The organism is Planktotalea sp. (assembly GCF_965659345.1).
Taxonomy (GTDB): Bacteria; Pseudomonadota; Alphaproteobacteria; order Rhodobacterales; family Rhodobacteraceae; genus Planktotalea.
In genome coordinates this window covers 1-85,845 of sequence record NZ_CBFHVK010000015.1, presented here as the reverse complement: position 1 = coordinate 85,845, position 85,845 = coordinate 1, and the positions used below count along the sequence as shown (strand labels likewise).

The 85,845-nt window shown below is 52.5% G+C and carries 81 protein-coding genes and 2 tRNA genes; 36 read left to right on the top strand and 47 right to left on the bottom strand.

Annotated features, from left to right (window positions below; all coding sequences use genetic code 11):
* Nucleotides 1-1,734: MlaD family protein (locus ACTG3Z_RS13250; protein WP_439143537.1), on the top strand; the 1,734-nt coding region annotated here is incomplete at its 5' end.
* A 2-nt stretch (nucleotides 1,735-1,736) separates the two neighbouring features.
* The gene (locus ACTG3Z_RS13245; RefSeq protein ID WP_439143536.1) at nucleotides 1,737-2,300 is read left to right on the top strand and encodes a PqiC family protein; all 564 of its coding nucleotides are present in this window, start codon (nucleotides 1,737-1,739) and stop codon (nucleotides 2,298-2,300) included.
* A gap of 16 nt (nucleotides 2,301-2,316) precedes the next feature.
* On the opposite strand, the gene ACTG3Z_RS13240 is transcribed toward ACTG3Z_RS13245, so the two are convergent.
* Complete coding sequence (locus tag ACTG3Z_RS13240; protein ID WP_439143539.1) at nucleotides 2,317-3,165, bottom strand: DMT family transporter; 849 nt, start codon at nucleotides 3,163-3,165, stop codon at nucleotides 2,317-2,319.
* Between the two features lie 242 nt (nucleotides 3,166-3,407).
* Between ACTG3Z_RS13240 and ACTG3Z_RS13235 the strand changes: the two genes are divergently transcribed.
* Nucleotides 3,408-4,400 (top strand): aldo/keto reductase, encoded by a 993-nt coding sequence (locus tag ACTG3Z_RS13235; RefSeq protein WP_439143535.1) that lies wholly within the window; start codon nucleotides 3,408-3,410, stop codon nucleotides 4,398-4,400.
* A 3-nt stretch (nucleotides 4,401-4,403) separates the two neighbouring features.
* On the opposite strand, the gene ACTG3Z_RS13230 is transcribed toward ACTG3Z_RS13235, so the two are convergent.
* The 3 genes from ACTG3Z_RS13230 to ACTG3Z_RS13220 form a co-directional block, all read right to left on the bottom strand.
* Nucleotides 4,404-6,725: a TRAP transporter permease gene (locus ACTG3Z_RS13230; RefSeq protein ID WP_439143534.1), complete on the bottom strand. Its 2,322-nt coding sequence runs from the start codon at nucleotides 6,723-6,725 to the stop codon at nucleotides 4,404-4,406.
* Nucleotides 6,726-6,858: 133 nt separating this feature from the next.
* Complete coding sequence (locus ACTG3Z_RS13225) at nucleotides 6,859-7,854, bottom strand: TAXI family TRAP transporter solute-binding subunit (RefSeq protein WP_439143533.1); 996 nt, start codon at nucleotides 7,852-7,854, stop codon at nucleotides 6,859-6,861.
* Between the two features lie 169 nt (nucleotides 7,855-8,023).
* Nucleotides 8,024-8,938, bottom strand: a complete 915-nt coding sequence (locus ACTG3Z_RS13220) for a LysR family transcriptional regulator (protein WP_439143532.1) — start codon at nucleotides 8,936-8,938, stop codon at nucleotides 8,024-8,026.
* A gap of 132 nt (nucleotides 8,939-9,070) precedes the next feature.
* Between ACTG3Z_RS13220 and ACTG3Z_RS13215 the strand changes: the two genes are divergently transcribed.
* Both ACTG3Z_RS13215 and ACTG3Z_RS13210 read left to right on the top strand, forming a co-directional pair.
* Nucleotides 9,071-10,150: a tartrate dehydrogenase gene (locus ACTG3Z_RS13215; protein WP_439143531.1), complete on the top strand. Its 1,080-nt coding sequence runs from the start codon at nucleotides 9,071-9,073 to the stop codon at nucleotides 10,148-10,150.
* A 160-nt stretch (nucleotides 10,151-10,310) separates the two neighbouring features.
* Nucleotides 10,311-11,597, top strand: coding sequence for a flavin-dependent oxidoreductase (locus ACTG3Z_RS13210; protein WP_439143530.1), 1,287 nt, complete (start codon nucleotides 10,311-10,313; stop codon nucleotides 11,595-11,597).
* 124 nt (nucleotides 11,598-11,721) lie between these two features.
* Here ACTG3Z_RS13210 and pobA read toward each other — a convergent pair whose 3' ends face one another.
* Entirely contained in the window at nucleotides 11,722-12,906 is a 1,185-nt protein-coding gene (gene pobA, locus ACTG3Z_RS13205) for a 4-hydroxybenzoate 3-monooxygenase (protein ID WP_439143529.1), read from the bottom strand.
* Nucleotides 12,907-13,116: 210 nt separating this feature from the next.
* Between pobA and ACTG3Z_RS13200 the strand changes: the two genes are divergently transcribed.
* A complete protein-coding gene (locus ACTG3Z_RS13200) occupies nucleotides 13,117-14,046 on the top strand; it encodes a helix-turn-helix domain-containing protein (protein WP_439143528.1) in 930 nt (309 codons plus the stop codon).
* Between the two features lie 31 nt (nucleotides 14,047-14,077).
* On the opposite strand, the gene ACTG3Z_RS13195 is transcribed toward ACTG3Z_RS13200, so the two are convergent.
* The 5 genes from ACTG3Z_RS13195 to ACTG3Z_RS13175 form a co-directional block, all read right to left on the bottom strand.
* A complete protein-coding gene (locus tag ACTG3Z_RS13195; RefSeq protein ID WP_439143527.1) occupies nucleotides 14,078-14,716 on the bottom strand; it encodes a hypothetical protein in 639 nt (212 codons plus the stop codon).
* A 240-nt stretch (nucleotides 14,717-14,956) separates the two neighbouring features.
* A complete protein-coding gene (locus ACTG3Z_RS13190) occupies nucleotides 14,957-15,847 on the bottom strand; it encodes an amidohydrolase family protein (protein WP_439143526.1) in 891 nt (296 codons plus the stop codon).
* Nucleotides 15,848-15,957: 110 nt separating this feature from the next.
* Nucleotides 15,958-17,727, bottom strand: a complete 1,770-nt coding sequence (locus ACTG3Z_RS13185; protein ID WP_439143525.1) for a feruloyl-CoA synthase — start codon at nucleotides 17,725-17,727, stop codon at nucleotides 15,958-15,960.
* Between the two features lie 31 nt (nucleotides 17,728-17,758).
* Nucleotides 17,759-18,526 carry an SDR family NAD(P)-dependent oxidoreductase gene (locus ACTG3Z_RS13180; protein WP_439143524.1) on the bottom strand — a complete coding sequence of 256 codons (768 nt, stop codon included), beginning with the start codon at nucleotides 18,524-18,526 and terminating at the stop codon, nucleotides 17,759-17,761.
* A gap of 400 nt (nucleotides 18,527-18,926) precedes the next feature.
* The gene (locus ACTG3Z_RS13175; RefSeq protein ID WP_439143523.1) at nucleotides 18,927-19,391 is read right to left on the bottom strand and encodes a DUF3237 domain-containing protein; all 465 of its coding nucleotides are present in this window, start codon (nucleotides 19,389-19,391) and stop codon (nucleotides 18,927-18,929) included.
* Nucleotides 19,392-19,469: 78 nt separating this feature from the next.
* Between ACTG3Z_RS13175 and ACTG3Z_RS13170 the strand changes: the two genes are divergently transcribed.
* Entirely contained in the window at nucleotides 19,470-19,928 is a 459-nt protein-coding gene (locus ACTG3Z_RS13170; protein WP_375265663.1) for a MarR family winged helix-turn-helix transcriptional regulator, read from the top strand.
* A 104-nt stretch (nucleotides 19,929-20,032) separates the two neighbouring features.
* Here ACTG3Z_RS13170 and ACTG3Z_RS13165 read toward each other — a convergent pair whose 3' ends face one another.
* Together ACTG3Z_RS13165 and ACTG3Z_RS13160 are read right to left on the bottom strand one after the other, a co-directional pair.
* Nucleotides 20,033-20,818, bottom strand: coding sequence for a crotonase/enoyl-CoA hydratase family protein (locus tag ACTG3Z_RS13165; RefSeq protein WP_439143522.1), 786 nt, complete (start codon nucleotides 20,816-20,818; stop codon nucleotides 20,033-20,035).
* Nucleotides 20,819-21,056: 238 nt separating this feature from the next.
* The gene (locus ACTG3Z_RS13160; protein ID WP_439143521.1) at nucleotides 21,057-21,461 is read right to left on the bottom strand and encodes a MarR family winged helix-turn-helix transcriptional regulator; all 405 of its coding nucleotides are present in this window, start codon (nucleotides 21,459-21,461) and stop codon (nucleotides 21,057-21,059) included.
* Nucleotides 21,462-21,766: 305 nt separating this feature from the next.
* Here ACTG3Z_RS13160 and ACTG3Z_RS13155 point away from each other — a divergent pair, with 305 nt between their 5' ends.
* The 14 genes from ACTG3Z_RS13155 to ACTG3Z_RS13090 all read left to right on the top strand — a co-directional run bounded on the left by ACTG3Z_RS13155 (nucleotide 21,767) and on the right by ACTG3Z_RS13090 (nucleotide 38,554).
* Nucleotides 21,767-22,810, top strand: coding sequence for a TRAP transporter substrate-binding protein (locus ACTG3Z_RS13155; protein WP_439143520.1), 1,044 nt, complete (start codon nucleotides 21,767-21,769; stop codon nucleotides 22,808-22,810).
* 78 nt (nucleotides 22,811-22,888) lie between these two features.
* Complete coding sequence (locus ACTG3Z_RS13150) at nucleotides 22,889-23,473, top strand: TRAP transporter small permease (protein ID WP_439143519.1); 585 nt, start codon at nucleotides 22,889-22,891, stop codon at nucleotides 23,471-23,473.
* Nucleotides 23,470-24,966, top strand: a complete 1,497-nt coding sequence (locus ACTG3Z_RS13145) for a TRAP transporter large permease (protein ID WP_439143518.1) — start codon at nucleotides 23,470-23,472, stop codon at nucleotides 24,964-24,966. The genes ACTG3Z_RS13150 and ACTG3Z_RS13145 overlap by 4 nt, the downstream gene beginning before the upstream one ends.
* 30 nt (nucleotides 24,967-24,996) lie before the next feature.
* Complete coding sequence (locus ACTG3Z_RS13140) at nucleotides 24,997-25,761, top strand: SDR family NAD(P)-dependent oxidoreductase (RefSeq protein WP_439143517.1); 765 nt, start codon at nucleotides 24,997-24,999, stop codon at nucleotides 25,759-25,761.
* A 109-nt stretch (nucleotides 25,762-25,870) separates the two neighbouring features.
* Nucleotides 25,871-27,673 (top strand): AMP-binding protein, encoded by a 1,803-nt coding sequence (locus ACTG3Z_RS13135; protein ID WP_439143516.1) that lies wholly within the window; start codon nucleotides 25,871-25,873, stop codon nucleotides 27,671-27,673.
* Between the two features lie 92 nt (nucleotides 27,674-27,765).
* The gene (locus tag ACTG3Z_RS13130; RefSeq protein WP_439143515.1) at nucleotides 27,766-29,331 is read left to right on the top strand and encodes a benzoate-CoA ligase family protein; all 1,566 of its coding nucleotides are present in this window, start codon (nucleotides 27,766-27,768) and stop codon (nucleotides 29,329-29,331) included.
* Entirely contained in the window at nucleotides 29,328-30,143 is an 816-nt protein-coding gene (locus ACTG3Z_RS13125) for an alpha/beta fold hydrolase (RefSeq protein WP_439143514.1), read from the top strand. The genes ACTG3Z_RS13130 and ACTG3Z_RS13125 overlap by 4 nt, the downstream gene beginning before the upstream one ends.
* Nucleotides 30,140-30,574, top strand: coding sequence for a DUF309 domain-containing protein (locus ACTG3Z_RS13120; RefSeq protein WP_439143513.1), 435 nt, complete (start codon nucleotides 30,140-30,142; stop codon nucleotides 30,572-30,574). The genes ACTG3Z_RS13125 and ACTG3Z_RS13120 overlap by 4 nt, the downstream gene beginning before the upstream one ends.
* A 146-nt stretch (nucleotides 30,575-30,720) precedes the next feature.
* Entirely contained in the window at nucleotides 30,721-32,379 is a 1,659-nt protein-coding gene (boxC, locus tag ACTG3Z_RS13115; RefSeq protein ID WP_439143512.1) for a 2,3-epoxybenzoyl-CoA dihydrolase, read from the top strand.
* Between the two features lie 31 nt (nucleotides 32,380-32,410).
* A complete protein-coding gene (gene boxB, locus ACTG3Z_RS13110) occupies nucleotides 32,411-33,862 on the top strand; it encodes a benzoyl-CoA 2,3-epoxidase subunit BoxB (protein ID WP_439143511.1) in 1,452 nt (483 codons plus the stop codon).
* A gap of 60 nt (nucleotides 33,863-33,922) precedes the next feature.
* A complete protein-coding gene (boxA, locus tag ACTG3Z_RS13105) occupies nucleotides 33,923-35,119 on the top strand; it encodes a benzoyl-CoA 2,3-epoxidase subunit BoxA (RefSeq protein WP_439143510.1) in 1,197 nt (398 codons plus the stop codon).
* Nucleotides 35,119-35,562: an acyl-CoA thioesterase gene (locus ACTG3Z_RS13100; protein WP_439143509.1), complete on the top strand. Its 444-nt coding sequence runs from the start codon at nucleotides 35,119-35,121 to the stop codon at nucleotides 35,560-35,562. Before boxA ends, ACTG3Z_RS13100 begins: the two co-directional genes overlap by 1 nt.
* A complete protein-coding gene (locus ACTG3Z_RS13095; protein WP_439143508.1) occupies nucleotides 35,562-36,467 on the top strand; it encodes a helix-turn-helix transcriptional regulator in 906 nt (301 codons plus the stop codon). Before ACTG3Z_RS13100 ends, ACTG3Z_RS13095 begins: the two co-directional genes overlap by 1 nt.
* A 20-nt stretch (nucleotides 36,468-36,487) precedes the next feature.
* Entirely contained in the window at nucleotides 36,488-38,554 is a 2,067-nt protein-coding gene (locus ACTG3Z_RS13090; RefSeq protein WP_439143507.1) for a 3-hydroxyacyl-CoA dehydrogenase NAD-binding domain-containing protein, read from the top strand.
* 21 nt (nucleotides 38,555-38,575) lie between these two features.
* Here the strand turns inward: ACTG3Z_RS13090 and ACTG3Z_RS13085 are convergent, their stop codons facing one another.
* The 8 genes from ACTG3Z_RS13085 to ACTG3Z_RS13050 form a co-directional block, all read right to left on the bottom strand.
* Nucleotides 38,576-38,803, bottom strand: coding sequence for a DUF6455 family protein (locus tag ACTG3Z_RS13085; protein ID WP_439143506.1), 228 nt, complete (start codon nucleotides 38,801-38,803; stop codon nucleotides 38,576-38,578).
* A gap of 118 nt (nucleotides 38,804-38,921) precedes the next feature.
* On the bottom strand, nucleotides 38,922-40,958 hold the full coding sequence (gene paaZ / locus ACTG3Z_RS13080; RefSeq protein WP_439143505.1) for a phenylacetic acid degradation bifunctional protein PaaZ: 2,037 nt from the start codon (nucleotides 40,956-40,958) through the stop codon (nucleotides 38,922-38,924).
* Between the two features lie 118 nt (nucleotides 40,959-41,076).
* Nucleotides 41,077-41,586 (bottom strand): DUF3299 domain-containing protein, encoded by a 510-nt coding sequence (locus ACTG3Z_RS13075; protein ID WP_439143504.1) that lies wholly within the window; start codon nucleotides 41,584-41,586, stop codon nucleotides 41,077-41,079.
* Nucleotides 41,580-42,080: a DUF3299 domain-containing protein gene (locus ACTG3Z_RS13070; RefSeq protein ID WP_439143503.1), complete on the bottom strand. Its 501-nt coding sequence runs from the start codon at nucleotides 42,078-42,080 to the stop codon at nucleotides 41,580-41,582. Before ACTG3Z_RS13070 ends, ACTG3Z_RS13075 begins: the two co-directional genes overlap by 7 nt.
* Before the next feature lie 22 nt (nucleotides 42,081-42,102).
* Entirely contained in the window at nucleotides 42,103-43,353 is a 1,251-nt protein-coding gene (locus ACTG3Z_RS13065) for an ABC transporter permease (protein WP_439143502.1), read from the bottom strand.
* Nucleotides 43,350-44,045: an ABC transporter ATP-binding protein gene (locus tag ACTG3Z_RS13060; RefSeq protein ID WP_439143501.1), complete on the bottom strand. Its 696-nt coding sequence runs from the start codon at nucleotides 44,043-44,045 to the stop codon at nucleotides 43,350-43,352. The genes ACTG3Z_RS13065 and ACTG3Z_RS13060 overlap by 4 nt, the downstream gene beginning before the upstream one ends.
* A 6-nt stretch (nucleotides 44,046-44,051) precedes the next feature.
* Nucleotides 44,052-44,684, bottom strand: coding sequence for a zinc uptake protein ZrgA (gene zrgA, locus ACTG3Z_RS13055; protein WP_439143500.1), 633 nt, complete (start codon nucleotides 44,682-44,684; stop codon nucleotides 44,052-44,054).
* 163 nt (nucleotides 44,685-44,847) lie between these two features.
* Complete coding sequence (locus ACTG3Z_RS13050; RefSeq protein ID WP_439143499.1) at nucleotides 44,848-45,249, bottom strand: DUF1801 domain-containing protein; 402 nt, start codon at nucleotides 45,247-45,249, stop codon at nucleotides 44,848-44,850.
* 190 nt (nucleotides 45,250-45,439) lie between these two features.
* Between ACTG3Z_RS13050 and ACTG3Z_RS13045 the strand changes: the two genes are divergently transcribed.
* Nucleotides 45,440-46,429 (top strand): aldo/keto reductase, encoded by a 990-nt coding sequence (locus ACTG3Z_RS13045; RefSeq protein WP_439143498.1) that lies wholly within the window; start codon nucleotides 45,440-45,442, stop codon nucleotides 46,427-46,429.
* On the opposite strand, the gene ACTG3Z_RS13040 is transcribed toward ACTG3Z_RS13045, so the two are convergent.
* From ACTG3Z_RS13040 to ACTG3Z_RS13020, 5 genes are all read right to left on the bottom strand, one after another.
* Nucleotides 46,426-47,148, bottom strand: a complete 723-nt coding sequence (locus ACTG3Z_RS13040) for a sulfite exporter TauE/SafE family protein (protein WP_439143497.1) — start codon at nucleotides 47,146-47,148, stop codon at nucleotides 46,426-46,428. The two genes, ACTG3Z_RS13045 and ACTG3Z_RS13040, sit on opposite strands and share 4 nt — an antisense overlap.
* Before the next feature lie 27 nt (nucleotides 47,149-47,175).
* Complete coding sequence (locus tag ACTG3Z_RS13035; protein ID WP_439143496.1) at nucleotides 47,176-48,120, bottom strand: Gfo/Idh/MocA family oxidoreductase; 945 nt, start codon at nucleotides 48,118-48,120, stop codon at nucleotides 47,176-47,178.
* Nucleotides 48,117-48,986: a class III extradiol dioxygenase subunit beta gene (locus ACTG3Z_RS13030; protein ID WP_439143495.1), complete on the bottom strand. Its 870-nt coding sequence runs from the start codon at nucleotides 48,984-48,986 to the stop codon at nucleotides 48,117-48,119. Before ACTG3Z_RS13030 ends, ACTG3Z_RS13035 begins: the two co-directional genes overlap by 4 nt.
* Nucleotides 48,986-49,390: a protocatechuate 4,5-dioxygenase subunit alpha gene (gene ligA, locus ACTG3Z_RS13025; RefSeq protein WP_439143494.1), complete on the bottom strand. Its 405-nt coding sequence runs from the start codon at nucleotides 49,388-49,390 to the stop codon at nucleotides 48,986-48,988. The genes ACTG3Z_RS13030 and ligA overlap by 1 nt, the downstream gene beginning before the upstream one ends.
* Nucleotides 49,391-49,506: 116 nt before the next feature.
* Nucleotides 49,507-50,721: a LysR family transcriptional regulator gene (locus tag ACTG3Z_RS13020; protein WP_439143493.1), complete on the bottom strand. Its 1,215-nt coding sequence runs from the start codon at nucleotides 50,719-50,721 to the stop codon at nucleotides 49,507-49,509.
* Nucleotides 50,722-50,847: 126 nt separating this feature from the next.
* On the opposite strand from ACTG3Z_RS13020, the gene ACTG3Z_RS13015 reads away from it, so the two are divergent.
* The 8 genes from ACTG3Z_RS13015 to trpB all read left to right on the top strand — a co-directional run bounded on the left by ACTG3Z_RS13015 (nucleotide 50,848) and on the right by trpB (nucleotide 57,089).
* The gene (locus tag ACTG3Z_RS13015; RefSeq protein WP_439143492.1) at nucleotides 50,848-51,585 is read left to right on the top strand and encodes a PIG-L deacetylase family protein; all 738 of its coding nucleotides are present in this window, start codon (nucleotides 50,848-50,850) and stop codon (nucleotides 51,583-51,585) included.
* Nucleotides 51,582-52,274, top strand: a complete 693-nt coding sequence (gene ligK / locus ACTG3Z_RS13010; RefSeq protein ID WP_439143491.1) for a 4-carboxy-4-hydroxy-2-oxoadipate aldolase/oxaloacetate decarboxylase — start codon at nucleotides 51,582-51,584, stop codon at nucleotides 52,272-52,274. Before ACTG3Z_RS13015 ends, ligK begins: the two co-directional genes overlap by 4 nt.
* Nucleotides 52,267-53,322: a 4-oxalomesaconate tautomerase gene (locus tag ACTG3Z_RS13005; protein WP_439143490.1), complete on the top strand. Its 1,056-nt coding sequence runs from the start codon at nucleotides 52,267-52,269 to the stop codon at nucleotides 53,320-53,322. The genes ligK and ACTG3Z_RS13005 overlap by 8 nt, the downstream gene beginning before the upstream one ends.
* The gene (locus tag ACTG3Z_RS13000; protein ID WP_439143489.1) at nucleotides 53,319-54,206 is read left to right on the top strand and encodes an amidohydrolase family protein; all 888 of its coding nucleotides are present in this window, start codon (nucleotides 53,319-53,321) and stop codon (nucleotides 54,204-54,206) included. The genes ACTG3Z_RS13005 and ACTG3Z_RS13000 overlap by 4 nt, the downstream gene beginning before the upstream one ends.
* 235 nt (nucleotides 54,207-54,441) lie before the next feature.
* Complete coding sequence (ihfB, locus tag ACTG3Z_RS12995; RefSeq protein WP_293451532.1) at nucleotides 54,442-54,723, top strand: integration host factor subunit beta; 282 nt, start codon at nucleotides 54,442-54,444, stop codon at nucleotides 54,721-54,723.
* 3 nt (nucleotides 54,724-54,726) lie between these two features.
* The gene (locus ACTG3Z_RS12990; RefSeq protein ID WP_375266963.1) at nucleotides 54,727-55,077 is read left to right on the top strand and encodes a lipopolysaccharide assembly protein LapA domain-containing protein; all 351 of its coding nucleotides are present in this window, start codon (nucleotides 54,727-54,729) and stop codon (nucleotides 55,075-55,077) included.
* Nucleotides 55,078-55,083: 6 nt separating this feature from the next.
* Nucleotides 55,084-55,767, top strand: a complete 684-nt coding sequence (locus ACTG3Z_RS12985; RefSeq protein WP_439143488.1) for a phosphoribosylanthranilate isomerase — start codon at nucleotides 55,084-55,086, stop codon at nucleotides 55,765-55,767.
* Between the two features lie 74 nt (nucleotides 55,768-55,841).
* Nucleotides 55,842-57,089 (top strand): tryptophan synthase subunit beta, encoded by a 1,248-nt coding sequence (gene trpB, locus ACTG3Z_RS12980; RefSeq protein ID WP_439143487.1) that lies wholly within the window; start codon nucleotides 55,842-55,844, stop codon nucleotides 57,087-57,089.
* 74 nt (nucleotides 57,090-57,163) lie between these two features.
* Here the strand turns inward: trpB and ACTG3Z_RS12975 are convergent, their stop codons facing one another.
* The 7 genes from ACTG3Z_RS12975 to ACTG3Z_RS12945 form a co-directional block, all read right to left on the bottom strand.
* Nucleotides 57,164-57,946: a hypothetical protein gene (locus ACTG3Z_RS12975; RefSeq protein WP_439143486.1), complete on the bottom strand. Its 783-nt coding sequence runs from the start codon at nucleotides 57,944-57,946 to the stop codon at nucleotides 57,164-57,166.
* Nucleotides 57,943-58,443 carry an RNA polymerase sigma factor gene (locus tag ACTG3Z_RS12970; RefSeq protein ID WP_439143485.1) on the bottom strand — a complete coding sequence of 167 codons (501 nt, stop codon included), beginning with the start codon at nucleotides 58,441-58,443 and terminating at the stop codon, nucleotides 57,943-57,945. The genes ACTG3Z_RS12975 and ACTG3Z_RS12970 overlap by 4 nt, the downstream gene beginning before the upstream one ends.
* Nucleotides 58,444-58,509: 66 nt before the next feature.
* On the bottom strand, nucleotides 58,510-59,058 hold the full coding sequence (locus tag ACTG3Z_RS12965) for a tetratricopeptide repeat protein (RefSeq protein ID WP_439143484.1): 549 nt from the start codon (nucleotides 59,056-59,058) through the stop codon (nucleotides 58,510-58,512).
* Nucleotides 59,059-59,227: 169 nt separating this feature from the next.
* Nucleotides 59,228-59,608: a DUF2237 family protein gene (locus tag ACTG3Z_RS12960; protein ID WP_439143483.1), complete on the bottom strand. Its 381-nt coding sequence runs from the start codon at nucleotides 59,606-59,608 to the stop codon at nucleotides 59,228-59,230.
* Nucleotides 59,609-60,775 carry a serine hydrolase domain-containing protein gene (locus ACTG3Z_RS12955; protein WP_439143482.1) on the bottom strand — a complete coding sequence of 389 codons (1,167 nt, stop codon included), beginning with the start codon at nucleotides 60,773-60,775 and terminating at the stop codon, nucleotides 59,609-59,611.
* A 444-nt stretch (nucleotides 60,776-61,219) separates the two neighbouring features.
* Entirely contained in the window at nucleotides 61,220-61,903 is a 684-nt protein-coding gene (gene pth, locus ACTG3Z_RS12950; protein ID WP_439143481.1) for an aminoacyl-tRNA hydrolase, read from the bottom strand.
* 91 nt (nucleotides 61,904-61,994) lie between these two features.
* Nucleotides 61,995-62,645 carry a 50S ribosomal protein L25/general stress protein Ctc gene (locus ACTG3Z_RS12945; RefSeq protein ID WP_439143480.1) on the bottom strand — a complete coding sequence of 217 codons (651 nt, stop codon included), beginning with the start codon at nucleotides 62,643-62,645 and terminating at the stop codon, nucleotides 61,995-61,997.
* A gap of 137 nt (nucleotides 62,646-62,782) precedes the next feature.
* Here ACTG3Z_RS12945 and ACTG3Z_RS12940 point away from each other — a divergent pair, with 137 nt between their 5' ends.
* The 5 genes from ACTG3Z_RS12940 to ACTG3Z_RS12920 all read left to right on the top strand — a co-directional run bounded on the left by ACTG3Z_RS12940 (nucleotide 62,783) and on the right by ACTG3Z_RS12920 (nucleotide 69,633).
* Complete coding sequence (locus ACTG3Z_RS12940) at nucleotides 62,783-63,931, top strand: MFS transporter (RefSeq protein ID WP_439143479.1); 1,149 nt, start codon at nucleotides 62,783-62,785, stop codon at nucleotides 63,929-63,931.
* Between the two features lie 230 nt (nucleotides 63,932-64,161).
* The gene (locus ACTG3Z_RS12935; RefSeq protein WP_439143478.1) at nucleotides 64,162-66,570 is read left to right on the top strand and encodes an Ig-like domain-containing protein; all 2,409 of its coding nucleotides are present in this window, start codon (nucleotides 64,162-64,164) and stop codon (nucleotides 66,568-66,570) included.
* A 74-nt stretch (nucleotides 66,571-66,644) separates the two neighbouring features.
* On the top strand, nucleotides 66,645-67,568 hold the full coding sequence (locus ACTG3Z_RS12930) for a dihydrodipicolinate synthase family protein (RefSeq protein WP_439143477.1): 924 nt from the start codon (nucleotides 66,645-66,647) through the stop codon (nucleotides 67,566-67,568).
* Nucleotides 67,565-69,001 carry a dihydropyrimidinase gene (hydA, locus tag ACTG3Z_RS12925; RefSeq protein ID WP_439143476.1) on the top strand — a complete coding sequence of 479 codons (1,437 nt, stop codon included), beginning with the start codon at nucleotides 67,565-67,567 and terminating at the stop codon, nucleotides 68,999-69,001. Before ACTG3Z_RS12930 ends, hydA begins: the two co-directional genes overlap by 4 nt.
* Nucleotides 68,998-69,633, top strand: coding sequence for an aspartate/glutamate racemase family protein (locus ACTG3Z_RS12920; RefSeq protein ID WP_439143475.1), 636 nt, complete (start codon nucleotides 68,998-69,000; stop codon nucleotides 69,631-69,633). Before hydA ends, ACTG3Z_RS12920 begins: the two co-directional genes overlap by 4 nt.
* 30 nt (nucleotides 69,634-69,663) lie before the next feature.
* Here the strand turns inward: ACTG3Z_RS12920 and ACTG3Z_RS12915 are convergent, their stop codons facing one another.
* From ACTG3Z_RS12915 to ACTG3Z_RS12885, 7 genes are read right to left on the bottom strand one after another with little or no spacing between them, the layout of a single operon-like run.
* Nucleotides 69,664-70,599 (bottom strand): AEC family transporter, encoded by a 936-nt coding sequence (locus ACTG3Z_RS12915; RefSeq protein WP_439143474.1) that lies wholly within the window; start codon nucleotides 70,597-70,599, stop codon nucleotides 69,664-69,666.
* A 6-nt stretch (nucleotides 70,600-70,605) separates the two neighbouring features.
* Nucleotides 70,606-71,403 (bottom strand): MBL fold metallo-hydrolase, encoded by a 798-nt coding sequence (locus ACTG3Z_RS12910; RefSeq protein ID WP_439143538.1) that lies wholly within the window; start codon nucleotides 71,401-71,403, stop codon nucleotides 70,606-70,608.
* The gene (locus tag ACTG3Z_RS12905) at nucleotides 71,403-72,209 is read right to left on the bottom strand and encodes a TatD family hydrolase (protein ID WP_439143473.1); all 807 of its coding nucleotides are present in this window, start codon (nucleotides 72,207-72,209) and stop codon (nucleotides 71,403-71,405) included. The genes ACTG3Z_RS12910 and ACTG3Z_RS12905 overlap by 1 nt, the downstream gene beginning before the upstream one ends.
* 22 nt (nucleotides 72,210-72,231) lie before the next feature.
* Nucleotides 72,232-73,377 (bottom strand): DNA polymerase III subunit delta', encoded by a 1,146-nt coding sequence (locus ACTG3Z_RS12900; protein ID WP_439143472.1) that lies wholly within the window; start codon nucleotides 73,375-73,377, stop codon nucleotides 72,232-72,234.
* The gene (gene tmk, locus ACTG3Z_RS12895) at nucleotides 73,374-74,003 is read right to left on the bottom strand and encodes a dTMP kinase (protein WP_439143471.1); all 630 of its coding nucleotides are present in this window, start codon (nucleotides 74,001-74,003) and stop codon (nucleotides 73,374-73,376) included. The genes ACTG3Z_RS12900 and tmk overlap by 4 nt, the downstream gene beginning before the upstream one ends.
* Before the next feature lie 4 nt (nucleotides 74,004-74,007).
* Nucleotides 74,008-75,186, bottom strand: coding sequence for a D-alanyl-D-alanine carboxypeptidase family protein (locus tag ACTG3Z_RS12890; RefSeq protein WP_439143470.1), 1,179 nt, complete (start codon nucleotides 75,184-75,186; stop codon nucleotides 74,008-74,010).
* A gap of 26 nt (nucleotides 75,187-75,212) precedes the next feature.
* Nucleotides 75,213-76,064: an SPOR domain-containing protein gene (locus tag ACTG3Z_RS12885; protein ID WP_439143469.1), complete on the bottom strand. Its 852-nt coding sequence runs from the start codon at nucleotides 76,062-76,064 to the stop codon at nucleotides 75,213-75,215.
* A gap of 245 nt (nucleotides 76,065-76,309) precedes the next feature.
* Between ACTG3Z_RS12885 and ACTG3Z_RS12880 the strand changes: the two genes are divergently transcribed.
* Nucleotides 76,310-76,399 (top strand) — tRNA-Ser (locus ACTG3Z_RS12880).
* A gap of 608 nt (nucleotides 76,400-77,007) precedes the next feature.
* Here ACTG3Z_RS12880 and ACTG3Z_RS12875 read toward each other — a convergent pair.
* The 8 genes from ACTG3Z_RS12875 to ACTG3Z_RS12840 all read right to left on the bottom strand — a co-directional run bounded on the left by ACTG3Z_RS12875 (nucleotide 77,008) and on the right by ACTG3Z_RS12840 (nucleotide 85,842).
* A complete protein-coding gene (locus ACTG3Z_RS12875) occupies nucleotides 77,008-78,174 on the bottom strand; it encodes an ABC transporter substrate-binding protein (RefSeq protein ID WP_439143468.1) in 1,167 nt (388 codons plus the stop codon).
* A gap of 49 nt (nucleotides 78,175-78,223) precedes the next feature.
* Nucleotides 78,224-80,104, bottom strand: coding sequence for an AMP-dependent synthetase/ligase (locus ACTG3Z_RS12870; protein WP_439143467.1), 1,881 nt, complete (start codon nucleotides 80,102-80,104; stop codon nucleotides 78,224-78,226).
* A 9-nt stretch (nucleotides 80,105-80,113) separates the two neighbouring features.
* Entirely contained in the window at nucleotides 80,114-80,908 is a 795-nt protein-coding gene (locus ACTG3Z_RS12865) for an ABC transporter ATP-binding protein (protein ID WP_439143466.1), read from the bottom strand.
* The gene (locus ACTG3Z_RS12860) at nucleotides 80,905-81,696 is read right to left on the bottom strand and encodes an ABC transporter ATP-binding protein (RefSeq protein WP_439143465.1); all 792 of its coding nucleotides are present in this window, start codon (nucleotides 81,694-81,696) and stop codon (nucleotides 80,905-80,907) included. The genes ACTG3Z_RS12865 and ACTG3Z_RS12860 overlap by 4 nt, the downstream gene beginning before the upstream one ends.
* On the bottom strand, nucleotides 81,693-82,799 hold the full coding sequence (locus tag ACTG3Z_RS12855) for a branched-chain amino acid ABC transporter permease (RefSeq protein WP_439143464.1): 1,107 nt from the start codon (nucleotides 82,797-82,799) through the stop codon (nucleotides 81,693-81,695). Before ACTG3Z_RS12855 ends, ACTG3Z_RS12860 begins: the two co-directional genes overlap by 4 nt.
* Nucleotide 82,800: 1 nt before the next feature.
* Nucleotides 82,801-83,676, bottom strand: coding sequence for a branched-chain amino acid ABC transporter permease (locus ACTG3Z_RS12850; protein WP_439143463.1), 876 nt, complete (start codon nucleotides 83,674-83,676; stop codon nucleotides 82,801-82,803).
* Between the two features lie 649 nt (nucleotides 83,677-84,325).
* Nucleotides 84,326-85,576 carry a hypothetical protein gene (locus ACTG3Z_RS12845; RefSeq protein WP_439143462.1) on the bottom strand — a complete coding sequence of 417 codons (1,251 nt, stop codon included), beginning with the start codon at nucleotides 85,574-85,576 and terminating at the stop codon, nucleotides 84,326-84,328.
* Between the two features lie 197 nt (nucleotides 85,577-85,773).
* Nucleotides 85,774-85,842, bottom strand: a tRNA-Phe gene (locus ACTG3Z_RS12840).
* Nucleotides 85,843-85,845 lie beyond the last annotated feature (3 nt).

The following is an 85,845-nucleotide window of genomic DNA, read 5'->3' as shown; positions in this document are numbered from 1 at the left end:
AAGTACCGTGGCTGTAGGCTAAATCCGTCTGGGGTAAGGGGGAGATCGGCCTCAGACCGATTTGTGCAACAAAGCCCCGAACAGACCGAATTTGTCGCGCTGGATGAAACACCGATCTATCGTCATGGCCAAGAGGGTTTGAGGATTACGCTGCGCACCACACCTGGCGGTTCGCTGACGGATCACAGCCCAATTACCTTTCGTGGCATTGAAGTTGGCCGTACCGGCAAAGCCCGTATTTCACTGCAAGGCACCTTCGCGATTGCCGAAGCAATTATTTATGATCCCTACAGCCGCCTGATTTCACCGACGACACGGTTCTGGGACACCTCTGGCTTTACGTTTAAAGTGGGGGCAGGGGGCGCTGAAATTAACTTTTCGTCCATCGCCACGTTGCTTGGCGGTGGGCTTACCTTTGATACGTTTGTCACAGGCGATGACCCTGTGAGCGACGGCAGCGAATTTGACGTTTATGTGGATGAAAACACGGCGCGCAACAGCATTTTTGCTGCCTCGGAAGTTAAACCACTCGAGATGCGCGTTGTATTTGATGAGAACGTGTCCGGCCTCGCGGTGGACGCGCCTGTCGAGTTAAGTGGCTTGCGTATCGGCAAAGTACAAAGCCTGTCTGGCGTCGTTGAAACCGATGCGTTTGGAGAGCGACGGATAAAATTGAATGCGGTGCTTGCGATCCAACCCGCGCGTCTTGGTTTGCAAGACGATGTCACGGCCGAAGCGGCGCTCGAATTTCTTACGACACGGGTTAACGAAGGTCTGCGAGCGCGTTTGGCTTCGGCTGGTTTATTGGTCGGTGGGTTAAAAATAGAGCTGGTTCAAGATGACGATGCACCGAGTTACATCGTCCAAACCGGCGAAGGGATCATCCCGATCATTCCGTCAACGGAAAGCTTGATTTCAGATGCCTCTGCCACAGTCGAAGGCGTGATCGCGCGTGTGAATAACCTTCCCATCGAAGAGTTGATGGAAAGCGCGATACAGCTCTTTTACAGCGCAGAGGTTTTGATTTCAGACGAAGATTTGCGTGAGACACCGCAAGACATGCGTGCTTTGTTAGGCGACGTGCGCGGCATCGTGGCATCCAAAGATATGCAAGCAATCCCCAACTCGCTCAACAGCGCGATCACACGTTTCGAAGGGCTGTTACAACAGCTCGAAACTGATCAGCTTGTGACCAAATTAGGTGACGCGATAGATGCGGCGGCGCGGGCAGCACAGGGTGTAAACACGTCTGTTGAAGGCGTGCCGGATCTTTTGGCTGAGATCCAAGAACTGGCCATCAGAGCGCAGAGCCTGCCGCTTGAAAACCTTACTAAAGAATTGACCGCGTTGACGGCGTCGGCTGACAATATTTTAAGTACACCTGCCGCTCAGGAATTGCCTGCTGATCTTAGCGCTGCGTTGAATGAAATTAACGCAACACTGACCGAACTTCGCAATGGTGGGGCCGTTACCAACCTCAATGCAGCGCTTGGTTCAGCGCGCGATGCGGCCAATGCCGTCGCGACCTCAACTCAGGATTTGCCCGCATTGGTTGGGCGTGTCAGCGCAGTTTTGAGCCAAGCAAGCACGACGATTGCAGGCTACAACAAAGGCGATGTAATCAGCCGTGAGACCCAAGCGGCCTTACGCGACATTTCCAAAGCGGCTGCCGCGATTACATCGCTTGCCAGAATGCTTGAGCGTAATCCAAGCGCGCTTATTAGGGGACGTTAAAGATGACATTTTTCAAAGCAACACTGGCCTGCACTGCATTGGCGCTTGCGGCTTGCGGCAGCAACCCTGATCGCTACACTGTTGTCGCCCCTGAAATCACGCAAAAGCAACGCATCGCGTTTGCGTCAGTTGAAGTCAAAGATGTCTCGCTTCCGTCCTATGCCGCGGCTGACGAAATCGCCGTTCAAGACAGTGATGGAAAATTGATCACCAACAAAGACCAGCTTTGGGCGGATAATCCAGAGCGCGCCATTGCCTTGGAGCTAGCGCGCAATTTGGCGAAACTTTCGGGTGCCAAAGTTGCGTCGGAACCTTGGCCGTTTGAATCCTTCCCTGATGCCCGCCTTGAAGTGCGTTTTGAGAATTTGGTGGCTCAATCTGATGGAAAATTTCGTGCAACAGGGCAGTATTTCGTGGGCGCTGCAACGGATGGGCGCGAGCGTGCTGATACCTTCGACATCGTGTCCCCATATGACGTGGACGCGGGCCCCCAAGCGATCGCGCAGGTGCGCGGCACGATCATAGGCGATCTGGCAGTGCTCATCGCGCGCAGCGGACTTCGTTAAACTTAATTTTTCGTCGTCAAACCTGCTTCATATATCCCGACTGATCTCTTGCGATGTAGAGCCCAGCGATGATCAGCACAAAAGCAACCTTCATAGAGTTGGTGATAAGATCACCCAGAAGCAGCACGCCAAAAGCATTGGACAGCACGATGCCGAAATAGGCATTCGGTGCCAGAAAGACTGGCCCCTTGCGACGGATAAGATAGAAGCGGATACAAAAGGCGATTGCGGTCGATAGTATCGAGACCCCTAACAGACCAAGCCATGGGCGTAACGTCGGTAGATTCCCGTCAAACACTGATACAAATGGCCAGATCCCAAATATCGACGCAACCAAAGCACTGGCGCTGATCATTGAGATGGTATTTACCTTTGGCATAACGCGCATGAGAATGGCGGCTGTCGCAAGGCAGAAGACTGCGCCAATGGTTGCCAACATCGGGATAGCTGCGTTCGGTCCTGTTTCCCCGATCCATGACATTGGTTCAGTAATGATGAGCAGGCCCAACAAGCCAATCATCAAACCGATCAGTTTTTTGCGCGAAATCTGGACCTTTAAAAAGAGTGCGGAAAGCCCAATCGTGATCAAAGGGGTTAGCGTATACATGGAGCCGACCAAGTTAGATGGCAGGCTTTGCAAGCCATAAGTGGTTAACCCAATTGGCAAAACGAAACTGACCAGTCCCAAGTAGCCGGCCCATTTCCAAAACCAGAATTTGGCGATCAACCCATCACCAAAAATGTAGGCGACCGGTATCAAGAACGCAGCGCCTATCACCAAGCGCCCACCCGCGGCTTGTTCGAGCGTAAACCCTTCAAGTGAAAATTTGACGAACACGAAAGACATGCTCATGCAAACAGTCATGATGCCAAACGCGACCCATGCAGCGTAGTCAGGGCTCTGGTCTGATTGAGTTTTGCTGAAGTGGTTCAAAGCGTCTGCCTAAAATGGTTTAAACGTTCATAGCGGTTTGCCAAAAGATTGGTAGAGCTTTGAGAGGTGCATTTGATCTAGCGAAAAGAACTTCGAGACGGACAATAGACACGAAATGTGAGGGAACTATATCTGTGTGAAGACCAAGTTCGCAATGAGGATGATCCATCATCATGAAACGCCGCCAGCTTTTGAAATCACAAAAAACCGTCTCGGAAATTGGCTTGGGCTGCATGAGCTTTGCTGGATTTTACGGGCCCACGAGCGTCGAGGATGCCCATGAAACGCTTTCACGCGCCTGCGATCTTGGGATTGATTTTTTGGATACTGCGAATGTCTACGGTCTTGGCGCATCCGAAGAGATCATTGGAACCTTTTTAAAAGAGAACCCAACGAAATTTACGATAGCCAGCAAAGCGGGAATTTGGCGTGACAAGACCCATGGAAATCGTGGCTTCAACAACAAGCCAGAGTACTTGCGCGCTGAACTAGAAGGATCCTTGCAAAGGTTGGGCATTGATCATGTTGATCTATATTATGTGCATCGACGTGATCATGATCTTGAGATCGAAGAGGTGATGGAAACGATGCTGACTTTCAAGTCCGAGGGTAAGATTGGAGGCATCGGGTTTTCAGAAATTTCGCCGGCCTCGTTACGTCGAGCCAGTGATGTTGGTCCTGTTGATGCGGTGCAAAGCGAATACTCTTTGTGGACCCGACAGCCTGATCTTGGATTGCTCAATACCTGTGTAGAACTCGACGTTGCCTTAGTGCCTTATGCACCTTTGGGGCGGGGGATATTTGCGGATAAGCCGCTCGATCCAACCACCTTTGGTGATACTGATTTCAGAAAACGGAACCCGCGCTTTACTGGTGCAAATTTTGTGCACAACATGCAACGGGTTGAACGTTTCAAGTCGTTGGCCGCTGACATCGGCATATCATCCACGGCTCTAGCCCTTGCGTGGTGCCTTGCGCGCGCTGGCAGGATCATTCCAATCCCGGGGACCCGAACGGCTGAACATTTGGCTCAATGCGCCAGTGCGAGCGCTTTTACTATGACTGACGATATCATGTCAGAGCTTGAGCGTTTGCTGCCAGTAGGTTGGGCACATGGAGATCGGTATTCTCAGGCCCAGTGGAATGGGCCTGAGGGGTATTGCTAACCTTCAGTCGAGGCCTTTGACAGCGATCTGAGCGTCCGCTGGTGGCGCAAGGAACTTTTGCACGAAATACAGGCCTGCGAAAAGTGCGAGCCCGATCACGTCCGTGACCAACCCGCCGGAGATCATGAACAATGCGGCGAGCACGATGCCAAAGCGCATGAACCATGCGGCACGTGCCCCGAAGAACCAGCCTTGGACACCTGCGGACAACAAGAAGACGCCGAAGATGGCTGTTGCTGCCGCTTTCAGGACGATGAACCATTCCCCCTGCATCAGGATCGCTGAGCTGTAAAAGAACATGAATGGAACGATGAATGCCGCAATGCCGATCTTGAAGCTCGCCATCGATGTCTCCATCGGGTTGGAGCCAGAGATACCTGCGGCCGCATAACTTGCCAGTGCTACCGGCGGCGTAATGGCGGATAGCACCGCGAAGTAGAACACAAAGAAATGTGCCGTCAGTGTTGGAATGCCAAGTTGCACGAGGCCCGGCGCGACGACAGACGCCGCAACTGCATACGCGGCTGTTGTTGGCATGCCCATGCCTAGCAATATCGCGATACACATCGCAAAGAACAACGCCAGAAGTTGGCTTACACCCGCAAGGTCAAGCAGCAGTGACGAGAAGCGTGCGCCAACACCGGTCAAAGAAATGACACCGACGATGATACCTGCACAGGCGCAAACGGCGATGATCTGGATCGACATGACACCGGCAAGTTCAAACGCTTTGGCAATCGAACGCAGTCCCATAGGGCTTGCACCCAAAGGCGACCAGCCAAACAAGCGCGTGAAGATTGGGGGCAGCCATGACACAACAGCGGCTGCCATCGTGGCAAGTGTGCCCGCGCGAATAACGGAATACCCCATAAAGAGCGCAGCGATGAGAATGATGATCGGGATAAACAAATAGACTTGTTTGACCAGCTTATTGAACTTGGGCAATTCGTCTTCGCGCATTCCGCGCATGCCGAGTTTTGCCGCTTCAAAATCCACCATGAAGTAGATCGAAACGAAATAAAGAACCGCAGGAATGATCGCGGCGATTGCGATATCTTGATAAGGAATGCCCGTGACTTCAGCCATGATGAAGGCTCCGGCACCCATGATCGGCGGCATGATTTGTCCACCCGTGGAGGCTGCAGCCTCAATCGCGCCAGCGGTCTTTTTGTGATATCCAACCTTTTTCATCAAGGGGATCGTCAGGGATCCTGTCGCAACTACGTTGCCGGCTGACGTGCCGTTGATCATACCCATCAAGCCAGATGCAAAGATCGCCACCTTGGCGGGGCCGCCACGTGCGCGACCCGCTGCTGCGAAGGCAAAGTTCACGAAATAGTCGCCCACTTTGGACGCCTGCAGAAAGGCAGCAAATATGATGAACAAGATAATGTAAGTTGATGAAACGGCTGTCGTTGGCCCTAAAATGCCAGCATCTGAGTAAACGTGTCCAAAGAAGCGCTGCCAGCTATAGGCTTTGGTCACGGCCAGAATACCGGGCAACAAATGCGCGGTGAATGTATAAAGCAGGAAAACCCCTGTGATGATCACAAGGGCAAGGCCCGCAACGCGACGTGTCAGCTCCATGATCAAGGCTGCTCCGGCAGTCGCCGCGAAGGCAACACCAATGGGAACGAACGTTGTGCCGACAGAGTTGCGCGCAGCTGTTCCGTAGATCGAGACAAAATAGATCGCGACAACGATCGCGCAAAGCGCAAGGACGATATCACCAACCACGAAACTTGCGCGGCTGCTCCGTTCAAACCACCCCAATACAATTGCGCCAAAAGAGGCGATCAATAGGGGTGTCCCGAACCATGTAACCTCAGTCTGATAGATCTCTGTTCCAGGAAAAGCTGCCCAAGTGGTCAGCCCACCCATTTCTGGCAAAGTGCCTGAATTGATAAGGTTGAAAAAGCTGATGGCCGTTGCGCCCGCGATAAAGGTGGGAACCAACAATATCACACCGAGCAGTGAAAAAAGCTTCGATCGCGCGACTGCGTCATCAGAGCGCGAAAAACTGTGCGATGCAAACACGAGGAAACCAAGCGCGAGAGCACCTGCGATGTGAATGATGCGGAAATTCCAAGTCTCAAGCGGGAATTGCGGCAGAAAAGGCAAATCAATACCTGTCATGCCAGACAGGGAAACGCCGTTAAGTGCCAGCATATGGAAGGCCGCGTAAATCGTTGCGCAGCTTGCAATGATCAGACCGAACCGACCCTCAAACAGGCGGCGGTTGTGCTCTGCGGGTTCGTCGTCGACACCATCTGCGAGGACGATGTCATCTGTGACGCTAGCTTGAGTGCTGGATTGATCTGTCATTGGAGTCCCCGTCTGAGGCAGTAAGCGGCGTCGCAGTGGGTGACGTGGCACTTAGAAAAAGGGACCTGCGCCCCTTTGAAAGGGCGCAGGTTTTTGAGTGTTGAAAAGTCAGATTTGACTTTCCTCGCGACGTTTAGTTGCCGTGGATCATAGCGGCGTCGATGGACGCACCAGCGTTTTCTGTGAACCACTTAGCCGCACCGGGATGCCAGTTCATCACAGTGTTGCGATCCCAGAACTCTGGCAAAGACGAACGGCCTGCACGGTGTGCCGCAACCAGACGCTCGTTGTCGCCCATTACCGCATCAACAACACCGTACACGAAGCTCTCTGGCAAATCGCAGTTCGCGATTGCAAAGTTCCACATGGAGACCGAGCGTACAGGCTCAGTGATTGTTGTGTAGCTGTCAGCCGCAATATCAAAGTTTGCAACAGGGAAAGCCGCTGCAATTTGCGCTTGCTGCTCTTCTGTGAACTCGATGATGTTGATCTCTGTCTGGACTTCAAGCTGTGAAACCGCAGGAACAGGAACGCCCGCCGCGAACGCGATGACGTCCAACAAGCCGTCCTGAAGCTGGCTACCAAGATCAGACCAACCGCCGTTGCGACGATCAAACTCTACGCCAAGCTCTTCCATCATGCGTGGGAAGTACGTGTCAGATGTGGATCCAGCCGGACCAAATCCAATTGCTGCACCAGCAGGGATATCAGCAATAGATGTGATGCCAGAGGACGCCAATGTCGTGACAGAGAAAGGTGTCTGGTACATTGGGAACATCGCACAAGCGTTGGTCATTGGAAGACCTGGCGCGATTGGGTTGTTGCCGGCAATGGATTCAGCCGCTGGACCCATTGTTGTCATTCCAAACGCAAGGTCGCCAGTGTGCACAAGCGCCATGTTTTGCATTGGGCCGCCAGTTACTTCCGCGCCGCCATTTACGCCTAGCGCTGCGGACACGATACCTGCCCAGCCAGAGCCGTAACCAAAATATGTGCCGCCTTGTGAGCCGGTTCCAACTGTGAAGCTTTCTGGCCAGCCTGTTTTGTCAGCATGGCCATCTGCAATCGCAGCCGTGCCCGAAATCGCAACTGTCGCCGCAAGAGCGGTCATCTTTGTAAATAGTGTCATTGTGTTCAGTCCTCCCTGAAGTGTATCCGGTATTAGCGCATGATCATATCCTCTAACGCTCATCGCGCCAATGCGGAACTCTGAGGGTAGATGCAAAATGCTCTTACTCAAGGTTTGAGTCGCATTTTAGGATGTTATATGGATTATATAAATTTTTGATTTAATCACGTTAGGCTGTTTTCGAGAGTGTTTCGGAATGATCGTCCAACACCTCGAGGAACGCATCTCGCGCAGAATGGCGCGTATCGCGCAGCCAAACGGCGGCAAGTTTTAAGGCATTCTTGCACGGTGTGTCCGGCGCTGCGAGATCAACAAATGATACGCCGCCAATGCCCAGCCGCGACGCCCATTTTGGAACAATAGCCAGGCCGACGCCGGTACTGACTAGGCTGACGATGGTCTGTTTTTCGTCAGCGATTTGGGCAACGCGCGCGGTCAAGCCCGCCTCAATGAAGAGCTTGATGGTCAGATCATGGCTGTGGGGGCGGGATGCTCTGTCGGGAACAATAAGCGGCTCATCGATCATATCGTGAACCGAAACAACCTCATTGGATGCAAGGCGATGCGTGTCGGGGATCGCCACAACAATAGTTTCTGAGAACAAAGGGCGAAATTCCAAGCGCGGATCCCATACCTCAGGCGGGCGCACAATCGCGATGTCCAGCCGTCCTGTCAAAACACGGGGCAGCAGACGGATGGTTTTTTGTTCTAACATGTCCACGGCGATATCAGGGTGCTGTGCGGTCAAGTGCGGTAGCACCTGAGGCATTAAGCCCGCGGCGGCACTGTCAATGACACCCACGCGCAGGACTTCGCTTTGCAGTTTTTGCCGTGCGCGGAAAGTCGTCTCTAACTGATCAATACGGTCGATGATGTCCTTGGCGGCTACAACAAAGTCCTCACCCGCTTCGGTCAACGCGACACTGCGGGTCGTGCGCAACAAGAGCCGCACTCCAAGGCTTTCTTCCATTAATTTGATATGACGCCCCAAAGACGCCGGCAGCATATTCAGCCCTTGGGCTGCACGCCCAAAATGCAATGTATCCGCAACCGCAAGAAGGCATCTGATTTGCTGGATTTCCATTGACGCCCCATTGTTCAAATTTTCTATATAATAATAACCGGTTGTGATTGGGTGATCAAGTCGCAGATAAGCTAGGTTGCTTCACCGCATTTGCTTGCTCCTATGCGCGACTATAAACAACCGAGGGCCATTATGAAAACTTACAAAATCGCAGCCATTCCAGCAGACGGCATCGGCCCCGAAGTGATTGATGCAGGCACGCGTGTGCTAAGCGCGTTGGCGGATCATCTGGGTGGCATGTCGTTTGACGTGACGACATTCGACTGGGGATCTGACTACTATAAAACCCATGGTACAATGATGCCCGAAGACGGGCTTGAGCAGTTAAAGCCCTTTGACGCCATATACTTCGGGGCTGTGGGCGCGCCTGATGTGCCTGATCATATTACGCTTTGGGGCCTACGTTTGCCCATTTGCCAAGGCTTCGATCAATACGCCAATGTCCGTCCGACGCGCATAATGCCTGGCGTGAAAGCGCCCCTTCGCGACGTTGGGGTTGGTGATTTGGACTGGGTGATTGTACGTGAGAATTCCGAAGGCGAGTATTCGGGTAACGGCGGTCGCACGCACAAAGGTTTGCCCGAAGAAGTTGCGACGGAAGTGTCCATTTTTACACGCGTCGGTGTCACGCGCATAATGCGGTTTGCGTTCTCGCTTGCCCAATCCCGGCCACGCAAACTCTTAACTGTTGTGACAAAATCAAATGCGCAACGCTATGGCATGGTGATGTGGGACGAAATCGCCGCAGAAGTTGCTCTCGAATTTCCAGATGTGACATGGGACAAAATGCTAGTAGATGCGATGACCGTTCGCATGACCCTTAATCCGCAAAGTCTTGATACAATTGTCGCCACCAACCTTCATGCAGACATCTTGTCTGATCTTGCGGGTGCATTGGCAGGCAGCCTTGGCGTTGCGCCGACAGCGAATATTGACCCTGAGCGCCGTTTCCCGTCGATGTTCGAACCCATCCATGGGTCGGCCTTCGATATCACGGGCAAGGGTATCGCAAATCCAGTCGCAACATTTTGGACCGCTGCGCAGATGTTAGAACACATCGGAGAGCATGCAGCGGCAGAGCATCTTATGAACGCTGTGGACCGCGTTTGCGAAGCCGGTATCTTAACGCCAGATGTCGGAGGCACGGCCACGACCAAGGACGTGACCAATGCGGTTATTGAGGCAGTTAAAGGCCGCAATGCGCTGACGTAAGTATGTTCCGGCAACAAAAATTCGCCGTCTCTTCACGTTGATCCAGTTGGTAAGCATCGACACTCAAACTGCGTGATAGGGTGCGATGACCTGCTCAACAATCCGCTTGGCGATCCAGAAACGAGATGAGATAAGCAGCGCTAGGATAGAGGAAAAGCGCATGACAAAGACACCCAGAGTTTTGATTTCAGGCGGTGGCATCGGTGGGCTCGCGCTCGGTTTGACACTGCATCAAATCGGTGTGGACTGTGTGGTGTTTGAAAGCGTGCGTAACCTAAAGCCTTTGGGCGTTGGCATCAATTTGCAGCCCAATGCCGTGCGCGAACTTTTTGATCTTGGCTTTACAGAAAGCGATATGGACCAATTCGCGGTTTCTTCTCAAGAATTTGCGCTGGTCGGCCTGAAAGGCCAAGAGATTTATTCGGAACCTCGCGGTGTGTCCGCCGGCTATAAATGGCCCCAATATGCAGCGCACCGCGGTGAGTTTCACATGGCCCTGTACCGCAAATTCATTGAACTTGCGGGGCCTGATGCTGTTCGTACGGGCCACCGTGCGAAAAGCTATGAACACAACGCAGACGGCACTGTAACTCTGCACATGGATACCGAAGCCGGAGCGGTAAGCGAAACGGGCACTTTGTTAATTGGCGCGGACGGTATTCATTCGGCGATCCGTGCGCAGATGCATCCTGACCAGCCACCAATTCATTGGGGCGGTGCAGTGATGTGGCGCGGCACGACGCTGGCAAAACCTGTTCGCACAGGCTCGTCGTTCGTTGGCCTTGGGACGCACGAAAAACGTATGGTGGTTTATCCGATCAGCCCGATTGATCCGAAAACCGGCTTGGCTTTGGTCAATTGGATCGCCGAAGTGACTTATGAAGATGCGTCCGAGCACGCAAATGTCGGTTGGTTCAAGCAGGTGCCAATCGATGACTTTTTCCATCATTTCGAAGATTGGACCTACGACTGGCTTAATGTGCCCGAATTGATCCGTTCCTCTGACATGGCGTTTGAAAACCCGATGATTGATCGTGATCCTGTTGATACATGGCTCGATGGCCCTGTGGCGCTTATGGGGGACGCTGCGCATGCTATGTATCCGACTGGATCAAACGGAGCGAGCCAAGCCGTCATTGACGCACGTGTTCTGGGGGCAAAATTCTTGGAGCACGGGGTGAATGAAGCCGCCTTGCAGGCTTACAATGATCAGCTGTGTGGGCCGATTTCCGCATTGGTCTTGCGCAATCGCGGGGCAGGGCCATTTGGGTTACTTAATATGGTCAATGATCGCTGCGGGGGTGAGTTTGCTTCTATCGATGACGTCATTCCAGAAGCGGAACGCGTGGACTTTATGGCCAAATATCAATCTGCTGCGGGTTTCGCGCGGGATGAATTGAATGTGGCGGAGCCAACAATCGCGACGGGTCGCAAAATGGCGTCTTAGGCCAATATAAGTCGGTCCAACGCAGTAGAGCCAACGCTGTCTAAAGCGACAACGTCAGCTCGAAACCCCTCAAGCCGCGCGGCACGTGCTTGCTTGAGGGCCTATGCTTCGAGACTGTTGGGTATTATTCCAGCGGAAGGCCAACATAGTTTTCCGCAATCGCACGGGATGCAGTTTCAGAACTTTGAATGTCATCAAAACTTGCGCGCTGCATGCGCTTTTCAAAACCGGTGTTCTCGGGGAACTGGTGCATCATCGTTGAGAGCTGCCAAGAAAAGCGTTCAACCTTCCAGACCCGTTTCAAAACGGTTTCGGAATAGGTATCGATGTAGTGATCATTTGCGTCGCGGTAATGTGCAATCAAAGCACGCGAGAGCAAACGTACATCTGCTACCGCTAGGTTCAAACCTTTGGCACCTGTTGGCGGCACGATATGTGCTGCATCGCCAGCAAGGAACATGTTGCCATAGCGCATAGGTTCGGCAACGAACGAGCGCAGCGGTGCGATAGATTTCTCAAAAGACGCGCCAGTTTCCAGATTTGCAGCTGCGTCTGGACCAAGGCGGATTGCAAGTTCCTCCCAAAAGCGGTCATCTGACCAACTGGCCAGATCGTCATTTACATCGCATTGGACATAATAGCGGCTGCGTGTCTCTGAGCGCATGGAGGCAAGTGCGAAGCCGCGTTCGTGGTTGGCATAGATCAATTCGTGACTCACCGGCGGCTTGTCGACCATGATGCCGAGCCAGCCAAAAGGATAGACCCGTTCAAAGGTTTGCAGCACGTCCTTAGGGATCGCTTGGCGTGACGCACCGTGAAAGCCGTCGCAACCAGCGATGTAGTCGCACTCAATCACCTGTTGCTCGCCTTCGTGGGTGAAGTGCACACTGGGTGTTGCGGACTTCAAGTCGGTCGGTTTCACGTTGTCGACGTTGAAATAGAAAACCTGTCCAGCTGCTTCGCGTTTGTTGAAAAGGTCTTTGGTCACCTCAGTCTGGCCATAGACCATGACAGACTTGCCTGTCAGCGCCTTGATATCAATTCTGTGCCTGTCACCGTCAAAGGCCAACTCGAAGCCGTCATGTGGCAACCCTTCGCGGTGCAGTCGGTCGGCGGCACCTGCTTCTTCAAGGGCTGCGACTGTACCTTGCTCCAAGACGCCAGCACGAATGCGGCCTTCAATGTAGGAGCGGTCTTGGCGATCAAGAAGAACGCTGTCGATGCCAGCATTTGCTAGCATTTGCGACAATAACAAACCGCTTGGCCCAGAGCCAATAATGCAAACTTGTGTTTTTACAGTTCCGGCCATTGTGCGTCCCTTTTGTGTTGAGTGATCTGTTGTGAACCCATTGTGCGTCGCGTTGGATCATTGCACTATGTCGTAACTACAGGGGCGAAATAGCCCATTTTTATGGACAGATGAATCAAGTTTTAGTACTTTTCGATCAGCGCGGCGGTACGTAACACCAAACATGCGTGCATGATAGGTGCGCCTTAGGCCAAACTGGAGCATGGTTTCGTGACAGTGAAAAAAACGGTTTCAAAAGTCGGCGCGGTTCCGAGTTATGGCTTGTATGGTGAACTGCTGTCCGGTGACTATCGCGATCCCGTTCATCACGAGACAATCCGGGAACGAAGCAGCCGACATAACTGGACCATCCGCCTGCACCGGCATCGCGGACTTGCCCAGATATTTCTGCTGAGAGCAGGCAAAGTTTCGTATCGAATTGAAGATAGCACTTTTACCAACGATCAACCCTGTGTGTTATTCATCCCTCCCGGAATTGCTCATGGGTTCCGCTTTGACGAGAATGTCGAGGGTGATGTCCTGAGCCTGCGGGTGAATGATCTGTGGGCTGATGCCAAGACAGCGCTAGAGCAGGCTGAGTTTTCAACCGTTGCTTTGCTCGCTCAGGGCAGGTGTGAGAACCTTGAGTATATTGATGCTGCTTTCGCGCAGTTGGGCCCAATCTATCACGGCATGAAGCGCGAGCGCGACGCGATTCTTCAGGCGCTTGTGCGACTGATTTTGACGTACATCGCCGGGGACGTGGGGCGTACGCAATCAAACAGCATGGCCCACGTTTCAGAAAGCGTATCACGCCATGAAAAACAGGCTGAGGCATTTTGCACCCTTCTGGAATCAAGGTTCAGCAAAGATCTTTTGGTCAACGACTATGCGAAGGAAATTGGCGTGTCCGCACCCCATCTTACCCGCGTTTGCAAGCAGGTGCTTGGATCAGCACCAAACGCACTGATCCGACAGCGACGGATTCTGGAGGCAAGCCGATTGCTTGAATATACGCGTTTGCCTGTCTCCGAGGTATCGCACCGTTCAGGTTTCAAAGACCCGTCGTTTTTTACGCGCACGTTCCGAAGCGCTTATGGCATTCCGCCCAAGACGTATCGCGCAACAAAGGACGGTGAAGGCCTGTCGCGTTCACCTTGATCCTTTTTGTCGCTCTCAAGATCTTGAAGGTCTAAACGACGACGTTCACCACCGCTTGCTCACGCCCATCGATCAATTCAAAAGCCATCGAAACTGCATTTGCATCGCTTTCTGACAAGCGATTGAAGATGCGGTCGCGGCGGTTGGCAGAGTGGCCTGCAATATAGAATTGGCTTGTCAGCACTTCGCGATCGCTTTCGCTTGGTCCCTGAAAGACTTTCACATGGATATGCGGTGTACGGCCTGGGTAGGTTACAGGTTTGATAGTTCGGAATTCATAAGATCCGTCCGCATCCGTGATGTCATGGCCAAACCCTTGGAACGAAGGGTCAAATTCGATGGCCTGACGATCACCGCTGTGCAGGTATTTGCCGTTGAGATCACATTGCCAGATTTCAATCCGGTGCTCAGCCAAAGGCGTGCCATCAGTGTTGGTGATACGCCCTTTGAGCGTGACAACTTCGCCACCAGCCTCTTGCACAGAACCAATGATTTTCACCAGATCATTGTCAACATCGGCGCGACGCATGGCTGGGCTAGGATAGAAGGGCCCCTCCGTCGCAGGGGGTGTTAGCTCATTCGCCAAAGCCGGTTTTGCAAAGGCTGTCAAACCAAATGCACCAAGAGCGCGGGCGATAAAATTGCGACGAGAATGATCGGATGTTGGCACTTCAGAAATCTCCGTTTGTGTTTCTTTGAATGATACGGACGGAACGCGGTTTTCCGGCGCAAAAAAAATCAAATGTTCGTGGAGGTAGGTAAGAGTGTGATTTATCAAGTCAATTTGTAGCAATTTGGGTCGGCTGAGTTTGGCCTGTTTCATCGTCTAGCACGGCGGCATGATGCCGCCGCGAAGGTCACAAGTAAGTTGCTAAATCGGGAAGACTTCAGTTTAGCGCAAGCAAACTGATCAGCTTTCGGAAACACCCAGAAGACGCATCGCATTTTCTTTCAGGATCAGCGGTCGAACCTCATCTTTGAAAGGGGCTTCTGCGAAATCTGCAAGCCAGCGATCTGGCGTAATTGCAGGCCAATCAGATCCGAATAACATCTTTTTCTTAAGCATCGAATTTGCGTATTTTATAAAGATTTCTGGGAAGTATTTCGGCGACCAGCCGGACATGTCATAAAACACGTTCGGTTTGTGCAACGCGACTGACAACCCTTCTTCTGTCCATGGGAAAGACGGGTGGGCCATGACGATTTTCATATCTGGAAAGTCTACCGCAACATCATCAAGATGCATCGGGTTTGAGTATTTCAAACGCATGCCCATACCGCCACGCATGCCTGACCCAACACCAGTTTGCCCTGTGTGGAAAAGCGCGATGGCACCTTCTTCTGCGACGGCCTCAAGCAAGGTGTAACATGCGTCGCGGTCGTTCGGGAAAAAGCCCTGCATGGTCGGGTGGAACTTGAAGCCACGCACGCCAAAATCACGCACAAGGCGTTTAACTTCACGCGCTCCGGCTTTGCCTTTGTGAGGATCGATGGATGCGAAGGGGATCAGGATGTCGTCGTTTTCCGCACAGAGTTTTGCGACGTCTTCGTTGGAGTAGCGGTGAAAACCGGTTTCGCGTTCGGCATCAACAGGAAAGATCACAGCAGCGATATTGCGTTCGCGGTAATAGGCTGCGGTTTCGGGAACGGTTGGAAGCATCCCGTCGGCTCCGGCGGGATTGCGGAAATATTTTGCCATGCCTGCTTGGAACTCGTTGTAGCCGTCATCGCGACAGCTGTTGCACGGCTCTTCTGCGTGCGTATGAAAGTCGATTGCTTTGACTTTTGAAAAATCTACCAAGATCTTCACTCCGTTCCTAATTTGGGTGCCGATAGCTAAACAGCCTAGCGATATGCGTGCCGGCAATGATTGGGGTATTTCTTTGTTTTTGCAACGCCTACCTGACGCGCTCAGATCGCAATCGCGTCTGGATCCTCTGAATAAAGCTGTGCAATCAGGTCTTCGTTATTTGCGCGCATGGCCCGCTGGTTCAATGATCCCTTTTCGGTGACTTCGCCCAACTCAAAACTTGGGGCATTTGGCAGTATCATGACCCGCCTGACCTTGCTTGCTGATCCTGTTGCAGCTTTTGCGGCGGATGCCAGTGCTTTGGTTAACGCAGCCCGACGCTCCGCTTCTGGCATGGCTTGTGCTTTATCGGACAGCAGCAGAAGTGCGCCAAGTTGAGGTGCGTTTTCGCCCACAATTACAGCATCACGAACAAGTCCGCCCATCGCATCCACTAGCGCCCCACGAACCGCGCCCACGGCGACCCAAGTGCCTGTGTTGAGCTTAAAGTTCTCTGCGACGCGACCGTCAAAGAAGAAGCCCTTTGAGAAGTCATTTGCGTCTGCGGGGCGCAGCGCATCGCCCATTGCGTAAAAACCTTCCTCATCGAAAGCGTCGGCAGTTTTTTCAGGGTCACCATAATACCCGGGCGTAATGGATGGCCCTTTCAAGCGCAGCTCCATTTTACCGCCTGTCGGGACCAACTTCATAGTAAGCCCTTTAGAGGGCACTCCAATATTGCCAGCCTTGTCCTGAATGTCGGTGCAGGCCAGCGCGAAGGGCGCAGTTTCCGTCGCACCCAGCCCAGTTGCCAGCAGGGTCTCGCGACCGGTTGTTTGAACAGATAATTCACGCAAAGCATCCCAAGTGTGCTGCGCCATGCCAGCACCTGCATAAAACATCATGCCAAGTTTTTTGAAAAACGTCTCGGCCATGGCTTTGTCTGCTTTGAGCGCTTCCACCAACATGTCCCACCCCAAGGGGACGTTGAAATACCAAGTGCACGAAATTTCGCGCAAATTGCGTAGTGTTTCGTCAAAATTGCCAGGAACAGGGCGGCCATCGTCGATGTAGTAAGTCCCGCCATTCGTAAAGACGAGATAGGATACCTTGTTGCCTGCCGCGGTGTGGTTCCAAGGGGCCCAATTGACAACAACCGGCGGAGACTTTTCGAGAAAACGGTAGCAATCGCGGACCATCGCCTCCATCGCACAGATCATTGTGTTTGTGTTGATCACAGCTTTTGGCGCACCCGTGGAGCCGGACGTGAAAAGATATTTCACAACCGTTTCACCGGTTACCGTTGCGCGCGCAGCCTCTGCCAGAGCAGGATCACCTGACAACAAGCTTTCAAATGAAATGGCCCCGTCGCTTTGATTGTGTCGCGTGATGACTCCACGCCCCTCAGCTGCGATTGAGGCGAAGGCAGGCGCAAAAGCCACGCCGTCATCTGCATAAAGTGCACCCGGCTCAAGGGTCGCAGCAATGTCTTTCAATTTGCCATGGTCCTTTGAAACCAAAGAGTAGGCGGGGGACAAAGGTGCGTATGGAATGCCAGTGTAAAAACAAGCCGCGCCAAGCAATGCGTGCTCAAGGCTGTTTTCCGAAAGGATCACTAAAGGACGCTCTGGTCCTAGCCCCATAGCCAACAGCGCGCCGCCAATCGCTTTCGCTTTGATCAGGGCTTCGCCGTAGCTAATTTTGTCCCAACCGCCAGCACTATTGCGCCGCGCAATCCATGTCCGCTCAGGGGCTTCGTTCGCCCACTTGTCCAGATAGTCGGCTAGTGTTGGAAGGTATGCAGGCAATTCACCCTTTTGGCGCATCAGAATTGTGCCATCGTCACGGTGTTGCTCCATGAATTCAGGGCTCCAGAAGTCGGATGTGTTCATTGCGTCTCGCATGATTGGGAGTACTCCTGTTTCAGCGCGGTGCCATGCGGATAGCGCCGTCCAATCTGATCGTTTCGCCGTTCAGCATCTTGTTCTGTGTGATGTGAAATACCGTCTGCGCATATTCTTCAGGGTGTCCAAGGCGGGATGGAAATGGGACTTGCCGCCCAAGGGATTCCTGCACTTCGGGGGGCAGCTCATCAAGCAAGGGTGTCAGGAAAAGGCCCGGCGCGATCGTGTTCACGCGGATGCCCTTATCTGCAAGGTCGCGTGCCATTGGCAATGTCATCGCAACGATACCGCCCTTGGATGCGGAGTAAGCCACTTGTCCAACTTGCCCGTCAAAGGCCGCGACTGAAGCAGTGTTTATGATCACGCCGCGCGCGCCGTCCGCGTCTATTGGGTCGGCGGTGACCATGCGGGCGGCGATCTGACTGGCGCAATTGAATGTGCCCATCAAATTGACGCGCAAGGTGCGTTCAAACAATGCGGGATCATGTGCTGCACCACGGGACACGGTCTTTGCTGCGCCGCCAATTCCGGCACAATTTGCTAAGATGCGTGTCACGCCATTGGCTTTTTCAGCAGCGTCAACACCCTGTGCAACCGATTGAGGGTCAGAGACGTCCACGCGTAGAAATTTGGCCCCAATCTTAGAGGCCAAGGCCTCGCCAGCTTGCTCATTCAGATCGAACAGTGTGACGTCTATGCTGTTCTTTGCCAGCAAGCTTGCTGTAGCTGCTCCCAACCCAGATGCTCCGCCGGTTACGACTGCGCCGCTTCCTGTAAAATCTTGCATAAGCCGCTCCCCAAGTGGTTCCAATGAAAATCAGAAAGCACAGCCTGTGTCGCTGGGTTTCTGAAGAATCTCCCAAGCCATTGCGAAGGTTGTTGTGCCCTTGGTGTCTACAACGCGCCAACGTTGTTTCGCGTAGCGCCAGTATAGGTAGGGCCATAATTTTAGTCCGCTATGCTATACGATCTGGATACCTTACTTTGTTTAATCGGTAAACAGTTTTGTTAATTAGCGATCCTGATTGAACATTCGTTGAACGTGACTTTATGAGAGGAGCGGAAAATCGGGCGATGAAGATTGCAAGGTGTGCTTGGGAATAACGGTGTACGCCCTCTAGAGCGCTTCTAGCGATTTGGTCGCTCGCGGTTGGCCTCAATCTCGGTCGGATGCGCTGGGTTATGGATTAGCGAAGGGCGTAAAGTTCAACCTGAACGCTGCTTTCATTGCGCGCGCCAGTGCCAACGAAGAGCGTTTTGTTGACCCATTCATAGCGCGGATCGCCCGTTTCAAGACGCGCATGGGTGCGCATGTAATAGCTGTCGGGATCCACCTGTTCACCTCGCGCAATCGCCGCGATAGTTTCTGCGGGGCCGTGGCGATACCCGAAGTTTATGATTTCAATCGTAGCGCCATCATCGGTTTCAAATGCATAGCGCGTATCAAGTTCCGCCATACCATCGGCGAAAACGGTTTGCCAATCTGCACCAAGGTTCAAGATGCGCCCGGACAGTTCTGGGCCGCTCACCGTGCCGCCAATAATTGGGATGATCCGTCTTTCACCTGCGCGCCCCTTGCCCAGCGTTTTGATCGGTGCCAAGTCCACCATCAAAGTGCAGACATGATGAAGGGACGGAGTTGGAAGGTCCATTTGAGACGCCTTATTGTTTGTTTTCTTAGGAAACAATTTGACGTATGAACGGCACTGATACAAGCAAGGAACGCCAGAATGCCAAAGCCGAATACAGCTCTTCAGCGCGAAGATCATGGAACGCTCGAAGATCTTGTTGGGTACAATCTGAAGCGGGCCTATTTGATTGTGAGTGCGGATTTCCGTTTGGCGCTTGGCGAAGAAGGTCTTGCCCCTCGGGTTTTTTCAGCGCTGGCTTTGATCGTCCAATTTCCTTTGATCACGCAAAGTGATCTTGCAAGAAAGCTGGGCATCGAACGTTCTGGTCTGGTGGCGATCGTTGATGACTTGGAAGCGCGTGGCTATGTGGTTCGCCAGCCCGTGCCAAATGATCGTCGCGTCCAAGCTCTCGCGCCGACGCGAGAGGGCGAAGAGGCTCATCAGCAGGCCAATGAAGCCGTCATGGCTCATGAGGCGCAATTGCTCTGTGATCTAACGCCGCAAGAAACCGAAACCTTGGTCGGTTTGCTCAAGAAGATCCGTAATATCAAACGCTAACCTGCGTGTGTTTTGAAAACGGGGGCAATCAGAGCGCATCAATGATCCAGACAAGCCAAAGTGGTATCGTAGGAAGGCTTGCCAGCAATGTGACACCAATAGGCCTAGCGGAACTTTGGCTCTCGCTTTTCAAGAAATGCGCGCAGACCTTCTTTGGCCCCGTCGGAGGTTTGGCTCATTGCTGCCGCCAGACTTTCTGTGAAAAGACCATCCGAGCGCGACATGTCGTTGATCCGCGAGATCGTGTTGATCATCAAGTAGTTTGAAAACGGTGCATTGTCAGCGATCTGGCGGGCCAGTTTGTTTGCCAATGGTAGTGCTTCGCCTTCGGCTACAGAATAATGGGCAAGCCCAAGTCGCAGACCGTCTTCAGCGCCATAGTTGCGCCCTGTGAGCATCATTTCCCGCATCCGGTCCGCACCAATCAAACGGCCAACGCGCACGGTTGCACCGCCGCCTACAAAAATTCCGCGGCGCCCTTCGGGGAGTTGAAAGCGTACATTCGGTTCAGCGATGCGCACATGTGTCGACGCGGCGATTTCGAGCCCGCCGCCAATAACAGCACCCGTTAGAACAGATATGACGGGCAGCCCGCCAAATTCGATCAATTCAGAGACACGATGCCAGTTGCGGGAATGAAATACCCCTTCAACCGGTTCGCGATGCTCATGCTCAGCGAGGTCGAGGCCAGAGCAAAAGTGCCCACCTTCACCGCGCAAAATCACGGCTGCTACGCCCTCAGGCGGCTTGGTGAAAAACTGATCGAGCTCATCAACAAGCGCATCGTTCATGGCATTTCGCTTTTCAGGGCGATTGAAAACGATGGTTGCAATGTCACCTTCGATTTCGATCCGAGTCACGCTGCCTGGTTTTGAAGTATTATCGTTCATATGAATCGGTTCCCGTTGTGATTAGTTTGTTATACTGTTGAACAGTTTTTCTGCATAGCGAATTTTATTTTGAATGTTATTGCGGGCTTCGAAGCGTTCGCGCAACCGGACTTGTGAGCCGATTATTTGCGCGTCTTCCAATGATGTCGCCTGTATTTATCCGACCCAATCTTCCGTTGTATTTTTGGATACCGAAGTTCCATGCATGTCTTAGTGGGCAGGTCTATGCGATTGGCGATTATTGTTCTAAACCACCGTTTGATCGCACCTTCAAAAGCGGTGCGCGGGAATTCGCGTTTTCAGCTGCAGCTACTTTCGCGGCGAGACGTATAAACTCTTCTTGTTCTTTCGCGCTGAGGCTGGGCAGGATGCTGGACTGGCATTTTTGAACAACGGGTTTGAGTTGGGCAAGGGTCGTTTCGCCCGCTGCTGTCAATAAAAGCACGCGCGCACGGCGGTCTTTTGGATTTGTCGTACGCTCAACATATCCTTTGCTGACAAGGCGATCGACGACACCGCCAATCGTTGCGCGATCAAAGGCGATAGCACCTGCAAGCGTGGCCTGATCGATTCTGGGATTTTCCTTTATCAAGACCAAAGCCGCATACTGGGGAGAGGTCAGATCGCTTCCAATCGCCTTCATGTGCTGTGCAAATATCGAAGCAGAGATCTGCTGAAGGCGTCTAATTAGATGGCCTGGCATGGAGTAGACTTCCGACATGCGGTGATCATATGCATACTTATGACTTTGGCAAGGACCGTGACCGCTTTAGTTTGATTTTTGCCTGAGGCAAGGTTTCTTGAAAAAATAGATGACCGCATCAAAAAGCTGTGCCATACATTTTATTCTAAGTGTGCTTATTGTTAACGAGCACACGCAAATTGACTGTAAATAGCTTGACGCTACAGGGTGCAACGCCACTCAAAGAGTTCTAGGGAGGAACTTAAATGACATCGAAAATAATCAAAGGGATGCTGGGCAGTGCTGCTGCGCTCGCGATCACGGCATCTGGCGCATTTGCGCAAGAAGTGACGCTGAAGCTGCATCAATTCTTGCCAGCGCAAGCAAATGTTCCAAAGCTGGTTCTCGACGTTTGGGCCGACAAAGTCGAAGCGGACTCTGATGGGCGGATCAAAATCGATCGCTTCCCATCTATGCAGCTTGGTGGCTCTCCGCCCGAATTGCTTGATCAAGCGATTGACGGTGTTGCAGACATCACATGGACGGTTGTTGGATATACGCCAGGTCGTTTCCCATCCACCGAAGTCTTCGAGCTTCCTTTCATGGTTGAAGATGCACGCGCTGCGTCTTGTGCATATTGGACAATGTTTGAAGAGCACATGAAAGACACGGAATTTGCTGGCGTAAAGATCCTTGGCACTTGGGTGCATGGACCTGGCATGTTCCATACGGCTGATCCCGTTGAAACGCCATCTGACCTTGAGGGCATGAAAATTCGTGGCGGTTCGCGCTTGGTTAACCAGCTTTTGGAGCTCGCAGGGGCGACACCCGTGGGTATGCCAGTGCCAGCTGTTTCAGAGGCGCTCTCTAAAGGTGTGATCGATGGAACGACCATTCCTTGGGAAGTTACCGCATCTTTGAAGGTTCCAGAGCTTGTGGAAAACCACACAGAGTTTGAAGGCCCGGCGCTTTATAACCTGACATTTGTTATGGCGATGAATCAGGACGTCTTTGACGGTCTGCCAGCTGATTTGCAGGCTGTGATTGATAACAACTCTGGCATGGACTTCTCTGTCTTTGCTGGTGGTACTCAGTCCGACGTTGACGCGCCTGTACGTGCTGATGTTGTCGAAATGGGCAACAATATCATCACCATTACGGACACGTCAGAGTGGCAGGCACTTGTGAACCCACTTTATGACACATGGGTTGCAGACATGGAGGGCCGTGGCCTTGATGGTCAGGCGCTTATTGATCAGGCAAAAAGCTTGATGAGCGGTGAATGCGCTGGCGCAACTGGCTCGCTGTAAGTCACAGCTTAAAGTCAAAAAGACACCGCAGCTAAACAAGTGGCTGCGGTGTCGAAGTGCCTGCTTGGGAGGGCAGCAATGTATAAGTTCATGGACAGGTTGGCACGATTGTTCGCAATCCTTGGTGGGATCGTTTTGTCGATCTTGATCGTTCAGACTTGCCTCTCAATTATCGGGCGTTCAATCAGTACAATCCTGCATTCTGACCTTATCGAAACTACCTTCCCTACAGTTTCGCAAACTTTGCTCTCTACGGGGGTTGGCCCGATCAATGGGGCGTTTGAACTTGTCGAAGCGGGGATGGCTTTTGTTATCTTTGCCTTCTTGCCGTTGTGCCAGCTAGCCGGGGCGCATGCATCGGTGGATATTTTCACTTCCAAACTCCCGAACAAAGCCAACGCGATTTTACGCACTTTGATCGAAATTGTTTTCGCCTTCGTGATCGTTGTTATCGCTTGGGAGCTGTCGCAAGGTATGCTCAGCAAACAGCGCACAGGGCAGACCACATTTATTCTCGAATTTCCGGTTTGGTGGCCCTACGCACTAAGCCTTGTTGCGGCCGTGGCCTCGGCCACTGTTGCCGTCTATGTTGCAATGATGCGCGTGCTAGAGCTTGTCTCAGGCCGCCAGATCTTGCCCGCTGAACTGGAGGCAGAGCATTGAGCGATATTACCATAGGGCTGTTGTCCTTTCCGGCCCTTCTCGTTCTGATTTTCCTTCGCGTTCCGATTGGTCTGGCAATGTTCTTGGGTGGTTTGGTTGGGCTTTTCGTTCTGACCGGGGACTCAACACTCGCGTTTGCGCGTTTGAAGTCAGAGACGTTTACGACCTTTTCTAGCTATTCACTGTCGATCATTCCGATGTTTTTGCTGATGGGGCATTTTGCGACCCTTGGCGGCATGAGCCAAGCGCTTTTCAAAGCCGCAGAGAGCTTTTTGGGTCACCGAAAAGGTGGTGTTGCCATGGCTGCTGTGGGGGCGTGTGCGGGTTTTGGTGCGATTTGTGGATCGTCTTTGGCAACGGCCGCAACGATGAGCCGGGTGGCACTGCCAGAGCTGCGTAGATACGGTTACTCTGGCGGCTTTTCGACAGCAACGCTTGCTGCAGGCGGAACCCTTGGCATTCTCATCCCTCCGTCAATCGTGCTGGTGATCTACGCAATCCTGACAGAGCAAAATATCGCTAAACTCTTCCTCGCGGCGTTCATTCCCGGCATTCTTGCTGCGATTGGCTACATGATCACCATTTCAATCTATGTGCGCATCAACCCCGCGTCAGCTGGCACGCGCCCGCGCGTTCCATATTCCGAACGGATCAAAGCACTACTCGCGGTCTGGCCTGTATTGCTCGTCTTTGCGGCAGTTGTTGGCGGTATCTATCAAGGTTGGTTCACCCCAACCGAAGGAGCGGCTGTCGGTGCGTTTGGCACTGGTTTGATTGCGTTTCTTGGTGGTGGGCTTACGCGTGCGACGCTGTCTGAGAGCTTTTTTGTCACCGCGCGTTCAACTGCAATGATTTTCTTCATTGTACTCGGTGCTGCATTCTACAACGGCTTTCTTGCGCTTACACAACTCCCGCAAGAGGCAGCGGCGTGGGTCGGTGGCAGCGGACTAAGCCCATGGACCGTGCTGATCATCATTTTGGTGTTTTATCTGTTGCTTGGTTGTTTGATGGACAGCCTGTCGATGATCCTGCTCACGATACCGATTTTCTGGCCCATTGTCCAAGAGCTTGATTTCAACCTTGTAAGCATGGTCGATCTTCAGTCAGCGCGGCTTGCTGAAATGATTGAAGACGGCAAGGAAATTCCAGCGGCCTTACTCGCAGAAGCGCAGACAATTCTCGCCAATGGGCAAGAGCTTACCCGAGAAATGACGCGCGAAATGAAGTTGCGTGGCGTGACCGAAGGTGCGTTGAACCGCGTCAATATTGAACGGATTGCAATTTGGTTTGGCATTCTTGTTTTGATCGTCGTCGAAGTAGGTTTGATTACGCCGCCGGTGGGCATGAATCTCTTTGTGATCAACGCGATGGATCGAAAAACGCCGATGGTTGAGACTTATAAGGCCGTTTTATATTTCGTCGGGTCCGATCTGGTGCGTGTTGCGCTTCTTGTCGCCTTCCCGCTCATCACTCTGATTTTGTTGCCAATTTAAGATCAAGGCCTGAAAAGGAGCCGCTTGCAAATGGATATTGACGGACAGGTTGCTCTTGTCTCGGGCGGGGCGAGCGGACTTGGTGAAGCCACAGCGCGTCATCTTGCCGAACTTGGAGCAGACGTTGCAATTCTGGACCGTGACGGCGCGCGCGCAGCGAAGGTTGCCGCAGAAATTGGCGGGTATTCGCAACACTGTGACATCACAGAAGAAAATGCCGTTGCGGCTGGGGTCACGTCGGCAATGGCGCGGTTTGGGCAAGCACCGCGTATTGTCGTGAATTGTGCGGGCGTTGGCATTGCCGCACGCATCGTTGGACGAGAGGGGAAGGTGTCTACGCCGCTCTTTCGCCATGTGCTCGAAGTGAACCTTTTCGGGACGTACAACGTGATGACTTATGCGGCCCAAGCGATGATGGATTTGCCACCATTGGACACTGGCGAACGTGGGGTGATCATAAATACGGCCTCTGCAGCATATGAAGACGGGCAAGTTGGCCAAGCGGCTTACGCGGCGTCCAAAGGCGCAATTGCTTCTATGACCTTACCGGCTGCACGTGAATTCGCGAAACTGGGCGTGCGGGTCATGACGATAGCACCGGGATTATTCGAAACGCCGATGATGGAAGAATTGCCGAGCGAAACCGTGGCGGGAATTGTTGAAAACATCCCGTTTCCCCATCGTTTGGGGCAGCCGGAAGAATACGCCCATTTGGCTGCTGACATTGCGCGCAACGCTTATCTAAATGGGACAGTGATCCGCCTAGATGGTGCTGTTCGCCTGCCGCCAAGGTGACGAAATGGCATTGAAAACAAGAGACACAAACGCGAAGGCACCGCGACACGAACAACCGCTCAGATAATAGCGACGCGGTGCAGTTAAACTAGATTTGGAGGTGTAGTGTATGGACAGTAAATATCGCGCACATGATGTGACACGCACAGACCGCGCTGACGGGTCGATCCTTTTGCGCTCTAATGGGACGCTTGAGCCTGTTGCAAACAGAACAACTGACTGGCTGGAGCATTGGGCAGATGAAACGCCTGACGCCGTGTTCCTTGCGGAACGCTCTGGCAATGGATGGCGAGAACTGACTTTCGCAATGGCGCACGAACAAGCGCGTGCGCTCGCGGGTGGTTTGCTTGATTTAGGACTAGGGCCGCAGGCCGCAATCCTGATTGTGTCTGGCAATAGCGTGAATCACGGCCTTCTTTCGCTTGCTGCGCAATATATCGGCGCGCCCATCGTCCCGCTCGCGGAGCAATACGCGCTGATCCCACAAGCGCGCGTTCAGATTGATTTTGTCGCCGGTCTCGTTAAACCCGCCGCAGTTTTTGCGGATGACGGTGATGCTCTGGCAGAGGTGCTAAGCCGAGATGTGTTTCAGAACGTACATAAGCTTGTGGGTCATGGTGGCGGTTCCGGCGTGCATACTTTGGACGCGCTTTCAAAGGTCGCAGGCGACATCACTGATGCGCACGCACAGGTTGGCCCTGATACTATAGCAAAAATCTTGATGACCAGCGGATCCACCTCCTCTCCGAAAGGGGTGCCGACGACGCATAAGATGATGTGTGTAAATCAAGCCCAGATCGCATACGGTCTGCCTTTCTTGAAGACACGCCCGCCTGTGATTGTTGACTGGTTACCATGGAACCACGTGTTTGGCGGGTCGCATAACTTCAATATGATGCTTGCGAATGGTGGCGCACTTTATATCGACGGCGGGAAACCTGCGCCGCATTTGGTCGGAAAAACACTAGAGAACCTCAAGCTGAAAACGGGAACGATGGCGTTCAATGTACCACTTGGGTTTGCAATGGTCCGCGACGCATTGAAAGCGGACGCTGGTTTGCGACACAGCTTTTTCGCAGAGCTAGATATGTTATTTTACGCCGGTGCAAGCCTTGCTCAAGATGTCTGGAGCGATTTGGAAGACATGGCGCAAGAGGTGCGTGGAAACATCCCTCTCTTCACGTCGTCTTGGGGTCTTACTGAAACTGCCCCAGCGGCGTTGTTGCAACATCAGCCGACAGATCGCTCTGGCGTCGTTGGCGTGCCGCTGCCCGAAATTGATATCAAGCTGATCCCGGATGAAGATATGCGTTGCGAAGTGCGCATGAAGGGGCCAAGCGTGTTCACCGGCTATTTGAATGCACCAGAGCAAACCGCGGATGCATTTGACGAGGAAGGGTTCTATAAAACCGGCGATGCGATGGTGTTTGTCGATCCCTCAGACAGCAACTTGGGTTTGCGGTTTGATGGCCGCATCTCAGAGGAATTCAAGCTGGCGTCAGGAACTTGGGTGCGCGCTGCGAACTTGCGTCTCGACATTCTTTCCGAACTTGGGGCATCCGTTTCGGATGTCATTATCACGGGTGCGGACCGCGACGAGATCGGTCTCTTTATTATCCCGTCTGTTACAATGCGCGAAGCGAGCGATAGCGTTGATCATGACGGCGGTTTGCGCTGTGCGTCCCTTGAACGCGATGTATGTGAAAAGCTGCGCGCAATCGGTGGATCAAGTTCAACCCGCATTGCGCGTGCAATTTTTCTGACGGAACCGCTGTCCATCTCGGATGGTGAAATCACGGCCAAAGGCAGCATCAATTTCAAGAAGCTGCTGGTGCGCCGCGCAACTTTGTTGGAGCGGCTCTATGACGATGCTGATCCCGCAACCCTTGTTATCAAGGCCACTGCGTCATGAATGAGTGGTGCAATATTGTGCAGGGTTTTGAAGAATTTTGCGCGCTTGGCGTTTCCACGTAATATGCTCGAAGGAAGATAGAAAAAGACATCATGGATGCGCGGGGAGGCGCGGGTGCTATGAATGGGAATGCATCGGATTGGTTTGTGGAACGCCATGTGCGTGAGGGTCGTTCGGACAAGCCAGCGTTTGTGGAAGCTTGGCAGAACGGGCGCACACTGACCTATGGTGCGCTGTCTCAAGGCTCTGCGCGTTGTGCTTCAGCCCTTTTGCGTGCAGGTTTGCGTCGCGAAGAACGCGCTGCGATGTTCGTGCTGGATCAGATTGAGTTTCCGGAAATTTTCTGGGGTGCATTGAAAGCAGGTATTCAGCCGATTGCGTTGAATACGCTCCTGGTGAGTGATGTATACCAAACTATCTTAGAGGACAGTCGAGCAGGCATTGCCTTCATCTCGCATGAATTGCTCGAAGTTGTTTTGCCTGCCGCTTTGGCGTCTGAGCATCTGCGCCAGATTGTTGTCATTGGCGGTGACGCAGCCCCCGCGGGTACGATATCTTACGTTGATTTCATGACAGATGCAGAGCCCGCACCGACGGTGAATTGCGTTGGCGATGAGGTGGCTTTCTGGCTCTATTCTTCTGGTTCAACGGGTGCGCCCAAGGGCGTGCGTCACGTCCACAATGCATTGCGCGTGACCTGTGACACGTATGGTCTTCAGGTGTTGGGCATTAAAGAAAGTGATACGGTTTTTTCTGCCGCAAAACTCTTTTTCGCCTATGGAATGGGCAATGGTATGTCGTTTCCGATGTCGGTTGGGGCGACGGCGTATCTCTTTAATGGTCGCCCAACGCCCGACTCTGTGTCCGAAATATTGGCGACTTATAAGCCCACAATCTATTGCGGTGTCCCGACGCTATACGCTGCGATGATCCAGAAATGGGAGGTTGAAGGCGCTCACCCAGAGGCCCCCTTGCGTAGATGTATTTCAGCAGGTGAAGCACTCCCGGGAGAGATTGGGCGTAAATGGAAGGGTATTTGGGGTGTCGATATCATGGACGGTGTCGGCTCGACAGAGATGTTGCATATATTCCTGTCCAACAAACCGGGTGATGTTGCCTACGGCACCTCTGGCACAGCGGTGCCGGGGTACGATATGCGGCTGGTAGATGACGCTGGTGCGGATGTGCCTGCGGGCGGTATTGGAGAATTGCTGGTGCGGGGGCATTCCTCTGCTGCGGATTATTGGAACCAACGTGATAAATCACGTGCAACATTCGAAGGTGAATGGACGCGCACAGGGGACAAGTACGAGCTGACCGACAGTGGGCGTTACATCTACTGTGGACGCACTGATGATATGTTCAAAGTCTCGGGTATCTGGGTAAGCCCTTTTGAGGTCGAACAAGCTTTGGTTGAACATCCTGCCATTCTTGAAGCCGCTGTTATTTCACAACGTGACGCAGAGAACCTTGAAAAACCAAAGGCCTTTGTCGTTCTGAAAGATGGCAAGACCGAGCATGACCTCGGTGAAGTGAAAGAGTTCATCAAAGATAAAATCGGTAAGTGGAAATATCCGCGCTGGGTCGAAGTGATTGATGATCTGCCCAAAACTGCGACAGGCAAGATTCAACGCTTTAAGCTGCGTGAACCGGCATGAGCGCGACTTGGGTCGCATCAGGAACGCTCAACGCGGGCGGTAAATCGCTTGAGTATGCCTGCTTTGGCCATCCGCCCAGAGAGGCGGCGACCCTTGTTCTGTTGCATGAGGGCTTGGGATGCGTCGCGCTATGGCGCGATTTCCCGCAGGCCTTGGCACAAGCGACTGGGCTTGGTGTGTTCGTTTACTCGCGTGCGGGTTATGGGCAGTCTGATCCTGCTGAATTGCCCAGACCGCTCAACTATATGACCCTAGAAGCCACGGATGTCTTGGGCGCAGTCCTTGACAGCGTTGGCATTCAACAGGCTGTTCTTGTCGGGCATAGCGATGGCGCGACCATTTCGGCGATCTATGCAGGTTCAGTCCCTGATTATCGCGTGCGCGGGATCGTTCTGATGGCACCACATTTCTTCACGGAGGACATCGGTCTCGCTGAGATTGCAAAGGCGAAAATAGCTTATGAGCAAGGCGACTTGCGCGCTGGTTTGGCGAAATATCACAACGATCCTGATAATGCCTTTTACGGTTGGAATAATGCTTGGCTGTCTCCGGAGTTTAAGGAGTGGAACGTAGCCGATGTAATTGATCATCTGCGCATTCCAACGTTGGCGATACAAGGCAAAGACGATCAATACGGCACGCTCGCACAAATAGAAGAACTCGAAACGCGGGCCTATTCCCCCGTGGAAGCCGTAGTTTTGGACGCATGCCGCCATATACCTTTTCTGGATCAGCCAGAGGCCGTAGAAACAGCGGTAGCTGATTTTTGTACCCGCCTGTTTGCATTGGAAAACGCTGGGTCAGCGCCTTGAGCACAAACAATTGGCCGACACACGCCTATGTGCCGGGTAAGACCATGCGCCATCCAGAAGGGGCGTTTGATGGCGTTCGTGACACCGTCAAACCGGATCTAACAATTGAGCAGCTCGCAGAGTGCGAGGCATTTGTGAGTGGCTTAAACTACATTCAAAGCGGTTTCTTTTGGGAGGCACATGAGGTGCTAGAACCTGTTTGGATGATACTGCCGGACCCAAGTCGTGAGCGGGCGTTTGTGCAGGGTGTGATCCAGATTGCAAATGGGCTTTTGAAGCTCGAAATGGGTCGCCCCAAAGCCGCCGCACGTTTGCTTGTGATCTCGACAGATCTTCTGGCTCAAGCGGATCATCCACCGTCTTTTAGGAATCATACAGCCCAAGTGGTTCGCTTTTTGGAAGCGCTGCGTGCTCAAGTGGATATGCATTAAAATGCATTGTATTGAAATAATAGTGCACTTTTTGACTATTATTGCTGTTTACCAATAGCTTAACATAAGCTTTAATGTGCATCTATCAATTTACTTGAAGGCTAACTGCTTCTAAGCTGAGGCAACGCTACTTTAAGGACTGTCCTATGCCCAAGGTTATTGATTTCCAAACTGACCCTTCAAAATACCGTCACTGGAAGGTTCAGTATGAAGGGCCGGTCGCGAACCTGATCATGGACGTTGATGAGAATGGCGGCCTGTTCGAGGGTTACGAGCTAAAGCTAAACTCCTATGACCTTGGCGTTGATATCGAGTTAAGCGATATCGTGCAGCGCATGCGGTTTGAGCATCCCGAAGTCAAAGTTGTGGTGATGAAATCGGGGAAAGACAAAGTGTTCTGCGCAGGCGCGAACATTCGCATGCTTGGGGGCGCAGAACATTCGCACAAGGTAAATTTCTGTAAGTTCACAAATGAAACCCGCAATGCGTTTGAGGCAGCAGCAAAGGATTCTGGCCAGAATTATATCGCGGCAGTTCGCGGTGCATGTGCGGGCGGTGGATATGAGCTGGCGCTCGCGTGCAATCACATCATGCTTACCGATGACTCTACGTCTGCGGTGGGCTTGCCTGAAGTGCCGCTTCTGGCTGTTTTGCCGGGAACTGGTGGTCTGACGCGCGTGACAGACAAACGCAAAGTGCGTCGTGATCGCGCGGATATCTTTTGTTCCATCGAAGAAGGCATAAAAGGCAAGCGAGCCAAAGAGTGGCGTTTGGTGGATGAGGTTATAGCGAACTCTAAATTTGACGACGCAGTTGTGGAGCGCGCAAAGGAATTTGCGGCATCATCTGACAAAGCTGACGTGGAAAAGGGCATCACGCTTGGTCCATTAAACCGCATGATCGCTGAAAGCAGCGTTACTTACGATCTGATCGAGGTAGAGATGGATCGCAGCGCGCGTACCGCGATGATCACTTTGAGCGGCCCGAAAGAGGGTGCGCCAAGCGATATGGCAGCGTTCGAGGCGCAAGGCGATCAAGCTTATATGCTCAAACTTGTGCGGGAGCTGGAAGACGCTATCCTTCATTTGCGCACGAACGAGAACGAGCTGGGCCTTTGGGTGTTCAAAACTCAAGGTGATCCTGAGGCGTATGCAGCCCATGAAGCACTTTTGATGGGCAATTCTGATCATTGGCTTGCCAACGAAACGCTACAGTATTGGAAGCGCACGTTGAAGCGGGTGGATGTGACATCCCGCTCGCTTGCCGCATTTGTAGAACACGGGTCATGTTTTTCGGGCATCTTGGCGGAGCTTCTGTTTGCCGTTGACCGTACGTACATGATGGAAGACGAATTCGAAGGGGATAATCGCCCGATGGCGACGATAACCTTGAGCGATGCCAATTTTGGCCGCTTTCCGATGGGCAACGACATTTCGCGTTTGCAAACACGCTTTCTCGCGGAGCCAGAGCATGTTGAGAGCCTCAAGTCCTCTATTGGCGAAGCGGTTGAAGCGGAAGAAGCAGATGAGCTTGGCCTCGTTACGATGATCCTTGACGATATCGATTGGGAAGACGAAGTGCGCATCTTCATGGAAGAGCGCGCGAGCTTCTCACCCGATGCTATGACCGGCATGGAAGCGAACCTACGTTTCGCTGGGCCTGAAACGATGGAAACACGCATTTTTGGGCGTTTGACCGCTTGGCAAAACTGGATTTTTAACCGCTCCAATGCTGTCGGCGAAGAGGGCGCGCTACAACGCTACGGAACTGGTGTGCGTGGCAAATACAATATGGAACGCGTGTAAAGCGCCCCCTGATTTTTCTTAGGAGAACACAATGTCTGCACCCCTTGATGTAAGTTATGACACGAAGATCCCCAATAACGTGGGCCTGAGCAGTGACCGTAAGGTTCTGAAAGCGCTGGAGAAATGGCACCCAGGTTATATCGATTGGTGGAACAAGCTGATCCCGCAGAACTTTCAAGAGAGCATGGTGTATCTGCGCACAGCGGTCTCTGTCGATCCAAAAGGATGGGCGAAATTCGATTATGTGAAAATGCCTGACTATCGCTGGGGCGTTTTGCTTGCGCCACAGGTCGAAGACCGCGTGATCCCCATGGGCGAGCACAAAGGCGAACAAGCATGGCAGGAAGTGCCCGGCGAATATCGTAACATGCTCAAGCGCTTGATCGTTATTCAGGGTGACACAGAGCCGGGCTCGGTAGAGCAGCAGCGCTTTTTGGGCCTTACTGCACCGTCCCTTTATGACATGCGTAACCTTTTTCAGGTGAACGTGGAAGAGGGGCGCCACCTTTGGGCAATGGTCTATCTGCTTCAGAAGTATTTTGGCAAAGACGGTCGTGAGGAAGCGGATGATTTGCTGGTGCGCTCATCGGGTTCTGAAGAAGCGCCGCGTATGCTTGGTGCCTTCAATGAGGAAACGCCAGATTGGCTATCCTTCTTCATGTTCACATATTTCACGGACCGCGATGGCAAAATGCAGTTGGAAAGCTTGGCGCAATCTGGCTTTGACCCACTCAGCCGCACGTGCCGCTTCATGCTGACCGAAGAAGCGCACCACATGTTTGTGGGCGAAACCGGCGTGGGTCGCACGATCCAAGCAACGGTAGAGGCGATGAACAAGGCAGGGATCACGGATCCCTACGACATCGGTAAAATTCGTGACCTTGGTGTCATTGATTTGCCAACGATCCAGAAAAAACTGAACCTGCATTATTCCCTATCGCTTGATCTGTTCGGTCAAGAGGTGTCCACGAATGCTGCGAATGCTTTCAACCATGGCATCAAAGGACGTTACATGGAGATGCGCATCGACGATGACCACCAGTTGCAAAACGACACCTATGTCGTGCGTTCTGTGGTTGACGGCCAGATCGTTGCGCAAGAGGTGCCGGCGCTGACTGCGATTAATATGCGTCTGCGCGATGATTATATCCGCGATGCATCTGGTGGCATTGGCCGTTGGAACAAGCTCATTGCGAAGGCTGGCGTCGAGTTCTCGTTGGCTTTGCCTCACGAAGCGTTTCACCGTCAGATCGGTGTCTTCGCACCGATCCAAACAGACCCGGATGGCAACATCATTTCCAATGAAGAGTGGGAAAAGCGCTGTGTTGATTGGCTGCCAACGCAGGCAGACGGCGACTACATCACCTCGCTCATGGTACCTTGCTACGAGGCAGGCAAATACGCGTCGTGGATTGCGCCGCCCAAGGTTGGCATTGACAACAAGCCGGGCGACTTCGAGTACGTCAAACTACACATGGCCTGATGCCAGATGGAGACGCGGCCACAAGCTGCGTCTCCGTTTTAAAGTTGAGGAAATGCCCCTGTGAATGCCCCTTTCAAACAACATGTCATTGATCCTGAAATCTGCATTCGATGCTACACGTGCGAGATGACCTGTCCTGAACATGCGATTGAACACAACGACGACAATGTTGTGGTTGATGCGTCTAAGTGCAATTTTTGCATGGATTGCATCCCTGTGTGCCCGACAGGCTCGATCGACGAGTGGCGCGTTGTTGGCAGCAAAGATGAGGCCTACTCGCTTGAAGATCAGTACAGCTGGGAAGAACTGCCTGAGCAGGAAGAAATTTCTGCATCTGATGACGGCACCGAAACGGATGCGGACGATCCAATTGCAGCTCTTCTTGCTCAAGCGCACAAAGGGGCAGGGGGCAAAGTCAAAGCGCCCGCGAGTGCTGCAAAACCAACCATCAATCTATACAATCTCGGTCACCCCGTTGAAGCGGTCGTTCAAGGCAATTATCGTATCACAAGTGAAAGTTCCGACGCGGACACCCGCCACATTATTTTAGAATTCCAAGGCAAGCCGTTCCCAGTGCTCGAAGGTCAGTCCGTTGGCATCATCGCCCCTGGAACTGATGCGCAAGGCAAAGCCCATTTGCCGCGTCTCTATTCTGTCTCCAGCCCGCGCGATGGGGAGCGGGCAGGGTATCACAACGTCTCTCTCACAGTAAAACGAGAGGATGACGGCGTCTGTTCAAACTACATTTGTGACCTTGAAAAAGGTGACAAACTCAATGTCACTGGACCGTTCGGCTCAACATTCTTGCTGCCCTCCGATCCTGATGCGCGGCTTTTGATGATCTGCACGGGCACAGGCGCTGCCCCGATGCGCGCGTTTACAATGGCGCGCCAACGCGCGGTCGGTGCGAAGTCCGGTGGAATGGTCATGTTCTTTGGTGCGCGCACCCCTGACAGCCTTCCTTATTTCGGGCCGCTGAACAAAGTGCCAAGTGATCTTTTGCAAAAACATCTGGTGTATAGCCGCTTGCCAGATCAGCCCAAAGAATACGTGCAAGATCGTATGCAAGTAGAAGAGGATCTTGTCGCGGAAATGCTGCAAGATCCAAACACATATATCTACATTTGCGGGATGAAAGAGATGGAAGATGGCGTTGAACGCGCATTCACCAACATCGCTGAATCGATGGGACAACAATGGACGGCACTGCGCGATGTGATGCGTGAAGAAGGCCGCTTTCACGTGGAGACGTATTGATGGAACAGCGCCCCGCAGACACATTTGAGCATATGGTGCGGATTGGCTGGGGTGATTGTGATCCAGCAAAGATCGCATACACAGGGCGTCTGCCTTGGTTCGCTTTGGAAGCGATCAATGCATGGTGGGAAGACAAGCTTGGCGGCGATGGTTGGTTCCAGATGGAGCTGGATCGCAATGTGGGTACGCCCTTTGTGCGCCTGGAAATGGATTTTTCCTTTCCTGTCACGCCGCGCCATCGTTTGATCTGCCATGTGTGGCCTGTGAAGCTTGGGGAAACCTCGATCACATTCCGGGTTGATGGGCTTCAAGACGGTAAACTGTGCTTTTCTACTCGCACTGTCAGCGTCTTCATCGTTGCGGATCAGTTTATCAAACAATCGCCACCCGACGACATCCGTCACGCCGTTCAAGCGCATATTCCTGCGAGTGAAGCAGGCTAATGCTACAAGAAGCGCAAAAACCAACGGATCTCGCGCAGGAACGCGCGCTGAGTTTGATCCAATTGGTTGGCGCACAGGTGCGCGCTGCGCGGACAGGCGTTGGTTTTTCGCGCCGCGAATTGGCGGAACGTTCTGGTGTGTCCATGCGCTACCTTGCGCAACTTGAAGGTGGTGAGGGGAATATTTCCATCGGGTTGTTGCAGAACATTGCTACCGCGTTGGAAATACCCATAGAAGCGCTCATCACGGAAACGAATCCGCAAACGGCAGAACTGCGCCGCGTCACAACGCTTTATGAAAACGCAGATGTCACGACACGCGCGCGCGCGTTGCAAGTGCTTGATCCGACGCGGGAACGTAAATCCAAAGCAGAGCGCATCTGCCTGATCGGCTTGCGCGGCGCTGGTAAATCAACCCTTGGCGCGCTTTTGGCATCGGACTTAGGGGTGCCTTTTGTAGAGCTCAACACACAAATCGAAACGCATATTGGCGTGCCGATCAGAGAGATCATCGCGCTTTACGGCGAAGACGGATTTCGCCAGATCGAAGCAGAAGCGCTAGAAAAAATCGTGATGATGCATCAGCGCGTTGTGCTTGCAGTTGCGGGTGGCATCGTTTCATCACCGCAAGTATTCGACAGCGTATTGACGAATTTCCATACTGTCTGGATCAAAGCGCAGCCCGCAGAGCATATGGATAGGGTCCGCGCGCAGGGCGATTTGCGTCCCATGGCTGGTAATCCGCAAGCTATGGAACAGTTACGCCAAATCCTGAAAATGCGTGAGCAGCACTACGCTAAAGCGAGCTATCAACTCGATACCAGTGGTCAACTTATTCAAACATCACGCGCGGAATTGAACGCCTTGCTCAAGGCGCACAACATTTCAACGACACACAAAAATTAAGTCAGACAAGGAAACAGGCCATGAGCGTCACAAAACGCAACGAAGCCGACGTTGGTTATGTAGAAATTGACAACCCTCCGGTTAACGCGATTGGGCAATCGGTTCGTCAAGGTTTGCTTGAGGCAGTGCGCTGGGCCGAAGAACTGCATTTAACCCGCGTTATTCTGAGTGGAAAAGGGCGCGCATTTGCTGCTGGTGCCGACGCGCGCGAGTTTGATCAAGCACCCTTGGAACCGCATCTACCTGATGTTTTGAACGCGATAGATGAGAGTTTTGTGCCGTGGATCGCAGCGATTGACGGGGTTGCCCTTGGTGGCGGCGCTGAGGTTGCAATGGCATGCCGCATGCGCATCATGTCACCAGGGTCTCAAATCGGACTGCCTGAAGTGACGCTTGGTGTGATCCCCGGTGCAGGTGGTACGCAACGCTTGCCACGCTTGGTTGGTCTGGCAAAGGCGCTGGATATGATCAGTCTTGGCAAGCCGCTGACTGCCGCACAGGCCTTAGCCACTAAACTGACCCATACGGTAGAGGATCATCCGCTAGAAGAGGCCTATATGGTCAACACTGAAGAGCTGGGTTGTATCGTGCCCACATGGGAACTGCCCGCACCTGAGCATGACGCGAGTTTGATCACACAAGCGCGCGCGACCATCGCAAAAAAGAGCCCGCAGCAAATTGCGCCAGTGCAAGCGATTGATGTGATCGAGGCTGGCTTATCGATACCTTTCCACGAGGCGCTGCCTATAGAGCGGGCCGCATTTCTAGAGTTGAAAACAGGCGATCAAGCCCGTGCTTTGCGTCATATCTTTTTCGCGGAACGTGCTGCGAAAATGCCAGATAGCATAAAAGCTGAGACCGTCGAATTGGATCATATCGCTGTTGTTGGTGGCGGAACAATGGGTGCAGGGATTGCCTATGCGCTTTTGAACGCTGGACTGCGCGCGACGATCTTGGAGACCGATGCCGACGGTGTCGCACGTGCCAAAACGAATGTTGAAGCGCTGATTAGCGCGGGTCTTAAACGGGGCTTGATCACTGAAGAACGCGCGCAAGGCCACAGGGATCGGTTTGTTGCAAGCACAGATTATGCGCAGGCGGGTGACGCAATGCTTGCTATTGAAGCCGCGTTTGAAAGTATGGATGTGAAGAAAGACGTTTTTGCCAAACTGGTAGACGCCTTGCCAAAAGACGCGATCTTGGCGAGCAACACTTCCTATCTTGATATCAACGAACTTGCTGCGACCTTGTCTGATCCGTCTCGTGTGGTTGGCCTACATTTCTTTGCGCCGGCGCATATCATGAAGTTGCTTGAAATTGTGCGCGGCGCGCAAACCAGCGACACCGCCCTTGCCACTGGTTTCGCGCTTGGCAAAAAGCTGCGTAAAATTCCGGTGCTTGCTGGCGTGTGTGATGGCTTTATCGGCAACCGAATTCTAGCGCGATATCGCGAAGCTGCGGACACTGTTTTCATGGATGGCTCGACCCCTTGGGAGGTGGATGAGGCAATGGAAATGTTTGGCTATGCGATGGGCCCTTATGAGGCTCAGGACTTGTCTGGACTTGATATTGCGCACGCCAATCGACGTCGCCAAGATGCGACCCGTGACCCGAACCGCCGTTACATTCCTATCGCGGATCGCATGGTTGAGTTGGGCAAGCTTGGTCGTAAAACGGGCGCGGGTTGGTATCGTTATCCTGGAGGCAATGGTAAAGTCGATGATCCGATCGTCGCTGACCTTGCAATTGAGGAGTCTCATTTAGCAAAGCGCGACCGCACGGATTATAAAGCCGAAGAGATTAAAGAGCGTTTGCTCTTGGCGATGATCAACGAAGCGGCTGATATCCTTGATGAAGGTATTGCGCAAAACGCCCGTGACATCGATTTGGTAACGGTTTTCGGCTATGGATTCCCACGCTGGCGTGGCGGCTTGATGCACTACGCGGATACGCTTGGCGCTCAGGCCATGGTCACACGGCTACGCGAACTTAGCCAAGAGGATCCCGTCGCTTGGAAGGTGTCTCCCTTGCTGGAGAGGTGCGCGGACAGTGGAACCAAACTAGCTGACGCGCGTCCTCGTAGCTGAGCGTAAGATTTAACGTGTAATTTACCAGTTGCGGCAATAGTCCGGTGCTGCGTCCAGATGTGAATGCTTGGCCTGCAGTGACTTACACGCTTTTTGTTGCTTGCAAGCCGTGCATTTGAAAACAGCTGATCTAAGCGCTATGGCGTTCATTTCGGGGTCCGCTGAGACTGTACTGGTCACGTCAACGCCAAGGCGTTCAGCCATACCAAGTGTGAGACTAAAGCTTTCATCAACTTTCTTTAAGAACATCGCTTTCTTCCTTCTACCATGTTCTCCAAATGCTAAAGCACTCAAAAATCGCGACTTTGATACAAATCAAATAGTAGAAGAAATCTTAGGTGTCCTATTTTTAGCGGGTTTGAAAAAGCTAGGCCGTATAAGCGTTCATCGTTAAAAGCTCATATTCGGCGACTTTTTCATCCTCTTGATTGGTCAACGTCACATGCCAGCGCACTTCGCCATAGTCGTCGTTGCGCGGAGTTTTGTGCTTCACGCTGAGACGCACTTTGATGCTGTCCCCTGCTTCTACCGGTTTCATGAAACGCAGATTATCGAGCCCCGTGTTCGCAAGAACTGGTCCTTCATTTGGCTCCACGAATAATCCTGCGGCAAAGCTCAGTAGCAAATACCCATGTGCGACGCGCCCCGGAAAGAAGGGGTTCCGCTTGGCAGCTGCGTCATCCATATGGGCATAGAACGTATCACCCGTGAACTGCGCAAAATGTTCGATGTCTTGCAGAGTGACCTCGCGCGGAGCTGTGTGGATCGTTTCACCGATCGCCAGCTCATGAAAGGTGCGCGTAAACGGATGTGCAGGTGCGGGCGTTTCTTTGGCACCAGGCACCCATTTGCTGCCAATCGTCGATATAATGTCTGGGCTGCCTTGGATCGCGGTACGTTGCATGTAGTGCATTACACCGCGCACGCCCCCCATTTCTTCGCCTCCGCCAGCACGCCCTGGTCCGCCGTGCACCAAATGGGGCAAGGGGGAACCATGGCCAGTGGATTCTTTCATGCTGTCACGGTCGTTAAAGTAAAGCCGCCCGTGGAAAGCTGCCGCCCCCAGAACGGCCTCTCGTGCGACGATCGGGTCATGAGTGATGACGGACGCCACAAGCGAACCTTGGCCGCGATTAACCAATTTGAGAGCATGTTCCATGTCGCTGTAGCCCATGATCGTGGAAACAGGTCCAAAAGCTTCTGTATCGTGGATGCGCTCTGCCGTGTCGGGAGATGTGCAATGAAAGAGCATGGGTGGGAGGAACGCGCCTTTGCTTGCATCAGCATTGCTGATCACAAAATTTTCAGGGTCGCCGTACACACGTTCTGCTTCCGTGCCAATAATACTAGCTTTTTCTAAAACATCACGCTTTTGAGCGTTAGAAACGAGCGCCCCCATGCGTGTGTCTTGCGCTTGTGGATCGCCAATGACTGTCTTGGAAAGACGTGCGCTGAGCGCTTCAATGACTGCCTCTACCTGTGTGACAGGTGCAAAAATGCGACGCACAGCTGTACATTTCTGCCCGGCTTTTGCGGTCATTTCACGATGAACTTCTTTCACGAACAATTCGAATTCTGGCGTACCCGCCACCGCATCTGGCCCAAGAATAGATGCGTTTAAGCTGTCTTGTTCTGCCACGAAACGGATCGAGTTTCTCAAGATATGCGGAGCAGAGCGGAGTTTGAAAGCGGTCTCAGCTGATCCCGTGAAACTGACGACGTCTTGGCAATCCAAGTGATCTAACATGTCACCCAGACCACCAGATACAAGCTGTAGCGCGCCCTCGGGCAACAGGCCGCTGTCCAACATAATGCGCACAGCAAGCTCAGTGACGTAACACGTTGCTGTCGCAGGTTTCACAATGGCGGGAACCCCTGCAAGCAAGGTCGGTGCAAGCTTTTCCAACATACCCCAAACTGGGAAATTGAATGCGTTTATGTGAACTGCGACCCCTTGCAAAGACGTCGCAATGTGTTGGCCTAGGAACGTGCCGTTTTTGGAAAGTTGCTCAACCTCGCCATCAAGATAGACGTTCGAGTCTGGCATCTCGCGGCGTCCTTTAGACGCAAAAACAAACATCGTTCCGATACCGCCATCGATGTCGATCTGATGATCTGAGAGTGTACCGCCCGTGGCAAAGGAGAGGTCATAAAGCGCTTGTTTGTTTGAGTTTAGGTGCGTGGCGAGTGCTTTTATAAGCCGCGCACGGTCATGAAATGTCATCTTGCGCAGCGCAGGTCCGCCACGTGTGCGCGCGTGATCTAGCATTGCTTGTACATCAAGGTTACCGTTGCCTGCACGGCCCATAACATCGCCTGTTACAGCGTTCTCTATGGTCCGCGCAGATTGATCGGGGCTGATCCATTGGCCAGCTGCGTAGCTTTTGACATCGATGAGACCCATGGTGCTTATCCTCCCAGAAAGACTTGCTGCATTAACGAAGTAATGCGTTGAATGCGCAAGGTCTTTCGCGATTTATTCTTATGACGAGAGGGCTTTTTTAAGACCAGTCAGGAGTAGCTCAAAGACGGAACGGCTCGATCTTGTCAGCAGAAAGTGCATAGCCGATTTCGGCAAGATGGGTGCGCAAAGACGAGACACCAAACATGCCAACAACATTGACAGGTTCGAACAGGCCTTTGCTGTCAAATGGCGTTTCAGTCGTGACAAAAACCAGCTGATTTGCGGGTGGGGGTGGCACGTGAACGCAGGCCCCTGCGAAGGGAACAAGAATAAATGCCGTAACACCTGTGCCGCGTTGATCAATCGGAACGACGAAACCGGGCAAGCGCACGATCTGGCCATTCCATTCCGTGCGTACACCACTTGAGGCAGGTTGTTGATTGCTGACGGGCGCTTGGTCATGATCGATCAACCCGCGAAAAGCTTGTGGAATAACCGTTTCATTCTTAGGAAGCAGATCGCTCCACTCAAGATCGATAAACTCTTCAGCGCGCGCAAAGTCTGGCACCATTGCAGACGCTGCTAGTCCGGCAAGGACAGACCGACGCTGAAGCAAACGGCTTACCATTCATAGATTTCCATTTTTTCGGCCGTTATCGCATAGCCAGTTTGGCCAAGGTCAGTCGATTGCAACTGGGTCCTCATCTGGCCGATCACCCAAACTGGATCCCAAAGATCATCACTGGGCCATGGCGTCTTTGTATCAACCATCACAAGCTGATTGGCGGGTGGTGGGGGCGTATGAATGCACGCACCCGTATAGGGAACAAGCATGAACTCAGTCACCCCTTTGGCACTGACATCAAACGGAATAATGAACCCGGGCATTTTGATGAACGCGCCATCGAGCGCTTTGTTCAACTTCGTCGCGTTTTCGTCAAAGATGGGGTTCCAAGTGTCGTTAATCTCGTCGATTTCGCCCTGACCGATGATTTCTGAGTAGGGCACACCGGGGGGGATAAGATCATCCCAGGTGATTTCTCGCGGAGTGGCTGCAAGCGCCACCTGCGGCGCAGCAAGAGAGCCTGACAAAAGCATCAAAGTTGATCTACGGGAAATCATCGGCGTCACCTCGCATCATATGTCACGTTTTCACCATCATACCATCTGCGACTGACAGTCTGTAAGCCCTAAGTGCAGGCACCATGCTCACAATCGCGCCAGCAGCGATAACAGCCAAGATGACCCAGACTTCCCGCATGCTTGGCGGATCAATCGGTAGCCATAACCCAAATGCACTGTCCAGAATGGGTTGCGCGATCACAAGCCCCACATACAAAAGTGCCATTCCAAGCAAAGCACCCAGCGCTGCCATCAGCATCGCCTCCAGAATAAGCATACTTAGAATAGTCATGGGGCGTGCGCCCATTGCCCGAAAAATCGCCATTTCGCGTCGCCGCTCATTAAGGCTGGAAAAGATTGTCGCCATCATCCCAATCAGCGCCGTCACGACGACCATCGAAGACACCGCAAGCAACGCAGTTTCTGCGATCCCCACAATGCCCCACAACTCTTGCAAGGCGACGCCAGGTAGAACCGCGAGCAATGGCTCTTGCGAATATTCATTGATGGCCCGTTGCAATCTAAACGTCTGCAAGGGGCTTTTCACACCGACGAGCGCGGCTGTAATTGCGCTAGGTTGCAGGTCCATCTGACGGATTTCATCCATGGGCGTTGCTTGCCCTTGGACCTGCGCACCGCCTTGCCAATCTACATGGATCGCCTCAATCGCTTCCATGCTGACGATTACAGTACGATCAACAGGCGTGCCGGTTTTTTCTAAGATGCCAGAGATACGGAACGGCTGATCCTTGTGTTGTGAAAAGGATGCAAGCCCATGCGCCACAATGATTGGATCACCGACGCTATAATTCAAAGTCGCGGCAACATCCGCGCCAATGACGGTATCAAAGAGATCATCCATGATCAGGCCATCTGAGACCTCAAGCGATCTGCCTTGGCGATATTTGTAGTGATCGAAAAACGCTTTTGTCGTGCCCATGACCCTGAACTGACGATGGCTGTCCCCAAGGGAGATGGGCACGATCCAGTCAACTTCAGGCCTTGCGGCGATATCTTGATAGCTTTGCCAAGTTACATTGTTCGTCGCATTGCCAATGCGGAACACAGAATAGAGCAACAGTTGCACCGAGCCAGAGCGCGCGCCGACGATCAGGTCAGTGCCTGAAATCGTGTCAGCGAAACTGGCTTTTGCGCCTGTGCGGACTTTTTCAACACCCAAGAAAAGCGCGACAGACAAAGCAATCGCAAGGATCGTCATTCCGACAGTTAACGCCCTTGCAAAAAGCGACGCGATCGCGAGTCGGAAAATCATGTCGCGCCCGTTTGTATCTGCGCGACATCTTCCATATGGATGACGCGGTCAAAGCGTTCCCCAAGACGTGGATCATGGCTCACCATCAAAAGCGCTGTGTCATTTTCAGCGGTCTGTGCAAACAGTAGATCAAGGAACGCGGCTTGACTGTTGGCATCCAGTGCAGAAGTCGGTTCGTCGGCTACGATAATGGGTGGCTGGCCAATCAAGGCGCGTGCCACAGCCACACGTTGCTGCTGGCCAACGCTGAGCGCGGTGGCTTTTGCGGTGAGCACGCCATCCGGCAGGCCAAGTGCGGTGCACAGATGCGCTGCTTGCGCGGTTGGGTCCAGAGCGCGTTTGCGGCGCTCTGGCGCGAAGCGTAGAGGCAGCAAAATATTGTCGCCTACCGTACCGAACGGCAGCAGGTTAAATTGTTGAAAGATCACGCCAATTTGTTCGGCTCTGAATTTGTCACGCTGTCCAGCCGAGAGCGTGGTAATGTCTTGCCCTGCGATTTGTACAGTGCCGCTGTTGGGTAAAATGGTGCCACAGATTAATGACAAAAGTGTCGACTTACCAGAACCGCTTTCGCCAAGCAGCAAGACGGATTCTCCTTTGGCGACCGAAAGCTCCGGTACGCCCAAGGAAAACCCGGTGTTTCCCATCCAACGATAGGAAATGTCAGAAAGCTGAAGAACCTTGGCAGTCACGTTAGCTTATTGCGACAGGTTTAGAACAGGTGACGCGCGCGGTACTTCGAAGGCTTGCGCACCTGTGCTTGAAATGAGTTGCACTTCAACTTCTTTCGCATTTGTGAAGGTTTCGAAGTAGGCGAATGTGATTTCGTTCAAAGCATCTGGAGCATTGCAAGTTAGCGTATACTCTGCGTGGAACTCCGTGTGACCGACTTCATCTGCATGGCCGTCTTCATCATGCGCGTGGTCGTCTTTGTGATCATGCTCTTCGTCTTTATCGGCATCATGATCATGATCATGATCATGGTCGTGGCCAGCATGCTCTTCCTCGCCATGATCATCGTCACCCTCCAGCTCTGCTGTCGCGCTAGCAACCACACACTCTGCGCCAGGGGACAGAACAAACAGGTCCAGAGGCTTTTCAAGCATCGCGATTGCGCTTTCAATCGCCGCAAGATTACTGTCGCTGCTCGCCGCATATTCAAACCCGACTATGTCGGCACCGGGGGCGTGAAATTCCATCATTACGTCTGCGCCATCAATCGCGATATTGAGCGTACCAACGCCGTGTTCATGGGCATCCAACTGGCGTGTTTCTTCTGCAAATGCAGGCAAGGCAGTTAGTAATGCGATACAGGTAAGCGCGGGTTTCATAAAAGCTCCTAAGACGTTCTTTGAAAAATATCAGATGTTTCGGCGCTTGCACTTGAGCGCTCGAAAATAGGTAATTTCTTTGGTTGTGCTTTTCAAGGAATGCAGGCTGTATTGAGCCGATGTTCGCGCACTCTGAAAAAAGATTGGTGACTTGTTGGGCGGTCTAGTTTCGCAAATGATATGTCAAAGCAGCGCCAATGGCGAATTTCAACGCGCTTTTTATGGTATCATCCAGACTTGCCAGCAAAATGGCGCGGTTCTTTGAGTACGTCAGCTCTGTGCCAAAGCGCGAGCGCATGTCCCCGACCAAAGTCGTTTGGCAATTGAAAAAAATCGCGGGCTGGCCACTTTGCTTTTCGACGGCCAAACGAATGGTGCTTCCTGTCTTTTTCTTGCTTGTGATGTAGGCGGGTTCGCCCCAGCGCAGAACCTCTTCCAATTCGCCAATGTTTTTATCTTCGCGCGCGACTTCAAAAATCAGGGCGCGTGCTTTTAACAAGGTATCACGCTGAGCAGTTTCGAACCGCTCGTAGGCTGCACTTACGGGGCTGGGGATGGGTGGCATGTCGGTCATCATTTTGCCCGTTCGTTTATGGTTCTTTTAATCGAGACTGGCGCAAAGTCGCGTTTTTGGCAATCTTTGGTATTTTCTTGTTGTGCTGGAAAGCCATGCGATTACACCCGCGAACTGGTTGCCAAACCAGTCGCTCTCAAAATAATGTCCGGCAAAGTGAAACACTCCAGAAAGCAGGCATATGAAACAGCGCAAACTTGGACAAGATGGCCCGAATGTAAGTGCAGTCGGCTATGGTGCCATGTCGTTTACGGATTTCTATGGTCCAACGGTTGATGCGAATGCGCCCAAAGTTCTGGATGCCTGCCTTGAGATGGGCATCACGCATATCGATACATCCAATGCCTATGGGATGGGGCGATCTGAAACGGTGATCGGCGACTGGCTTCGCGCGCGCGGTGGTGCTTCACCCTTCACGATCGCAACAAAGGTCGGCATCACGCGTGACCCTGAGCATCGTTTCAACAATTCCCCAGAACATTTGACCGAGTCACTTGATGCGAGCCTTAAGCGACTAGGCGTTGAAGCGATTGATCTTTATTATGTGCACCGCCGCGACACCCGTCACGAAATCGAAGCAGTGACAGAAACCATGGCCGGTTTTGTGAAAGCCGGAAAGATCAAAGCCATTGGATATTCTGAGATAGCGCCGTCCTCTTTGCGTCGCGCACATGCGGTGCATCCCATCGCAGCCGTTCAGTCGGAGTATTCACTGTCCACCCGCGCGCCCGAAATGGGACTAAAGCAAACCTGCGCCGAAATTGGTGCGTCATTGGTTGCTTTTTCGCCAGTGGGCCGCGCATTGCTGACAGATCGTCCACATAACTTGGCGACAGCGCAAAGCTTGCCGTTCCTCGCGAACAACCCACGTTTTATGGAGCCTAACCTCAGCGCGAACCTTGCGTATAATGCCAAATTTCGCGCGCTTGCCGCAGATATGGGGGTACCGGCTGCGACGCTCGCGATTGCATGGGTTCTGCACCAAGGGGAAGAGGTGTGTGCCATCCCAGGAACACGTAATCTGATGCATTTGGAAGAAGTTGCAAAAGGCGGCGGGCTTGATCTGAGCGCAGAAGATATTGCGCGTGTCGAGGAAGTCTTGCCAATCGGTTGGGCGCATGGCGATCGGTATTCTGCCGCGCAATGGGTTGGGCCAGAACGTTATTGCTAAGTTGTTAAACCGCGATAGATCATTTGAAGCGCGACGAGGGTCACAAGTACCCTAAAAACCGTGCGAAAAAGCTCTTCAGACACGCGGTGAGAGGTGCGTTTGCCAAGCCAAGTGCCGGTGAATCCAGCCAAGGTCGCACCGACAATATGTGGGATGTAGTCGAAATAATTGAAACCGATGCTGCCATATCCAACGACTTTCATGACATCGAGCGCGAACATGCACGCTGCAAGCGTCCCGGTCAGCTGTAATTTGGTGAGTTTTGTGCGCAGCATCAGCGGTTGCAACACGCCTCCGACGCCAAAAACCGTTCCAATGTAACTGTGAAGAATGCCGATGAATACGAAAGGATGCTTCATTCGGTTGAGATCGGGCAGCTTGGGGAGCCAGATCAAAAGCAACATGAACAGACCCAAGAGCGTTAGAATGACCGCCTCAGGCAGCGCGACAAAAGTGCGTGCGCCTAGAGTAACGCCAAGAATGCCGCCAAGTGCGAACATGCGCATCAAGCGCCAGTCGATATGTGACCAGAAAAAGTAAATGCGCCCGATCAAAGAGGCGGCTGCAAAGGTCGATTGCAAGGCAATTGCGGCGGTCACAGGCAGGACGGCCATTGATGAAAAGAGTAAGATGTAAACGCCGCCCGTTGCAAAGGCGGCATTTACGAAAGCAGCGATGAAGCTACCAAGACTGACGAAAAGGACCGCGCTATCTATCAAGACAACGAAGACCTTGTCTGATCGCCCTTAACCGAAGGATTTTTCAATCCGATCCAAGGTGCGCATTGCGTCCAGTGTATCATGCACAGAGCCATTTGGTTCGCGACCCTCTTTGATTGCAGCAATAAACTCTCGGTCAATTAGCTCGATCCCGTTGCTCGAAACAGCGACATCGCTCAGATCGATCTGGTTTTCGCGCCCGTCATAAAGATCATCGTAGCGCGCCAGATATGTGCCGTTATCGCAAATGTAGCGGAAGAACGTGCCGAGCGGGCCGTCATTGTTAAACGACAAAGATAACGTACAGATCGCGCCTGACTCAGTTTTCATACCGATCGACATATCCATCGCAATACCAAGGTCTGGATGGTGCGGACCTTCAAGGCCGTAGACCTGAGTAGGGACTTCGCCCGTCTGGTATTGGAAAAGATCAACTGTATGGCACGCGTGATGCCAGAGCAAATGGTCTGTCCAGCTGCGTGCTTCGCCTTTGGCGTTCATGTTGGTGCGGCGGAAAAAGTAGGTCTGCACATCCATCTGTTGAACTTTCAACTCACCGGCGTCGATCTTGTTGCGGATCCATTGATGCGATGGGTTAAAGCGGCGCACTTGACCTGCCATGGCCAAAACGCCCGTCTCTTTTTGAACGTCACAAATGCGCTGACTGTCTTCAAGGCTGTCGGCCATCGGGATTTCGATAAGCACAGGCTTGCCCGCTTTCATGCACGCAATCGCTTGATCTGCGTGCATTTGCGTCGGTGTCGCGAGAATGATCGCGTCGACGTCATCGCGCGCGATACAGGCGTCCAAGGATGTAGAGGCGAATCCGATGCCACGACCCTTTGCGACGGCGTCGATTTTCGATTGGGTTGGTCCCATCACGGCGGTCACGCTGACATCATCGATGGCGTCTAATGCCTCAAGATGTTTGGTTCCGAAAGCGCCGTATGCACCTGCAACACAAAGTCTCATTTTGCTTTTCCCTGATCTTTGACGTTTTCTAGAATAATATGCCCAACGGCTGTGTTGGAGGCAGGTACATGATAATGACGGTGCACTTCTTCCACATCATCATCAAGCGCGCCGCGCATGACGTGCCACATGACCATTTCCACGCCCTCAGACCCTGCTTCGCGCAGATATTCCACGTGTGGAGTTTGTGACAAACCAACAGGATCAGACGTCAAACGATCCAAGAACTGAGTGTCCCATTCCTTGTTGATCAATCCGGCGCGTTTGTACTGCAACTGATGGCTCATACCGCCCGTGCCGAAGATAACCACGTTAAGGTCTTCATCAAAACTCTCGACAGCGCGGCGAATGGCTTTGCCCAAGTTGTAGCAACGATTGCCTGTGGGTGCCGGGTATTGCACCACATTCACGCAAAGCGGCACCACAAGGCAGGGCCATTCATCGTCAACGGTTTTATCGCCGAACATGACAGACATGGGAACTGTAAGGCCGTGGTCAACTTCCATCTCATTCATAATGGTAATGTCGAACTCGTCCAAGATCAGCGACTGCGCAATATGGCTTGCGAGCACTTGATGGTTTTTAACAACAGGCACAGGGCGTGGGCCCCATCCTTCATCGGCAGGCGCGAATTCTGGGGCACACCCAAGCGCAAAAGTTGGAATGCACGATGCATCAAAGACGGTGCAGTGGTCGTTATAGACCAGAAAAATCACATCTGCCTTTTGCTCTTTCATCCATTCACGGGACTTTTCGAACCCTTCAAAGACCGGCTCCCAATAGGGTTGCTCTGTGATCCCCTGATCCATCGCCACGCCAATCGCGGGCACGTGAGAACATCCCACTCCAGCAGTTATTCGAGCCATTATTCGTCTCCCTTTTCGTCCCATTCGCTTTGATAGCGATTGCCTTCTGGTGAACGCCCACCTGCCACCATCATGGCGCGGTACGCTTCGTTGCCCATACCTGTCATCAAGCCTGCGAGCTGCTGAAAGTTGATCCCGTCATTTGCGGCAAGCTTGCTTGTGTAATAGATGTTTCCACCCAGTTCGAGCAGACGGTTCCAATCGCGATCAAGGACCGCTTGGCGTTGCTCTGCGGTCATTTTGTAGTTGTCGAGATAGGCTTCTTCATTCTCGCCAAATGTGTCGCGGTTCTTTTGCAAACGTAGCGAGATGCAAAACTGGTTGAGCTGATAACCTTCGCGACCTTTGTCGGCGTCGAAAATAAACGTTCCGGGAATATCTTCGTAGTCCTTTTTAAGGGGCATGTGCTATTCCTCCTTGTTGGTTGTTTGTGCTCTGAAGTAGACCGCTTTTTAATCTTGCGCCAATTCGATTGGGCTTATCAATATTGAAAAAAGCTATAATGGGTCTTGCGCAAAACTTAGTTTTGCGTGCCAGTAGCGCTGAACTGGCGCAGATAATCAATGAACATGCTTTGCGTTTGCGTCGGTTTCCAGTCCTTGCGATATGTCAGACCAATGGCGCGCATGTCACCATGAAGGGGTACGTCAAGCGTGCGTATGACGCCAAGGTTCTCATCAACCTTGATTTGATGGCGCGACACAACGGATATGTAGGGGCCTTGCGCGAGAACGCCACGCAGTACTGCCATAGACGACGACACAACGCGTACAGGGGTGTTCGGGCGTTCCTCGATGCGCAGGGTCTCAAACAAATACTGGCCCGCGGGCGTATCTTTCGGGGGCGCGATCCAAGGGTAACTTAAGGTGTCTTCAATCTGCAAATTGCGTTTTTTTGCAAGCGGATGGTTGGGGTGCGCTACAATCGCGAGGGCATCATTGAACAGTGGTTCTTGCTCGATGTCATCTGCAGGTGCCGGATCACGCAAGGCACCGATGAGGCAATCTATATCGCCTTCGCGCAAAGACCTGATCAGCTGGGTGTATCGCCCCTCGAGGACGCGAATTTGAAACCCGTCAAAGCTGCTTACCATGGCGTGAATCGCCTGAGGAACAATCGTCGTGCGCGCAAGCGGTAAGCTCCCAAGAACAAAGGTGCCGCGTTCGCTCCCGAGTTCGCGACTGATTTCTTCAAAGCTTTGTTGAATTTCAGTTTGCGCAAGTTTTGCACCGCGCACGAACGCCTCGGCAGCGGGGGTTAATCGCACACCGGAGCTGCGCGCTATAAAGAATGGGGTTCCAGCAATCGCTTCAAGGCTGCGTGCTGTGCGGTGCACCGTAGGTTGAGACAGATCAAGTGCTTTGGCCGCGACAGTAAAACTACCTGCATTGGCGATTGCGATGAGATTTCGTAGCTGTGCTGCGGTGACTGACATTTCGAACGATGCGCTGGCTTTGAGACCAGTTTCACGCCGTGCGGCGCTCGCGCCTTCTTTGAGATGACGGATTGCGTTTGCGGCCCTCTGTTCAAAGAGCGCACCACATGTTGTCGGCACTGCCTGTTTGTGACTGCGCACCAACAAAGGTGTCCCAATTGTCGTTTCAAGCTGTTTGATAGCCTGCGTCGCCGCAGGTTGCGAAAGATGGCACCGCGCCGCCGCGAGTGAAACAGACCCGCTGCGCGCCGTTTCCAAGAAAACCCGCATATGCCGTATGTTTGGAAAGCCGCGCTGCATATCGCCTCTATAGATTTTTCTTATTCTATGATCTCAATTCGGAATAGGCAATTTGATTGGATATCTTTTAAGTTTGCGCCAACGGTCGAAGCGACCAATATCAAACACTCAAGAGGGGTCTTACATATGTCAGACAAGAAAACAGCGCTGGTCATCAGCGCCCATTCCGCGGACTTTGTTTGGCGCGCTGGTGGTGCCATCGCTCTGCACCAAGCCAAGGGTTACGAAGTAACTGTCGTGTGCCTGTCTTATGGTGAGCGCGGCGAAAGTGCGAAACTTTGGAAGCAAGAGGGCATGACCCTCGAAAAAGTAAAGACAGAGCGCCGCAAAGAGGCAGAAAACGCAGCGACAGCACTTGGTGTGAACGACATCCGTTTCTTTGATGTTGGGGATTATCCACTTGATCTGGGACGCCAAACTCAAGACCGCATGGTCGATGTTATTCGCGAAATTCAGCCAAAATTCATGATGTCTCACTCTAAGTGGGACCCGTATAATACGGACCATATGAACACGACCCAGTTCGCGCTTGAATGCCGGATGATTGCACAGGCCTGGGGTCATAACCCCGGTCAAAAGGTTCTTGGTGCACCGCAGCTCTACCTCTTTGAGCCGCATCAGACCGAGCAAATGGAATGGAAGCCAACCACGTTCCTCGACATCACTGAAGTCTGGGATAAAAAATGGGCTGCGATCCAATGTATGCAGGGTCAAGAGCACCTGTGGAACTTCTACAAGAACGTCGCTGAAAACCGCGCGAACCACTTCCGCCGCAACTCTGGCGGTATGGCAGGCGGACGCGTCGCAAAATATGCAGAAGGGTTCGAGACGATCTTCCCACGCACAGTGGATGAACTGGAATGAGCATTCAGGCAGGGACAACTGGCGTCGTCGTCCAGAACATTGAGCGCGCGGATCAAGCGATTATCGATGGTTTGGCGAAATGCGGTGTAGCGACTGTGCACGAAGCGCAAGGTCGCAAGGGTTTGTTGGCAGATTACATGCGCCCAATTTATTCTGGTGCTCGAATTGCAGGATCTGCGGTCACGATCCTCGCGCCGCCCTGTGATAATTGGATGATCCACGTGGCGATTGAACAGTTGAAAGAGGGGGACATCATGCTGTTGGGCACGACGACGCCGTCCAATGCAGGGTATTTCGGCGATCTTCTTGCGACCTCCGCGATGGCACGGGGCTGTCGTGGATTGATCATTGATGCAGGTGTGCGCGATATCGCAGATCTGACTGAAATGAATTTTCCAGTGTGGTCGAAAGCAGTGCATGCTCAAGGCACGATCAAAGAAACGCTTGGCTCGGTTAATGTGCCGGTGGTGTGTGCGGATGCACTTGTGAACCCGGGTGATATTATCGTCGCAGATGATGACGGTGTCTGCATAGTGCGCCGCGAAGAAGCGGCGGACGTACTTGAAAAATCCCTCGCACGTGAAGCAAATGAGGGCGAGAAGCGCGCGAAGTTTGAAGCGGGTGAGCTGGGTCTCGACATTTACAACATGCGCGGACGTTTGGCTGAAAAGGGCCTCAAATATGTCTGACGGCATTCGCTGTATGTGGCTGCGTGGGGGAACGTCCAAAGGCGGTTATTTCCTGAAGGACGATTTGCCCGATGACATTGAAGCGCGCGACGCAGTGTTGTTGCGCGCGATGGGTTCGCCCGATGTGCGTCAGATTGACGGAATGGGTGGAGCGGATCCGCTGACATCGAAAGTGGCCGTCGTGTCCAAGTCGGCGCGCGAAGGGATTGATGTGGATTATCTGTTCCTACAGGTCTTTGTGGATCAACCCATTGTGACTGATGCACAAAATTGCGGGAATATCCTTGCTGGTGTTGGCGCGTTTTCGATTGAGCGCGGCTTGGTTACGGCGAACAGAAAAGAAACGCCCGTCGCCATTTATATGGAAAACACGGGCCAGGCGGCAGTTGCACGGATCGCAACACCTAATGGGACAGTCTCGTACAAAGGCGACGCGCAGATTGATGGTGTTCCCGGTGGATCGGCTGCGGTTCCTTTGACGTTCAAAGACACGGCAGGTTCGTCTTGTGGGGCGCTTTTGCCGACTGGAAATGCAACGGACGTTATTGAGGGTGTTGAGCTTACGATGATCGACAACGGCATGCCCTGTGTGGTCATGCGTGCGGCGGATATGGGAATTAGTGGGGATGAAACTCCTGCAGATCTTGAAGCAAACACCCAATTGCGCGCAAAGCTTGAAGCGATCAGGCTAGCGTGTGGCCCACTCATGAACCTTGGTGATGTGAGCGAAAAGTCCGTGCCCAAAATGACGATGGTCAGTGCCCCGAAGGCGGGTGGGGCGATCAGCACACGCACGTTCATACCGCATCGGTGTCACAAAACGATCGGTGTGCTAGGTGCAGTTAGCGTTGCAACGGCTTGCTTGATCGAAGGTTCGCCAGCCCATGACTTGGCGCAGCGCGGAGAGGGGTTTGAGCGCACTTTGTCAGTAGAGCACCCGAGCGGTGAAATGACAGTCGTTGCCACGTTGGAACCAAATGGCGCTGTAAAAGACGCGGCAATCCTGCGCACGACGCGCAAACTGATGGATGGGGAGATATTCGTATGACTGAACAAAAGATGGATGCTGATTGGTTGGAGTTTCACCCCGATCCCAAAGTGCCTGACTTTAAACTCCCAGCAGGCGCTGTGGATGCACATTGCCATGTCTTTGGACCGTCCCCTGAGTTTCCGTTCGCGCCCGAGCGTAAGTACACCCCATGCAATGCTGGCAAAGATCAACTATACGCTTTGCGCGATCATCTCGGGTTCGCACGTAATGTGATTGTGCAAGCCACGTGTCACGGCAAAGACAATAGCGCTATGGTCGATGCGTGCCGCTGCGCAGGCGACCTTGCTCGCGGCGTTGCGAGCGTTGGCGTTGATATTACACGAGAAGAGCTTGCAGAGATGCATGACGCTGGTGTGCGTGGCGTGCGTTTCAACTTTGTGAAACGCCTGGTGGATGCGACGCCGAAAGAAGTTTTCATCGAAATAGCTGAGAAAATTCAAGAATTCGGCTGGTCAATCGTTGTGTATTTTGAAGCGGCGGACCTTGAAGAGCTTGAGCCGTTCCTCAAGCAACTTCCCGGCATTATTGTTGTCGATCACATGGGCCGCCCAGATGTGAGTAAGGGCGTGGATCATCCAGACTTTGAGCGCTTTGTGAAGTTGATGGCAGAGAATGAAAATATCTGGACGAAAGTGACCTGTCCCGAACGTCTGACCCAAGCGGGGGCGCCCTATGATGATGTTGTCCCGTATTACCAAGCCATCGTAGATCGTTTTGAAGATCGCGTTCTTTGGGGGACGGATTGGCCGCATCCAAACATGAAATCGCATATGCCAGATGACGGAGCGCTGGTAGATTACATTCCGCGCATCGCACGGACTGAAGCGCAACAAATGAAGTTGCTCGTGGATAATCCGATGCGCTTGTATTGGGGCGGGTGATTTCTGATTTATCACCGCGAATCGGGTGCGCCTTTGCGCGCTCCTGCAGCGGTTATTCTCGACGCGACAGACATGTTGGCGGCAAGTCCTTGCCTTAACAGGACAAAATTGCGCGTGTTATGGCAGTGTTTTACAGCTCAGACACACTTCATGCTTCCCTGTCGCGTGAAATCTCTTATAGTTAGGGCGCGTCTTTTCTTGCACGTTTGGGCGGAATAACTAGGGGAAGTTGACTATGATACGCTCTGAATTGATCCAAAAATTGGCGGACGAAAATCCACATCTTTATCAACGTGACGTGGAGCGTATTGTTAATACGGTATTTGAAGAAATTACAGATACGATGGCGCGCGGTGATCGCGTTGAGCTACGCGGCTTTGGCGCGTTTTCTGTCAAAAAACGCGATGCACGTGTTGGCCGTAACCCCCGCACAGGTGAATCTGTACCTGTTGAAGAAAAACATGTCCCCTTCTTTAAGACCGGCAAGCTCCTGAGAGACCGGCTGAACGGAAAGTAACCAATGCGCTATATTAAGTATGCCTTGCTCGCTGTTATTGCAGTTATCCTCGTTTGTGTGTCACTTGCAAATCGCGAAAGCGTCCAGCTTGAATTGTTGCCAACAGACTTGGCTCAATTGGTAGGCATGGATTATGCAATCACGCTTCCATTGTTTGTTGTCATCTTTGGTGGCGTCGCGATCGGCTTGTTGATTGGTTTCCTTTGGGAATGGATCCGCGAGCATAAGCAACGCGCAGAAGCCGCAGCGCAACGCCGTGAAATGGATCGTATGCGTCGCGAGATTAAGCGCCTCAAAGCAGACAAGCATGAAGGTAAGGACGACGTGCTCGCGCTTTTGGATGAAGCGAGCTAAGCGTAAATGCCTGTTCTTGTTGCTCCGGGTGTAGGAGCGTCTTCGCGTCTGGGCGAAACATCTGTCAAGATCTGTGGTTTGACGTCGCTTGCTGACGTTGAAGCAGCGGCTGTTGCAGGTGCGAATTACGTCGGTTTTGTCTTTTTCGAGAAATCCCCGCGCAATGTTAGCGTTTCTCAGGCACGTGCTCTTGCGATTGAGGTGCCAATAGGCATCGCTAAGGTGGCTTTGGTTGTGAACGCCACGGATGCAGAGCTTGATGAGATCACAAGCGCAGTTCCTTTGGACATCTTGCAGCTTCACGGTAAAGAAACTCCTGAGCGCGTTGCTGAGATCAAAGAACGCTACGGTCTGCCCGTGATGAAAGCCGTGGGCGTCGCAGACGAAAGCGATTTGTCAGCGCTGGAGTCTTATAGCACTGTCGCTGATCAGCTTTTGATTGATGCAAAACCACCCAAGAACGCGGATTTGCCAGGTGGCAACGGGCTAGCGTTTGACTGGCGTCTGATTGCTGGTCGCGACTTTAGCGTGCCGTGGATGCTTGCGGGTGGTTTAACGCCCGAGAACGTGGCTGAAGCCGTGCGCATGACTGGCACGCAGCAGGTGGATGTCAGCTCAGGCGTTGAAAGCGCGCCCGGAGTCAAAGATGCTGCGCGCATTCGTCGCTTCATTGAGGGTGCGCGAAGCTAATTGAGAAGCGTTCTGCGCTTTACCTGCTCGCCGCTAATCGCTACCAAAAGCAGAGCTTTGCGGGAGATGTGACAATGGCTGACGATCTTTTCAATTCCTTCATGAATGGTCCTGATGAAAATGGCCATTTCGGTGATTTTGGCGGACGCTTCGTGTCTGAAACCTTGATGCCACTGATCCTGTCACTTGAGGAAGAATACGAAAAAGCCAAGACGGACGAAAGTTTTTGGGCAGAGATGCATGACCTTTGGACGCACTACGTTGGTCGCCCATCACCGCTTTATTTTGCGGAACGTATGACGGAGCACTTTGGTGGCGCAAAAATTTATCTCAAGCGCGATGAACTGAACCACACAGGTGCGCACAAGATTAACAATGTGCTTGGTCAGATCATTCTTGCGCGCCGCATGGGAAAGACACGTATCATCGCAGAAACGGGCGCGGGTCAGCACGGTGTTGCAACCGCGACGGTTTGTGCCAAATTCGGTCTGAAATGCATTGTTTATATGGGTGCACATGACGTGGAGCGCCAAGCGCCCAACGTCTTCCGCATGCGCCTTTTGGGCGCGGAAGTGATCCCTGTAACGTCTGGCCGCGGCACTTTGAAAGATGCGATGAACGACGCGCTGCGTGATTGGGTGACCAACGTACGCGATACGTTTTACTGCATCGGCACAGTCGCAGGGCCGCATCCGTACCCTGCAATGGTGCGTGATTTCCAAAGCATCATCGGTAAAGAAGTACGCGAACAGCTGCACGAAGCTGAAGGGCGTTTGCCTGACACATTGATCGCGGCAATCGGTGGCGGCTCAAACGCCATGGGCCTTTTCTTTCCGTTCCTTGACGACAAATCGGTCAACATCATCGGTGTTGAAGCCGGTGGCAAAGGCGTGAACATGAAGATGGAGCATTGCGCATCTTTAACAGGCGGTCGCCCCGGTGTTCTGCACGGAAACCGTACATATTTACTGCAAGACGACGATGGTCAGATCCTTGAAGGTTATTCGATTTCCGCAGGTCTCGACTATCCAGGTATTGGGCCAGAGCACGCGTGGCTGCACGAAATTGGCCGCGCTCAATACGTGTCTATTACCGATAAAGAAGCGCTTGAGGCATTCCAGTTGTCGTGCTCTTTGGAAGGTATCATCCCCGCGCTAGAACCATCACACGCTTTGGCGCACGTCGCCAAGATCGCAGGCGATTTGCCAAAAGATCATTTGCTGGTGATGAACATGTGTGGGCGCGGTGACAAAGATATCTTCTCGGTCGCCAAGCACCTTGGCTTTGATATGAGTGGTTCTGAAGGACGTGTTTTCGAGTAAGACGCAGCGCTGATCGAATTACGAAACGCGAAAGGCATCCGTTTTGGGTGCCTTTTTCATGTTACCGGAGCAATTTAGATCAATGGCGTAGCAAGATCGGCGAGCGCCTCTAACTCTTCGGGCGCATCGCCGACAATCGCAAAACTACCAGTTTCGCTTTTCCACGTCGCCATGTGCACGTCGCCGAATTGTTTAAGTGCCGTTCTCGCTGGTGTGCCAGACATATTCTTGAGGCCGCAAATCGCAATCACAGCGCCGTCGGCGTTTTTATACATCAGTTGAGCAACAGGCTTACCGGCCGCCACCAAAAGGCGCGCACCTTGGAAGCTCCAGCCTGCGGTCTCCAGATCTGGTACTTTAAAGGCGACGCCAACCTCTTTGCTGAGCCATTTTTCGATGTGATCCTGCTCACTCGCGGGCACCTCAACCAAATGCCTGGTTTGAACGGCGTAGACTTGGTGATACTCTGCAACCTCGCCGAGCCAGCTGCGGGCAGCGGCGATTTGCTCTGGCGGTTTGTTTTGCTGATTGAACCACATGCCACCTGCGCCAAGCGCTGCTCCAATCAGAAGCGACGCTGCGAGGGCGCGCATTGGCGCTTTGTTTGTGTTCGAAGCGGCGGGAAGAGGACGAGCAGACGCGACAATTTCGGCGGGGACCGGCTTTGCCAAAAACCCGTCAAATACATCCTGAAGATCGGTGTTGAGTTCTAATAGGCCCTCGAGTTCTTCGGAGATACGGGGATCTTTTTCGGTCATATCTTCAACGATGGTACGTTCTTCTTGGGTCAAGGCACCGTCGACATAGGCGCCAAGCATGATCAGGATGTCGTCGCTTATAGGAGTTCGGTCAGTCATTTGCGGGCTCCTTTCTGATCTGCGAGTGCGGCCTTCAGTTTTTGGCGTGCAGAGGAAAGGCGCGACATAACCGTTCCAATTGGAATATCCAATATTTCGGCGGTTTCAGCATAGCTATGCCCTTCGACCGCGACCAGTAATAACACCGAACTAAAGCCTTCTGGTAAAAGTGCGATCTGGGTGAGTACTTGATTGGCATAAGCTGTTGTTTCGCTGTCGCCGCTCGTAAGAAGGGTGTCGCTATCAGCGGCGTTCTCGACACCTTGCCCAACGCGCACAGTGCGCTTGCGGGTCTCATCAATCCAGATATTGCGCATGAGCCGATACATCCACGCATCGAGCCGCGTTCCTTTTTGCCATTGGTCAGCGCGGCTTAAAGCACGGGTGCAAGACGTTTGGAGAAGGTCATCCGCATCAGGCCAGTCACGCGTCAAAGACCACGCGAAACGGCGCAAACGAGGAAGCAATGGCACTAAGCCTTTTGAGATTTCGCTCACTCGGATGACCTACGCTGTATCATAAGCCAGCCTAGGCAATTAAAGCCCAAGCTGGCAACTGATGATTTAGTAGTTAGATGGCGTGCCGCGCAGGGCCATCTGAAGCGCTGTGTAGGACCATGTATTGCGGCCACCGCGCTCGCGAATTTCAGCAAGCTGCAAACGCGCGCCATCCTCATCGCCATATGCAAGCAGACCTTGGCCCATATAGGAACGTGCAAGAATATAGTCCGGATCGATGCTTAGTGCGGCTTCGTAGAATTCCATCGCTACTGCGTGGTTGCCAAGTTTGCGATTTGTGAAGCCACGGTAGTTAAGGATCCGTGGATCGTCTTGGTTCTCGGCAGCGTCAAGAACGGCCAAGGCGTTCATATATTGACCATCATACGCCATTTCGCGCGCAGCAAGATAAAGCTGGTCATCTGTGAAGTTATGGCTCTCGACCTTCAGACATTTCTTTGTGTCTTTGTCATAGACCTTGCCCTGTGTGCACTTTTTTGTCGTGTTCGTTTTTGTCGGCGGTGTATCACCGCCAGCGGCGTGCAATATGGCAGGCGCAGAGACCATCAAGCTTGCAGCGACAAGTGCGCTAGAGAATACATTGAATTTAAACATGATCAATTTCCTATAGTTAAGTGCCGAGGGTTACGCGATTTGCAGCGCGCTTGTTCGGGGTTGCACAAGGATAACGTCCTTGCGGTTCAACTTATTCGATAGATCTAGAATTTTTTTCCGAAGGACCAAGTTTTGGCTCAACTTACCCGCGCTTGTGGGCTGAATGTGGTTATGACTTCGCCGTATGATCATAAATCTCAAGTATCTCGAGTGGTACAATATCAAGCGCGCGTTGATGGGTCGCGGACAAATTTACCAGCGGCGCGCAGCCCTCATCATGCGCTTGCAAAAAGCGACCCGCGCAAAGGCACCATGCATCGCCGTCATTCAGGCCCACAAAGCCAAACCCGGGGCGCGGCGTACTTAGATCGTTGCCTACATATTTTGAGTAGGCCAGAAATTCTTTGGTCAGGATTGCCGCGACTGTATGGCTTCCTTGATCGGCGTCACATGTGTTGCAATAGCCGTCCCGAAAGAACCCAGTGTGCGGGTCAGTGCTGCAAAGGGCCAATTCTTCGCCAAGGACATTTAGACTTGGATCTTTTTGCATTTACTGAAGTCCTTCTGCAATCTTACGGAAAATTTCTACGTTATAATCGCTCACGCCTTTGGTGCGAAATGCGCGATCCGCCGCATTAGACGCAATCACCACACCCAAAGGTCGGTTGATATAGATATACTGACCATACACACCCCGCGCCAGGAATTCGCCGATCCGGCCATCTTTGGGCATCCACCATTGATAGCCATATCCATACTCACCCTCACTTGTTGGCGCGCTGGGAATTGTAGACGCAGCGACCCAATCCGCGGGAACAATTTGTTGTCCGTTATATGCGCCGTTTTGCAGATACATTTGCCCCATCCGAGCATAATCGCGCGTGGGCAAGTTCAAGCCCCCAAGGACAAAGGCGATGCCATTGCCATCGGTCAGGTAGTATGGGGTCGCCTCAAGTCCCATTGGTTTGATGATCTTTTCAGATAAAAGCGGTGCAATCTGTTCGCTCGTAGCGCCGCGTATCACCATGGAAATCACGTGCGTGTCGATGGACACATACTGCCAATCGGTTCCAGGGTCCGCGAATGTCTCATTCAGGTCTGCCGCGAACCCGTCCATGGAGCCACCCAAGGCCAGCACACGGCCCATTTTGTTGATATCGCTGCTTTGATCGAGGTAATCCTCATCAAAGGTAACACCACTGGCCATGTTCAGCACATTGCGGATGCTTGCCCCATCGTAAGCGCCACCTTTGAGGGAAGGCGCGTATTTGGTGACGGGATCATCGATCGACGTAATTGCGCCTTCTTCCAGCAGGACACCAAAGAGCGCGGACAGATAGCTTTTCGCAACGGACCAAGAGATGCGCAGATCGTCAGCGCTGGTGTCTTGATAATAGCTTTCATGCACCAAAGCGCCGTCCTTGAGCACCACGAGGGAGGTAATGGTGCGATCGGTGATCCATTGCTCGACCTCAGAAGAAAGTGTCATCGCATCGCCCTTGGGCAATTCCGCGACAGGCCCATCCCCACGAGGGACATCAGCGGAGAGGAAGGCTTTGTTCATGCCAGAAAAGTTGCTGATGATCTTTTCTTCGGAGAAGAGTGAATTCACTGCAAGCAAACGCTTGATCTCTTCACGTTTCCAAATACCAATGGCGATGGCGATTATAAGGACAACGCCGAAGAAGCGGGTTAGGATTCTAAAGATACGGCGCATGTGTGGCTCCCTTTGGAGAGAGCAAAGCATAGGAGGCGCTCAGAGGCAAACATCTCTGGCAGGAGCGCTGTGACTGGAATTAGGAGAACATGACAATTTATGCCAATAGCAGCATGAGCAGCGTCACGGGCCCCAAGATCATTCGTTCTTTGAGCGACGGCGTTATGCAATTCATAATAGTGGATGTGCATTGAAGTGCCAAGCATACCTAGCCTGTCCAGATCGGCCACTTCGGTGAAAATCCAGCCGCGGATGTGATTGCAGCGGCCATCGCTATTAACAGTAGTATAGACAGTCCTGCGGCAACTCTGTTTGGCGTTGGCAAAGGACCCTTATGTCCGCCACCTTGTGTAAATCGGCCCCAAGGCGGGCCCGCAATCAAAGAAATTTGAAACACGACGGTAAGCGCTATTACAATAACATAAGTTATTGCAGCGATAGCGATCATTGTTTGAAGCGGTCAGCCAACTTTTGCAAAGCACTGCGCGTATCTGCAACGGTGTCTTCGGGCTTTTCAGGTTTCTTTGTCTCAACCGCCTTTGCCGTCTTCGACGATCGCGCGGGCGCAGTGCGTAAGGACACAGCATTCAAAAAGCGTCCACCATCGCCTTTCGCCAGTTCAACAGCGCCATCCGCACAGCCGCGTTTGACATCATCGAGCCAGCCCGCTTCCGCTTTGGCGAAATCAGACAAGACATAACCAGAAACACGATCCTTGTGACCTGGATGTCCAATGCCGAGACGTACGCGTTGATAGTGCTCGCCGATATGCTGATGGATTGAGCGCAGGCCATTGTGACCCGCATGTCCACCGCTCATTTTGACGCGCACCTTGCTTGGAGCAAGGTCAAGTTCATCGTGAAAGACCGTCACATCTTCGGGAGCCATTTTGAAAAAGCGCATGGCTTCGCCAACCGACTGACCGGAGAGGTTCATGAAAGTGGACGGCTTCAATAAAAGCACTTTTTCAGAGCCAAGCGTGCCTGCGGCGACTTGTCCTTGGAATTGCGTTTTCCAAGGGGTGAAACCATGATCACTCGCGATCTCATCCAGAACCATAAAGCCGATGTTATGGCGGTTCTTGGCATATTTCGCACCAGGGTTCCCCAAACCTACAAAGAGCTGCATTGCGTGATCCTCTTGTTTCACCGCTGGTTTACAACGAAAAACGGGGCCTGTGAAAGGCCCCGTTCTAATTCGATCCGCAAGTGGGAAACGCTTATGCGTCGTCGCCTTGCTCTGTTGTTGGAACGTCTGCCGCATCAACTGCTTCGTCTTCTTCGTTTTCGGAAGATTTCAGACCAGATGGTGCAGAGATGTTTGCAACAACGAAATCACGATCGATTGTTGGCTTTGCGCCAGCAGGCAATGTGATGTCGGAAATGTTGATCGTGTCGCCAACATCAAGACCTGTCATGTCAACAACCAGCTTCTCAGGAATGTCGCCCGCTGTCACAACAAGCTCGACCTCTGGACGTACTGTTGTCAGAACGCCGCCGCGCTTGATGCCCGGTGCTTCTTCTTCGTTGATGAACTCAACAGGAATGAAGAGGTTGATTTTTGTTGTGCGGCGCAGACGCATGAAATCGACGTGCGTTGGCAAGTCTTTGACAACGTGACGCTGAACATCGCGGCAGATCACACGAACGTCGTCGTGGCCTTCTACCTTCATGTTCAAAAGCGTGGACTTAAAGCGGCCTGCTTTCAGGGCTTTAAGCAAAACGTTGAAAGGAACGTTGATGGGAAGCGGATCTGCGTCACCACCAAATACGATACCAGGTACCATGCCCGCGCGACGTGCTTGACGAGCGGCGCCCTTGCCTGTCCCCGTACGGACCTCAGCGTGGAAATCAGGAATTTCTCCAGCCATTTTATATTCTCCAAATGTAAGAGCGAAGTGCCTCCAAGGCTGTCACCTCGCGTGAAGCCGCGCGTATAGACGGGAATCGTGAGTAGGGGAAGCCTATTTTTCTTGCAATGATGAGACGGTGCAGGCAAAGCGCACTCATGGGATTTTTAAAGGATTTACATCAGGATTTGCGTGCCTCTCGCGCTCCGGCTGCTGGCTTCGTGACCATCGGTTTGTTCTGGGGCAGTTTCGCAGGGTTGGTGCCTGATTTAAAGGCCGCGATTGGTGCAAGTGACGGGGTCTTTGGGCTTGCGATGTTCTTTGCCGCGCTAGGCACTTTGGCGGCGATGTGGCTCGCGCCGCGCATCGATTCCAAGCTGGGTGCGCGTGCCATGCAAGGCGCGGCGTTGTGTGTTGCGCTGGCGTTTTTGTTGCCAGGTCTTGCCACAACGCCCGTTTGGTTTGCGCTTGCGATGTTACTGGCGTCTTCGGGATCCGGTGCGCTTGATGTGATCATGAATACGCGTGTCAGCGGCATTGAGTCGGATACAAAACGATCCTTGATGAACCTAAATCATGCTTTGTTTTCATTCGCCTATGCAGGTGCGGCCCTGAGCACTGGCCTGTTCCGGGAGGCGGGGCTCGCGCCTTTTTATGTCTTCTTGATCATGAACTTATGCGTCTTCTTTCTGATCCCGATGATGTTTCACAAAGCCGTCGGCTTTGACGAATCCGACACCAGCGCGTCGATGAAAGTGCGCACGGGGTTGGTGTTTTTTGGCGGAACGATCATTTTGATCGCCTTCATGTCAGAGCAGGCAACCGAAGCTTGGTCTGCTTTGCATCTTGAGCGCGGTCTGGGTGGCAGTGCCGCACAAGGGGCGCTCGGGCCTGCAATCCTTGGCTTGACCATGGGCGTTGGCCGCATGTCCGGCCAATTTATCGCGGCGCATGTGCGCGAAACGATCGTGTTGCAGATTGCCGCGGTTGTCGCGGCTATTGGGCTGTTCATTGCCGCAGCGGCTGAAAGCCTAACGATCGCGTACATTGGGTTTGCAATTCTTGGCGTTGGCGTGTCCGTGATGGCACCGATGGCGTATTCGGCTGTGGGCAAACGGGTCAGCAATCAACAACGGGCCGTGGTGATCACGCGTATTTCGGTGATTGGCTACACTGGCTTCTTTGTCGGGCCACCTTTGATGGGTGGGCTGTCAGAGATGTTTGGATTGGCCACATCTTTCACTGCGATTGCAGTGATTCTCTTGCTTGTGAGTGCGGTGCTCGCGCCTGGGTTGAGGAAACAGTAAGTTTCTTGAAACGCTTTTGCGGTGTGGAGATACCCCAAGCGTCGGACAATAAGGCAATTTTAGGGCAGATGCATGGAAAGTAAGCAAAAACCCTAAGCTTCACTAGCGAAATGCCGCCGACGATTGTGTTGAAACTATGGCAGATGGCGACATATATAGTTCTGAGATGTTAATTTGTACGCGTTACGTTTCAAAAAAGCTTTTTGATATGTTTGTGGGGAACACACCGGATGCCAGTTGAAGTAAACCAGTTTATTTATGGCAATAGCCTTGTAAACTTTGCGGGCGGATCTGCGCAAAGCAATGTTCCTTATTGGATGAACCAGTTCTCCAATGCGGCTGGCAACGCATATGCAGCAAACGGCGGCTATGGCTTTCTACGTCAATTTGCGGATCGTGAAGAGCCCAGCAACGAATGGGGCTTTCAAGGTGTTGAGGGTGTCTGGGACACAGACATCGCGCAATTTAACGAAGTCTCGTTTGACTCTGTGCTTCTGACCCCCGGTAACTTTATCCAAGGTCTAGCACCGGATGCTGTCTACCCCGGGGACGTCCGATCACCCCTAGATGCATCAATCGATGTTGTGCGCGACACACTTGCAGATCAGCCCGGTGCGCAGTTTTTTGTCTATGAGGGTTGGGGCGATTTAGGAAGCTTGTACGGCTTTCCAGTCACGGACAGCCAGCTTGAAGATTTTCATGAATACAACACCGGCGCGTACCATGACTGGTACGTGGACTACACGGCAGGTTTGAACGCTGCGGTTCCAGAGGCTGACGTACAACTGATACCAGTTGCGTCTGTTATGGCGGAATTGTTCTTGAACGGTCCCTTGCAGGGCTTGTCGCTTGATGATCTTTATGTCGACAGCGCGCCGCATGGTACAGAGACGGTCTACTTTCTTGCCAGCATGATCACCTACCGCGAAGTGTTTGGTGAAGCGCCACCCGCTGGATTTGATGTCCCCGAGGTGATCAACCCATTAGTGGCGGATAATTACGACGCGATTAATACACGCATTGGCGAACTCATGGGGGATGAAGCGCCAATCGACGAAACGCCCCCAGTTGTTGTACCCAATACTGATCCAAGCGTCGAAAATGATTTTGCAGAGTTAGAGCAAGGCGAAGTTATTCTAATTGATGTCCTTGGCAATGATACTGATGCGGATGGTGACACGCTCACACTGCAATCCGTTGGGGAGGCAAGCGGCGGCAGCACAGAGATTGTTGATGGTCGTGTCGTATATACGCCGCAAGAAGGTTTTGCTGGATCTGACAGCTTTATGTACGTCGTTGAAGACGGCGAGGGTGGCGTCGTTGAAGGACGTGTTGACGTACTGGTCAATGATGTGGAACCCATTCCAGAGCCAGAGCCAGAGCCAGAGCCAGAGCCAGAGCCAGAGCCAGAGCCAGAGCCAGAAGCCGAACCACCTGTTATAGAGGGGTCCGACACTTCAGGTTTTGCTGTTTCATACTTCAAGCTTTCTGATGACGTCGCATCCTTGTCCGATGTAAATTTTGACGCTGAACCAGACGCAACAAACACGGTAGATGCCTTGCAATATTTGGAGGTGAGTGGAGCCTTTGCGCCAGAAACCGGCGAAGACTATTTCGCGTCCAAATACGTCTCTGTGATCGATGTGGCCGCGGCAGGCTTTCACGAAGTTCAGCTCCTTGCGGATGACTATGCGCGCGTATTGCTCGATGGCGAAGTCATTCTGGATACAACGAACCAAGACCCCGGTGATCTTCTGTCGCGCTGGGTGAATTTTTCCGAAGGCCAGCACGAGATCGAAGTCCAGTATATCGAGATTGACGGTGAGCAATCGTTGAACCTTAACTGGTCTGGTCCGTCGACCGGGGATGCCGTCGTCCCATTTGTTGGCGCATTGCCTCAAGAAGAGATGGTTGAAGAGACACCTCTCCCCGTGGAGCCGGAGGTTCCTGAAGAGCCAATTGAAGAGGAGCGCCCAGAGGAGTCAGCGGAAGAAACGCCTGAGGCACCAAAAGGTCCGCCTGTTGTGGAAGCACCTCCCGCGCCTGAAACCCCTGAAGTTCCCGAGGAAGCGCCAGAAGAAACGCCGAGTGTGACGGCGCAAACTGCTTTTGCTGCGACGGCGATTGAAACAACGGCGGATTCGCTGTTTGAGGTAGACTTTGCTAATCATGCGGGCGTGTCCCAAATCACCAATGGTGTGACGCTTGCATCGCAAGACGACGAATTGTTGGCTGGAGGACCGAGTGAGGGCAGCGTTCAATTCCTGACGCAAATCTCTGTTGAGACGTCTGGTCTGTATGAAATTGGTCTGAGCGCAGATGACCAAGCAATGGTGTCAATCAGTGGCTTGCCTGTAGTCTACACCGATGAGGCTGACGAGGGTTTGTCGCAAAGTAACTCCATCTTCCTGCTCGCGGGGCAGCATACGATTGATGTGCGCTATATGGATACTGAAGGCAGCCAATTCTTGAATGTAACCTGGTCCGGTCCTGATACTGATGGCGAAGTCCTTCCGATAGGGGATGTTGCAAGCGACCCAATTGGTGCGCTCTTTAGTGACTATGTATCTGCACGTTCTGATGAAGAAGCGTTTGCGATTGCAATGGACGAAGAAGACGAAGATTTGTTTGTCAGCTAACACTGCTAAGCCCTTGCGCTACGTGCGCCTCTCTTTCATCGTGGCACAAACATTTACCACTTGGGAGAGGCCGCATGATCCACCGTAAGAGCAATGGCGTTTTCATCATCGCCGCTACGCCGTTCACGGACGATGGTGCACTTGACTTACAGAGTGCGGATCGCATGGTTGATTTCTACCTTGAGATGGGCGTGTCAGGCATGACCATCCTCGGCATCATGGGCGAAGCACCTAAGCTCACCTCTGAAGAGTCTTTCACCTTTGCACGCCATATTCTGGATCGCGTCGATGGTCGCGTGCCCGTTGTCGTTGGCGTCTCTGGTCCTGGACTTGATAATATGGCACGACTTACGGGGGAAGTCATGAGCGCGGGTGCAGCGGGCGTGATGGTCGCGCCCATGCCAAGCCTCAACACAGATATGAAGCAAAAGGGCTATTTCGCGCAGGTATGTAAGGCACTTGGCCCTGACGTACCGATCTGCTTGCAGGATTATCCGCAAACGACAGGTGTCAACTTCTCTTTGGAAACCTTGCTTGAGATCTTCGCCGCGCATGAACAAATCGTCATGCTCAAGCACGAAGATTGGCCGGGTCTCACCAAACTATCGCGCATCCGCGAGGCAACAAGGCAGGGCGCTGGGCGTCTGTCGATCCTCACTGGCAACTCCGCTCTTTTCTTGCCGCAAGAAATGCAGCGCGGAGCCGATGGAGCCATGACAGGCTTTGCTTACCCAGAGATGATGGTGCAAGTGGTCGCGCGGCATCTCGCCGGTGATGTGGATGGAGCAGAAGATCTGTTTGATGCCTATTTACCGATGGTGCGCTATGAACAACAGCTCGGTCTTGGCCTCGCTATTCGTAAAGAAGTGCTGCACCGTCGGGGTGTGCTTAGCAGTCCCAAAGTACGCGCGCCGGGTCCAAGTTTAAGCGCGCTCGACAAGCTTGAACTGACGCGTCTAACAGACCGTCTTGAGGCGAAGCTGGCCGCACTTACATGAGTTTTGATCTCGTTATCAAAGGCGGAACCTGTGTCACCGCCTCAGAGATGTTCGCGGCAGACATCGGCATTCAGGACGGACAGATCGCAGCCCTTGGGACGGATCTGAGTGCGCCAGATGAGATTGACGCGCGTGATAAATTGGTCATGCCGGGGGGCATAGAAGCGCATGCACATATCGCGCAAAACTCCGCAACGGGGGGCATGACGGCGGATGATTACACTTCTGGCTCCATTTCTGCGGCTTTCGGGGGCAACACATGTATCATCCCCTTCGCGGCTCAGCACCGTGGCATGGGCGTAACTGAAACACTTGATCTTTATGATAGTCGTGCGCAGGGCGCATCGGTTCTGGATTATTCATACCATTTGATTGTCTCTGACCCGACAGAGAAGGTTCTGAACGAAGAACTACCAGCGGCATTCAAACGCGGCATCACCAGCTTCAAACTTTTCATGACCTACGACAAAATGCTGGTAAACGATGCACAGTTTCTTGATGTTTTGAGCGTTGCGAAAGAGCATGGCGCATTGACCATGGTGCATGCCGAAAATGCAGGCATGATCAAATGGATGACGGATCGTTTGCTAGCGAAAGGATTAACCGCTCCGAAGTATCATGCGCTGTCGCATCCCGCACTGGCAGAAGAAGAGGCGATCCACCGTGCGATCTGTATGGCTAAGCTCGTGGATGCGCCTTTGCTCATTGTGCATGTCAGCACGCCCGAAGGGGCTGCCTTAGTGCAAAATGCGCGGTCTGTAGGTGCAAAGATCTATGGCGAAACCTGTCCTCAGTACCTCTTTCTCACTCGCGAGGACATGGACAAACCTGGAATGGACGGCGCAGCTTTCATGTGCTCTCCGCCTCTGCGGGACAAAGCCACGCAAGAGATGCTCTGGCAACATATCCAAGCGGGTACGTTTGATATCGTTAGCTCTGATCATTCGCCGTACCGCATGGATGAAACAGGAAAGCTGGCCAACGGTTCTGATGCGCCATTTACGGTGATTGCCAACGGCATGCCCGGCATTGGTGCAAGACTACCTTTGTTGTTTTCGGAAGGTGTAGGCAAGGGACGACTGACCTTGCCCGAATTCGTGGCGCTAAGTTCCACCAATGCTGCACGGCTTTACGGGTTGTTGCCGCAAAAAGGCACGCTCGCAATCGGTGCTGACGCAGACATCGCGATCTGGGATCCAGCCGCTGAGGGCGTAATTTCAACTCAAAACCAACATGATAATGCAGGCTATTCACCGTTTGAGGGGCGGGAGGTAACAGGTCTTCCCATCACCACGCTTTCGCGAGGAAAGCGGGTGGTTGAGAAGGGCGCGCTCCGTGCCAAAGCGGGTCATGGCCAGTTTCTGGTACGCGCTAAATTCGATGAGGGGAGTCGCAAGGGGACATCCGTGCCAGAGCAGAATTTTAACTTATGAGTATTCTCGTCATCAACCCCAACTCCAATGAAGCAGTTACAGAAGGTCTACGTGAGAGCCTCAGAGGGTTTGAAAATGTAAGCTGCATGACTTTGGTTGAAGGGCCATTCGGGATCGAAAGCCAGCGCGACAGCGACGCGGTTATCTTACCGCTTTTGAAGGTCGTGGAAGCGTCGCCTGACGCCCGTGCTTTCGTGATCGCTTGCTACTCGGATCCCGGGCTTGATGCTGCAAGATCCATCAGCAAAGCACCTGTCTTTGGCATTCAAGAATCTGGTCTTGCCATGGCCCTTTGTCGCGCAGACACCTTTGGAGTTGTCGCCATTGGTGAACCTTCCATCCAGCGTCATCGTAAATACATGCGACGGATGGGTGTGCTCGATCGCCTTGCCGGAGAACGTGCGCTTAACATGAGCGTCGATGAAACCGCGCGCGGGGCAAACACATTCCAACGGCTTACGGAGGTCGGCACCGACCTTATGGCAGATGGCGCAGGCTGTCTTATTCTGGGTTGTGCGGGGATGGCGCGCCACCGTGGTAGACTTGAGGAACATCTCGGTGTGCCTGTAATTGATCCAACCCAAGCCGCAGTTGCCATGGCGCACGGCACGCTCGTCGCATCCTCTCTTTAAAGATCGCTGACTAAGCCAAGACGTCAGAGTTCAGGGCAGCACCGTAAGCCAGAACCACGCGCTCATGGTCGTCAAAGCTGTCGCAATCAAAACAGTTGATGCTGCGACCCGCTGCGCGCGTTGGTACATACTTGCGAAAATATAGGCGTTCACACCTGGTGCCATTGCGGATGTAATCACGGCAGAGCGCATGCCCGCTTCGGAGACGGAAGTGAGACTTCCAAGCGAAAAGGTAATCGCTGGATGCACCAAGAGTGACAAAGAACAGGCAAACAAAATGACCTTCATATCGCCTGCGGGACGATAGCGATAAAGGATGCCGCCCAATGCAAATAGGGCGGTTGGTAGTGCGGTACGCACCATCAAATCTAACCCGCCTTGGATGGATGCCGGAATGGAAAACCCTGAGAGATTAACCAAAAATCCCAGCATAATTGCGATGATCAAAACATTGCTGAACATTGCTTTCAGGACGGTCCCCGGCAAACGGGTCATACTGGCTCCTGCTTCTTTTGCGCGCACCAGCTCCATCACAGTTATGCCGACACCATAGCAAAATGGCGAATGCATCGCGATGATGGCGTAGTTCCCGACCAGCGCGCTTGCGCCGTACGCGCGCTCGGTTATCGCGAGCCCGAGCAAGACGGAGTTGGAAAACAAAGCGCAAAAGCCGATCGCAACACTGTCTTCCCAAGACCGCCCAAAGAGATGGCGCGCACCAAACAGTCCAAGTGTAAAGCTGATCGCAGCACCTGTATAAAAACTGAAAAGAAGTGCTGGATCAAATCCGGTGCTCAGATCAATTTGCGAGAGCGCTGTAAACAACAAACACGGCACAGCCACTTGTTGCGCAAACGTCATTATACTGTCTATTGCGACGTCGCTAAGATACTCGCGCCAGACCAACACATAGCCAAACCCTACCACCATAAAAACAGGTAGAATGACATCGATCAACGCTTGCATGAAGGGCTACACTTCGTAGCTGATACGCATGCCATCAAAGGCGGGTGCGATGTGCTCGGGCGTTTCGTTCAAAACTGTTTCATAGTCCAGATCGATGTGCATATTGGTCAGGATTGCACGTGGCACGCCGGATTTTTTGATCCAAGACAGCGAATTCTCCAAGTGAGAATGGCTCGGGTGCGGCGTGCGGCGCAATGCGTCCAAAACCCAACAATCTGCGCCTTTTATCGCGCTCCAAGCTTCATCGCTCATTGCAGACACGTCGGGCAAATAGGCAAGCGGGCCAACGCGAAAGCCCAGTGCATCTATAGAGCCATGTTCGATTTCAAATGGTCTTAACGTGATGGCACCGCCCGCGCCCTCCACAGTAAAATCCCCATCAATCGTAAAAAGATCGAGGATCGGCGGGTAGGGCGAACCATGCGGCTGCACAAAGGCATAGCCAAACCGCGACAGCAAATCGTTCTGGGTCGCGCCATCTGCCCAAACGGGTAGACGTGCGCGCATATTAAAGACGATCATGCGCAAATCATCGATGCCATGGACATGATCCGCATGCGAATGGGTATAGGCAACTGCGTCAAGTGCACCAATGCCCGCGTCTAAAAGCTGGCTGCGTAAGTCTGGCGATGTATCGATGAGCACGCGCGTCGTACCGTCTTCGCCAATCCGCTCGATCAACATAGAGCAGCGGCGACGTGCATTCTTGGGGTTGTTGGGATCACAGTCGCCCCAATGGCCTCCAAGACGCGGAACCCCACCAGAGGATCCGCAGCCAAGGATTGTGAAGCGTAGTTCAGCCATCATGCGGCGTCCTTGAATGCAGCGACTTTTGTAAACAGACGTTCAAAGTTTTGTTCTGTTTGCGCGGCGAATGCGGCGGCTTCCTTTCCAAACACTTCTGCTCCGACTTTGGCTGTAAAGGCGGTATACGCGGGTTCATTACGCTTGCCGCGGCGCGGTACGGGGGCAAGATAAGGACTGTCCGTTTCGACTAAAATTCGTTCCACAGGAGCCGCTGCAAAGATGTCGCGCACCTCTTGAGATTTTGGGAAGGTCGCGATGCCTGACATCGAGAGATAAAAGCCCAGATCAAGGCATGTTTTAGCCAGTTCAGGCCCCGAGCAATAGCAATGCATAACGCAAGAATAGGCTGCGTTGCGGTATTCTGCGGTTAGTATGTCTGCCATATCCTCATCCGCTGCGCGCGCATGAATGATAAGGGGCAAGCCCGTGCGCTGCGCGGCCTCGATATGCACTTTTAATGACTGCTTTTGAATACCCATGCTTTCGGCTGTGTAGTGATAATCCAGACCCGTTTCGCCAATACCAACCATTTTGGGATGGCCTGTCAGGGCGATTAACTCATCCAAAGTTGCTAACGGTTCTTCCGCCGCGCTCATCGGGTGTGTGCCTGCAGCGTAAAAGACTTGAGGGTGAGCATCGGCCAAGGCGCGCACGTTCGGCTCATTGCGCAACCGTGTGCAAATGGTCACCATCCGATGCACGCCAGCGTCTGTCGCGCGTGCCAACATATCAGGAAGCTCGCCCTCAAAGTCGGGGAAATCCAAATGGCAATGGCTGTCTGTAATCAGGGGCGGTGTGCTCATCATGCATCCTTGTCAGAACGGCTCAGATCGCCGCCTGCGATATATGTCTCAGGGTATCTAGGATGAGCGCGGCAGGGTCAAGGTTCACAGCGCGTCCATGTCGAAGCTTTGCATCTACTTCTTGTGCAACTTGCGCCCAACGACGCGCTTGATGAGGGTTTGGCGACAGGCGTGCGATCATCTCAGCTTCACCTTTTGTTGCCTCCGGTGTGGGCGTAACTCCCAATGTGCCAGCACGTGCGAGGCGCGCCAAAGCCAATGCAATAAGGTCTACAAGCATATCAAGCTTGTCCTCTGCGCCGCGTTGCGCAGCAGCATCCGCAAGGCGCAGCGCGCGCGCGCGGTCCATCCGAGGCATTGTGGCGAATAGTCCGACGAGCTCTGCATAAATCGCGGGGCCGGATAGATTTGTCATGCGGATCGCTTCGCCCACAGAGCCCGATGTGAGCGCGCTGAGTGCACCTTGATCAAGATCGGTCTCAGGCAGTGCTTGTTGCAGTGCGCGGTCCATATCAGCGTCATTTAGCGGTGACAGTCGCAACTCGCGGCACCGCGAGCGGATTGTAGGCAAAAGGCGCGAAGGCTGATGCGTCACGAGCAAAAGCGTCGCGTTTTCGGGTGGTTCTTCCAAACGTTTGAGCAAGGCATTGGCCGCTTGTACGTTCATCTCATCCGCTGCATCGACGATGACGACACGGCGGCCACCCTCAGCAGAGGAAAAGTTGAAAAACCCATTGAGTTTGCGCACGTCATCGACGCGGATGTCTTTGGCAAACTTTCCCGCTTCTAGGTTCTTTTTCTGATCGCTTTCGGTTGAACCAGCACCACCCCGACGCAACACAAACAAGGATGGATCAGCGCCAGCCGCGATGCGACGCGCAACAGGATGCTGAGGGTCCGTATCCAGTGAAACCGGCGCATCAGGTGCGCCGAACATACCGCCATCGTCCAAGGGTTGGCTGAGCAAAAATCTCGCAATGCGGTAGGCGAGGGTGGCTTTACCAGTGCCACGTGGACCAATCATCAGCCAGCCATGATGCAACCGTCCTGTATTGTATGCGTCCAGGAAGTTCTGTTCAGCGACGCCTTGGCCAATTAGTGCAAGCGTATCCTTTGGGTGTGGTGCGCCTGGAACACGGTCCGCTTGGGGCAAGCCTTCATCGCTCATTCCAAATGCGCCTTGATCACGCTCAATGTATCGTGTGCGATACTATCGATATCACGCGCTGCATCAATGATGCGAAACCGCTCAGGCGCGGAGGCCGCAAGATCAAGAAAGCCTGCGCGCATAGCACGTTGCAGATCAGCGCCAAAATCTTCAAATCGACTGTCGATGCTATCGCGTTCGACAGCGCGGCTGTGAGAGATGTCTGGGTCCATATCAAAAAGCAGCGTCAAATCCGGTTCGCGCCCGATCATCAGATCGTGCAACTGATCTACCAACGCGCGCAAGTCCCCACGGCTAAGGCCTTGATACATTCGCGTGCTATCCGCGAAGCGATCACAGATCACCACTTTTCCAGCAGCAAGGGCAGGAAGGATCGTACGCTCCATATGGTCACGTCGGGCCGCGGTAAAAAGCAAAATTTCTGTTTCTGCTGACCAACGATCTGGATCGCCCTGCAAGACCAACGCACGAATTTCTTCAGCCCCCTCAGAGCCACCGGGTTCACGAGTCAACACAACCTCAAAACCGTCGGCTTCCAAAGATGCAGCAAGGCGTTTGGCCTGCGTTGATTTGCCGGAACCATCAATGCCTTCAAAGCTGATGAAGCGCCCTTTGGCCACGTTCATTATATTATGATCCTTGATCAGCTGGTGCGGCAGGTTGTTCGTTCAACTGTTCAATCAGCAGTTGGGCAACAGTGCCAATGCGCGATGTGAAGCCACCTGCGGGCACTTCATTCCCCGCAACCAACGGAATACGTGTTTCGGGCAAGCCGGGGGGTGTAATCACGAGCTCTGCGATTTGTTGATCTTTGGTGATTGGCGCAGTGATTGGCCCGTTGTAAATAACTTCCGCTTTTACATCGTCCTGAGACGTTACAGGCATTAGCATGGATACATCTTCAAGTGGGACAAGCGGTACATTTTGATCGCGTCCCATCCAAACATCAGCGCTTGCGACAGCCGTTCCGGCTTTAGCAACAGGTTTCACCGCGAATTGGCGAAAGGCCCAGTTGACGATTGATTCAGCTTCTTCCGCACGCGCTTGCGCGGATTGTAGACCAGAAATCACAAAAATCACGCGGCGGTCACGTTGTTTGGCGGACCCGACAAGGCCGTAGCCTGCTTCTTGAGTGTGACCGGTTTTGAGACCGTCGGCCCCAATTCCCAGTGCTAACAAAGGGTTTCGGTTGCGTGTGTTTTGCGGCGCGCGGCCATCAAACTTAAACTCCCGCTCAGAGAATAGCGGATAAAAGCTTGGGAAATCCGTGATCAAGCGGTTCGCAAGAAGCGCCAGATCGCGCATAGACATACGATGTCCGGCTTGCGGCCAACCGTTCGAGTTGGTGAAGGTTGAGTTGGTCATACCAAGCTGCTGTGCGCGTTGGGTCATAAAACGCGCAAAGCCTGCTTCAGTGCCATTCGGGCTCAGAGCCTCTGCAATCACGGCGCATGCGTCGTTCCCTGAAAGCACGATGATCCCGCGAATGAGATCTTCGACCGAAATACGGTCCGTTGTGTCCAGAAACATTGTTGAGCCGCCATAAGACATCGCATGTGATGAAACTGGCAACTTTTCATCAAGCGAGAGACGCCCATCGCGCAAGGCTTCAAATGCAATGTAGAGTGTCATCAGCTTGGACATCGATGCCGGTGGCAGCATCTGGTCTGCATTTTTGTTAAGCAAAACCGTTCCAGTGGTTTGATCAATGACGAAAGCAGAGGTTGCTCGCGTCTCGAATGCAGCAGCTGGTACAGCCAGTAGAAATGGCAGAGCTAAAGCAATACCGACAGAGATAAGGCGGCGCATAATTGGCCCTCCTTCGCGTTTATGAATCAGTTGCTGACAGCATAAGCGTCTGCGAAGCCGGATGCCTTAATCTTTTTCAGCAATGCGCTGCGTTCGGCACTTGTTTGCGCAGGGCCAACCAGCACGCGCCAGAAGGTTTTGCCAGAGCTGTTAGATTTTTTGACCGTTGGCACCATACCCGCAACGCGCATAGCCTCAGCGGTATTGTTGGCATTTTTCTCAACGCTAAAGATGCCAAGCTGGATGAAGGGTTTGCTCAGGCCACCAGACGCAGGCTTGGGCTTTGGTGGTGTTGGCGCAGGATTAGGCGAGGCGCTTGCAACAGCACCGGCCGCTGGCGCAAGAGCTGTTTCTTCAATCGCATTAGGCGCATCAACTTGCGGCGCGGCTTCTGGAGCAGGTGCGCTTTCTGCCACCGCTTCACGACGAAGCGCTGTGACGTTCAGTTTAGACGGCTGACCCGCTAGCATACCAAGTGTTGCAGCTGCATCGGAAGAGACCTGCAGGCGCGGGCCTGGGTTTTCACGCTCACGGCGAAACAGGGCACCGATCACAAACTTGCCATTTTTCTCGTTGCGAATAATCACGCGTTCCGGATCTTTGACATCCGGGTGGGCAACCCAAACACCACCAAGCGAAGGTCTGCCATCCCACAGACCACTTTCGGTTACTTGAAACACATCCGGCGCTTCTGTATCGCGCTCCACCAACTTGACAGATCGTGATGGATCTCCATCAACAAATTCGTCTGCTTTGGGTTTGGGTTGCAGGAAAGAAGGTCCTTGCCCGTCTTGACAACCGGCAAGCGCGACTGTCGAAATTAACGCTAGCGCAAGCCATCTGCTCCGCTTTGAGTCTAATCCTGTGGTGGTGTTCATTGCTTGCCCTTCGCCCCAAAACCTACGCACCCTGGCCGATATTTCGGTCCTTTCCGTGCACGCGATCTTCAAAATTGACATTTATGTCTTAACTGCTTGCGCGCAATGTAGCCTTGTTTTGCTCACATGAAAAGTCCGCAGCACTTGGCTGGGCGGAAAAATGGTCAAGTGTTATGCAATTGAGTGTGTTTTCCTGCGCTTGGGCTCTTGAGCTTGTTTGATTGCTTGGGTATGGGTGCTGCGTCGGAGGCTTGGCAGAGTGGTCGAATGCACCGGTCTTGAAAACCGACGAGGGTGAAAGTCCTCCCAGGGTTCGAATCCCTGAGCCTCCGCCATTTTTTTGTATTTCAATTGGATGTGGATGATTTTTCTTTAGCATCTCCACAACCTGGACCACATTTTTCGTTAGCTGGTATCGAACTTTATTGGACAAACTAAGAACAAGTCAGGTGCTAGTTATGCTCACTTTAAAAAAGTAGCTTATTCTGCCTTTTCACCTGACCACTCAGTTACGAACGGCCCCAAAGTCGATCTTGGCGCGCCCTTACCTATGCTGCAGAGCGCACCGCACAGCGTTAAGTCTGCGGTTAGAGAAAGGGTGGCGTTGAAGTTTGAGTCGGCAGACAAAGGGTGGCTAGAGCACCAACTTGCGCGTTGTTACTGACGCCAATGGCCGCCCGTCCTGCTGCTTCATAACCGTTGGGCAGGTCAGCGACTTGCGGTCAACCTACCGAAAATACTGGAGATGGGCTGACTTGCACGAAAATGCGGCACTTCGGAAGTTGCTGTTGAATGCAACAACAACACTTCAAGTTTTTAAAGAAGAAATTGAGTTCAAATACTTGGTTATTTCGTTAATCCGTCGTGAGCGTTCATGAAAAAAGGGACCGCTCAACGTATGAACGGTCCCCTTTATATTGTTTTGACTAGGTCAATGCGTTCCTTACTGGCGCGCGATTTCCATCCAGTTGCCGTCTTTGATCACAGAAATGACGACTTCATCCGCACCTTGGTGGTCTGTTGCGGAATAGGTCACTGTGTTGCCAGAAACGACGTCTTCATAGTTCAGGCTTTCCATACCCATCTGGAAGGTCTTAGCGTCCAGATCTGGACCCGCAGCTTCCAAAGCACGGACCATCGTTTCAGCCGCGGAGTGACCAAGCAATGCGCCGGAACCTGGCAGCTCTTCACCTGTTGCTTCAGTGTAGCGTGCGAAGAACTTTTGTACTTCTGGCTTGTCCATGCGCGACAGCAAGTCTGCCCAACCGGACGCCGCATACATGCCTTCAGTGATGCCGCCTGGCACTTTCGCCATGACAGTATGGAAGCCCGCAGAAGAGTTGAGGAAGGACATGTCTGTCAGACCCAGCTTTTTCGCAGTCGCAGAGACTGTGATCGCCTGACGCACACCCAAAGCAAGTGCAACGATCTGGCAGCCTTCTGCATTCAGCTTCTGCAACGCGCCAACGAAGTCAGCGTCATCTGGCTTGTGCGTTGTCTCCGTGACGTAAGTCAGACCTTCTGTTTCAGCAGAAATAGATTCTGCACCTTCTTTAATGTCCTTGCCGAAGTCTGTTGGCAGATACATTGCGCAAACGTTGCTCACGCTTTTTTGCTCGGCCAAGTAAGTCACGCCAACACGGATTTGCTCATAGTAGGTCGCTGTGCCGGAATAATGCAGTGGCGAGAACGGCTCTGCCATTTGGCGCGCAGCAGACAATGGCGAAACGTTTGGAACGTTCTTGGCGTCTTGCAGTTTGAAGGCCGCAATGTTCATAGGCGTGCCCAAGGAGAGCAGCATCGCAAAGACTTTATCACCGTTGACCAGTTTGTTCATGCCCTGAATAGCTTTTGGCATTTGGTAGCCGTGATCTTCAACAATGAAGCGGATCTTGCGGCCGTGAATGCCGCCTGCCTCGTTCACCTCATCGAAAACCAGTTGTGCGGCTTTCGTGGCAGGCGCACCAAAGGCTGCGAAAGGACCGGATAGATCGTTGTTGGATCCGATCAGAATTTCAGTGTCTGTGATGCCTTGCTCGGCAAGCGCTGGTGCAGCGGCCATTGTCGCAGCAACAGCCAGTGTTCCCAGCTTAGTTGTCAGTTTTGTCATTCGTTCTCTCCCATTTATATTTTCATGTGAAAAGCATGAGGCCGTGATGTCAATACATCTGGCTGATCAACTCTTCATGTTTGGTTTCCACAAAGCTGCGTTTGAGCTTCATGGTTGGCGTTAGTTCGTCGTCATCTGCCGTGAGCAAGACGTTGATCAGACGGAAGTCTTTGATCTGCTCAACGCGGGCGAAATCCTTGTTCACATCTTCGATCGTCTGTCGGATCAGATCTTGCACCTCTTTTGCCGCGCACAAGGATGCATAATTGGAAAACGGGACACGTCTGTCTTGCGCAAACTTTTCGACGTTTTCTTGGTCAATCATCACCAAACAGGTCAGGAACTTGCGTTTGTCACCGATCACTACAACGTCAGAGATATAGGGTGAGAATTTGAGTTTGTTCTCGATCTCGGCGGGCGTGATGTTCTTTCCCCCGGCGGTAATAATGATGTCTTTTAAGCGGCCGGTGATCGTCAGATAGCCTTGATTATCAATCATGCCAACGTCGCCCGTGCGCAGCCAGCCATCCTCTGTAAAGGTCTCGGCGGTTTTTTCGGGGTTTTTCCAATAGCCTTGGAACACGTTGCCCGCGCTATATTGTACTTCGCCTTCGTCAGACACTCGAATTTGTGCGCCGGGAAGGGCAGGGCCCACCGTTCCAATCTTGTTGCTCGTCTCACTGTTAATAGAGATCACACCAGAGCTTTCGGTCATACCGTAACCCTCAAGCACAGGAACACCGATGGATTGATACCAATGCAACAACTCTGGCGAGATCGGAGCCGCCCCAGAGCCGCCACGACGCAATCGGTCCATACCAATAATACGGCGCAGGTTTTGTAGCAGCGCAATATCCCAAAAACGATAGGCAAGGTTGGTACTGAATGATGGTGATTTGCCTTCAGCCAGACACTCTGCGCGCGCAGAGCCGGCTTTCAGAGCTTTGGAGTATGCCCATTTTTGCAATAGCGTTGCGTCACCAATGCGGATTGCCACCTGTGAATAGATCTTTTCCCAAAGGCGCGGTACTGCCACAAAAGTTTGTGGGCTGACTTCTTGAAGGTTGTCAAAGATCGTTTCAGGGCTTTCCGCGAAATTGATAGTAGAGGCGGCAGCGATGGGCGCATTGACGGAGAATACCCGCTCCAAAATGTGACAGAGCGGCAAGAAGCAAAGCTGATCATCGGTAGAGAACACAGGCCCGTCGCGTAAACCAGCAGAGACCGAATACATCAGATTGCCATGACTGATCATCGCGCCCTTGGGTTTGCCGGTTGTGCCAGAGGTATAGACGAGAATGGCAGTGTCATCAGGCTGCGTTGCATCAATCGATGTATCGAAGGCTTGCGGATGTGCGGCATCATAGTCTGCGCCGATCTTGTAAAGTTCATCTATGAACATGATTTGGGGGTCACTGAAGCCATGCAGACCTTCGCGATCAATCACAATGACCTTGATCAAATCAGGCATTTGCTCGCGGACCTGCAAAAACTTGTCCAATTGTTCATCATTCTCAACAATCAGAAAACGACTGTCAGAGTTGTTAACGAGGTATTCCAATTGCGACGCTGAATCCGTTGTATAGACGCCTGAACAAATACCGCCGACCGATTGCACACCCATGTCAGTGTACATCCATTCTTTGTTGTCTTCGGATAGGATCGAGACGACTTCACCACGTTTGAGACCCAGCGAGACCAGACCAAGGCCAAGATGCTTTGCGCGTGTGTAGTAGTCTTCCCATGAATGGGAACGCCAAATGCCAAATGTCTTTTCGCGGTGTGCCGTGCTGCTGCCTAAAGTCTGCGCACGCAGACGGAACAGCTTTGGCGTGGTGTCCATACCATCAATATAGAATGGCCCTTGCGAAAGGTCCGCATTGATCATCAGACCATGTACTTTTTCCTGAGGGGGGAGTTTATCTGTCATAACCAATCCCTATCGCCACGTCTTGCGCTGTTTCCAGCGGCGCTGCCCGCGCTGGTTTTCATCCTGACTGACGCCAAGGTAGAATTCCTGAATGTCCTTAGAGGCAGCAAGAACATCTGCACCGTCGTTCATCACAATGCGGCCCAGCTCCATCACATAGCCATAATCCGCCGCTTCGAGCGCCACTTTGGCGTTTTGCTCAACCAACATCATCGTGACTTTTTGCTCTTTATTCAGGCGCACGATGATCTCGAAAATCTCTTGCGTGAGGAGCGGTGACAATCCCAGGCTGGGTTCATCTAATAGCATCAATTTGGGATGTGACATCAATCCCCGCCCAATCGCAAGCATCTGTTGCTGTCCGCCTGACAACGTACCGGCGCGTTGCGCACGACGATCCTTGAGGATCGGGAAATAGGAGTAGACCATTTCCTCATCATCGCTAATCGTAGAGCGATCTTTGCGGGTGTAGGCCCCCATCGCAATGTTTTCAGCGACCGTCATAAGTGGGAAAATTTCGCGGCCCTCAGGGACATGCACAATGCCACGCCGCACAATCGCATCTGGTTCAAGGGATTGAATATCTGTTCCATCCATCTTGATGGTGCCCTTTTCGGGGTCCATCACACCTGAAATGGTCTTAAGCAGCGTTGTCTTGCCAGCGCCATTGGCCCCGAGCACCGTAACAATCTGGCCCTCGTGAACTTTGAGACTTACGCCGCGAATGGCTTGAATGGGGCCGTAATAGCTCTCAAGATTGTCGATCTGCAAAACGACTGTCGGCTCTTTTGCATTTGTACTCATGCGCGCGATGTCCCTGTTTTGGAAATGTCACCCGTGCCCAAATAGGCCTCGATCACTGCAGGGTGCGATTGCACTTCGGCAGCAGTGCCTGTTGCCAATTCCTTGCCATCCGAAAGCGCCATGACGCGGCCCGACACCGCAGAGACCAATCCCATGTCGTGTTCAACCATCATCACAGAGATGCCCATCTGTGTCTGGATATCTTCGATCCAGAAAGCCATGTCTTGGGTTTCTTCCACGGACAATCCAGACGCGGGCTCATCAAGAAGCAGCAACTTTGGTTCAGACGCCAAGGCGCGGCCAAGTTCCACAACTTTGCGTACACCGTATGGCAAGCCACCAATCATTTTGTCGCGGTAGGGCTGAAGGTTTAAAAAGTCGATCACTTCTTCCACAGCAGCACGGTGGCGCAACTCCTCGCGGTATGTTTTGGGCGAAAAAATGATGTTTGAAAACATACCCGTTTGACGGTGCCTATGGCGACCAACCAACAGGTTTTGCAAAACAGTCGCTTGTTCAAAAAGTTCAATATTCTGAAACGTGCGCGCAACCCCAAAGCTGGGTACCTGATCTGCGGTACTTTTCAGCAGATCGTTGCCATCAAAGCGGATGTGTCCCTCTGCAGGATCGTAAAAGCGCGAGATCAAGTTGAAAATTGTGGATTTGCCAGCGCCGTTTGGTCCAACCAACGCGAAGACTTCGCCTTCTTCCACTTTGAGCGAGACGTTATCGACGGCAACGAGACCGCCAAAGCGCAGAGTGACGTTTTCAATTTCAAGCAAGCTCATTGTACACGATCCGTCTTGAGGTAGGATTTCTGACGTTTGAACATGTCCTTGCGGTAGAAGGGGAATAGCTCAAAATAGGTGCGGATCTTGAGCCAACGCCCATAAAGCCCCATTGGTTCAAACAGGATAAAACAGACAAGGATGAACGCGAATAGCGCGCTCTCAAGGCCCGGCACGTTGATGTTCACATCAAACGTTGTTGCCAGGAATGTACGTCCGTTAGCGATTGCGACAGGAATGATCCCGACAACGATAGCACCAAAGAAAGCACCGTGAATGAAGCCCAAACCACCAATGACGATCATCAAAAGCAAAGTAATCGACATAACCAGATCGAAGGTCTCATTTGTCACATAGCCCGCGGAGTGACCAAAAAGCGCGCCTGCAAGCCCAGCAGCAGTCGCTGAGAGGAAGAACGACATCGCCTTTGTGCGCGTGAGATTAATACCCATTGCGCGCGCCGAAATTTCACTGTCGCGAATAGCGGTAAAGCTGCGGCCTGTTGGGCTGCGCAACAGATTTCGGTAAAACCAAACCAGCAAGATGGCGACGAACAGAACCAAATAGTAGAACTTGAAAGGCGTCGAATAGCGGTTAATCTCCATCCCAAAGATGTTGATGTCTGGCACCGCAGCACCAGCAATACCGCCGGTCCAAGGCTCTGCAATCACCACAAAATCGCTTGTCAGCATCGACATCGCCAAAGTGGCGAGCGCCAAATAAACACCGTGCAGGCGCAAAACAGGCAGCGCGATCATCGTGCCTAAAACACCCGCGATAAGACCGGAGAGAGGAAAGGCAATCAGCCAAGGCACGCCAGCGCCCAGCAAATTGATGTTAAGATAACACCCAAATGCCATAAAGGTCGCGTGGCCAAGGCTCGGCAAGCCTGTGTGACCTGTCAGCAGCATCAACCCCATGCCCGCAATCGCAAGGATCAACATGCCAGTGATTTCGCCTAGTAGATACGCATCCCCAGTGGCGACAAAATAAAGCGGCGTTCCAAGAACCAGCAACAAAAGCAGAGCATACCAAACTGCTTGTGCACGGTGTTTGAACAGCGAAATGTCAGCGTCGTAAGAGGTTTTAAAGACAAAGCGCATCTTACACCTTCTTTCGTTGTGTCTGGGAAAAGATACCGCCGGGACGGAAAATCAAGATCAGCAACAAGATCGCGTAGGGTGCAATCTGACTGACACCTGATGGTCCATATCGCGAGGCAAGAGGTTCAACCAAACCGATGATCAAGCCACCAAGCAATGCACCTGGCAACGAGCCGAACCCACCAATTGCCGCTGCTGCAAAGGCTTTGATGCCGAGCAAGCCCGTCGACGGATCAATCGCGCCCTTTGACGCAAACAGAATGCCCGCGACTGCGGCAACCATACCGGATAACCCCCACACAAGGCTATGAATGCGCTTGACGGGAATGCCCATGTAGTAGGCTGCCAATTGATTTTGGGACGCGGCCTGCATCGCCAAACCAATGCGCGTGCGCGAGAAGAACAGATAAAAGAGCAGTGTCAGTATTGCGGTGACAACAACGATCAAAACTTCATCAATGCCCAACACCAAACCACCCGAGCGGATATCCTGACCTGCATAAGGTGTTTCGAGCGAGGTTGGCTCATGGCTCCAAGTGGCCCCAGCGAAAAAGCGGATGATAAAGCCCATCGCAATCGTGAGAATCACGATCGAGGTTTGGGATTGTCCAAACATGTGGCGCAAAATGCCCCAGTTAAACAGGTATCCGAGAAATCCCATCACAAGAATGGATAGGGGAACGGCCAACCAAAAGTTCAGCCCCATATATTCATGATTTGTGAAACCGATGCAGACAAACGCGCCCAGCATCATAAAGTCACCTTGTGCGAAATTCACCGCTTCGGTGGCTTTGTAAATCAACACGAACCCCAAAGCGATCAATCCGTAGACACAGCCATTGGCAAGCCCACTGATGATGAGTTGAAAAAAATCCACGGTGCTCCTCCCAAAGACCAGTTGGAACAGGTTACTCAGTCAATCTAACAAGTGGCAATTTTTATTATGCGATGTTTCGTAACGTAAGGCGGGATTTGTGTGCTGAAATTTACGAGCGCGTCGGTCTCGACCCAGCCTGTTTGAGAGCTTTTGCAACAGAAAGCGCGGATTGCCATGCTTTGATCTTCGCCACTTGTGATGTTCGCAACACTCGAGGCGGGAGTTGCTGCGCCGAGTGCTCGATTGAAACCGGTTCGATTCTTAAAATATCTGAAATGTGATCTTTAGCGAAGATGGCTGGGATATTAGCGACAAAGCTGCGTCTTGCTCTTGGACAGCTAAACCGCTCGCGGAATATCCCGAACACTGGCACTATCCCAAACACAGGCAGGATACTGGACCTATTTGGCTAAGGGTGAGGCCAACTTCATATCGATTTGTGTGGATCAAGCTGGAAGGATGGCTGGAGGACTACAACTGGCGCAGACGTTCATAAACAACGGGTCATCTGACACCGATGGAATTTTTGCAGAGAAAGATAATGCATAAGATTTCGGCCCAACGCCAAAGATTTAACCCCAAGGAAACCGCGCAAAGCAGGAAGAGACTTGGGGTTCAAGTCACGTTTAGTGCAATTATGCCAATCGCATCAGTCAAACATCTCATTGAGTTTTTCTTCAGTTAAAGTACCTGCATTAAACTCCTGGGTCGCAGCCTCTGCCACAAAATCTAGATATGCTACTAGTATTGCAGCAGATTCTATTGACATATTGTAGGGCTCAGCGAAGGCGCCTTTGTTTCTCACAATACGTGCACCAGTTGCACCGTCTTCATAGATCAGAAAGTCGACTTGAGTCGAAGTGTTGCCTTTGACTTTTTCCTCACATTGATCACTTGGAAAACAAACGGCAGTTTTATCAAACCTTTTGCGAACACTGATTCGTTTAGCTGTTTCTGACCACTCATAGACTTTGTGGAGTGCTGCGCGAATTTTAGACAACTGATCTAAGGTCAGGTCAAAATTTGATGCGATACGCTCTGTCTGTTCATTAGGGTCAACAAAGTTTAACCGGTGCAAGAGCTCACCACTGTCGTCAACAATCGGTTCGAGCCAAAATTCGCCATTTCCAACCCTTCCTGCAACATAGTACGGAACCGGAGGGAAATTTTTAGATTTTTGCCAAGCAGATAAATCGGTGTCGGGATTGTTAGGAAATATGGATGTATTATAGTTTGATTTGGCCGCAGATTTAAGCGACCCGATATCTGATTCTATGTCCGCAACCAGTTCCCTAAAGGCAGATAGAGCTACGGAATTGATACCAGAGCCGGACTCTTGCAGACGGCTTTGTTGAAGAAGCAATTCTTTGATAACCCGAAGTTGTGCAGACTTTTCATCCAAATCCCCCTGAAGCCCTGTTAACTTAACGTTAGCTGCCACACCATTATCTAGAGACGGCTGATTGTTTATCCGCTCGGGAGCTTTTACAGGTGCCTTACTCACTTCGGCGATTATATTTGCGATCATCCAGTCATCATAATCAACGGGTTGTCCAGCCGCAGCGACACTCTTGCTACATATTGAAATGCGCGCGGCTCTGTTCGAACGTCTCACTATAATTTCAGTTGCTTTACGGGAGCTCCAGTAATTTGGGCGGCGCTTGCCTTGAAGTGGCATTTGTGGGGGCAGGATTTGCCTTTGGGAGCCAACTTGCAGATATGCAGTCTCCAACCCGTAGCTATTATATGCAACTTTTACTGTATCTAAGGGGGCTAACTCTGCTGTACCTAAGTCAATGCACGCACCCCAAAGATTTGGCCAGCTACCAATGTTCTCATCACCTAAGTGGTATTGGTCGTTAGATGCAAAGACGCGGTATGATTGTTGGCTGGTAGCCACTGTGGGGGATCCCAAAATTAAGAGGTATCCGATTATCGTTATATATCTATTGAACGCTATCTTTGAAAAAAAACATTGGACCATTTACAGCTACCTTATCTCACTACTACTTCTGAATAACAAACAGCAACACTCTAAGCGAGCTGTTGCTTCTCGTTTTTCGCATCGCACGTCGCCATTGATATTGTTGGAAAAAGTGGTGCCCAGGGGCGGAATCGAACCACCGACACGAGGATTTTCAATCCACTGCTCTACCCCTGAGCTACCCG

Bases quoted from the DNA above. Each gene is read 5' to 3' on its own strand.
- ACTG3Z_RS13245 (WP_439143536.1), top strand. From the start codon at position 1,737: ATGACATTTTTCAAAGCAACACTGGCCTGCACTGCATTGGCGCTTGCG.
- ACTG3Z_RS13240 (WP_439143539.1), bottom strand. From the start codon at position 3,165: ATGACTGTTTGCATGAGCATGTCTTTCGTGTTCGTCAAATTTTCACTT.
- ACTG3Z_RS13235 (WP_439143535.1), top strand. From the start codon at position 3,408: ATGAAACGCCGCCAGCTTTTGAAATCACAAAAAACCGTCTCGGAAATT.
- ACTG3Z_RS13230 (WP_439143534.1), bottom strand. From the start codon at position 6,725: ATGACAGATCAATCCAGCACTCAAGCTAGCGTCACAGATGACATCGTC.
- ACTG3Z_RS13225 (WP_439143533.1), bottom strand. From the start codon at position 7,854: ATGACACTATTTACAAAGATGACCGCTCTTGCGGCGACAGTTGCGATT.
- ACTG3Z_RS13220 (WP_439143532.1), bottom strand. From the start codon at position 8,938: ATGGAAATCCAGCAAATCAGATGCCTTCTTGCGGTTGCGGATACATTG.
- ACTG3Z_RS13215 (WP_439143531.1), top strand. From the start codon at position 9,071: ATGAAAACTTACAAAATCGCAGCCATTCCAGCAGACGGCATCGGCCCC.
- ACTG3Z_RS13210 (WP_439143530.1), top strand. From the start codon at position 10,311: ATGACAAAGACACCCAGAGTTTTGATTTCAGGCGGTGGCATCGGTGGG.
- pobA (WP_439143529.1), bottom strand. From the start codon at position 12,906: ATGGCCGGAACTGTAAAAACACAAGTTTGCATTATTGGCTCTGGGCCA.
- ACTG3Z_RS13185 (WP_439143525.1), bottom strand. From the start codon at position 17,727: ATGAACACATCCGACTTCTGGAGCCCTGAATTCATGGAGCAACACCGT.
- ACTG3Z_RS13180 (WP_439143524.1), bottom strand. From the start codon at position 18,526: ATGCAAGATTTTACAGGAAGCGGCGCAGTCGTAACCGGCGGAGCATCT.
- ACTG3Z_RS13175 (WP_439143523.1), bottom strand. From the start codon at position 19,391: ATGGACCTTCCAACTCCGTCCCTTCATCATGTCTGCACTTTGATGGTG.
- ACTG3Z_RS13170 (WP_375265663.1), top strand. From the start codon at position 19,470: ATGCCAAAGCCGAATACAGCTCTTCAGCGCGAAGATCATGGAACGCTC.
- ACTG3Z_RS13165 (WP_439143522.1), bottom strand. From the start codon at position 20,818: ATGAACGATAATACTTCAAAACCAGGCAGCGTGACTCGGATCGAAATC.
- ACTG3Z_RS13160 (WP_439143521.1), bottom strand. From the start codon at position 21,461: ATGAAGGCGATTGGAAGCGATCTGACCTCTCCCCAGTATGCGGCTTTG.
- ACTG3Z_RS13155 (WP_439143520.1), top strand. From the start codon at position 21,767: ATGACATCGAAAATAATCAAAGGGATGCTGGGCAGTGCTGCTGCGCTC.
- ACTG3Z_RS13150 (WP_439143519.1), top strand. From the start codon at position 22,889: ATGTATAAGTTCATGGACAGGTTGGCACGATTGTTCGCAATCCTTGGT.
- ACTG3Z_RS13140 (WP_439143517.1), top strand. From the start codon at position 24,997: ATGGATATTGACGGACAGGTTGCTCTTGTCTCGGGCGGGGCGAGCGGA.
- ACTG3Z_RS13135 (WP_439143516.1), top strand. From the start codon at position 25,871: ATGGACAGTAAATATCGCGCACATGATGTGACACGCACAGACCGCGCT.
- ACTG3Z_RS13130 (WP_439143515.1), top strand. From the start codon at position 27,766: ATGGATGCGCGGGGAGGCGCGGGTGCTATGAATGGGAATGCATCGGAT.
- ACTG3Z_RS13125 (WP_439143514.1), top strand. From the start codon at position 29,328: ATGAGCGCGACTTGGGTCGCATCAGGAACGCTCAACGCGGGCGGTAAA.
- boxC (WP_439143512.1), top strand. From the start codon at position 30,721: ATGCCCAAGGTTATTGATTTCCAAACTGACCCTTCAAAATACCGTCAC.
- boxB (WP_439143511.1), top strand. From the start codon at position 32,411: ATGTCTGCACCCCTTGATGTAAGTTATGACACGAAGATCCCCAATAAC.
- ACTG3Z_RS13100 (WP_439143509.1), top strand. From the start codon at position 35,119: ATGGAACAGCGCCCCGCAGACACATTTGAGCATATGGTGCGGATTGGC.
- ACTG3Z_RS13095 (WP_439143508.1), top strand. From the start codon at position 35,562: ATGCTACAAGAAGCGCAAAAACCAACGGATCTCGCGCAGGAACGCGCG.
- ACTG3Z_RS13090 (WP_439143507.1), top strand. From the start codon at position 36,488: ATGAGCGTCACAAAACGCAACGAAGCCGACGTTGGTTATGTAGAAATT.
- ACTG3Z_RS13085 (WP_439143506.1), bottom strand. From the start codon at position 38,803: ATGTTCTTAAAGAAAGTTGATGAAAGCTTTAGTCTCACACTTGGTATG.
- paaZ (WP_439143505.1), bottom strand. From the start codon at position 40,958: ATGGGTCTCATCGATGTCAAAAGCTACGCAGCTGGCCAATGGATCAGC.
- ACTG3Z_RS13075 (WP_439143504.1), bottom strand. From the start codon at position 41,586: ATGGTAAGCCGTTTGCTTCAGCGTCGGTCTGTCCTTGCCGGACTAGCA.
- ACTG3Z_RS13070 (WP_439143503.1), bottom strand. From the start codon at position 42,080: ATGATTTCCCGTAGATCAACTTTGATGCTTTTGTCAGGCTCTCTTGCT.
- ACTG3Z_RS13065 (WP_439143502.1), bottom strand. From the start codon at position 43,353: ATGATTTTCCGACTCGCGATCGCGTCGCTTTTTGCAAGGGCGTTAACT.
- zrgA (WP_439143500.1), bottom strand. From the start codon at position 44,684: ATGAAACCCGCGCTTACCTGTATCGCATTACTAACTGCCTTGCCTGCA.
- ACTG3Z_RS13050 (WP_439143499.1), bottom strand. From the start codon at position 45,249: ATGCCACCCATCCCCAGCCCCGTAAGTGCAGCCTACGAGCGGTTCGAA.
- ACTG3Z_RS13045 (WP_439143498.1), top strand. From the start codon at position 45,440: ATGAAACAGCGCAAACTTGGACAAGATGGCCCGAATGTAAGTGCAGTC.
- ACTG3Z_RS13035 (WP_439143496.1), bottom strand. From the start codon at position 48,120: ATGAGACTTTGTGTTGCAGGTGCATACGGCGCTTTCGGAACCAAACAT.
- ACTG3Z_RS13030 (WP_439143495.1), bottom strand. From the start codon at position 48,986: ATGGCTCGAATAACTGCTGGAGTGGGATGTTCTCACGTGCCCGCGATT.
- ligA (WP_439143494.1), bottom strand. From the start codon at position 49,390: ATGCCCCTTAAAAAGGACTACGAAGATATTCCCGGAACGTTTATTTTC.
- ACTG3Z_RS13020 (WP_439143493.1), bottom strand. From the start codon at position 50,721: ATGCAGCGCGGCTTTCCAAACATACGGCATATGCGGGTTTTCTTGGAA.
- ACTG3Z_RS13015 (WP_439143492.1), top strand. From the start codon at position 50,848: ATGTCAGACAAGAAAACAGCGCTGGTCATCAGCGCCCATTCCGCGGAC.
- ligK (WP_439143491.1), top strand. From the start codon at position 51,582: ATGAGCATTCAGGCAGGGACAACTGGCGTCGTCGTCCAGAACATTGAG.
- ACTG3Z_RS13005 (WP_439143490.1), top strand. From the start codon at position 52,267: ATGTCTGACGGCATTCGCTGTATGTGGCTGCGTGGGGGAACGTCCAAA.
- ACTG3Z_RS13000 (WP_439143489.1), top strand. From the start codon at position 53,319: ATGACTGAACAAAAGATGGATGCTGATTGGTTGGAGTTTCACCCCGAT.
- ihfB (WP_293451532.1), top strand. From the start codon at position 54,442: ATGATACGCTCTGAATTGATCCAAAAATTGGCGGACGAAAATCCACAT.
- ACTG3Z_RS12990 (WP_375266963.1), top strand. From the start codon at position 54,727: ATGCGCTATATTAAGTATGCCTTGCTCGCTGTTATTGCAGTTATCCTC.
- ACTG3Z_RS12985 (WP_439143488.1), top strand. From the start codon at position 55,084: ATGCCTGTTCTTGTTGCTCCGGGTGTAGGAGCGTCTTCGCGTCTGGGC.
- trpB (WP_439143487.1), top strand. From the start codon at position 55,842: ATGGCTGACGATCTTTTCAATTCCTTCATGAATGGTCCTGATGAAAAT.
- ACTG3Z_RS12975 (WP_439143486.1), bottom strand. From the start codon at position 57,946: ATGACTGACCGAACTCCTATAAGCGACGACATCCTGATCATGCTTGGC.
- ACTG3Z_RS12965 (WP_439143484.1), bottom strand. From the start codon at position 59,058: ATGTTTAAATTCAATGTATTCTCTAGCGCACTTGTCGCTGCAAGCTTG.
- ACTG3Z_RS12960 (WP_439143483.1), bottom strand. From the start codon at position 59,608: ATGCAAAAAGATCCAAGTCTAAATGTCCTTGGCGAAGAATTGGCCCTT.
- ACTG3Z_RS12955 (WP_439143482.1), bottom strand. From the start codon at position 60,775: ATGCGCCGTATCTTTAGAATCCTAACCCGCTTCTTCGGCGTTGTCCTT.
- pth (WP_439143481.1), bottom strand. From the start codon at position 61,903: ATGCAGCTCTTTGTAGGTTTGGGGAACCCTGGTGCGAAATATGCCAAG.
- ACTG3Z_RS12945 (WP_439143480.1), bottom strand. From the start codon at position 62,645: ATGGCTGGAGAAATTCCTGATTTCCACGCTGAGGTCCGTACGGGGACA.
- ACTG3Z_RS12940 (WP_439143479.1), top strand. From the start codon at position 62,783: ATGGGATTTTTAAAGGATTTACATCAGGATTTGCGTGCCTCTCGCGCT.
- ACTG3Z_RS12935 (WP_439143478.1), top strand. From the start codon at position 64,162: ATGCCAGTTGAAGTAAACCAGTTTATTTATGGCAATAGCCTTGTAAAC.
- ACTG3Z_RS12930 (WP_439143477.1), top strand. From the start codon at position 66,645: ATGATCCACCGTAAGAGCAATGGCGTTTTCATCATCGCCGCTACGCCG.
- hydA (WP_439143476.1), top strand. From the start codon at position 67,565: ATGAGTTTTGATCTCGTTATCAAAGGCGGAACCTGTGTCACCGCCTCA.
- ACTG3Z_RS12920 (WP_439143475.1), top strand. From the start codon at position 68,998: ATGAGTATTCTCGTCATCAACCCCAACTCCAATGAAGCAGTTACAGAA.
- ACTG3Z_RS12915 (WP_439143474.1), bottom strand. From the start codon at position 70,599: ATGCAAGCGTTGATCGATGTCATTCTACCTGTTTTTATGGTGGTAGGG.
- ACTG3Z_RS12910 (WP_439143538.1), bottom strand. From the start codon at position 71,403: ATGGCTGAACTACGCTTCACAATCCTTGGCTGCGGATCCTCTGGTGGG.
- ACTG3Z_RS12905 (WP_439143473.1), bottom strand. From the start codon at position 72,209: ATGAGCACACCGCCCCTGATTACAGACAGCCATTGCCATTTGGATTTC.
- ACTG3Z_RS12900 (WP_439143472.1), bottom strand. From the start codon at position 73,377: ATGAGCGATGAAGGCTTGCCCCAAGCGGACCGTGTTCCAGGCGCACCA.
- tmk (WP_439143471.1), bottom strand. From the start codon at position 74,003: ATGAACGTGGCCAAAGGGCGCTTCATCAGCTTTGAAGGCATTGATGGT.
- ACTG3Z_RS12890 (WP_439143470.1), bottom strand. From the start codon at position 75,186: ATGCGCCGCCTTATCTCTGTCGGTATTGCTTTAGCTCTGCCATTTCTA.
- ACTG3Z_RS12885 (WP_439143469.1), bottom strand. From the start codon at position 76,064: ATGAACACCACCACAGGATTAGACTCAAAGCGGAGCAGATGGCTTGCG.
- ACTG3Z_RS12875 (WP_439143468.1), bottom strand. From the start codon at position 78,174: ATGACAAAACTGACAACTAAGCTGGGAACACTGGCTGTTGCTGCGACA.
- ACTG3Z_RS12870 (WP_439143467.1), bottom strand. From the start codon at position 80,104: ATGACAGATAAACTCCCCCCTCAGGAAAAAGTACATGGTCTGATGATC.
- ACTG3Z_RS12865 (WP_439143466.1), bottom strand. From the start codon at position 80,908: ATGAGTACAAATGCAAAAGAGCCGACAGTCGTTTTGCAGATCGACAAT.
- ACTG3Z_RS12860 (WP_439143465.1), bottom strand. From the start codon at position 81,696: ATGAGCTTGCTTGAAATTGAAAACGTCACTCTGCGCTTTGGCGGTCTC.
- ACTG3Z_RS12855 (WP_439143464.1), bottom strand. From the start codon at position 82,799: ATGCGCTTTGTCTTTAAAACCTCTTACGACGCTGACATTTCGCTGTTC.